The sequence below is a fragment of the Streptomyces sp. NPDC086835 genome (assembly GCF_044745705.1).
Classification (GTDB): Bacteria; Actinomycetota; Actinomycetes; order Streptomycetales; family Streptomycetaceae; genus Streptomyces.
The window spans coordinates 327,379-442,721 of sequence record NZ_JBIVAU010000006.1 but is presented as its reverse complement, the minus strand read 5'-3'; the positions used below and the strand labels follow the sequence as shown (position 1 = coordinate 442,721).

At 70.0% G+C, this 115,343-nt stretch carries 86 protein-coding genes and 5 pseudogenes (2 of these 91 only partly in view); 49 read left to right on the top strand and 42 right to left on the bottom strand.

The annotated features are described in order from the left end of the window. Positions 1–50: the 5' end (the start) of a helix-turn-helix domain-containing protein gene (locus ACIPJI_RS22015; RefSeq protein WP_356619835.1), read on the bottom strand. 910 nt of this gene lie to the left of the window's left edge; the window shows 50 of its 960 coding nt (coding positions 1–50); its start codon is at positions 48–50; its stop codon lies beyond the left edge, outside the window. Between the two features lie 337 nt (positions 51–387). On the opposite strand from ACIPJI_RS22015, the gene ACIPJI_RS22010 reads away from it, so the two are divergent. The 4 genes from ACIPJI_RS22010 (at position 388) to ACIPJI_RS21995 (ending at position 6,478) form a co-directional block, all read left to right on the top strand. Next, entirely contained in the window at positions 388–1,584 is a 1,197-nt protein-coding gene (locus tag ACIPJI_RS22010) for a S8 family peptidase (protein WP_402248183.1), read from the top strand. A gap of 70 nt (positions 1,585–1,654) precedes the next feature. Then, the gene (locus ACIPJI_RS22005; RefSeq protein ID WP_402248181.1) at positions 1,655–1,822 is read left to right on the top strand and encodes a hypothetical protein; all 168 of its coding nucleotides are present in this window, start codon (positions 1,655–1,657) and stop codon (positions 1,820–1,822) included. 283 nt (positions 1,823–2,105) lie between these two features. After that, the gene (locus ACIPJI_RS22000) at positions 2,106–3,656 is read left to right on the top strand and encodes an ABC transporter substrate-binding protein (protein WP_402248180.1); all 1,551 of its coding nucleotides are present in this window, start codon (positions 2,106–2,108) and stop codon (positions 3,654–3,656) included. A 974-nt stretch (positions 3,657–4,630) separates the two neighbouring features. Further along, positions 4,631–6,478: a S8 family serine peptidase gene (locus tag ACIPJI_RS21995; protein ID WP_402248179.1), complete on the top strand. Its 1,848-nt coding sequence runs from the start codon at positions 4,631–4,633 to the stop codon at positions 6,476–6,478. Between the two features lie 80 nt (positions 6,479–6,558). On the opposite strand, the gene ACIPJI_RS21990 is transcribed toward ACIPJI_RS21995, so the two are convergent. Beyond that, complete coding sequence (locus tag ACIPJI_RS21990) at positions 6,559–6,681, bottom strand: hypothetical protein (protein ID WP_402248177.1); 123 nt, start codon at positions 6,679–6,681, stop codon at positions 6,559–6,561. Between the two features lie 292 nt (positions 6,682–6,973). On the opposite strand from ACIPJI_RS21990, the gene ACIPJI_RS21985 reads away from it, so the two are divergent. The 3 genes from ACIPJI_RS21985 (at position 6,974) to ACIPJI_RS21975 (ending at position 8,094) form a co-directional block, all read left to right on the top strand. Next, positions 6,974–7,246 (top strand): hypothetical protein, encoded by a 273-nt coding sequence (locus ACIPJI_RS21985; protein ID WP_356619823.1) that lies wholly within the window; start codon positions 6,974–6,976, stop codon positions 7,244–7,246. Between the two features lie 415 nt (positions 7,247–7,661). After that, positions 7,662–7,889 (top strand): hypothetical protein, encoded by a 228-nt coding sequence (locus tag ACIPJI_RS21980; protein ID WP_402248175.1) that lies wholly within the window; start codon positions 7,662–7,664, stop codon positions 7,887–7,889. A 61-nt stretch (positions 7,890–7,950) separates the two neighbouring features. Beyond that, positions 7,951–8,094, top strand: coding sequence for a hypothetical protein (locus ACIPJI_RS21975; protein ID WP_402248173.1), 144 nt, complete (start codon positions 7,951–7,953; stop codon positions 8,092–8,094). Between the two features lie 108 nt (positions 8,095–8,202). Here the strand turns inward: ACIPJI_RS21975 and ACIPJI_RS21970 are convergent. Next, a pseudogene (locus tag ACIPJI_RS21970) lies at positions 8,203–8,455 on the bottom strand (amidohydrolase); the annotation flags it as partial. Positions 8,456–8,706: 251 nt separating this feature from the next. On the opposite strand from ACIPJI_RS21970, the gene ACIPJI_RS21965 reads away from it, so the two are divergent. Both ACIPJI_RS21965 and ACIPJI_RS21960 read left to right on the top strand, forming a co-directional pair. Beyond that, positions 8,707–9,903: a S8 family peptidase gene (locus ACIPJI_RS21965; protein ID WP_402248171.1), complete on the top strand. Its 1,197-nt coding sequence runs from the start codon at positions 8,707–8,709 to the stop codon at positions 9,901–9,903. A 1,025-nt stretch (positions 9,904–10,928) separates the two neighbouring features. Then, positions 10,929–12,698: a M14 family zinc carboxypeptidase gene (locus ACIPJI_RS21960; protein WP_402248169.1), complete on the top strand. Its 1,770-nt coding sequence runs from the start codon at positions 10,929–10,931 to the stop codon at positions 12,696–12,698. A 273-nt stretch (positions 12,699–12,971) separates the two neighbouring features. Here the strand turns inward: ACIPJI_RS21960 and ACIPJI_RS21955 are convergent, their stop codons facing one another. From ACIPJI_RS21955 to ACIPJI_RS21915, 9 genes are all read right to left on the bottom strand, one after another. Then, positions 12,972–13,100 (bottom strand): hypothetical protein, encoded by a 129-nt coding sequence (locus ACIPJI_RS21955; RefSeq protein ID WP_356620168.1) that lies wholly within the window; start codon positions 13,098–13,100, stop codon positions 12,972–12,974. 78 nt (positions 13,101–13,178) lie between these two features. Then, the gene (locus tag ACIPJI_RS21950; RefSeq protein WP_402248168.1) at positions 13,179–13,982 is read right to left on the bottom strand and encodes a MerR family transcriptional regulator; all 804 of its coding nucleotides are present in this window, start codon (positions 13,980–13,982) and stop codon (positions 13,179–13,181) included. Then, entirely contained in the window at positions 13,975–14,511 is a 537-nt protein-coding gene (locus ACIPJI_RS21945; protein ID WP_402248166.1) for a VOC family protein, read from the bottom strand. The genes ACIPJI_RS21950 and ACIPJI_RS21945 overlap by 8 nt, the downstream gene beginning before the upstream one ends. 98 nt (positions 14,512–14,609) lie before the next feature. Next, positions 14,610–14,852: a DUF6411 family protein gene (locus ACIPJI_RS21940; RefSeq protein WP_307709432.1), complete on the bottom strand. Its 243-nt coding sequence runs from the start codon at positions 14,850–14,852 to the stop codon at positions 14,610–14,612. 59 nt (positions 14,853–14,911) lie between these two features. Beyond that, positions 14,912–15,661 carry a restriction endonuclease gene (locus tag ACIPJI_RS21935; RefSeq protein WP_402248164.1) on the bottom strand — a complete coding sequence of 250 codons (750 nt, stop codon included), beginning with the start codon at positions 15,659–15,661 and terminating at the stop codon, positions 14,912–14,914. 169 nt (positions 15,662–15,830) lie between these two features. Continuing rightward, the gene (locus ACIPJI_RS21930; RefSeq protein WP_356619804.1) at positions 15,831–16,322 is read right to left on the bottom strand and encodes a hemerythrin domain-containing protein; all 492 of its coding nucleotides are present in this window, start codon (positions 16,320–16,322) and stop codon (positions 15,831–15,833) included. A gap of 306 nt (positions 16,323–16,628) precedes the next feature. Continuing rightward, positions 16,629–17,903: a hypothetical protein gene (locus tag ACIPJI_RS21925; RefSeq protein WP_402248161.1), complete on the bottom strand. Its 1,275-nt coding sequence runs from the start codon at positions 17,901–17,903 to the stop codon at positions 16,629–16,631. Positions 17,904–18,207: 304 nt separating this feature from the next. Continuing rightward, positions 18,208–19,431 (bottom strand): GDSL-type esterase/lipase family protein, encoded by a 1,224-nt coding sequence (locus ACIPJI_RS21920; protein ID WP_402248159.1) that lies wholly within the window; start codon positions 19,429–19,431, stop codon positions 18,208–18,210. A gap of 116 nt (positions 19,432–19,547) precedes the next feature. Further along, a complete protein-coding gene (locus ACIPJI_RS21915) occupies positions 19,548–20,963 on the bottom strand; it encodes a cytochrome P450 (RefSeq protein WP_356619798.1) in 1,416 nt (471 codons plus the stop codon). A 358-nt stretch (positions 20,964–21,321) separates the two neighbouring features. Here ACIPJI_RS21915 and ACIPJI_RS21910 point away from each other — a divergent pair, with 358 nt between their 5' ends. Continuing rightward, positions 21,322–22,677: a cytochrome P450 gene (locus ACIPJI_RS21910; RefSeq protein WP_402248157.1), complete on the top strand. Its 1,356-nt coding sequence runs from the start codon at positions 21,322–21,324 to the stop codon at positions 22,675–22,677. Between the two features lie 396 nt (positions 22,678–23,073). Here ACIPJI_RS21910 and ACIPJI_RS21905 read toward each other — a convergent pair whose 3' ends face one another. Continuing rightward, the gene (locus ACIPJI_RS21905; RefSeq protein WP_402248155.1) at positions 23,074–24,312 is read right to left on the bottom strand and encodes a proteinase inhibitor I4 serpin; all 1,239 of its coding nucleotides are present in this window, start codon (positions 24,310–24,312) and stop codon (positions 23,074–23,076) included. Positions 24,313–24,677: 365 nt separating this feature from the next. On the opposite strand from ACIPJI_RS21905, the gene ACIPJI_RS21900 reads away from it, so the two are divergent. Together ACIPJI_RS21900 and ACIPJI_RS21895 are read left to right on the top strand one after the other, a co-directional pair. Further along, a complete protein-coding gene (locus ACIPJI_RS21900) occupies positions 24,678–25,559 on the top strand; it encodes an alpha/beta fold hydrolase (protein ID WP_402248154.1) in 882 nt (293 codons plus the stop codon). 321 nt (positions 25,560–25,880) lie between these two features. Then, positions 25,881–26,555 (top strand): annotated as a pseudogene (locus tag ACIPJI_RS21895) (silent information regulator protein Sir2); the annotation flags it as partial. Between the two features lie 53 nt (positions 26,556–26,608). Here the strand turns inward: ACIPJI_RS21895 and ACIPJI_RS21890 are convergent. Continuing rightward, positions 26,609–27,016, bottom strand: a complete 408-nt coding sequence (locus ACIPJI_RS21890) for a MerR family transcriptional regulator (protein WP_402248152.1) — start codon at positions 27,014–27,016, stop codon at positions 26,609–26,611. A gap of 49 nt (positions 27,017–27,065) precedes the next feature. Between ACIPJI_RS21890 and ACIPJI_RS21885 the strand changes: the two genes are divergently transcribed. The 4 genes from ACIPJI_RS21885 (at position 27,066) to ACIPJI_RS21870 (ending at position 31,649) form a co-directional block, all read left to right on the top strand. Further along, complete coding sequence (locus ACIPJI_RS21885) at positions 27,066–27,953, top strand: NAD(P)-dependent oxidoreductase (RefSeq protein ID WP_402248151.1); 888 nt, start codon at positions 27,066–27,068, stop codon at positions 27,951–27,953. 432 nt (positions 27,954–28,385) lie between these two features. Continuing rightward, positions 28,386–30,029 (top strand): restriction endonuclease fold toxin-2 domain-containing protein, encoded by a 1,644-nt coding sequence (locus tag ACIPJI_RS21880; RefSeq protein ID WP_402248149.1) that lies wholly within the window; start codon positions 28,386–28,388, stop codon positions 30,027–30,029. 14 nt (positions 30,030–30,043) lie between these two features. Then, the gene (locus ACIPJI_RS21875; RefSeq protein WP_307709448.1) at positions 30,044–30,499 is read left to right on the top strand and encodes a hypothetical protein; all 456 of its coding nucleotides are present in this window, start codon (positions 30,044–30,046) and stop codon (positions 30,497–30,499) included. Between the two features lie 562 nt (positions 30,500–31,061). Next, positions 31,062–31,649, top strand: a complete 588-nt coding sequence (locus ACIPJI_RS21870; protein WP_402248147.1) for a DUF6461 domain-containing protein — start codon at positions 31,062–31,064, stop codon at positions 31,647–31,649. 90 nt (positions 31,650–31,739) lie between these two features. Here the strand turns inward: ACIPJI_RS21870 and ACIPJI_RS21865 are convergent, their stop codons facing one another. Then, the gene (locus tag ACIPJI_RS21865) at positions 31,740–33,785 is read right to left on the bottom strand and encodes an N-6 DNA methylase (RefSeq protein ID WP_402248145.1); all 2,046 of its coding nucleotides are present in this window, start codon (positions 33,783–33,785) and stop codon (positions 31,740–31,742) included. 135 nt (positions 33,786–33,920) lie between these two features. Here ACIPJI_RS21865 and ACIPJI_RS21860 point away from each other — a divergent pair, with 135 nt between their 5' ends. From ACIPJI_RS21860 to ACIPJI_RS21845, 4 genes are all read left to right on the top strand, one after another. Further along, complete coding sequence (locus ACIPJI_RS21860; protein ID WP_402248143.1) at positions 33,921–34,871, top strand: serine/threonine-protein kinase; 951 nt, start codon at positions 33,921–33,923, stop codon at positions 34,869–34,871. Between the two features lie 98 nt (positions 34,872–34,969). Then, complete coding sequence (locus tag ACIPJI_RS21855) at positions 34,970–36,229, top strand: protein kinase (RefSeq protein WP_402248141.1); 1,260 nt, start codon at positions 34,970–34,972, stop codon at positions 36,227–36,229. A 125-nt stretch (positions 36,230–36,354) separates the two neighbouring features. Beyond that, entirely contained in the window at positions 36,355–39,615 is a 3,261-nt protein-coding gene (drmD, locus tag ACIPJI_RS21850; protein WP_402248139.1) for a DISARM system SNF2-like helicase DrmD, read from the top strand. Between the two features lie 119 nt (positions 39,616–39,734). Beyond that, the gene (locus tag ACIPJI_RS21845) at positions 39,735–43,937 is read left to right on the top strand and encodes an Eco57I restriction-modification methylase domain-containing protein (RefSeq protein WP_402248137.1); all 4,203 of its coding nucleotides are present in this window, start codon (positions 39,735–39,737) and stop codon (positions 43,935–43,937) included. A gap of 83 nt (positions 43,938–44,020) precedes the next feature. Here the strand turns inward: ACIPJI_RS21845 and ACIPJI_RS21840 are convergent, their stop codons facing one another. Beyond that, the gene (locus tag ACIPJI_RS21840) at positions 44,021–44,227 is read right to left on the bottom strand and encodes a DUF397 domain-containing protein (protein ID WP_402248135.1); all 207 of its coding nucleotides are present in this window, start codon (positions 44,225–44,227) and stop codon (positions 44,021–44,023) included. After that, positions 44,224–45,048 carry a helix-turn-helix domain-containing protein gene (locus ACIPJI_RS21835; protein WP_402248133.1) on the bottom strand — a complete coding sequence of 275 codons (825 nt, stop codon included), beginning with the start codon at positions 45,046–45,048 and terminating at the stop codon, positions 44,224–44,226. Before ACIPJI_RS21835 ends, ACIPJI_RS21840 begins: the two co-directional genes overlap by 4 nt. Positions 45,049–45,318: 270 nt before the next feature. Here ACIPJI_RS21835 and ACIPJI_RS21830 point away from each other — a divergent pair, with 270 nt between their 5' ends. After that, complete coding sequence (locus ACIPJI_RS21830; RefSeq protein WP_402248132.1) at positions 45,319–45,897, top strand: ATP-binding protein; 579 nt, start codon at positions 45,319–45,321, stop codon at positions 45,895–45,897. Here the strand turns inward: ACIPJI_RS21830 and ACIPJI_RS21825 are convergent. Then, on the bottom strand, positions 45,848–46,549 hold the full coding sequence (locus tag ACIPJI_RS21825) for a hypothetical protein (RefSeq protein ID WP_402248131.1): 702 nt from the start codon (positions 46,547–46,549) through the stop codon (positions 45,848–45,850). The genes ACIPJI_RS21830 and ACIPJI_RS21825 overlap by 50 nt on opposite strands. A 141-nt stretch (positions 46,550–46,690) precedes the next feature. Here ACIPJI_RS21825 and ACIPJI_RS21820 point away from each other — a divergent pair, with 141 nt between their 5' ends. The 5 genes from ACIPJI_RS21820 to ACIPJI_RS21800 all read left to right on the top strand — a co-directional run bounded on the left by ACIPJI_RS21820 (position 46,691) and on the right by ACIPJI_RS21800 (position 53,095). Further along, positions 46,691–47,023 carry a deoxyxylulose-5-phosphate synthase gene (locus ACIPJI_RS21820; RefSeq protein ID WP_402248129.1) on the top strand — a complete coding sequence of 111 codons (333 nt, stop codon included), beginning with the start codon at positions 46,691–46,693 and terminating at the stop codon, positions 47,021–47,023. Continuing rightward, positions 47,020–47,883 (top strand): SMI1/KNR4 family protein, encoded by an 864-nt coding sequence (locus tag ACIPJI_RS21815; RefSeq protein WP_402248127.1) that lies wholly within the window; start codon positions 47,020–47,022, stop codon positions 47,881–47,883. The genes ACIPJI_RS21820 and ACIPJI_RS21815 overlap by 4 nt, the downstream gene beginning before the upstream one ends. 252 nt (positions 47,884–48,135) lie before the next feature. After that, entirely contained in the window at positions 48,136–48,933 is a 798-nt protein-coding gene (locus ACIPJI_RS21810; RefSeq protein ID WP_402248125.1) for a hypothetical protein, read from the top strand. Positions 48,934–49,273: 340 nt separating this feature from the next. Then, positions 49,274–51,631 (top strand): CCA tRNA nucleotidyltransferase, encoded by a 2,358-nt coding sequence (locus ACIPJI_RS21805; RefSeq protein ID WP_402248123.1) that lies wholly within the window; start codon positions 49,274–49,276, stop codon positions 51,629–51,631. 210 nt (positions 51,632–51,841) lie between these two features. After that, on the top strand, positions 51,842–53,095 hold the full coding sequence (locus tag ACIPJI_RS21800) for a hypothetical protein (protein ID WP_402248120.1): 1,254 nt from the start codon (positions 51,842–51,844) through the stop codon (positions 53,093–53,095). 431 nt (positions 53,096–53,526) lie between these two features. Here ACIPJI_RS21800 and ACIPJI_RS21795 read toward each other — a convergent pair whose 3' ends face one another. Continuing rightward, entirely contained in the window at positions 53,527–54,198 is a 672-nt protein-coding gene (locus ACIPJI_RS21795) for a molybdopterin-dependent oxidoreductase (RefSeq protein ID WP_402248118.1), read from the bottom strand. A gap of 224 nt (positions 54,199–54,422) precedes the next feature. Here ACIPJI_RS21795 and ACIPJI_RS21790 point away from each other — a divergent pair, with 224 nt between their 5' ends. Beyond that, positions 54,423–55,001, top strand: a complete 579-nt coding sequence (locus ACIPJI_RS21790; protein ID WP_402248116.1) for a TetR/AcrR family transcriptional regulator — start codon at positions 54,423–54,425, stop codon at positions 54,999–55,001. 76 nt (positions 55,002–55,077) lie between these two features. Here ACIPJI_RS21790 and ACIPJI_RS21785 read toward each other — a convergent pair. Next, a pseudogene (locus ACIPJI_RS21785) lies at positions 55,078–56,149 on the bottom strand (MerR family transcriptional regulator). 732 nt (positions 56,150–56,881) lie between these two features. Here ACIPJI_RS21785 and ACIPJI_RS21780 point away from each other — a divergent pair. From ACIPJI_RS21780 to ACIPJI_RS21770, 3 genes are all read left to right on the top strand, one after another. Continuing rightward, the gene (locus ACIPJI_RS21780; RefSeq protein ID WP_402248115.1) at positions 56,882–57,532 is read left to right on the top strand and encodes a hypothetical protein; all 651 of its coding nucleotides are present in this window, start codon (positions 56,882–56,884) and stop codon (positions 57,530–57,532) included. Between the two features lie 163 nt (positions 57,533–57,695). Next, positions 57,696–57,971: a hypothetical protein gene (locus ACIPJI_RS21775; RefSeq protein ID WP_402248113.1), complete on the top strand. Its 276-nt coding sequence runs from the start codon at positions 57,696–57,698 to the stop codon at positions 57,969–57,971. Positions 57,972–58,367: 396 nt separating this feature from the next. Continuing rightward, entirely contained in the window at positions 58,368–59,423 is a 1,056-nt protein-coding gene (locus tag ACIPJI_RS21770) for an EcsC family protein (protein ID WP_402248112.1), read from the top strand. A gap of 235 nt (positions 59,424–59,658) precedes the next feature. Here ACIPJI_RS21770 and ACIPJI_RS21765 read toward each other — a convergent pair whose 3' ends face one another. The 3 genes from ACIPJI_RS21765 to ACIPJI_RS21755 form a co-directional block, all read right to left on the bottom strand. Further along, positions 59,659–60,333 carry a hypothetical protein gene (locus tag ACIPJI_RS21765; RefSeq protein ID WP_402248110.1) on the bottom strand — a complete coding sequence of 225 codons (675 nt, stop codon included), beginning with the start codon at positions 60,331–60,333 and terminating at the stop codon, positions 59,659–59,661. Positions 60,334–60,340: 7 nt separating this feature from the next. Further along, entirely contained in the window at positions 60,341–62,896 is a 2,556-nt protein-coding gene (locus ACIPJI_RS21760; protein WP_402248108.1) for a DUF262 domain-containing protein, read from the bottom strand. 108 nt (positions 62,897–63,004) lie between these two features. After that, entirely contained in the window at positions 63,005–63,841 is an 837-nt protein-coding gene (locus ACIPJI_RS21755; RefSeq protein WP_402248106.1) for a hypothetical protein, read from the bottom strand. A 142-nt stretch (positions 63,842–63,983) separates the two neighbouring features. Here ACIPJI_RS21755 and ACIPJI_RS21750 point away from each other — a divergent pair, with 142 nt between their 5' ends. Both ACIPJI_RS21750 and ACIPJI_RS21745 read left to right on the top strand, forming a co-directional pair. Next, positions 63,984–64,277, top strand: coding sequence for an excalibur calcium-binding domain-containing protein (locus ACIPJI_RS21750; protein WP_402248105.1), 294 nt, complete (start codon positions 63,984–63,986; stop codon positions 64,275–64,277). A gap of 211 nt (positions 64,278–64,488) precedes the next feature. After that, entirely contained in the window at positions 64,489–70,452 is a 5,964-nt protein-coding gene (locus ACIPJI_RS21745) for an AAA domain-containing protein (protein ID WP_402248103.1), read from the top strand. Positions 70,453–70,497: 45 nt separating this feature from the next. Here ACIPJI_RS21745 and ACIPJI_RS21740 read toward each other — a convergent pair whose 3' ends face one another. Beyond that, the gene (locus ACIPJI_RS21740; protein WP_402248101.1) at positions 70,498–72,669 is read right to left on the bottom strand and encodes a UvrD-helicase domain-containing protein; all 2,172 of its coding nucleotides are present in this window, start codon (positions 72,667–72,669) and stop codon (positions 70,498–70,500) included. Positions 72,670–72,843: 174 nt separating this feature from the next. Between ACIPJI_RS21740 and drmA the strand changes: the two genes are divergently transcribed. From drmA to drmC, 3 genes are read left to right on the top strand one after another with little or no spacing between them, the layout of a single operon-like run. After that, the gene (gene drmA, locus ACIPJI_RS21735; protein ID WP_402248099.1) at positions 72,844–76,662 is read left to right on the top strand and encodes a DISARM system helicase DrmA; all 3,819 of its coding nucleotides are present in this window, start codon (positions 72,844–72,846) and stop codon (positions 76,660–76,662) included. Beyond that, positions 76,659–78,551: a DrmB family protein gene (gene drmB, locus ACIPJI_RS21730; RefSeq protein WP_402248098.1), complete on the top strand. Its 1,893-nt coding sequence runs from the start codon at positions 76,659–76,661 to the stop codon at positions 78,549–78,551. Before drmA ends, drmB begins: the two co-directional genes overlap by 4 nt. After that, positions 78,548–79,312: a DISARM system phospholipase D-like protein DrmC gene (gene drmC, locus ACIPJI_RS21725; protein WP_402248096.1), complete on the top strand. Its 765-nt coding sequence runs from the start codon at positions 78,548–78,550 to the stop codon at positions 79,310–79,312. The genes drmB and drmC overlap by 4 nt, the downstream gene beginning before the upstream one ends. A 609-nt stretch (positions 79,313–79,921) precedes the next feature. On the opposite strand, the gene ACIPJI_RS21720 is transcribed toward drmC, so the two are convergent. From ACIPJI_RS21720 to ACIPJI_RS21690, 7 genes are all read right to left on the bottom strand, one after another. Then, positions 79,922–80,740, bottom strand: a complete 819-nt coding sequence (locus ACIPJI_RS21720; protein WP_402248094.1) for an SDR family NAD(P)-dependent oxidoreductase — start codon at positions 80,738–80,740, stop codon at positions 79,922–79,924. Between the two features lie 33 nt (positions 80,741–80,773). After that, positions 80,774–82,234 (bottom strand): hypothetical protein, encoded by a 1,461-nt coding sequence (locus ACIPJI_RS21715; RefSeq protein ID WP_356619762.1) that lies wholly within the window; start codon positions 82,232–82,234, stop codon positions 80,774–80,776. A 60-nt stretch (positions 82,235–82,294) separates the two neighbouring features. Next, entirely contained in the window at positions 82,295–82,918 is a 624-nt protein-coding gene (locus ACIPJI_RS21710; protein ID WP_402248092.1) for a guanylate kinase, read from the bottom strand. After that, positions 82,915–83,517, bottom strand: coding sequence for an AAA family ATPase (locus ACIPJI_RS21705; protein WP_356619758.1), 603 nt, complete (start codon positions 83,515–83,517; stop codon positions 82,915–82,917). The genes ACIPJI_RS21710 and ACIPJI_RS21705 overlap by 4 nt, the downstream gene beginning before the upstream one ends. A 698-nt stretch (positions 83,518–84,215) precedes the next feature. Further along, positions 84,216–85,370, bottom strand: coding sequence for a serine hydrolase domain-containing protein (locus ACIPJI_RS21700; protein ID WP_402248090.1), 1,155 nt, complete (start codon positions 85,368–85,370; stop codon positions 84,216–84,218). 110 nt (positions 85,371–85,480) lie between these two features. Continuing rightward, positions 85,481–86,605 (bottom strand): ADP-ribosylglycohydrolase family protein, encoded by a 1,125-nt coding sequence (locus tag ACIPJI_RS21695; RefSeq protein ID WP_402248089.1) that lies wholly within the window; start codon positions 86,603–86,605, stop codon positions 85,481–85,483. A gap of 228 nt (positions 86,606–86,833) precedes the next feature. After that, a complete protein-coding gene (locus ACIPJI_RS21690) occupies positions 86,834–88,402 on the bottom strand; it encodes an alpha/beta fold hydrolase (protein WP_402248088.1) in 1,569 nt (522 codons plus the stop codon). A gap of 93 nt (positions 88,403–88,495) precedes the next feature. Between ACIPJI_RS21690 and ACIPJI_RS21685 the strand changes: the two genes are divergently transcribed. Both ACIPJI_RS21685 and ACIPJI_RS21680 read left to right on the top strand, forming a co-directional pair. Further along, positions 88,496–89,413, top strand: a complete 918-nt coding sequence (locus ACIPJI_RS21685; protein WP_402248086.1) for a MerR family transcriptional regulator — start codon at positions 88,496–88,498, stop codon at positions 89,411–89,413. Between the two features lie 343 nt (positions 89,414–89,756). After that, positions 89,757–90,497 (top strand): VOC family protein, encoded by a 741-nt coding sequence (locus ACIPJI_RS21680; protein WP_402248084.1) that lies wholly within the window; start codon positions 89,757–89,759, stop codon positions 90,495–90,497. Positions 90,498–90,618: 121 nt separating this feature from the next. Here the strand turns inward: ACIPJI_RS21680 and ACIPJI_RS21675 are convergent, their stop codons facing one another. Both ACIPJI_RS21675 and ACIPJI_RS21670 read right to left on the bottom strand, forming a co-directional pair. Further along, the gene (locus ACIPJI_RS21675; protein ID WP_402248082.1) at positions 90,619–91,557 is read right to left on the bottom strand and encodes an aldo/keto reductase; all 939 of its coding nucleotides are present in this window, start codon (positions 91,555–91,557) and stop codon (positions 90,619–90,621) included. 223 nt (positions 91,558–91,780) lie between these two features. Beyond that, a pseudogene (locus ACIPJI_RS21670) lies at positions 91,781–92,265 on the bottom strand (hypothetical protein). Between the two features lie 109 nt (positions 92,266–92,374). Between ACIPJI_RS21670 and ACIPJI_RS21665 the strand changes: the two are divergent. Then, complete coding sequence (locus ACIPJI_RS21665) at positions 92,375–92,590, top strand: hypothetical protein (RefSeq protein ID WP_402248081.1); 216 nt, start codon at positions 92,375–92,377, stop codon at positions 92,588–92,590. 46 nt (positions 92,591–92,636) lie between these two features. Here ACIPJI_RS21665 and ACIPJI_RS21660 read toward each other — a convergent pair whose 3' ends face one another. Together ACIPJI_RS21660 and ACIPJI_RS21655 are read right to left on the bottom strand one after the other, a co-directional pair. After that, the gene (locus tag ACIPJI_RS21660) at positions 92,637–93,971 is read right to left on the bottom strand and encodes a cation:proton antiporter (RefSeq protein ID WP_402248079.1); all 1,335 of its coding nucleotides are present in this window, start codon (positions 93,969–93,971) and stop codon (positions 92,637–92,639) included. Between the two features lie 2 nt (positions 93,972–93,973). After that, positions 93,974–94,444 carry a TrkA C-terminal domain-containing protein gene (locus tag ACIPJI_RS21655; RefSeq protein WP_356619736.1) on the bottom strand — a complete coding sequence of 157 codons (471 nt, stop codon included), beginning with the start codon at positions 94,442–94,444 and terminating at the stop codon, positions 93,974–93,976. 158 nt (positions 94,445–94,602) lie between these two features. Between ACIPJI_RS21655 and ACIPJI_RS21650 the strand changes: the two are divergent. Then, positions 94,603–95,421 (top strand): annotated as a pseudogene (locus ACIPJI_RS21650) (IS5 family transposase). Here ACIPJI_RS21650 and ACIPJI_RS21645 read toward each other — a convergent pair. Then, positions 95,418–96,929 (bottom strand): oxidoreductase, encoded by a 1,512-nt coding sequence (locus tag ACIPJI_RS21645; protein ID WP_402248077.1) that lies wholly within the window; start codon positions 96,927–96,929, stop codon positions 95,418–95,420. The pseudogene ACIPJI_RS21650 and the gene ACIPJI_RS21645 overlap by 4 nt on opposite strands. 206 nt (positions 96,930–97,135) lie before the next feature. Between ACIPJI_RS21645 and ACIPJI_RS21640 the strand changes: the two genes are divergently transcribed. The 5 genes from ACIPJI_RS21640 to ACIPJI_RS21620 all read left to right on the top strand — a co-directional run bounded on the left by ACIPJI_RS21640 (position 97,136) and on the right by ACIPJI_RS21620 (position 101,783). Continuing rightward, positions 97,136–98,074 (top strand): NAD-dependent epimerase/dehydratase family protein, encoded by a 939-nt coding sequence (locus ACIPJI_RS21640; protein ID WP_402248075.1) that lies wholly within the window; start codon positions 97,136–97,138, stop codon positions 98,072–98,074. A 115-nt stretch (positions 98,075–98,189) separates the two neighbouring features. After that, positions 98,190–99,002, top strand: a complete 813-nt coding sequence (locus ACIPJI_RS21635; RefSeq protein WP_402248073.1) for an SAM-dependent methyltransferase — start codon at positions 98,190–98,192, stop codon at positions 99,000–99,002. A 138-nt stretch (positions 99,003–99,140) separates the two neighbouring features. Then, on the top strand, positions 99,141–100,046 hold the full coding sequence (locus tag ACIPJI_RS21630) for a LysR family transcriptional regulator (RefSeq protein WP_307709474.1): 906 nt from the start codon (positions 99,141–99,143) through the stop codon (positions 100,044–100,046). Positions 100,047–100,155: 109 nt separating this feature from the next. Beyond that, the gene (locus ACIPJI_RS21625; RefSeq protein WP_356619728.1) at positions 100,156–100,737 is read left to right on the top strand and encodes a cysteine dioxygenase family protein; all 582 of its coding nucleotides are present in this window, start codon (positions 100,156–100,158) and stop codon (positions 100,735–100,737) included. Continuing rightward, positions 100,737–101,783 carry a YeiH family protein gene (locus ACIPJI_RS21620; RefSeq protein ID WP_402248071.1) on the top strand — a complete coding sequence of 349 codons (1,047 nt, stop codon included), beginning with the start codon at positions 100,737–100,739 and terminating at the stop codon, positions 101,781–101,783. Before ACIPJI_RS21625 ends, ACIPJI_RS21620 begins: the two co-directional genes overlap by 1 nt. 307 nt (positions 101,784–102,090) lie before the next feature. Here ACIPJI_RS21620 and ACIPJI_RS21615 read toward each other — a convergent pair whose 3' ends face one another. Further along, positions 102,091–104,868 (bottom strand): LuxR C-terminal-related transcriptional regulator, encoded by a 2,778-nt coding sequence (locus ACIPJI_RS21615; RefSeq protein ID WP_402248069.1) that lies wholly within the window; start codon positions 104,866–104,868, stop codon positions 102,091–102,093. 291 nt (positions 104,869–105,159) lie between these two features. Between ACIPJI_RS21615 and ACIPJI_RS21610 the strand changes: the two genes are divergently transcribed. Continuing rightward, positions 105,160–105,579, top strand: coding sequence for an ATP-binding protein (locus tag ACIPJI_RS21610; protein ID WP_402248067.1), 420 nt, complete (start codon positions 105,160–105,162; stop codon positions 105,577–105,579). A gap of 53 nt (positions 105,580–105,632) precedes the next feature. Here ACIPJI_RS21610 and xylA read toward each other — a convergent pair whose 3' ends face one another. Next, entirely contained in the window at positions 105,633–106,802 is a 1,170-nt protein-coding gene (gene xylA, locus ACIPJI_RS21605; protein WP_356619720.1) for a xylose isomerase, read from the bottom strand. A 168-nt stretch (positions 106,803–106,970) separates the two neighbouring features. On the opposite strand from xylA, the gene xylB reads away from it, so the two are divergent. Continuing rightward, positions 106,971–108,446 (top strand): xylulokinase, encoded by a 1,476-nt coding sequence (gene xylB, locus ACIPJI_RS21600; RefSeq protein WP_356619718.1) that lies wholly within the window; start codon positions 106,971–106,973, stop codon positions 108,444–108,446. 217 nt (positions 108,447–108,663) lie between these two features. Here the strand turns inward: xylB and ACIPJI_RS21595 are convergent, their stop codons facing one another. From ACIPJI_RS21595 to ACIPJI_RS21580, 4 genes are all read right to left on the bottom strand, one after another. Further along, on the bottom strand, positions 108,664–109,125 hold the full coding sequence (locus ACIPJI_RS21595; RefSeq protein ID WP_356619716.1) for a MaoC family dehydratase: 462 nt from the start codon (positions 109,123–109,125) through the stop codon (positions 108,664–108,666). A gap of 19 nt (positions 109,126–109,144) precedes the next feature. After that, positions 109,145–110,497, bottom strand: coding sequence for an MFS transporter (locus ACIPJI_RS21590; protein ID WP_356619714.1), 1,353 nt, complete (start codon positions 110,495–110,497; stop codon positions 109,145–109,147). Positions 110,498–110,786: 289 nt separating this feature from the next. Then, complete coding sequence (locus ACIPJI_RS21585; RefSeq protein WP_402248064.1) at positions 110,787–112,010, bottom strand: acetyl-CoA C-acetyltransferase; 1,224 nt, start codon at positions 112,008–112,010, stop codon at positions 110,787–110,789. A gap of 152 nt (positions 112,011–112,162) precedes the next feature. Further along, the gene (locus ACIPJI_RS21580; protein WP_402248247.1) at positions 112,163–113,080 is read right to left on the bottom strand and encodes a LysR family transcriptional regulator; all 918 of its coding nucleotides are present in this window, start codon (positions 113,078–113,080) and stop codon (positions 112,163–112,165) included. A gap of 134 nt (positions 113,081–113,214) precedes the next feature. Here ACIPJI_RS21580 and ACIPJI_RS21575 point away from each other — a divergent pair, with 134 nt between their 5' ends. The 3 genes from ACIPJI_RS21575 to ACIPJI_RS21565 all read left to right on the top strand — a co-directional run. Continuing rightward, the gene (locus tag ACIPJI_RS21575; protein WP_373465436.1) at positions 113,215–114,132 is read left to right on the top strand and encodes a CoA transferase subunit A; all 918 of its coding nucleotides are present in this window, start codon (positions 113,215–113,217) and stop codon (positions 114,130–114,132) included. Between the two features lie 41 nt (positions 114,133–114,173). Then, the gene (locus ACIPJI_RS21570) at positions 114,174–114,944 is read left to right on the top strand and encodes a CoA-transferase (RefSeq protein ID WP_356619710.1); all 771 of its coding nucleotides are present in this window, start codon (positions 114,174–114,176) and stop codon (positions 114,942–114,944) included. 183 nt (positions 114,945–115,127) lie between these two features. Next, on the top strand, positions 115,128–115,343 hold the 5' end (the start) of the coding sequence (locus ACIPJI_RS21565) for a 3-hydroxyacyl-CoA dehydrogenase (protein WP_402248062.1). Its footprint extends 1,317 nt past the window's final position; the window shows 216 of its 1,533 coding nt (coding positions 1–216); the start codon lies at positions 115,128–115,130; its stop codon lies beyond the right edge, outside the window.

Genomic DNA, 115,343 nt, shown 5'->3' with positions numbered 1-115,343 from the left:
TAGACGTCGTTCTCGAGCCGGCCGAGACCGACGGGCTCCAGCAAGTGCATGTGTACCTCCCGTGCCGACGGTGGGGACGTCGGCGTGGGGGGACAGTAAGTGGCACGCCGGTGAACGTCAACCGGCCTTCAACGACGCACTGGGAACAACTGGTTCGCGAGGCAAGTGAGATCTGCGCCGGTTCATCCTGCTCGCCTGTGCTGAACAGGACATTGTCCGGTATCAGAAACGCACAACGGTTTACAGGGAGTTGAAGGCGACCCAATCCTTGTCCCAATCCGCCAGCGGCGATCACCCCCACCGTCGCGCGGCGGAGCTTCCCCTGCCGTCACCCCCACGGTGGCCACCCCCGGCCACGGGGACGGCATGCCTGGACAAGGAGCATCGATGCACGACAGAACCGCACTGCCTGTCCGGAAGATACTCGGGGCGGCGCTCGCCGCAGGTCTGGCCGCCACCGCGCTGGCGGCCGTGCCGGGGACGGCGGACGCCGCCGAGGGAAGCATCCTGGGTGCCGGCGCGCACAACGCCGTCAAGGACAGCTACATCGTCGTCCTCGAGGACGATACGACGGCGCAGGGCGTCGAGCAGCGCAAGGCCGCTCTCATCAAGCGCTACGGCGGCAAGGTCGGGCACACGTACACCTCCGCGCTCAAGGGATTCTCGGTCAGGATGACCGAGAAGCAGGCCAAGCGGCTCGCCGCCGACCCGGCGGTCGCCTACGTCGAGCAGGACATGAAGGGTTCCCTCGAGGCGGTCGCCTCCTGGGGGCTGGACCGTGTCGACCAGGGGAGCCTGCCGCTCAACGGCGCCTACACGGCGCCCAACACCGGCGCGGGCGTCACCGCGTATGTCATCGACTCGGGCATCCGCACCTCGCACAGCGACTTCGGCGGACGCGCGTCCTGGGGCACGAACACCATCGACAGCAACAACACCGACTGCCATGGGCATGGCACCCATGTGGCCGGCACGGTCGGCGGCACGGCCTACGGTGTGGCCAAGGGCGTCAAACTGGTCGGGGTCAAGGTCGCCAACTGCGCCGGCGACCTGAGTTCGACGACCATCACCGCCGGCATCGACTGGGTGGCGCGCAATGCCGTGAAGCCCGCCGTGGCCAACATGAGCTTGGAGTACTCGAGTCCGGCTGTCGCGACGGCCGTGAAGAACTCCGTCGCCTCCGGCATCGTCAACGTCGCCGCGGCCGGGAACGACTACGGCTCCGACGCCTGCTACGTCACGCCCGCCAAGGTGCCCGAGGCCATCACCGTTGGTGCGAGCACCCGTACCGACAGCAGGTGGATCGGCTCCAACATCGGTTCCTGCGTCGACATCTTCGCGCCCGGCGACGCCATCGTCTCGGCCGGCATCACGAGCAACACCGCCTCCGCGACGATGTCCGGCACGTCGATGGCCGCCCCGCACGTGGCGGGGGCCGCCGCGCTCTACCTCTCGGCCAACCGGACGGCCACACCCGCCCAGGTGCAGTCCGCCCTCAAGAACAACGCCACCAAGGGCAAGTTGACCGGCATTGGAGCCGGATCGCCCAACAACCTTCTCTACACCGGCTTCATCGGCCAGTGATGCCCTGACCCCTGCGACAGCCTGTCCGGCCGGTATCCCCGTTTTCAGCCCCCCCCCGGCCGGACAGGCCATGGGCCCGATCACCACCGGGCCGAGCAGTGGCACCTGCGGCGGCTTCCACCCGGCGTACTCCTGCCGGAACACCTTCTGGAACCAGGTCAGGCCCATGCTCACCTACGCGGCCGACAAGGCGGGAAACTCCTACGGGAGCGGCACGAGACCCACCCCCGCCGACTGACACGGCACCAACGGGGCGGATGTTGCCGCCACCCTCAAATCGGGCGCCACTCTCCAGCGGCATCACCTTCAGCGGCGCACCCGCACGTCTGGCAGGCAACAGACCTGCCCGTCCGGGTGCTCGTGCCGTCCACCTCCGGGCACACAGGTCGCCGCGTCTGCTGTCGGCCTCGAAGTCGTGCGGAGCAACCCGGCACCCCAACGGCGAGGCAGGCTGCCCGCGGTCGTGATCGCCGAAGCGACCGCTCGTCGCCGCGCCTCCTGACACAAGGACACCGAGACACATGAAGTCGAACCGCCTGGGCACCGCAGCAGGGGCCGCCGCGTTACTGCTGATCGGGGGTCACCAACTGCTGACGTCCCAGGACGTTCAACGCCGGCCGATCGTCATCGGGACGGCCAGCAGCTTGACACACCTCGACCCGGCCGGGGCATACGACAGCGGATCCCTGGCTCTGTACAACAACGTCTACCAAAGCCTGCTCACCTTCGAGGCAGGGTCGCCCACCCCCAGGCCTGACGTCGCCAAGAGCTGCAGATTCACCGACTCCGCGCTCAAGACCTATCAGTGCGAACTCCGCAACGATGTGGAGTTTTCCAACGGACATCCGGTCACCGCCGAAGCTGTGAAGCATTCGTTCGAACGCATCCTGCGCATACGTCACCCCCTAGGTCCAAGACCGCTCTTCGCGAATCTGCGCTCAGTCGAGGCCCGGGAATCCCTTGTGACGTTCCACCTCGGTACAGCGGATGCCACATGGCCTTACAAGATCGCCACAGCATCGGGTTCGATCGTCGATCCGGCCGAGTTTCCCTTCGACAAGCTACGCGAGAAAGGAGGGGCAGTCGGATCCGGTCCGTATACGGTCTCCTCCTATCGAGAGGGAAAGGAGATCACCCTTGAACCGAATCCCATATACAAGGGGGCGGTGGCGAGGACAGGCACACCGATACACATCCGCTACTACCCGACAGTAAAAGACGTAGAGGCGGCCTGGACAGCCACAACCATCGACGTCGCTCACAGCGGACTGCCGTCCGCAACCCTCGCGCAGATAGAACCCGGCGACCGGGATGTGCGCCTGTCCATCGGGGAGGGCGCATACACGCGCTACCTCGCGATGAACCTGCGCTCCCCACGGAATCCCTTGAAAGACGTTGCAGCCCGCCGAGCCGTCGCCGCCCTCGTCGACCGCGGACGCCTGACCAGCGAGGTGTTCCACCACACAGTGACGCCGCTGTACTCCCTCGTCCCCCAAGGTGTCACCGGCCACGACACCGCATTCTTCGACGAATACCCCGAGATGGACCCCCAGTACGCGGCACAGCGCCTTCGTTCCGCCGGCCTCACCACTCCTGTACCCATCACGCTCGGCCACCACAGCGGACCCGCCGCCATGGAGGCAAGGGAACTGAAGCAGCAACTGGAGAAGAACAGCCTGTTCCAGGTCGAACTCGTCGAAGTAGCTGACTGGAATACTTACCAAAAGCGGTGCGAACGTGGCGACTTCGACGCCTTTACTACAGCATGGACGCCCGACTTCCCGGACCCGGACAACTTCGTGCAGCCATTGGTGGGGACAGGTAACATCCTTCACAACGGATACGCATCGGCGGAGGTCGACAAGGCGATCCAGGACACACAGCGACACGCCGATCGCGGGGAAACCATCCAGCGGTTCCGGTCGATTCAGCAGACCGTCGCACGGGACGTCCCCCTGGTCCCCCTCTGGCAGAAGAAGAACTACGTGGTAACTCGTGCCAATGTCACCGGCGGCCACCACCTGGCCGAGGGGAACGGAATCTGGCGCCTGTGGGAGCTGAAATGGCTCTGAACCCGCAATCATGAAACGGGATGAACGAGCGGGTATGGCGACGCTGTTGCAGTCAAAGGCCTGAATTGTGGCACCGGTCGTTCTCATCGACCGGCCATCGAACTGCGCGAGCGTCTCGGCGACTGGGAAGGCGACCTCGTCGTGGGCGCCCGCAGCCAGTCCGCCGTCACCAGCTCGTCGACCGACGAACCCGCTGTCTCCGTCTGGTCCCGCTGCCGGAGGGGCACTCGGCCGGCCAGTTGCGTGATGCCCTCATCGCCGCCCTCGGCCAGCTGCCGGAACGGGCACGGCGGAGTCTCACCTGGGACCAGGGCTCCGAGATGTCACGCCACCATGAACGTGCGCCCTACTTCACCGACGGGATCTTCTTCGCGCGCCCCGGCAGTCCCTGGGAGCGAGGGACGATCCGGCGGTACCTGCCCAAGCGCACGAACTGTCCCTGCGCACCGCTGACGATCTCCGTGTCATTGAGCAGCGGCCGACCGTGCACACACTGAGTCGGCAGACCCCGGCTCAGGCATTCGCCGCGGCTCTGGCACCCTCCGCGTCGTTGATCACAGCCGCAACGCAGTGCCTTGGCGATCGCAGGTGAAGGTCGGCAAGTGGGTCGACTTGCGACTGGCGTCCTCACTCGTGCTCCCGGGGGATGAGCGCGACCGAGCTTCGGCACGCGGATCCCTGAGCCGTGATGCCGGTCGGCCACACCACAACCGGTACTCGGTAAGCACCACAACCGGTTCGTGAAGCATGTGGTGATTGACCCAGTTCATCCTGCCCGTCCGTGCTGAACAGGACATTGTCCGATATCCGAAACGCATAACTGTTTACAGGCAGTTGATCGCGGGCCAATCCTTGTCCCCATCCCGCCGCGGCGATTCACCCCTCACCGTCGCGCGGCGGAGCTTCCCCTGCCGTCAAACCCCACGGTGGCCACCCCCGGCCACAGGGACGGCATGCCTGGACAAGGAGCATCAATGCACCAGAGATCCGCACTGCCTGTACGGAAGATACTCGGGACGGCGCTCGCCGCCGGTCTGGCCGCCACAGTGCTGGCGGCCGTGCCGGCCACGGCGGACGCCACCGAGGCCAACATCCTGGAAGCCGGTGCGCCCCCTGCCGCACCGGACGCCACGGCGCCGGCGACCGACGGGCCCGTCGAGCGCCTCATCGTCGGCTACAAGTCCAAGGCCACGGAGGCCAAGTCCAACGACGCCGCCGCCAAGGACGCCAAGGCCAAGGGCGAGAAGGCCGGCGAGTCCCTCGACTTCCAGCGCCGTCTGGGCACCGGAGCCGCGCTGGTCGACCTCGGCGCCCAGCTCGACAAGAAGGACACGGCCGACGTCATGGCCGCCTTCCGCGCCGACCCGGACGTCGCGTACGTCGTCCCGGATCGCCGCAAGTACGCCACAGCCGTGACGCCGAACGACACCTACTACGACCGCCAGTGGGACCTGTTCGAGGCTGCCGCCGGTATGAACGTCCCCGGCGCCTGGGACAAGGCGACCGGCACCGGTGTCAAGGTCGCCGTCCTGGACACCGGTTACGTCGCGCACTCCGACCTCGCCGCCAACGTGGTCGGTGGATACGACTTCATCTCCGACCCACTGATGTCCCGCGACGGCGGCGGCCGCGACAGCAACCCCGCCGACACCGGCGACTGGATGAACAAGGGTGACTGCGGCGTCGACGAGTTCGGCCGGCCGGTCCCCGACAGTGACAGAAACAACTCCTGGCACGGCACCCACGTCGCCGGCACCATCGCCGCCACCACCGGCAACGGCAAGGGCATCGCCGGTATCGCGTACAACGCGACCATCCAGCCCGTCCGCGTGCTCGGGTGGTGCGGTGGCACGGACGCCGACATCATCGACGCCATCACCTGGGCGTCCGGCGGTTCCGTGCAAGGCGTGCCGAACAATCCGAACCCCGCCGACGTCATCAACATGAGCCTCGGCGGCGGTGGCGCCTGCGACGCCGGCACCCAGAGCGCCATCAACGGCGCGGTGAGCCGCGGCACGACCGTCGTCGTGGCGGCCGGCAACAGCAACAAGAACGCGGCCGGCTTCAGCCCGGCGAGCTGCAACAATGCGATCAGCGTCGCCGCTTCCGACCGCGAGGGCAACCGCACCTACTACTCCAACTACGGCACCGTCATCGACGTCACCGCTCCCGGCGGCGAGACCGCGGTCCAGGCCAACGGCATCTGGTCCACGCTGAACACCGGCCTCCGCAGCGTCGGCAGTGAGACGTACGCGGCGTACCAGGGCACCAGCATGGCCGCCCCGCACATCGCCGGCCTCGCCGCGCTGTTGAACCAGGCGAGCCCGTCGATGACGCCCGCCCAGATCGAGTCCGCGATCAAGACCAACGCCCGTACGCTGCCCGGCACCTGCTCCGGCGGTTGCGGCGCGGGCCTCGCCGACGCGGCCCGTACGCTCGGCGCGTCCGGCAGCACCGACCCTCAGCCGCCCACCGGCAGCGTGTTCACCAACGCCGTCAACGTGAATATCCCGGACACCAACACCCCGGTCACCTCCTCCCTCGCGGTGACGGGCATCAGCGGCAACGCCCCGACGGCCCTCAAGGTCGCCGTCGACATCAAGCACCCCTACCGAGGTGACCTGCGTATCGAGCTCGTCGCCCCGAACGGCAGCGTCACTCAGCTGAAGGCCGCCAGCTCCAGCGACAGCGCGGCCAACGTCATCACCACCTACACCGTCGACGCCTCCGGCGCGGCCGCCGCCGGCACCTGGAAGCTGCGGGTCACCGACGTCTACAGCAGTGACGCCGGCTACATCGACTCCTGGAGCCTGACCTTCTGACAGGTCCGCACCTCCAGGCCGACTCAGGGGCCTGCCGATGTCGAGGAGGGCTTCGGCAGGCCCCTGCACCATGTCCCGGCCTACCCGGCCACGAGCAGCCCGTCCCCGTTGTCGTGGCAGACGGCCCGCAGCCAGTCGTTCCCGAGGCCCATCCCTTCAGCCCCCGACGCGGTGCTGCTGAAGTCCGTATACGCGTAGGGCATGCGGCGGCGTGAGACGTCGATGCTGAACGTGCACGATCTGCCGGCACGACCAGCTGCCCCTGGGCCCCTACACCAACCGCGATGCCGCCCGCGCCCACCGCCAGGACCTCCGCACCCGAGAGGCCTTCCCGCCGGGGCTGTTCTCACCCGACTTCGGCGACGACGATGCGATCGAGGAGCTGGCCGTGTTCTACCCCAGTGAAGGCGGCGAGACGGAGGAGGACAGCTCCACCGGTTACCTCGTCACCCCGCCCACCCTCACCGGCGTCTACGAGCCGGAGGCCGAGGAGTGATGAGCCCGCGCACCGTCTGGGAGATCGACGTCCCCATCGAGCACCGGCAGGACAGGACCCGCAAAGGCGTCCACGTCTTCACCGGCCTGGCAGAGAACAGCAGCGAAGCCCTCGCCGCCGCCCTGCGCGCCTGCGAGATCGCCCGACTGCACACCATGTCAGGCCAGCCGATCCCCGCCGGCACCAGCCGCGTCGACTGGTCCGCCCGCGGACTGCGCCCCGACTGGGAGCTCCGCTGGGACCGCGCCGAAAAGAAGCAGATCGTCCTCTGACTGGCCCCGGGCGGCAGCGGAGAAGGAAAAATCCCCATGACCGTACGACCGCAGTCGAACCTCCGCAGCACCCGGCGCGGCTCCGCCCTTCAGCGACTGCTGGAAGCTGTCGAGGCCCACGCCGGTCGGCCGTGCAACTCTCGGAAGGGGGCCCTCGCATGAGCTGCCTGAAGTCCCTCACCGACCTCATCGGCGCCCAGGCCCTCGGTGACCACCTCACCGCCGCTGTCCAGGACCTCGTCGACCGCGAGCAGTTTGCACGCGCTGACGCCTACCAGCAGATCACCGACGCGGCCGACGTCGGCGATGTCACCGTTCTCGCAGCCACCCGCCAGATGTGGGTCCGCCGCGACGACGTCGACCTCAAGAGGCCCCCGCCCGGCGCCTGTACGTCCTGGAGCGCACCCGCACCGGCGTGTTCGTCGCCTTCGTCGACATCGGCCAGGCTGCCGACGACACCGACGACGGCGAGCACGCCAACGTCGTCCCGGAACTGCTCCCGTACAACGACCACTCGACAGGCGCCGAGCTGTTGGTCGAGGTGCTGGAGATGTACCGGCTGAAGGCCTGGGAGCCGTTCGAACTGCTGCTGCCGACCGTGGCCATCAACAACGTCCGGCCGCAGGGGGAGCGGAAGTCATGACCACCGCCCCGCCCCGCCCGAGCGTGACCGCCTGCCTCAGTGCGCCGGCCGCCCGGCCGCCGTGCTGGAGACCGTCTCCGCCAGCAGGCACGACAACACCCGCATCGCCGCCCACTTGGCCGCCGAGCTCGGTGACGGCGCCCACACCCATGCCGCCCGCGACGGCGACATGCACGTGGTCCGCCCGATCGGAACCACGTCGTGAGCGGCCGCCTCGCCCCTTCCCCCGGTCCACCGGTGCCGAGCCCTGCCAGGCCCGGGACTCCGACCCCGACTGGTGGACCAGCGACCCCAACGACTGAGCCGCTGCTCAGGGCACGGTGTGTTTGCCGGGCGCCGGACCGGAACCGCAGTGCATCACCACCGGCACGCCCGCTCCGCGAGCAGCCCTCGGACGGGATCCAGCAGCGGGTCACCCGGGTCGTACGCCCCGACCGGCAGGTGCGACTTGAATTTCCGCGCCCCGTCTCGACGGCTGCCCGCCCATAGCCGGCCACCGGGAACAGCGTCGCGGGGTGCGCGTAGTCCAGCGTCCGCGCCGCATCGGCCGCCGCCCAGCCGTTGACCGTACCGGCCGTCGAAACGCCCTTCCGGCGCGACCTCTGTCGCGCTTCAGCCCTCCCGTACCGGCTGAACAGGACATTGTCCGGTACTGGAAGTGCACAATGATTTACAGGCAGTTGGCGATGCCCCAATCCTTGTCCCAGTCCGCCAGCGGCGATCAGCGTCACCGTCGCGCGGCGGAGCTTCCCCTGCCGTCACCCCCCACGGTGGCCGACCCGGCCACGGGGACGGCATGCCTGGACAAGGAGCATCGATGTACCAGAGAACCGCACTGCCTGCACGGAAGATACTCGGGGCGGCGCTCGTCGTCGGTCTGGCCGCCACCGCGCTGGCGGTCGTGCCGGGGACGGCGGACGCCGCCGAGGGAAGCATCCTGGGTGCCGGCGCGCACAACTCCGTCAAGGACAGCTACCTCGTCGTCCTCGAGGACGGCGCGACGGCGCAGGGCGTCGAGCGCCGCAAGGCCGCTCTCATCAAGCGCTACGGCGGCAAGGTCGGGCACACCTACAGCTCCGCGCTCAAGGGATTCTCGGTCAGGATGACCGAGAAGCAGGCCAAGCGGCTCGCCGCCGACCCGGCGGTCGCCTACGTCGAGCAGGACAGCACAGCGTCCCTCGAGGCGGTCGCCTCCTGGGGGCTGGACCGTGTCGACCAGGGGAGCCTCCCGCTCAACGGCGCCTACACGGCGCCCAACACCGGCACGGGCGTCACCGCGTACGTCATTGACACGGGCATCCGCACCTCGCACAGCGACTTCGGCGGACGCGCGTCCTGGGGCACGAACACCGTCGACAGCAACAACACTGATTGTCATGGGCATGGCACTCACGTGGCCGGCACGGTCGGCGGCACGTCCTACGGTGTGGCCAAGAGCGTCAAACTGGTCGGGGTCAAGGTCTTCAACTGCGCCGGTGGCACCACCGCGACCTCGATCGCGGCCGGCATCGACTGGGTCACGCGCAATGCCGTCAAGCCCGCCGTCGCCAACATGAGCTTCAAGTCCGGCAGCTCCGCCGTCGCGACGGCCGTGAAGAACTCCGTCGCCTCCGGCATCGTCAACGTCGCCGCAGCCGGCAACGACTACGGCTACGACGCCTGCAACATCACGCCCGCCAAGGTGCCCGAGGCCATCACCGTCGGCTCCAGCACCCGTACCGACAGCAGGTCGGGCTTCTCCAACATCGGTACCTGCGTCGACATCTTCGCGCCCGGCTCCGACATCGTCTCGGCCGGCATCACGAGCAACATCGCCGCCGCGACGAAGAACGGCACCTCGATGGCCGCCCCGCACGTGGCGGGCGCCGCCGCGCTCTACCTCTCTGCCAACCGGACGGCCACACCCGCCCAGGTGCAGTCCGCCCTCAAGGACAACGCCACCAAGGGCAAGTTGACCGGTATCGGGGCCGGTTCCCCCAACAACCTTCTCTACACCGGCTTCATCGGCCAGTGATGCCCTGACCCCTGCGACAGCCTGTCCGGCCGGGATCCCCGTTTTCCGCCCCCCCGGCCGGACAGGCCATAGGCTCAACCACCACGGCACCGGCGGCTGAAGGACGACGACAGCGCGGGCGGCATCCGACCAGATGGCAGCCACTGGCCTGTACGCAGGTCTGCATGGCGCGAGGTCCCGGGCCGAATCGCTACACAGCAGGGGGCCGTGTGACGACGAAGCCCCGCCGGATGATCCGGCGGGGCTTCCGCGCGCGGCGTGCGGGGCTACGCCGGCCCGCGGTGCGCGGCACGAGTTTCGTTGTACTCCGGGCTCGCCGCTCTTTTTGATCCCGGCAATCCGGCACGCCTCGTTGTTGCTGAACCCCTGTTAGAGGAGGACGTCGATGAGTGCCGACGCGTGCACCAGCAGCCGGACGCTCGGGTCCGGCTGCTGGTGCAGGAGACCGGCAGCAGCGCGGTGGTCCGGTCGACGACGAAGAACTTCAGGGTGACGTCCGGCAGGAACCTGGCCTGTTCACCGGCTTCGGTGCAACGGTGCAGGGCCGCCATGTGCTCGGGCGATGCCAGTGCTTCGCGGGCGTAGATGAACCGGTAGGCGACATCGTTCGCAAGCCGGCTCAGTTCCAGGCCGTTCGGGTAGCTCTGACCGCCGATGTACGGCGGGGCGTCGACCGCGACGACTCCTCGCGCGTCTCGAGCTGGAGCCGGGACACCACAACTAGTACGGGATGACGCGCCAGCACCCGGCCGACCGGCTCTGACCCGGCCGGTTCACGGCTTGTGCAGAGAGGGCCGACTGCTCCGTCTGAGCGCCGGTCGGCTGTATCGGACATTGTCCGGGACCGGAAACGCACGTGCATTTACAGGGGATTGGAGGCGGGCCAATCCTTGTCCAGGACCCGCCACCGCTGTTCAGCGTTCAGTGTCACGCGGTGGAGCTCCCTCTGCCCTGACCCCACGTGCAAGGCGATCCGCCCCGCCCGTCCGTCCGGCATTGCCCACCCCCACGCGAATGAGGTTCCTGTGCAAGCGAAGTTCACCTACTGGCTCGTCACGGCCGCGACCGCGGCGGCCGTCGCGGCGGGCACCGGCTACGGCATAGCAGTACCGGCCGGCCCGAGCACGGCCGGCGACGACCGCGCCTACGTCTACCGCATCCCCGGCGGCGCCCACCTGCCGCAGAACCGGCTCGCCGGGTTCGACCTGATCGAGGACCGCGACGGCGACGACCTGTTCGTCCTCGGCGACGCGGCCACCGCCACGCACCTCAAGGCCGCCGGCCTGCGTCCCAAGGTGGAGCAGAAACTGAAGCCCGCCGCCTGGGAGCCGCCCAAGCGCAGCGGCCAGGCCCCCGCGCTCACCGCAGCGGTCGCAGAGGAGACGTACTACGGCGGCTACCGCACCGTGAACGCCCAGTACGCCCACCTCGACCAAGTCGCGACCGACCACGCGTCGCTCGCCACCGTCGTCGACATCGGCGACTCCTGGCGCAAGTCCACCGGCCGATCCGGTGGTTACGACCTCAAGGCCATCTGCCTCACCAAGAAGTCAAGCGGCAGCTGCCAGCTGACGCCCAACTCCACAAAACCGCGATTCCTCGTCCAGGCGCAGGTCCACGCCCGCGAACTGAGCACCGGCGAGATGGCGTACCGCTGGATCGACTACCTCACCGACGGCTACGGCACCGACGCCACGGCCACGAAGATACTGGACACCCGCGAGATATGGGTCGTGCCGATCGGCAACCCGGACGGTGTGGACATGGTCCAACAGGGTTTCATGGGAGGGCCCACGGGCCAGCAGTGGCACCGCAAGAACGCCAACCACACCCACTCCACGACCACCTGCACCGAGGGCCCCAACTCCGGCAGCGGCATCGACCTCAACCGCAACAACAGCAGCCACTGGGGTGGCGCGAGCACCAGCTCCCACCCCTGCGACCAGCTCTTCAAGGGCCCGTCGGCGGACTCCGAGACCGAGAACAAGGCACTCCAGGCCCTGTACCGCAAGCTGTTCCCCGACACCCGCGCCGCGGGTGACACGGCGGCCGCCGCGGCCGACACCAAGGGCATGTTCGTCACCCTGCACAGCTACTCCAACATGGTCCTGTTCCCCTGGGGCTTCGACAGCGACGCGGCGAGCGGCAACGACGCCGCGCTGCGCACCATGGGCAAGGAGATGGCCCGACTGGCCGGCGGATGGCAGTACGGCCAACCCGGCGAGATCCTCTACGACGCCAGCGGCAGCCACGACGACTGGGCCTACGACCAGCTCGGGGTCCCCAGCTTCACCTGGGAGGTCGGGCCGAGCAGCGGCACCTGCGGCGGCTTCCACCCGGCGTACTCCTGCCAGAACACCTTCTGGAACCAGGTCAGGCCCATGCTGACCTACGCGGCGGACAAGGCGGGCAACCCCTACGGGAGCGGCACGACACCCGCCCCGGCCGGCTGCCACGGAACCAACGGGACCGATGTCGCGATCCCCGACGCCGGGAGCGCGGTCACCAGCAGCATCGGCATCACCGGCTGTACCGGAACCGCCTCCGCCACCAGCACGGCCGAGGTCCACATCGACCACACCTACCGCGGCGATCTGACGCTGGACCTGGTGGCTCCTGACGGCACGGCCTACCGGCTGAAGAACGCGTCGGCAAGCGACGGCGCCCCCGACATCGACCAGACGTACACCGCGAACCTCTCCGCCGAGACCCGCAACGGCACCTGGGAGCTCAGGGTCCAGGACACCGCCGCTCAGGACACCGGCACACTCGACGTCTGGACCCTCACTCTCTGACCGAAGCCTCGACGCCGAGGGGAGGACCCAACGCGGCTGGGCCCCCGGAGAACCACGACTCGGGGGCCCAGCTGCCATCGACATCGACATCGACACTGACGGCGTTGCGAACCGACTGCACGGCAGTACGGTTGCAGCGGCGGAGGCCACCCTCCCGTCGCGTGACCGCCGAGCAATGCCGGCACCTGGACCACGGCTGAAGCACCGGAGCAAGCCTGGGTCGGTCGAACCCTTCCACCGAATCCTGCTCGACGAATGGGCCTACCTGCGGCCCTACACATCGAACGACGAGCGGACAGAGCGCACCGAGAGCTTGTCGAACCGGGTGGCCACCGCCCGGTTCCGCTTCAACCGGTCGATGCCGCACTCGACCCTGTGCCGGGCCTTGTAGTCCTGCGTCACCTTCTGTCGCGTAGCGGTCGAGCCGGCGCTTCACGCAGCGCCGAGACCCCCATGGCTGCAGGCTTCCGGCCCCGCGCTCTACTGCCAGGTCGCGGTGTCGGGGTCGATGCCGTGGGCGCGCGCGGCGGCGTCGACGGTGCGACGGAACCACGTGGCAAGGCCGGCGCGGATGCCGTCGTAATGGGCGGCGAAACCCGGATCGGCCTCATACATGCGGGCGAGACAGACCTGCATCTGCCCGGTGAGGGGAAAGTACGAAGCGAAGACGTCGCGGTGCCGTTCGACGAGTTGATTCGCTTCCGGGCTGCCGGGTTCGACGCCGGCGTCCATGGCATCCCCGAGGGCGCGGTCGAAGTCGGCAACTTCGTCGGCGACGGTCTGCCATTCCTCCGGGCCGCGAGCGGCTGAGCGTTCGGCGTACTGCTGCCATTGCGTCGTGGCTCCGTAGCGCTGACGGGCTTGAGCGGGCCAGTCCGGGTTCCACCGGGGGCCGAGGATCGCGGCCTGCTGCTCGACGGTCAGCAGCAGGCCGTGCTCATGGGCGTCGATCATCCGGTCCAGTCCGGCGCCGAGCTGCTGGAGGCGGTCGATCCGTTCGGTGACCTGTTTGCGCTGCGCGCGCAACGCGTCGGGCACGTCTGCGGTCGAGTCGTCCAGGACGGCACGGATCCTGTCCAGGCCGAGGCCGAGCTCACGGTAGACGACGATGCGGTGCAGGCGTTCCAGATCACCGGCGGTGTAGAGCCGGTATCCGGCAGCCGTGCGCAGCGACGGTCGCGCCAGACCGATGTCGTCCCAGTGGTGCAGCGCGCGGACTGTCACGCCGAGACGCGCCGAGGCCTGACCGACGGTCAGGCCCTCGGCCTCAGTGGCATCAGACATGGTCCTCATTGTCGCCGCGAGCGACGTCCGGTGGGGTGATCCCGACGGCTGCAAGGTTCCGCGCCTCCTGACTGGCCGGATCGAAGGGCTTCGCCGCGGTGAAGACGATCCGTGCGTTCTCAGGGGTGGTCACCGCCACATCGCGGGTGTTCCAGGGAGTGTCCCGTGGACCGTCGACCGAGTCCGGGCGCACCGCACGACAGGCCTCGACAAGGGAATCGACCTGGCTGAGCACGCAAGCGAAACTGAGACTCATCGCCGGTGTCTGCTCCGGAACGCTCGTCGCCGGGACGAGGAGTACGTCCTGGAACGCCCACCGGCGCAGATGCACAAGCCTGCCAGGGATGCTGAACAGCTCGAAGAAGCCGAGGCCCCGGACCCAGAAGTCCACCGACTCCGCCAGGTCACTCGTGGGGATCGTCGCGAACGCGGGCATTCCGTAGATGCCACGGAACAGCTCCGGCGGGACCGCGTCCGGGCCGGGAGCGGGCACGGGACTCATCTCGAACGCATTGAAGTGGTCGCTCATGCACCCCACCCTCCAGCCTCACGCAACGTGAGGGTCAAGCCGGTTCCGTGAATCTCTCCCTACCCCGGCGATGCGACCACCGTTGTGGCCGGGTACGCCTAGAACGGCATGCGGCCGCGGGTGCGGCGGCCCGCGGAGCCGCTGCGGCTCACGGCGCGGGAGCCGCTACGGAACGGTTTGCTGAATATGCGCCCCAGGAAGCCGGGGGCCTTGCTGCCCGCACGGGATCCCAGGCCGAGGGTGCGTTGCGTACCGCGTTCGGGGTGGCGCGACAGACGCGGCAGGAGGAACGCCAGCACGGCGAGGACGACACATACTGCAATGATTCCGGCGATCATCATGGGAACTCCAAGGGTTGTGGTTCTTCTGCCGTTTGCCCCCGGCAGGGCTCGGCACGCGTTCAGTTGCCGGCGATGGTCTCGTCGGCCTCCTGTCCGGTGTCGGGGACGGCGGACGTCGAAGGCGGTTCTGCCTCCCACGGGGCCGGCCCGCTGCCGTCGGTCCAGGCGACGAGGCTCTGGTGGTCGAAGCATCGGATCCCGCACTGTTCGGCGTACTCGGCCGCAGGCTGTGTGAACTCGCCCGTGGTCACGACGGCCGCCACACTCGCCTCATGCACGGCGAAACAGGTGCCGCCGAATCGCTGCACTTCCTGGGATCCGACCTTGTTCATCGGGCCGTAGCGCTTGCACTGCAAGACGACACGCCTGCCGTCGGGCGTGGTGGCGATCACGTCGGCGCCGAGATCGCCCGCCCCTCCGACGACCTGGACGTCCCGGCAGCCGTCGCGTTCGCACAGCGCGGCGACGGCCTGTTCGAAGTCGGCGGGGTCCATGGCCGCGAGGTCGTCCGCCTCGAAGGTCCCCGGCGCCTCTTCACCTTCGGGCACCAGGGCAGGTGTCCGTATCTGTTCCGCCGCGCTCGTGGCGGCGGCGTGGTGCGTCAGTTCCGAGAGGCCGGCGGCGAGCCGCCCGGCCGCCCGGCGACGGCGGGCGCTGCGCAGCCCGGCAGCCACCAGGCAGAGGACGGCCGCCACGGTCACCGCCGTCGCGGGCCGCTCCTCGGCCGCTCTGACGATGAGCTTCAGCGTGAGCCCGACGGCGCACAGAACGATGGCGACGAGTCCGAAGAAGAGAACCAACTGCCGCATACTGAAGGCCGGTTTCCTCTTCTCGCGTCCCGGGCTCCCGAAGTGAACGGTCATATGCGACGGTCACCGCCCTCGGCGGCTGCAACAAGATCACTCATGCAGGCCGTATGCCCCGCCTGCCGGCTTTCACCGGCCGGGCCCGGTGGTACGAGCCACCGGGCCCGGCACGTCAGCCGACCAGTTCGCGTACATGGTCGACGCTGCCGCAGTCGGCGTCGAGGTGCTTGGCACGAGCCTCACGGAAGGCCTTTCCCAGCTCGGCCCGGCGGTCGGCGGCGACGTTCTCGCGCGTGTCGTTGAGCAGCGTCCGCTCCTCCTCGTCGACGTGGTGGTTGACCGCCTCGACGAGCGCTTCGAGCTTCTCCTCCCACTCCTCGGACATGGTGTCCTTCACCTCGAGCAGTGCGAGCAGAGCCTCGTTGGCCTCCTCGTGCTCATGGACGCCGTGCTCGACATCGTCGCCGTCCACGTTCTTGTAGCGCCGCAGCGCGGGATAGACCTCGTCCTCCTCGGCCTCCGAGTGGGCGACGAGAAGGGCGGAGAACTCACGCAGAGCGGCGGCGCGATCGGCCTCGGCGTTGCGCAGGGTGCGGAAGAGCTCCTCCATTTTGCGGTGGTCCCGCAGAATGAGCTCGATGACATCGGTGGTCGCTGACGACATATCGGCTCCTCGATCCGGTGGGGTGGTCGCCGCTCGCATACCCGCTTCCGCGCACGTCAGACGTGCCTGCCGGGTCAGCGGGCCCCGACCTCACGAAGTGCGGGAACCGGCCCCTGAACCGGCCCGGCGCCTGGTCGCGGGCCGCGACCGGCTCGACCGTCCGCCCCGCCGCCCCTGATCACCGACCTGGCGCGTCAGCATCGCGGACGGGGCCGCATCGGCCCCCGCTCCACCGCCGTGACGGAGGCGATACGGGTGCCCCACCGGGACCGGCGAAAGGCGCGCCCGCGCGGTCGTCCCCGTCCCTCAGCGGTCGCCGCGCGTACTTTGGCCCCGCAGCGAGGACAGGACCAGGCGTCCGTAGCGGGTGGTGAGGACCAAGGCTGTCGCCGCAAGGGCGCCGAGCAGGGCGACGGCGAGTGCGGTGAGTCCCTTGGCGCCCAGCACCTGGAGGATGCTCAGGGCCGTGCCGAGGGGCAGGCCCAGGATCGTCAGGACGCCGAGCGCGCCGGCGATCTGCTGGCTCTCCTGGGTCTGCACCAGCCGGGCGTAGTCGGCCGCCTCGGCGAGGATCTCGTCGAACCTGACCGGCAGCCGGTGCTGGGCCTGGAAGGTCAGCAGCAGTTCATTGGCGGGGCCGTGGGCGGTGAGGTGCTGACGCCAGTAGGTACTGCGGAACGTGGCGATGTGCCGTTCCAGGGCGGACACCCGGCGGGCCAGCTTGGGCCCGTCGAAGACGCCGGACAGGCCGTCGGTGAGCTCGTCGATGTGGTCGCGCTGGATGGTGCCGAGGAGCAGGGCGTCGAGGTAGACGGTGCGTGAGTGCAACTCGGCGAAGGCGTAGAAGTCGCCGCCGCCCGGGTCGGCCCGGTGGCCGAGGAACGCCGCGCCGTGACGCAGCACCAGGGCGCTCCAGTCGGCGGATATCCGCAGCGCGTGCTCGGTACGCCGGGGCCACTCCTCGAGCGGGGTGGGGAAGTCGGCGGCCGTCGACCGCGAGGCGAGCGACCACAGCCACCGGTCGGCGCTCTCCGGCAGCCGGCCCTCGCCGTCCCGCAGCGCGGACGTGTGGTGAGCGTCGGGTGTCAGGAAGGCGACCGTGTACGGGCGGGCGATCGCGAAGGGCGCGGAAGCTCCGCGCGGTGTCGCGATGCCGTCGAGCAGGGCGGCGGGGGACAGCGGCCCGTCGAGCGGATCCGGTACGGCGGCGTCGCGGCGACCGATCGCGCGCAACGTCTCCAGCAGGGCAGGGCCCTCCACGTCCAAGTGGAGGACGGCGAGCGCATGGTCCGGATGCCGGGCGGTGGCGATGCGCAGCAGCTCGATGCCCTTCAGACGCAGCGCCTCGTGCCGTACGTCCATGAACCGGTGCCAGCGGCAGGGCCGCTCCGGGGTCCCGTACAGGGCGCGCGCGGCGGCCGGCATGAAGTACGTCTCCCGGGTGGCGGCGTCGGTGCGACGGCTGCCCAGGCCGAAGGGTATGGGCCCGACCTGCCACAGGGGACGGGCGGTGAGCCGTACCGGCACGATGACGACGAGGGTCTGGCGGACGCCGATGACGGAACTGAGATCCGTGGTCATGGCGGTGACGCCTCCGATACGGGAAGCCGTTGATCATTGCGGGTGGGGCTCAGGATACGGGTCGCTAGGGGTTCGGCGTGGCCCGGACGGCGAGCGAACCGCGGGAGTCAACCGCGTGAGTCGGTAGGGCAGTTGGCAGCGACGGCCAGAGCTCGACGGCCTGCCGCTCCGCTCGGCGACGAGGGCAGGGCGACCAGGGACCTGCGGATCCATGTCCCTGGTCGCTCCCGCCTCCGACCGGTCCTCGCCGCAGGCGTTCAGCCGCCCTCGGCGGTGGACTTCAGGAACCGCCCGGCGCCGGCGTTCATGAAGCGCCGGCGCCGAACGGTCCTCCGTCGCGGAAGGCCAGTTCGGCGAAGCGTTCGCCCATGCGCCGATGTGTCGCGGCGTCCGGATGGAGCTGGTCCGGCAGCGGCAGGTCGGCGAAGTCCGCCTCGCCGTAGAGGTCGCGGCCGTCGAGGTGGTGCAGGTGCGGGTCGTCGGCCGCCCGCTGTTTCACGATGCGGGCCAGTTCCGCACGGATGACGTTGAGCGTCAGCTTCCCCGCGGCGCGCTCCGCCGGGTCGCCCGCCGCCAGGAGCCGCAGCTTCCCGGCGCCGAGGTCGCTGAGGTCGGGGAGGCTGGGGCCGGGCGTGTCCTCGTGGATGGGGCAGTACACGGGCGACACGACCAGCAGCGGCGTCGTGGGATGCCCCTCGCGGATCGTGTCGAGGAAGCCGTGCACCGCGGGGGTGAAGGCACGCAGACGCATCAGGTCCGTGTTGACCAGGTTGATGCCGATCTTGACGCTGATCAGGTCCGCCGGAGTGTCCCGCATGGCCCGGGCGGTGAACGGGTCGAGCAGGGCGCTGCCGCCCAGGCCGAGGTTGATCAGCTCCACGCCGCCGCGCAGGGCGGCCAGTGCCGGCCAGGTCGTCGTCGGGCTCTCGGCGTCGGAGCCGTGACTGATCGAACTGCCGTGGTGCAGCCACACCCTGCGGCCCCCGTCGGGAACGGGCTCGACGGGGGCGTCGGTGCGCAGGGCCACCAGCAGGGTGATCTCGTTGTACGGCAGCCAGATCTCGACGTCCTTCACCCGGTCCGGCAGTCCCGTGAAGCGGACGGTGCCGACCGGGCCGGGCCGGCTCTCCACCGACCCGGTGGCCATGTCCGTCATCAGGACGTTGCCGCCGGGGACAGTGGCACGCCCGGCGAGCTTGCGGTCGACGAGCAGGTCGTACACGCCATCGGGGCGGGGCGGAGCACCCTCGTAGGCCACCTTGGTGCGGAGGGTGTCCAGCTCGACGGCGGTGGCCCGGGTACGGAACACCACCCGTACGCCGGAAGGCTGGGACTCCGCCATGGCCACCTGCCCGTCGGGGAACTGCGCCCGGGCCCGGGCGGGCAACCGGTGCGGCAGCAGACCCTGCTCGGTGCGCTCCAGATCGAGCGCACCGCGCAGGAGGTCCGCCGTGACGGGCGTGGTGACCCACTGCGTCGGACGGGACGTGGTGGGGGCGGAGGGGCGGGGATCGGGCTGGTGGTTCATGACCTCAGCGTGTCAACCGGAATCCGGATCCGCACATCCTTATTGCCGTGCCGCCCGGTCAAACCCCTGCCCCGGCCCCGTGACGGGCCCGAACCCCGGGTTCGGGCCCCGGGGCGTCACCGCGCGCGGATCCCGAGGAGACGCTGCCACCAGGAGGCACGCGCCGGCGCGACATCGGCCGCCGCCGGAACCGGCGGCCGGGCCGGCGCGACGGCCGTCGGCAGCGGCTGCGCCTTGGTCGGCGCGCTCGCTTCCGGTGCCTCCACGGCCCCACGGCGGCGCGGGGTGAAGCGTGCGGGCAGGCTGTTCAGCCGGGTGGAGACGAGCGAAGAGGTGAAGTCCAGCTCCGCCTCCGACACGGCGAGTTCGATGTCGGGGAGCCGTGCGAGCAGTGTGTCGATGCCGGTGTCGGCGATGGCCCGGCCGATGTCCTGGCCGGGGCACTCGTGCGGACCGGCGCTGAACGCCAGATGCGAACGGTTGCCGTGCACGGGGGCCTTCAGGTCGGGCCGGATCTCCGGATCGACGTTGCCGGCCGCCAGGCCGAGCATGACCATGTCGCCCGCCCGGATGATCTGATCACCCAGTTTGGTGTCCCGTCGGGCCCACCGGAAGGCGCCGACCGACATGGGCGGGGCGTCCCACATGACCTGGTCGAGGGCGTCCGGCAGGGTCAGGGACCCACCGGAGAGGCTCGCGCGGAAGCGGCGGTCGGTCATGACCGTCCGCAGCGTGTTCGCCATCAGGTTGGTCGTGTTCTCGTGTGCGGCCACGATGGCGTGGCGCAGGTGCTCCATCACCTCCTGGTCGCTGAGCTTCGACTCATGGGCCAGGAGCCAGCTCGCGAGGTCGTCGCCGGGAGCGGTCTTCTTCCGCTCCACCAGGTCGGTCATGACCGAGACGACGTACTGGTTGCTCTCGAGCGCTGTCTCTGTGCCCTTGACCATGTTGCGGACGGCCGCACCGAGGGGGAGCGCGTCCTCGTCACTCACGCCCATCTGGCGCGCGAGGACCAGGACCGACAGCTTCTCCGCGAAATCGGTCACGAGGTCCGCCCGCCCGGTGTGGGAGAACGAGTCGACCAGTTCCTGGGTGTGCCGAACGACGTAGCGGCGAATCCCGTGGCGGTTGAACTTGCCCAGACTCTCCGTCACCGCTGCTCGCAGACGGGCGTGTTCCGGGTCGTCCGCGAAGACGAGCAGCGGCTGCCAGGCCGTGATCGGCAGGAGCGGCGAGTCGGCCGACAGCTGCACGTTCCAGATACGGGAGTCGCACGACCACAGCGACGGGCTGCGCATGACGTCGAGGTTCTCCCTGTGCCCGAGGACGAACCACGCCGGGACGTCACCGGGGAGCAGCACCGGCGCCACTTGGCCGTGCTCGCGGCGCATTCTCTCGTAGAGGGCGTACGGTGCGTCCGCCTCGGGCCCGTACAGGCGCTGCCGTCCGCCCAGGCCGTGGGCGTGCGCGGGACACTGAGGTGGCGGGACGGTGGCAGGCGTTCCGGTGCCGTCTGCATACGGGATGGTCACGAGGCCCTCCGAGGGCGACTGCTTGCGGTCAACGTGATGCCCCAACCGCCCTTTCAACCCGTGAGTGGGACCCCTCCGCGTCCTGGCGAGCGGCGGCCTCTCGGTACGCGCGTCGCTGTGGCACCGAGGCGGTGCGCTGCATCCGCGTGAGGCGTCCTCTTCGGAGGATCGAGAAGCGGGAAGCGTCCGCAGCATACGCTTCTTGACCCCCTGTCAGCACAACATCACATAACACCACAGGTGCCGCATGGGGAGTTGTCCTCACCGTGCACCCTCGCGCGGATCCGCTCCGGATGGTGAGATCAGGCCAGGTCATCCCCTGGGCGGCCGACCGCAGAGAGCAAGAGAGGACCCCCTTATGTCAGTTGAAGAGCTGGACAGAGCCGAATCGGTCGTCACCCGCGCGCCTGGCGCAGTACCTCTTCTGGGGCATGCGCTCACGTTGTGGCGCGACCCGCTCAAGTTTGTGCAGTCGCTCCGCGGTCACGGGGACGTGGTCCGCGTCGACCTGGGACGCCTGCCGGTGTATGTGGCCACCACACCCGAACTCGTCCATGAGATCACCGTGGCCCAGGCCCGCAGCTTCGAGAAGGGAAGGTTCTTCGACCGGCTGCGTCCCCTCGCGGGCAACGGCCTGGCGAACGCCGACGGCGAACTGCATCGCCGACACAGGCGGATGGTCCAGCCGATGTTCTCGAAGGAGCGCATACACAGTTACTCCCACACCATGCGCCGCAACGCGGAGGCCATGGCCGACTCGTGGGCGCCCGGCAGTGTGGTCGACATCCAGCAGGCGATGGCCGAGTACGCCATCGAGACACTCGCCGACACGATGTTCTCGACCGAGATGGGCATGCCGGCGGTCGAAGCCGTCCGCAAGAACCTCCCCGTACTTCTGAAGAATCTCCTCATACGGGCGGCCTCGCCCAAGTTCCTCGACCGTCTCCCGATCCGGGCGAACCGGGACTTCGACAGGGCCGCCACCCAACTGCGCTCCGTGATCGACGAGGTGGTGGCCCAGGCCCGCCGCGACGGACAGACCGACCGGTCCGACCTCCTGACCCTGTTGCTCGCCGCCCAGGACGAGGACAGCGGGCAGGGGCTGACCGACACGGAGGTCAGGGACGAGCTGAGCACCGTGATGTTCGCGGGCGCGGAGACGACCGCGTCCGCTCTGGCCTGGGCGTTCCACGAGCTCGTCGCCCGCCCCGACATCGAGGAGCAGATCGTCGCCGAGATCCGGTCCGTCGTGGGGGAGGGGCCGGTCACGATCGCGGACGTCCCGCGGCTGACGAGCATCCGCCGGGTCCTCGACGAGGTGCTGCGGCTGCACGGGGTCACCCTGCTGATGCGCCGGACCACCGTGCCGGTGCAACTCGGCCGGCACCGGCTCCCCGCCGGGACCGAGGTCGCGTTCAGCCTCTACGCCCTGCACCGCGACCCCGCCGTCTACGACGATGCCGCGTCGTTCGACCCCGACCGGTGGCTGCCCGAGCGACGAGCGGCCGTAGCCCGTCACGCGTACATCCCGTTCGGCGCCGGCAACCGCAAGTGCATCGGGGACCAATTCGTCTGGACCGAGGCGACGATCGCCATCGCTACCGTCCTGCAGCGATGGAAGCTGAGTCCCGCTCCCGGACACACGCCCAAGGAGGTCGCCTCCGCTGTCGTGCACGCGGACCGCATCCCCATGACCGTAAATCCCCGCGACTGACCGGGCGACCGCCGGCCTGCGGTGGTCGTCGCGTCGGCCGGGCGACCGCACAAGTGTCTACGCTGCAAGGCGCGTTCGGGTCGCCGGGCGGCCGTCCTCGCGGTGAGCCCGCCGCGCGAGTCACCCGAGCAGCTCGTGCATCACCGCCACCGGCAGCGCGGGGTTGGCGGCGGCGTGCCCGCCCAGCTTCCCGTCGTCGAGAGGGTGAGCAGCCGCTCGCCCGGCAGACGGGGATGGCGGGCCGCCCCCGGACGATCGCGGCGGTCACCACCTCGGGGAAGGAGGCGCGCCGGGACGCGAGCGCCGACCAGACGCCTTCGTACTCCGGTTACAGCAGCGACAGCAACAGGGCGGCCGGGGCGGCCGGGTTGACGGCCAGGCCCTCGAGCAGCACGGTCACGTCCCGACCGCCTCGTCGTACTCGAGGTCCTCGTCGTACCCGCGGTCCTCGGGGAAGGGCAGGGGCTCGGTCACCCATCCCGCCGTCAGGACCAGACGGGAGGTGCGGTGGACGGTCAGGAAGCCGAAGGGGCGGTCGATGACCGCCTCGACGTGGCGGACGGTGTACCGCGGTGGAGGTGGCATACCACCGGCCATGACACTGATCGCTGTCACGGTCGCGGACTCGAAGCCCTTGGCGTCGAACACGGCAACGGCACCCTGGCCGGCCGAACCGACCGCCAGCGGATCAGGGCTGATACCCGGGAAGTGGCCGCGGCTCGTGTCCGAGGCCGTCGACAGGCCGAACAGCGCGGGTTCCTCCAGCAGATCGTGGTTCGCCGCGACGCGGAACGCGACCGTGAGGACTTCGAGAACGGGCCGCGGGGTTCGGCTGCGTACGGTCGACACCCGCAGGCCCGGGCCGGCCTCCCCGAGGGGAAGACGGTCACCGTGCACCGGGGTGGCGCCGGTGCCGGCGAGGGTGCCGATTCCGTGGCGCAGCACCTGAGCAGGCGTCATGTCGGCGTGGCCCAGCAGAAGATGGACGTCGACCCCGGTCCTGCCGAGGATCTTGAGCACCGTCAAAGGGCCGGCCGGGGTCTCCACCACGGCCACCCTGTCCAACAGCGAGGTGGTGCGGTGCAGCCCGAGCAGCAGCCGCCCCTGCCACGGGCCGCTTTCCGGGACCACCTCCGTCTCGAAGAACGGCCGCAGCCATCGCGTCCGCACCGACTGCGCCGCAGCCAGCACGAGCTGAGTGGACTTGTCGATGTGCACCGGCATGCTGCGGATCAGGCCTTCGGTGCGCTCATCGACCCATCCGTCGAGCGTCCTTCGGTCGATCGCCGCGTCTCCGGTGATGGTGCCGGCCGTTCCGGAGGGCACTCGTGCCCTCCAGTCGCCGTGCAGCAACAGATCCGCTCGGGTCCAGAGACCGAGCGCGGCACGCGTGCCGCGGATCGCGCCCAGCGCCTCGAGGAATCCGCGCGCGGCTCCGGCCGCCTCGGCCGCAGGCAGGCCGGTCGCGTCCCCGAGTTCGTCCCGAGCCGGTCCGCCGGCGGCGTCCTGGAGGAACGCGAGCAACGGCCACAGGGTCGTGGCGGAGACGACGGTCCCGCGCGGCCCCGGCAGGCTGCCGGCCCACCGCGCGGTGAGCCGGTTCACGGCACGTACGGACGTCGCTGTCGGCTGCACGCAATCCCCCGGGTCTCTCAAGGCACCGTGACCGTCGGTCCTGAGCACGCGCGGCGCTGGGCTCGCGGCATTCGGCCCTCACGGCTGCCTCGAGTGCCGTATCCGCCTCCGGCGCGGTCATCGCCGGGGGCGGATCGTCCCGGCCACGGTGGAACAGGTGGATCACCGGAGCAGGACGATCATGTGGCATCTTCGCCGGTGGCGGACCCGGCGTCCAGGGGTTGTCGCCCGGCCCGGGCAGGTGATCGGGAACAGAGCCGGCGCAGGGCTCCTTCGCCTTCCACCGATTGATGCGCACGGGAGCGATGAGTTCCGGCGAGGCCACCGGTCTGCTTTTGTGACGGCACAGACATGAGGAGACGACGATGGTCGAGATCGAGACCCGCACGCTGGAGACCCCCGGCGCAACGATCTGGTACGACGTGCGGGGAGGCCGGACCGATGCCGGGGCCGATGACGCCGTCCTGTTCCTGGTCGGTTCACCGATGGACGCGAGCGGTTTCGTCACGCTGGCGTCGCACTTCACCGACCGTACGGTCGTCACCTACGACCCGCGCGGGGCCGGCCGCAGCGTCCGTAAGGACGGGGCGGCGGAGATCGTGCCCGAGGAGCACGCCGACGATCTGCGGCAGGTTATCGAGGCGCTCGACGCCGGGGCGGTGGACATGTTCGCGAGCAGCGGTGGCGCGGTCAACGCGCTCGCCCTGGTGTCGCGGCACCCGGAACTGGTGCGCACACTCGTCGCGCACGAGCCGCCGGCGGCGCCGGTCCTGCCGGACAGCGATGCGGCGCTGGCGGTCTGCGCGGACATCCATGCGACGTACATGCGTGACGGACTGGGGCCCGCGATGGCGAAGTTCATCGCGATGGCCGGCCGCAAGGGGCCCTTCCCGGACGACTGGGCCGACGAGCCGGCCCCCGACCCCGCCGCCTTCGGACTGCCGACCGAGGACGACGGCTCCCGCGACGACCCGCTGCTCGGCCAGAACATGCGCGGCTGCACCGGCTACCGGCCCGACTTCGACGCGCTGCGCGCCGCCTCCACGCGCATCGTCGTCGCGGCGGGCAAGGAGTCAGAGGGCGAGTTCTGCGCCCGCGCCGCAGTGGAGGTCGCCGCCGGACTGGGCACCGAGCCGGCGATCTTCCCCAGCGACCACGGCGGCTTCATGGGCGGCGAGTACGGCCAGCACGGGGCACCGGCCGAGTTCGCCCAGGCCCTCCGCGAGGTGCTGCACGCGGAGCGCTGACGGGCTCGGTCCCAGGGCGGGTGCGGGGCGCCGGAGGGGGTGGCGGGTAGCGGGGCAGCAGCGATTCGCGGACGACGATCCGCTGCGTGCCCTGCGCTGCCCGCTGCCCGCCCGTTGCCTCCATGCTCCCGGCTGCTGGAAGGTGACCTCCGGGCGTTCCGCTGCGCGCCGTCGAGCAGTGGCTGCGCGCGGCCGCGCAGATGCAGGTCGAAGAAGGCGGAGTCACGCGTCAGCTGCCACGCGCGCTGCCCCGAGAGCGGCGCCCGCACCCCCGGCGGAGTGCCCCACGCGCGCCGATGTGCTTCGGGTCGATCACGAGGTCGTATGCTCTCCAGCACCCCCCGCGACCAATGGCCGTCCAACAACCTCGTCCTGAGCGCCGAGTCGCACGACAACGCCGACTCCGACGGCGAGGACGCCGACGGCTTCGCCGCGAAGCTCACCTCCGGCCCTGGGAACGTCTTCCGCTACGCCGTGGCCCACAACAACATCGACGACGGCTGGGACCTCTACACCAAGTCGGACACCGGACCCATCGGCGCCGTGACCATCGAGGACTCCCTCGCCTACGAGAACGGCACCCTCTCCGACGGCACGCAGAACTCGAGCGGGGACCGCAACGGCTACAAGCTCGGCGGCGAGGACATCGGGGTCGACCACGTCGTCCGGCGCAGCATCGCCTACGACAACGGGAAGCACGGGTTCACCTACAACAGGAACCCGGGCACGATGACGGTCTCGGACAACATCAGCATCGACAACGCCGAGCGCAACTTCTCCTTCGACGCGGGCACTTCGGTGTTCCGGAACAACGTCTCGTGCCGCAGCGGCGACGGGTCGAACGACAAGACCGTGGGGAACGCCGACAGCACGAACCAGTTCTGGGCCGGCTCCAACGGGTCCCGCTGCTCCTCCTACGCGGGCGCCTTGAACTGGTCGTTCGGGTCGGACGGCCGCCTGGCGGTGACGTTCGGGGGCGGGGCGGTCACGCCGTAACTTGCTGCCGTGCACCGGACATCCCTGCCCGGCTGACGAGGCACCCAGCCTGTTCAGGCGGGCAGGGGCTCCAACTCGGCATCGTCGAAGGGCGGGTAGCTTTCACTGCCCATGCGCTCGGCCGCGTCGATGTAGTCGGTGAGAGCGTCGCGGGACCGGGCGAGCGTGGCCATCTGGTCGTCCAGTCGCCGCAGCCGTGACCGCATCGCGGCCAGCAACTCGGGGCAGCCGAGCAGCTCCGGGGCTTCCCCGACCGCACAGGGCAGCAGATAGGCGATGTCGTCGGAGGACAACCCGGCACCGAGCAGGTGCCGGATCTGCTTCACGCGCAGCACGGCGCTCTCCTCGTACTCGCGGTAGCCGTTCGCGCCGCGGTCCGCCTCCAGCAGGCCTTGGGCCTCGTAGTAGCGCAACTGGTGGGCGTTGACGCCCGTTCGGCGACCCAGTTCCCCGATCCGCATCGAAACCTCGCTTGACCTTCACACCGGTATCAACGTTGACGATGCTGCCATGAACAACGAATTCGACACACCTGTGACAGTCATCGGACTCGGACTGATGGGCCAGGCGCTCGCCGGCGCCTTCCTGAAAGCCGGGCATCCCACCACCGTGTGGAACCGTACGGCCTCCAAGGCCGACCAACTGGTGGCCGACGGCGCTCGGCCGGCGCCAACGGTCGGCGACGCGATCAAGGAAGGTTCCCTGACGATCATCTGCGTGACCGACTACGAGGCCGCGCAGGAACTGCTCGGCACGAGCGATGTCGAACTGAACGGCAGGACGTTGATCAACCTGACCTCGGGCAACTCGGCCCAGGCCCGGGAAGCCGCCCGATGGGCCGAGCAGCGAGGCGCCCGCTACCTGGACGGCGCCATCATGGCCGTCCCGCCGGCAATCGGAACCGCGGAGGCGGTGATTCTGCACAGCGGTCCGCAGGCGGACTTCGAGGCCCACGAGTCGACACTCGAGGCCCTCGGCACCGTCACCTACCTCGGTGCGGACCATGGGCTGGCGTCCCTGTACGACATGGCCGGCCTGGCCATGATGTGGAGCGTCCTGAACGCCTGGCTCCAGGGCACGGCCATGCTCAGGACCGCCGGTGTCGACGCGGCGACGTACGCGCCGTTCGCGCAGCAGATTGCTGCCGGCGTGGCCGAATGGCTGCCGGGCTACGCCGAGCAGATCGACAGAGGCTCCTTCCCGGCCGAGGTGTCCGCGCTGGAGACCGACGCGCGGGCGATGGCGCACCTGATCGAGGAGAGCGAGGCCATGGGGGTCAACGCCGAGCTGCCCAAGTTGTTCAAGGCGATGGCCGACCGTGCGATCGCCGCCGGACACGGCGGGGAGCAGTATCCCGTGCTGATCGAGGAGTTCGCCAAGCCCAGCGGCGACGCCTGACCGATCCGACGCGGGCATTCAGCCTCGGCCTTGGACGGGTTGGGCCGGCCCCCGGCCCGCAGCCCGCACGTCGACGAGGGTCCGCGCCGCCTTGCCGAATGCAGCGGTGGGCCGGTCACCCGTACCGGCCCACCCCTGATGCCCGTCCGCTTCACCGCTGCTGGGCGGCCCTCACCAGGGGTGAACGCCCCTTCCCACTCCCGCCCCCTCAAGCCCGCGATTCGCTCGAACCAGTCCCACCGCCCCCAGGCGTGTGCCGTCGGCAGCGCCTCCCCCGCTGGGCGCGCGTCGCTCGAGGCGCCTTGAGGAGGGGGCAAGACGGATAGCGCGTCCCCTCGTACCGGCCGCACAGACGGCCAATATCCGTGCAGACGGCGCAACAGGGTCCGTACTAAGTTGATCACTCACGTCTGCAAACGGGGAGGCAGCACAGTGAGCGGACTCGCACTTGAGCTGAAGTTCATCGCCGAGGGAATGATTCGTGGCTCCATGGGGCTCATCGAGTCCATGCGTGGTGCCCGCGACACCGCCATAGCCCTGGGCCACGAGCTTGCTCGGCAGCACGGGATGGCCGGAGACGACGACGCAGGGCGGGCGTTCGCCAAGGTGTACGTGTCCGCTGCCTCCGCCACCTTGAACCAGATGGGCTTCAGTTCCTACGTCCTCGGGGAGACGAGCCGCGGCCTTATGCGCACCGCCCGGGAGTTCATGTCTCAGGAGAGCAAGGTGGTCTCCGCACTTCTGGGCAGACAGGTTGATCTGACCGTCGGCATGGGCGACCCGGGGGCCGACTGCACCGAGAACTACCTTGGCCTCGGTCGTGAACTGCCCGAAGTGGTCGGTGAGACAGCCTGGTACGACAAGTACGCTCCCTCTGGCAGAAGCGACCGGTTTCGCGGCTCGCAGGAGAAGATCCGGGACGTCGCCGGTTCCTGGCGGCAAGCCGGCTCCCTGATGCAGCGGTTCCTGGAAGACGCGCAGACCTACTCCGGTACCGCGGGCAAGGCTCACTCCGGTGAGGCCGCAGACGCCTTCCGGGCGTACGTCAAGCACTTCGTCGGCCTCACCTGCCCGCCGGCGAAGGCGGAGGTGGACGAGCCTCTGGTGACAAATCTGGTCGCCGCATGCTCGCAACTCGCCAAGGCGTGCGATCGGTACGCGGATCACGTCGAAGCGGCCAAGGAGAAGATCCAGCAGCACCACAATGATCTCTTCGCCGTCGACATGCCGTGGGACCAGCCGATGTTCGGGGCGAACGGATACGACGGCGGGCTGCACGACGCGGTGCTCAGCGACCCCTGGATACAGGACCTGGGCAACGTGGCACACGCGCTGGACTCGTCTGCCGAGCGTGTCAGGCTGCCGCAACCCGAGGGGCCGACAGCTCCCGGCCTGCCCGGAGTGCCGTTCCTGCCGCCGCTCATCCGTGTGCCCATACCCGTGCCGATCAGGCTCGCATCCTTCACCGGGACGCCTCCGACGCTGCTGCCCACCGTCAATCCCGTCGACCCGGGCATACCCTTCGCCGACCCCATTCCGCCCGCACCCGGTACCAGCCGTCTGCTCAACGCCGCGGAACAGCAGCAGTTCCGCTCCTGGGCAAACTCGCTCACACCGGGCGGACTGGCCGGCGGCGGCGGTCCACACAGCCCGGACAACGCCTACCAACTGCGCATCGCCGGCTACCCCGAACGTGAGGTCCCGCTGGCGGGCCGAAAACGCGGCCTGATGGTCGACGGCGTACGTCCGGCCGACGGCCACCTCGTCGAGGCGAAGCACGTACGGGATCCGGACTGCAAGAGGAAGAGTTTCAGGTCCCTCGACAGAGTCGAGGACACCCTGACCAAGCCCGTGAAGGTGAACGACAAGGGGAAGATCGCCTGGGACCCCGTCGTGGACTCCATGTACGCCGGTGACGAGAAGGAACTCGTCCGGTACAAGCAAGCCATGGCGAACCCGGCGAACAGCGAAATACGAGGCTTGGAGATCGTCACCAACGGCCAGGACAACGCTGCCTACTGGCATTCCATGATGGCCATGACGGGTACGCCCGGTTCAACGCGATACGTGCCGTGACAAGAAGGAACACAGTGCCGACCGAACGAAACATCCGCACCAACTTCGCCTTCTACCCGCCTGCGGAGGCCGGAGACGCGTGGCAGTCCACACTGCTGTCCCTCGAGCGCGCCCTGCGGCAGGCGTTCCCTGAGCCGACCGTGGAATACCGGACTTCTGGCATCCACCACATCCAGGTACTCGACTTCGAGCTCGAACTCGCGCCGGACGTTTGGATCGACGGCACCGCGGCCATGGAAGCGCCGGACTACGCGTACATCACGCTCACCGACGTGACCGCCGACGAGGCCGCCGTCTTCGCCGAGTGGCTCCGTGACTCCTTCGCACCCGCGACGCACCTCGTCCGTTTCTCCAGCAGTCTCGCGATGGCCAATGGAGAACAAGAGCCGTGGCCTCTGCCGGCGGAGGGCGACGTCGATGACATCCGTGCGGAGATGCACAGGCACATCGACGCCATGGACGGAGCATAACCACCGGGAACGGTAACCGAACCGGAAGGGACGACGACACCGGACACCGCCCACGTGCTGGCCGCCGGTCCTCCTCCCGGCACAGGTGAGCATGTGCCTCGACCGCCAGGCGAATCGTGCCGCCGTGCGTGCGGTGAAGGGCGTCAGGCGAAGGCGGGGGACTACATCGGAATCTCGTCGGCCGACCGTAGATCACTGTCGACATCCACCGGCGCGCATTCGCCGCAGATGCCGGTGTCCGCGGTTCGGGGTACGCCGAGTTGCGAGCGGTGTACGAGTCGACTGCCCCGTCCCGGGCATGAACCTGCTGGTCTGGAGCCCGCGGTGTGGCGGTTCAAGTCGCAGGCTGGACAGCCCGTCAGGTAGACGGGGGCGCCGAATCAAGCGTCCATGGCCGACATCGAGACGCGGTGCTCCACGTGTGCTGCGCTTTTGATCCGCGCCTGCCAACGGGAGCGCGAACTCGCACGTCGGTGTCAGAGGGACCAGTCAGGATGGTCGTCATGACCGACGGAACGACTTGGCTCGCTGCCCGCCAATCCATCGCCTTCGGGGCCACTATGTGGTGCTCGCCCGCGGGCTGTCCCCGGACGAGCTCGCCGACCGCCTCGCGGCGACCGTCCTGTACGACACGGAGCACACCGCCGTGACGGTCGGGGAGCACACCGGGGAATCTCTGTTGGAGCTCATCAACGACACGTACGGCGATTACTACGACGGCATCGGCCTGCGCCTCGGCCGCAACGGGGACTGGAGTTACGCGGTGGCGTACGGCGGTTGGCACGGCGAGTTCGACTCGCCGGAACCGGTCTCGCGCGGCGGCGCGCACGTCTGCCTCCTTGAGTACGACGAGGACAACGGCAAGCCGGTCCCGCCGCACTTCGCCTACTTTCACGACGGCCGCCCGGTGAGCGCCTTCAATCTGCACCTCGACGCCTCGTGGGGTTACCAGGGGGTCGTCGGCGACCCCGCGACGGCCGCCCGGCTGCAGGACCTGATGGCCGCCGCCGGCCTGCCGGACCCTGAGCGGGACAGAGAGGACGTGCACCGCACCGCACTGGGCATCGTCGAGCGCTTCTTCGGGCTTTCGCTGCCGAAAGACCCGATCGTGCACGGCACTCTGATGGCCGTTCTGCTGGAACCGACGTGATCCATGGCCGAGCCAAGCTGGAGCCGAAGGGTATATTCCGCCAATGCGTACCGGGCGACCGGCCCTCACTCCCGCGGCATCCTGTCTGCTTCAACGGCGGCCACACAGGGAGCCGTAAGGCCCCGCGCTACGGGAACCGGCTGGTGGGCCCTGTGCCGTCAGCCCGCCCGCCGCCAGACGGTCGCGTACGTCGTCGATCAGCCCCGTGCCCAAGCCTTGTGCCTGGGTCAGCAGTTCCTGGAAAGAGCTCAGGCGGCGGAAGGTTTCCGCATAGACGGCCTGTTCCTCCAGCGGCAGTTGGAGCACCTGCAGTCGTCGGATGTCCACACGTGACGAACTGGAGGCATGTGTGCCGGCCTGGCGGCCGTTGGCGGGGGCGCGTAGACACCCGGCAAGGAAGTCGGCGTCCAGCTTCTCCGGATCCATCCGCAGTACGTAGAGCTGGGGTCCGAGCGCCAGAGGGGGCCCCTGGTGCACCCATGCGCGGAACGCGCGGACCACCCCGGCCACCACGACGTCGCCCTCCTCGGCCACGGTGTGCTCGACGTCGGCTGCCACCGTCCCCCTGGGTGTGCCGTCCATGAGCAGGTCGGGAACGGTCAGCAGAGGAACGCCCTCGCTCCGCACCGAACCAGTCGGTTCCGTCGGCTGCTGTCCGGCCCGCAGCGTCAAGGCACCGGCCTTGACCAGGTCGCCGACGGTGACAGCCGTGCGCGACTCACCCTCCTCGAAGTCCAGCTTCGACAGGAGCTGCGTCAGCTGGGTGAGTTCGCCCAGCGCCCCTGACAGCTCGTCCCACGAAGCCGCGAGCTCGACGCCGCTCGTCTCGGTGCCGGAAGCGGTGTAGCGGCCAGGGGTGACGTCGACTTCGTCGTCCAGCAGATCGAGCAGCGGGACGCGTACGGCTCCCTCCGGCAGCTTCGCGTCAGGTCTGTCGAGGTCGCCGACGGCTCCCAGTACGAACGACGACAGCGCCTCCCAGTCCGGACCGCTTTCACGCGCCCCTGGTCGGCCGAACCGGGTCGCGTCGACAAGAAGTGCGTCCTGGGTGACCGGCCCCGCAGCGATCCCTTCCCCTGCCGTACGCAACACCCACAACTGAAGGGAGACGCTGTGCGGTTGTGCGCACCCGGGTGGCAGCGCCACGACCGCCCGGAGCTGGCCGGTCCGCAGCAGGGAACCCCTGATGCGGCGGCCCGCCTTGCGGGAGGCGACTGCGGGCGGGAGGACCACCACGGCCGCACCCCCCGGCCTCAGATGGGCCAGCAGGTGCTGCACCCAGGCCAGTTCCGGCTCGGTTCGCGGCGGCAGCCCGTGCGTCCAGCGCTGGTCCGTGGCCAGTTCCTCGTAGCCCCAGTCCCGCTCGTTGAAAGGCGGGTTGCACAGCGCGACGTCCGCCCGCAGCCCCGCGAACGGGTCGTCACGCAAGGCATCCGCCGTGGCGATCTCCGCGCGTACGTCACGCCCTTCGGTGGTGAAGCCGAGCCGGGCGGAGGCGAGAGCGGCGAGAGCCGTGTCCTTCTCGCAGCCCAGCAGTGCCAGGTCCGGTCCGCTGTACTCCTCGGCGGCGGCAGCCACCAGGTGCCCTGTGCCGCAGGCCGGGTCGAAGACCGTGAGCCCGTCCTCGTCGTTGCCGGTGCGGGTCCCGAGCGCGAGCCTGGCCATCAGGGACGCGAGCGGGGGTGGGGTGGTGCTCAGCTGGCGGACGTGGGTGTCCAGCCAACGCTGCAACAGGAATTCGAAGGTCTCCCGCTGTCCTTCCGCGCGGCCCAGCCGGGCCGCGTCGGCGACGAGGTCTACGGCCGGTGCCGTGAGGCCCGTGGCGGCCGTACGGGACCGGGGGCTACGCATGCGACGTGCCGCCTCTGCGATGGCGATCCCCGATTCGTCGCGAGTGCCCAGAGCCTCGAAGCGCGGCCACAGCAGTTCACGTCCGCCGACGTCGTCGAGCTTTCCGTGATCACGCAGCCACTGCTCCACTTCGGACAGCGAGAACTGCGGGCTGACGTCGGTGCCCCCGATACGGGACGGGAAAGAGTCGTGGCGGCGGCGCCAGTTGCTCACTGCCGCGCGGCCCACTCCCGCGATCCGGGCGATTTCGGCCAGGCTGACGGGTACAGCGTTGGGTGTGCTCATCTGGGAGGCTCCGGGTTCATCGGGCCACCGGGTTGGTCGGCGGTCCCGGCAGCCGTAGTGACGCCCAGGCTACTACGATGATTGACTTTGTTCACAGGCTAGATCCGTGATGCCGCTGTGTGGGAAGTGTGGAGGATGGGGAATTTGCAGACCTTCGTGCCAGGAATGGTGCTGTGTGACCGATACGAACTCGCTTCGGTGCTCGGGCGCGGCGTGATGGGCCAGGTCTGGCAGGCGCGTGACCTCTCCCTCGAACGACCGGTCGCGGTCAAGACTGTCGCCGCCGAACTGCTCGCCGTACCCAGCAGCCGCGAGGCTGCGCTGGCCCGCTTCCACCGGGAGGCCCGAGCAGCCGCCCGCCTCGACCATCCCAACGTCACCACGGTTCACGACGCGTCGATCACCGACGACACCTGCTGCCTGGTGATGCAGCTGGTCGACGGCACCACTCTGGAGCACCTCTTCGACCAGCAGGACGGCGGACGGTTCGACGTGCCGACCGCCGCCGCGGTCGCCGCCCAACTGTGCTCCGGACTGTCTGCCGCCCACGAGGCCGGCCTCGTGCATCGTGATCTCAAGACGCAGAACGTCATGATCCGCCGCGACGGTGTCGTCAAGATCCTCGACTTCGGCCTGGTGAAGTCCCTCGCCGACGCCGATCCGCAGCTGACCATGACCGGCGAGGGTATCGGCAACATCCTGTGCGCCTCACCGGAACTGCTCGCGGGGCACGGCCGGATCGACGGCCGCAGCGACCTCTACGCGGTCGGTTGCCTCCTCCATCACATGCTCACGGGTGCACCCCCGTTCAACGTCTCCCAGCCGGCCCGCCTCGCCTCGTGCCATCTCGGCGAGACCCCGTCGCCGATCGGAGAAACACGCGCGGATGTTCCAGAACCGCTCGAGGCGCTGGTGACGTCGCTGCTCGCCAAGAGCCCTGACGACCGCCCCTCCACCGCCACCGAGGTGTACGCCACTCTCGGCCCGTTCCTCCCCGCGTCCGATCCGGCGCTGGCCACCCGTCGCGGCCTGCCCGAGGACCCACGCCGTCCCTTCCTCGTCCCGCAGGGGCCGTGGCCGCTGTGATCGGTGAGAGGATGGCCGTCGCAGGCCGGGCGCACCGCACCGCCCCGGCCGTAGGGGTGTGACGGGCGCCGCCGGCGCCAGGAGTGGGGACGGGCGCGATGCGGCGAAGCCTGGGGCGGTACGAGCTCACGCACGAGCTGGGCCGGGGCGGCATGGGCGTCGTCTGGGCGGCGCGCGACCACGACCAGGGCGGTCACGAGGTCGCTCTCAAACTGCTCGCTCCCCAGGGGTACGGCTCCGCGCTCACCACCCTGGAACGCCGCTTCCTGCGCGAGGCCCGCCTCACCGGCCGTCTCAGCCACCCCGGCATTCCTGCCGTCCTCGACCACGGCAGCCATGACGGCGAGCTGTACCTCGTCATGGAGCTCGTGGACGGCCGTGCCCTCGACGCCGTTCTCAAGGACGAGGGCCCGATGGCGATCGACCGCGCCGCCGGGATCGCACAAGCCGTCGCCGATGTCCTTGCCTACGCCCATGGGCAGGGCATCGTGCACCGCGACCTCAAACCGTCCAACCTCATGATCACCGGTCTCGGACAGGTCAAGGTCCTCGACTTCGGAGTGGCCGCGGCCTTGGAGCCCCGGCCCGGCGAGACTCGCCTCACGGCGAGCAATGCCGCCCCCGGCACCGTCGTCTACATGGCGCCCGAGCAGGCCGTCGGCAAGACGGTGCCCGCGAGTGACCTCTACTCCCTGGGCTGCGTGCTGTACGAACTCCTCTCTGGAACGCCGCCGTTTACCGAAGGCGGTCCCTTCATGCTCTATCACCGGCACGCGACCGAGCCTGTTCCCCCGCTCACCCGCCGCCGGCCCGACGTCCCCGACGGCCTGGACAGGCTGGTGGGGGCCCTGCTGGAGAAGCTTCCCGAGGATCGTCCCGCCTCGGCCTCCGAGGTGCAGGCCCTGCTCGACCCTTGGGTCCCGGCCCCGGTCGGACAGGCGGCGACGGCACACCCCCGGCTCGCGGAGATCGCCGCGCTGCGGCGTGCGGGTCGCCCCGCGCCCGCGCTCGCGGCGTACGAGGAGCTGCTGGTGTCGGCCGATCTGGCCGGTGCCGACGTCCTTGCTGTACGCGTCGGCATAGCCCTGTGTGCGGGGGCCCTCGGGCGCACCCGCGAGGCCCTCGACGAACTCAGGTCCGTTCTTGCCGAGCAGCGCAGTCTGCTGGGTCCCTCCAACCCTGCCGTGCTGGACACGCGCTACGAGATCGCGGTGCTTCTTGTGCGATCCGGCGAGCGCCATCCTGCCCATGAGCTGCTGCGCCGCCTCGCGGACGACGAGGAGCGGGCCTTTGCGGCGGACGACACGCGACGGGGCCGCTCACGAGCCCTGCTGGCTCGGTTGAACCGGATGAGCTGAGATCATCTTTGTAATCTCTGTTCACAGTGTACCTGCGGTGTTAGGATGCCATCGCACCGTTCGGGTGGGAAGACAGGACACTTGTCTACGAACGGCAGCAGGACGGACCGAGGGGAACACTGCCGATGACGCCAGCAGCCCAGCGCGAGACGGAACGCATCGAGGCGGAGGAGCTCCCCGAGGAGGGCAAGCTCGTCGAGGTACGCGGACAGTCCTGGGTCGTCGCCCGCGTCGAGCCTTCGCCGGCTTCCGACACCGTGGAGGTGGACGAGGACGCCGCCCCCCGCCGGGCCGCCACCCTCGTCCACCTCCAGTCCGTCGCCGACGGCCGCTTCGGCGACACCCTCTCCGTCATCTGGGAGGTCGAGCCAGGCCGCCGTGTGCTGCCCGCCGGATCCCTCCCCGACGCCTCCACCGGCCAGTACGACTCCCCGAACCGCCTCGCCGCCTTCCTCGACGCCGTGCGCTGGTCAGCCGTCGCCTCGGCCGATGCCAAGACCCTCCAGGCCCCGTTCCGCTCCGGCGTCGCCGTCGAGCCGTACCAGCTGGAGCCCGTCTCCCGTGCCGTCGGCGCCCCCCGCGTCAACCTGCTCCTCGCCGACGACGTCGGCCTCGGTAAGACCATCGAGGCCGGTCTCGTCGTCCAGGAGCTGCTGCTGCGCGGCCGGGCCCGACGGGTCATGGTCGTCTGCCCGGCCGGGCTCACCCTCAAGTGGCGCGACGAGATGGCCGAGAAGTTCGGCCTCGAGTTCACCATCGTCGACTCCGAGCACTGCGCCCGGCTGCGCCGCACCCACGGCACAGCGGCCAACCCGTTCCGCGTCCACCCGCTCACCATCGTCTCCCTGCCCTGGCTGCGCGGCCAGAAGGCCCAGCGCCTCCTCGACGAGGTCATCGGCGCCCCGGAGGAGAGCAGTGACGGCGAGCACAAGCGCTTCTTCGACCTGCTCGTCCTCGACGAGGCCCACCACGTCGCGCCCGCCGCGCCCAAGCAGGTCTACGCCGTCGACTCGCAGCAGACCAAGCTGATCCGCCGTCTCGTCCCGCACTTCGAGCACCGGCTGTTCCTCTCCGCCACCCCGCACAACGGCTACCCCGAGTCCTACACGGCCCTTCTTGAACTCATCGACGACCAGCGGTTCGCCCGCGGCGTCGACCCCGACAAGGAAGCCCTCAAGGACACCGTCGTACGCCGCCTGAAGTCGACCGTCACCAACGCCGACGGCACCCCGCGCTTCCGCACCCGCCGGACCGTCGAGCTGTCCGTCGACTACACGCCGCAGGAGCGCGAGATCCACCAGTTGCTCGGCTCGTTCGCCGAGCTGCGCCGCAAGAAGCTCACCCCGCAGGCCCGTGGCGGACGCCGGGCGGCCGACCTGGTGACTCTGCTGCTGAAGAAGCGCCTCTTCTCCTCACCGGCCGCATTCCTTCACACCGTGCAGGTCTACCTCTCCCACCTGGAGGACACCGGCCCGGTGCGCGGTCGCGCGGCCGCCGCCGACGTCCCCGAGTGGCTGGAGGAGTTCGCCGACCTCGTCGCCGACCTTGACGACACGGGCCTGGTCGACGCCGAGGACGACGCCCTGACCCGCTCCACCTCCCTCACCCCCGCCGAGGACGGTCAGGAGCTCGACCTCCTCCAGCACATGGAGCGCTGGGCGCTCACCCACGAGGCCGCCCCGGACTCCAAGGCCGAAGCGCTCATCAATGAGCTCAAGGCCATCTGCCGGACGTCCGACGGCAAGCACTGGACCAACGAGCGCGTCGTGGTCTTCACCGAGTACCGCGACACCCAGGAATGGCTCCACAACCTCCTCCGGCAGGAGGAACTCACCGACGGCGGTCGCGTCGAACGCCTCCACGGCGGCCTGTCTGCCGAGGAACGCGAACGCATCCGCCTCGGATTCCAGGCCGACCCGTCCCGCGCGGAGGGCAAGGTCCGCATCCTCCTCGCCACCGACGCGGCCGGCGAGGGCATCGACCTTCAGAACCACTGCCACCGGCTGGTCAACTACGACATCCCCTTCAACCCCAACAAGCTCGAACAGCGCATCGGTCGCATCGACCGCTGGGGCCAGAAGACGGACCCGGAGATCACCCACTTCATCGGCTCCGGCTGGCAGCAGGCCCAGGTCGGCTCCTACGAGGCCGACCTGGAGTTCCTCTCCCGCGTCGCCAAGAAGGTCGCGCGCATGGAGCACGACCTCGGCTCCGTCAACGCCGTCCTCGCCGACGCCGTCCAGCGCCGCATGACCGGCGACACCGGCCCCGTCGACATCGAGAACGCCAAGCCCAAGCCGATCAAAGGCCGCCGAACAGGCGGCGAGGTCGCGCCCGAGCAGAACGTCACCGCGCAGACCAAGAAGCTGGCCGACCAGTACGACGACACCGTCTCGACGCTGGGCCTCACGCCCGTGAACATCAAGCGCGTCGTCGACACCGCCCTCGCCCTCGACCACCAGCCCGCGCTCGTCCCCTCGCTGGTGCGCGCGGAGGACTTCGAGCCGGGCGACCTCTTCGACGTGCAGCCGCTGTCCGGCAGTTGGGAGCGAGCCACCCGCGGCCTCGCCCACAAGCTGCGTGACGGCGAGCAGCGCCCTCTCACCTTCTCCCCGGCCGTCGCCGCGCACGGCCGCGACGACGTGGTCCTCGCCCACCTCAAGCACCCGCTCGTCGCCCTCTCGACGCGTCTGCTCACGGCCGCCGTCTGGAACGCGGACTCGGTCGGCCTCAAGCGCGTCGCCGCCGTCGTCTCCGACGATCCGGCGGTCACGACGACGCTGGTGTCCGCGTACGCCCGCTACGTCCTCGTCGGCAACGACGGCACCCGCCTCCACGAGGAAGTCCTCTACGCGGGCGGCTGGTTCGGTGACACCGGACGCTTCCGCCGCTGGGAGTCCGTCGGCGAGCAGGGCCGCGTCCTCTCCCGTGCCCTCACGGACGGCACCGAGGCCGCGCCGCACCTGCGGCAGCAGTTCACCGACGCCTGGCCGAAGCTCCAGCAGCCGCTGTACGACTCCCTCTCCGCCCGCGCCCGCGAACTCGGCCGCCAGCTCGAAAGCCGCCTCGGCGACCGCCAGGCCGAGGAGGAACGGCGCATCACCGCGACCCTCGACCGCTTCGAGAACACCCTGCGCGCCAAACTCAAGGAAGAGGGCGAAGGTGAGGGCGAGCAGCTGGCCCTGCTGTCCACCCACGAACTGACCGGCCACGAACGCCGCCAGTTCGAGGACGACCGCAAACGCTGGGACGATCGCCTCAAGGGCCTGCCCGCCGAGCGGACACGCGAACTCGCCGCGATCGCCGCCCGCTACCGCGAGCCCCGCTCGCACCTCTTCCCCGTCGCAGTCGTCTTCGTCGTCCCCGCAAAGGAAGCCAGCCGATGAGCCGCCCCGCCACCACCAAGAGCAGTGGACTCGCCGCCGCCAAGGCCAAGGCGCTCGACGGCCGCCGGCAGCACCAGGAGTGGCTGGACCTCACCGAGGTCTCCGGCCCGTTCCTCACCATGCCCGTCCTGCTGCGCGCCTGGCCCCAGCTCGACGCTCTGGAGAAGGACGAACGGGCCCGGCTGCGCGCCCGCCACGCCGACTGGCAGACCGACACCGTCGCCGGCCGCGACGAGTGGGTCGCCTACGTCCTGCGTCAGCTTCTCGGCTGGGACGACGCCCTCGCCTTCCGCCAGGGCGACGCCGAGCACGACGGCCTCGACCGCCTCACCCTGCGCGTCGCCGAGCACAACACCGAGGTCCGCCCGGACTTCGCCCTCGTCGAGCCCGGCGCCGACCTCGCCGCCGAACCGGACGTGGATTCCGCCGCCAAGCGCGTCCGCCTCCTCGGCATGACCGTCCCCGCCGGGACCGTCCCCACCGGCCGCGCGGGCGGAGGGGCTCGTGACGGCGACTGGGCCGCCGGCCCCGCCGACCGCCTCGCCCGCCTGCTCCGCCACCACGGCGTCGCGCTCGGGCTGGTCACGGACGGCCGCTGGTGGTGCCTGGTGTGGGCGCCGGTCGGCGGCGTGACGACCACCGCCGTCTTCGACTCCATCGGCTGGAACGAGGCCGCCGAACGCAACGTCGTCCGCGCCTTCGTGTCCCTGCTGCGCCGCCGCCGCTTCTTCGAGTACGAGGAGGCCGAGACGCTCGTCGGCCTGCTCAGGGCCAGCCTCGCGGCGGGCGAGGACGTCACGGAAGCTCTCGGCGTGCAGGTCCGGCAGGCCGTGGAACTCCTCGTCGACGCCATAGGGCGAGCGGACGTCCGCGCCATCGAGAACGGAGCGCCGGGGCTCCACGCGTCCGGCGTCGCGGCGAGTGACGTGTACCGCGGCGCGGTCGCCGTCATGATGCGCGTCGTCTTCCTGCTCTTCGCGGAGGAGCGCGGCCTGCTGCCTGCCGACAACGAGGTGTACGCGCGGTCGTACTCGGCGCGCTTCCTGCGCAACGAACTCAAGGCGCGGGCGGACGCGGAGGGCGAGACCTCGCTGGAGCACACCACGTCCGCGTGGCATCGGCTCATTGCTTTGTTCCACGCCGTGCACGGGGGAGTGGACCACCCGGAGCTCAAGCTTCCGGCGTACGACGGCTCGATCTTCGACCCGGACAAGTATCCGTGGCTGGAGCGTTCGACCCCGCTGCTTCCGATCGACGACCGGACCGTGTTGCACATGCTCCAGTCGGTGCAGGAGGTCCGCGTCGGCAAGGGCAAGCAGCGCGAGGTCCGCACGCTGAGCTTCCGCGCGCTGGACGTCGAGCAGATCGGCTACGTGTACGAGGGCCTGCTCTCGTACGACGGGCGCCGGGCCACGGAGCACATGGTCGGCCTCATCGGGCCCGAGGGGCTTGAGCACGAGGTGCCGCTGCGGGAGCTGGAGTCGCTGGCGGCGAAGGCGGGCTCGTCGGTGAAGGCGCTGGCCAAGTCCATCCACGAGAAGTGGAAGGACCCGAAGCCGCCGGCGACGGCCGGGCAGCTGGAGAAGAAACTCGCGCCGGTGCCTGCGGAGGCCGCGGCGGAGGCGCGGCGTCGGCTCAACGCGGTCACGAAGGATGCTGAACTGACGGAGCGGCTGCTGCCGTTCGTCGGCATCCTGCGGGAGGACCTGCGGGGCCTGCCGACGGTCATCCCGAACGGCGCGCTGTACGTCACGGAGTCCTCGCTCCGGAAGAACACGGGCACGCATTACACGCCCCGCTTCCTGGCGGAGGAGGTGGTGCTGCACGCGCTGGAGCCGCTGGTGTATGAGCCGGGCCCGCTGCAGACGGCGGACACTCGGAAGTGGCGACTCAAGGACCCTGAGCAGATTTTGGAACTCAAGGTCGCCGACATTGCGATGGGCTCGGCGGCCTTCCTGGTGGCCGCCTGCCGTTACCTGGCTGACCGGCTCATTGAGGCCAAGGAAGACAAGGGTGACCTGGACGCGATGGCGTACCGGGCCGGCCGCGCGGTCGACGCCGTGACGGCTGCGGACGCGGAACAGGACCCGGTGGTCGTCGAGGCGCGCCGCCAGATCATCGAGCACTGCCTGTACGGGGTGGACATCAACCCCATGGCCGTGGAGATGGCGAAGCTGTCGCTGTGGCTGGTGTCCATGGACCCGGAGCGGCCGTTCACGTTCCTGGACGACCGGTTGGTGGCGGGGGACTCGCTACTGGGTGTGCACAGCATGGAGCAGCTTCAGTCCGTGCACATGAAGCCGGAGCAGCAGACGGATGTCCTGGCCGAGCGGGCCCGTGAGTTGGTGGACCAGCTGACGCAGGAGCGCCTGGCGATCACCGCGATCCAGGGCGTGGACCTGCCGGCCCTCCAGGACAAGCGCGCACGGCTGGCGGAGGTCAACCGCCACTCGGAGCGTCTGCGTCTGGTGGGCGACCTGATCGCGGGCGCGGCGCTGGCGACGTGCGCGTCGGGACGCGTGGAGTGGTACGCGCCGACTGGCGGGGAGCGGATGCGGGACCTGTTCCCGCATGCGGCGTGGATGGTGCAGCGCATCATGGAGGACGGCGTCGCCGACGATTCGGACGTGGTCCGGGAGGCGCGCGAGCAGGCGGAGGAGTGGCTGGCGTCGGAGCTGCCGAAGGGGGCGCTGGAGCGGAGACCGGTGCATTGGCCGCTGGTGTTTCCGGAGGTGTTCTCGCGGAGGGGTGGGTTCGACGCGGTGGTCGGGAACCCGCCTTTTCTGGGGGGACAGAAGCTCACGGGTGTGATGGGGGAGGCCTACCGGGAGTACATGGTCGACTATGTGGCGGCGGGCCAGAGAGGGAGCGCGGACCTTGTGGCGTACTTCGAACTGCGCACGCATGCGCTGCTGAACCGAGGTGGGCAGTCGGGGCTTATCGCGACGAACACGCTGGCGCAGGGCGACACGCGCGAGGTGGGCTTGGATCAGCTTGCTTCGGCTGGCGTGGAGATCCGCAGGGCGGTGAAGAGTGCGCCGTGGCCATCGGCTTCGGCTGTGCTGGAGTACTGCGCGGTGTGGACGAGCGTGACGCCGGTTGCGGCGGCGGCCAAGCGGACGCTAGGCGGTGTCGTCGTGCCAACTGGTATCTCGACTGGGCTGAACCCGGCGACTCGGGTTACATCATGGGCAGAGCCGCTTGAGAAGAACGCGGGGGTTTCGTTCCAAGGTTCGACCATCCTCGGCCTCGGTTTTACATTGCCGGAAGAAAGGGCGCGCGAGTGGATTGAGGAGGACGAGCGATATCGGGAGGTGCTCTTTCCGTACCTCAATGGCCAGGACATCAACACGCACCCGGAGCATGGAACGGACCGGTGGGTCATCAACTTCCATGACTGGCCGAGGGAGAAGGCGGAGCAGTATCCGCGGGCGTACGAGCAGGTCTTGCGAGACGTGAAACCAGAACGAGGCCGTAACAACCGGGACGTTTACCGGTACAAGTGGTGGCACTTCGGTGAGAAGCGTCCTGCGTTGATTAAGGCTCTTAAAGGTCTGGATCACTGCATCGTGATCACGCGCGTGAGCAAGGTTGTGATGCCTGCGCTTCGGCCGGCTGGTCCCGTGTTCAGTGAACAGGTAGTTGTTTTTGCCTCGGATGATTACGCCCTCCTGGCTACTCTGAGTAGCGCTCCTCATTATTGGTGGGCTCTCGACCGTGCTGGCACCATGAAGGGTGATTTGCGATATGCGCCTACCGACGTTGTAGAACCCCTAGTCTGCCCGCCATTCTCCGATCCTCTTCGCGATTTTGGTGCCGCCCTCCTCGCCTATCGTGGCGATCTTATGCGTGCCCGTAAAATCGGCCTGACCGCCGCCTACAACCTCGTCCACGATGAGACCTGCCAGGACGCCGACATCGTTGAACTCCGCCGTATCCACACGGCGATTGACCGTGCCACGATCGAGGCCTACGGCTGGAACGACCTACTGGACGAAACCGGCGCGACGCCGCCCACCGACCCCACACACCAGACAGTTCCGCTGGACCACGGCTTTCACGACACCGACCAGGGCCCCCGTTACACCATCGGTCTCCTCGCCCGGACCGAGATCATCGACCGGCTGCGGCAGCTCAACCACCAGGCGTATGCCGACGAGGTCCACCTCGGGCTGCACAAGGGCATGACGGACAAGAAGGCGCGGGAGAAGCACCCCGATCTGCCTCCGCCCTCCCTGGAGGCCGTCCGGAAGCGCAAGGAGCAGCTTGCCGCGCGGAGTGGTTCGGATTTCGGTGAGGGCGGCGAGGACGCTCTCTTCTGAGCCGCCCAGATGACAGAGGGCTCGTTCGTCACGCGTCACATGTGGCGAACGAGCCCGTCGTTGCTCAGCGGGCGTGCTGTCGGCTACTCGGCCGCCGACGTCACGAACGCGGTCCATTCGCCCAGGCCGACCCGCAGCACCGGCCCGCTGTCGGCGGTCTTCGAGTCGCGCACGTACATGGCGTCCGCCCCGGTGGCCACCTCCACGCAGTCGCCGCCGCTCGTGCCGCTGTAGCTGCTCTTGAACCAAGCCAGTCCCGCGGGCTGAGTGGTGTCGTGGTCGGTGCTCATAGCTCCCCTGCCATGCGCTCGATGAGACGCGAGGACTCCTCTGTGTTGAGGGCCTGCGTGCGCAGCATCCCATACCGCAGCCAGAACTCGCTGACCTCGTCGCGATCCGATCTGACGGTCACAACGTCTTGCGCTTCGACGTACACGGTCTGCCTGCGGTCCGTCGACTCGAGCAGCACCATGGGGCCGTTGAGGCCACTATGTGCGCCTCGGGCGGTCGGCATGATCTGAAGCTCGACGTTGCGAAGCCGGGAGCACGACAGTAGGTGCTCCAACTGTGTCCGCATTACGGCCTCGTCGCTCACTACTCGTTGGAGTGCGCCTTCCTCCACGATGAAGACGAAGATCACCGGCGGACTCTTGCGCGTCAGCAGGGTCTGGCGTGCGAGGCGGGCCCCCACACGCTGTTCGATGGTCTCCTCGTCCAGTGGAGGGAAGTGGGCTTCGAGGAGTGCCTGCGCGTAGGCCTCGGTCTGCAGCAGACCGGGGACGAGCATGGGGTCGTACGAGAACCTGCTCACCGCCTCGGTCTCGATAAGGGCGACGTTACGGAAGAAGCGCGGCAGCTTCGCCCGGTCCACCTCGTCCTGGAGGACCTCCAGAACGCCCCGCGCCTCCAGCACCCGGTCCGCCGCCGCCGTGAACGACGCCTTCGCCGGCCGCCGTCCCTGCTCGACCGACGCGACCTGCTCCAGCGAGTAGCCGATGGCCTCCCCGAGCGCCTGCTGGTTCAATCCCGCCCGCTTCCGCAGGTGTTGCAGCAGCCTGCCGTATGCCGACCAGGCCCCCGGCAGATCGCTCTCCTCCCTGGCAGCCTTCACCGTCCGGCTGTTTCGCGTGTCCCGCACCGCCCATCACGCCCTTCCGTCCCCGAGTGCACCCCGCCCACACCGCGACGCTTGCCAGCCCGAACGCGCCGCGCCAAGGTTCAACGCAGGCAGCGATTCCCGGGACACGACCCCGTACCCGTACAACGCCCGTACACGGCCCGTATAAACCCCACGACCACGAACTTTCGCGCCCGTACGCCACCTACCCCGTACGGCCGTCACCCCTGGTCGGCGACGCAGTCACCCACCCACGATGACCCCGTGACGCACCAGGACATCACCGACGAACCCCGCATCCTCAGCCGCCACTTGACCCTGCGCCTCAGCAGCACCAGACGCGGCGCCCACCTCGCCCGCAAGCTCGCCGTGCAGCAGCTCGCCGAGTGGACTGGTCTACCGCACGACGCCGACGCCACCCAAGCCGCCGCGCTCGTCACGGCCGAGCTGGCGGCCAATGCCATCACCCACGGCCGCCTCCCCGGCCGCGACTTCCGCCTCATCCTGCGACTCCTGCCCGACGCGGTCCGCATCGAGGTGACCGACACCCGACCCGAACGCCCGCTCCCGCAACCCGCCTCCGAACCGCCGACGCCCTCACCCGACGCGCCCGCCGGCCGCGGCCTGTTCCTCGTCGACACGTACGCGGCCCGCTGGGGATGCACCGTGCACGACGCGTACACCAAGACGGTCTGGGCCGAGGTGTCCCTCCAGCCGCCGACCACCGCCCCGCCCCTCCGCACCGGACACGCCCCGGCGAAGGCGGCGGACCGGACCTGCGCCACGGACGACGTCAGCCGTCAGCCCGCAACCCGGAACGCCCGGACAACTCGTCGGGCGTGACGGCCGAGCCCGGAACGGGCAGGACCAGGGCGCGAGCGAGAGCCGCCGTGACCCGCCGGCCGTGACGCGGCAGCTGCCGAACGGCCCACGCAGCGGCCAAGTCGAGGAAGTCGGCCAGATCGCGCTCCGCCCCGGCGAGCAGACGCCGCAGCTCCTCGGCAGGCAGCTCGATCACCGGGCTGTCGTCCCGCTCGACGTCCACGGGCAGCCGGACCGTGTCGCCGCGCCGTTCGGCCAGCGGGGAGGGATCGTGGCCGAAGGACGCCCAGCCGTCGCCGTCGAGGACGTCGAACCAGTCGCCGCGCTCTTCGAGTCCGTTGCAGCAGCCCGGCAGCAGGGTGACCCCAGCGTCGGTGTCGGTGACGCGCAGACCGCCCGCCGTGAAGAGGTCGTCCAGGGTGAGCAGCCCGTGCAGAAAGGCCCCGAGAGGGTCGGCGGGCTTCGGCGGCGGGTGGTCGTCCGGTTCCGCTTCGACGTCGTTGCACTCGGCGATGCGCATGACCGCCGTGCCGACCTCGGAGGGAGTCAGGGCCCCGCTGAGCGGCATGAAGCCGTACCGCTCGACGTCGGCGACCGGCCAGAGAGCGAAGTCTGCGGAACGGTAGACCTCGAGGACGGGCTGCAGCAGGATCACCCACGGAGTGTGCGCCATGCCCTTCCCGTACGCACCTCAATAGTGTCGACGCGACAGCCCACCCGCACCGCCCACCAAACGGCCCCACGGACCACCGTGAGCCCCCGACGCGCTCCGAAACCTGTCGAGCCCCGCCCTCCGTCCGCCTACCCTTGCCGCATGTCCCACTCGAAGACCTCGTACGTCTGCCTGCCCTGCCGGGCCTCGTACAAGCAGCCCTACGACCGGGACAGGCCGCAACGCACCTGCCCCCGCTGCGCGGAGCCGCTGATCCACGTGGGGTCAGCATTTGCGGCGCCCCGTCGCAAGGACACCGCGGCCTGGCGGACGCTTTCCGTCCTCCTGCACGCGGGCGTCCGCTTCCACATGGGCTGCTGCTGCGGGCCCGGCTACCGCCCGCGCACCTTGCGCGAGGTACGCGAGCGGATGACGTACGCCGAGCGCACCGGTGAGCCGATTGCCACCGCACTCACACGCCCTGACGTGCCATGACGGACAACTCCGCCCTCGTGCGCCTCGTGACACCGCCGGCCACCCCCATCGACGCCCGCGGTCACTGGACCGATGCAGAGAACGCGCTCGGCATGCCGCTGCCCGCCGACTACAAGCGCCTTGTCGAGACGTACGGCTGGGGCGAGTTCTGCGACTACCTCAATCTCCGCACACCCTTTGTGACGCGCGAGCACAACGGCCTCGACTGGCAGCGCGGCAGCCCGTCGGGCACGCCCGAGAGGGACCGAGAGCGCTACCCGTATCCGCTCCACCCGGCTGCCGGCGGGCTGCTGGTCTGGCGGAGTACCATCGACGCCGACCGGCTGTGCTGGCTCACCGACGGGGCGCCCGAGAGCTGGCCTGTCGTTGTGTGGAGCCGCGACGGCTGGTACGAGACCCATCCCATGGGCGCGGCCGCGTTCGTCGAGGCCTGGGCCGGGGCACGTCTCGACTCCCGGCTGCTCGTGGACATGGAGCCGGACCTGGCTCCGTGGTTCAACGCTTTCCGGCCCCGAACCCACCGTTGCCTTTGGCTCTCCGAAGGGTCGCTCGCGCATAACCGGCGCCTGGTGATCCTGCGGCAATCCCTGGCCCCGACCGTGGACCGGGGCAGTTGGCGCACGGAGGACGGCGCCATGGGACAGGACCACTTCGCGACCGTGGACACCGACTGGCTGCTCACGTACGACATGTCACGTCCGCACCAGATCCGCATCTCGTTCCCACCGGAGGACAGTGCGGTTGCTCGACAACGTCTCTTCGCCGCCGTACACCGGATGCGCTGCGAGGTGCTCCGGATCACCGCGTCGGACGGCACGTCGCTGTCGGCCCGGGATGCGTTCGCCGACGAGGACGCGTAGGCGTTCCAATCCGCTCCAGGCGTCCCGCGACCAGCCCGGTAAGGTGAGGATCTTCAGGGGGCGCAGGTCCCTGGAACCATAAAGGCAAACGCTTTGACGAACCGTTATCCCGAGTCGAGTAATCACTCCGATCCCGCGGCCCGCGAGACGTGGAGCCTGCCTGCCGCCGATGTCTCGCGAGGCTACCGGGCTCTGTGGTGGACGGCCGGGCCGGCCGGCGAACTCGCGGTCATGTTGGTCCACCGGCGATACTTGCAGCACAACGCCTCCGTCAAGGGATGGCTCGGGTGGAGGCCGAAGGGCCCGTTCGATGCCGAACTGGTCACGGTCACCGGGCAGGGGGAGCAGCGCACGTCGATGCTGAACATCTGGATCCGGCCCAGCCATCTGGCTCTGCTTCCGGGTTCCCGGTTCCTGTTGGTCGGCGGCCGTACGTTCCCGAGCAGGACCGAAGGCGTCTGGACACCCAACGCCGTCGTGTTTTCGCCCTCTGGGGCTCCCGAGAGCGAGTTCTGCGTCGGTGACGACATCCCAGCCCTGATCAGCGACCGCCGGGGAGGGATCTGGACCGCCTACGGAGACGAGGGCATCTACGGCGGCCACCCCGAGTCCGGGGCCGGGTTGGCGGGCTGGGACACCGACGGCCGTGCGACGTGGACCCCCGAGGGCAGGCTGCCCGACGCCCCGCTGGAAGGGTGCACCGCCGCGACCGAGGGCGACCGGGTGTGGCTCGTCTGGTACTCGGGCGGCGGGTCCGGCACCTTCCTGACCCGTATCACCCCGTCCACCGGCGAAGTGACCAGCTACCCGAGCCCCGTCGACTCCCCGGACGGGTTCGCGGTTTGCGGCAACCGGGCCGTGCTGAGTCGCCGCGACCACAACCAACGGACCGTCGAACTCGTGCACGCCGAATTCGACGGCGCCGCCTGGGCGGTGACCAGCCGCCGCAGAGTCGAGGTGCCCGGGCGCGTCGTCCTGCGGTGCGGCCAAGGCCGCGACGGCGTTCTGTGGCTCCGTACCGGCGACACCTGGCTGCGCACAAGGGCGTGACCCATGTTGGCCGGGCAACTTTCGCCCGGTCCGATCCCGTCCCCGGCCCTCGCCCATGTGAGCCGCCAGCCCATGGCGCGTCGTCGGGAAGCGAAGACAGATCCAGGATGCCACGCTGTCTATTGTGAACTCAGTGCACGGGTCACATACTGGACGGGATCGTATCGATGTCGTCCAGGAGGGCACACGTGGCCAGGGGATCGGCAGGACTTCGGGCCGTGCTGCCCTGCGCCGCCTCGGAGCGGAGCGCTGGAGGGCTGTCGAATTCCGCCTCTGCGAAGTCGAGCAGCGCGTGTGATCCGACTGGCTTCCCTTCAACACAGCAGGGGAGCGTGCTCCGATGGCAGCCGTGACCGACGAGGACAACCGCAAGGTGCAGACCGCTGTCCTGGGCGGTTCCGACAGTCGGCACCCCGTCTTCCTCCCGTACGAGAAGGAGTCTGCCGAACGGCTCCGCCGAATGCACGGGGCCGACGGCTTCTCCTGTGGCGTTCTCCTCGGGGGCTGCGGCAAGCTGCTCACGCTGCGAGCGTGTGACGACAAGAAGTCCCACTTCGCCCACCGCCCACCAGTGCGTTGCACTCGTACCGCCCGGGACGAGAGCAGCGCCGACCACCTCTACATCGGGGAGGCGCTTGTCCGCTGGCTTCGCAGACAGGGGCGGCCGAACATCACCGTGGAGTACGTCCGGCAGAAGCACGCCCGCAGTGACTCGATCGAGATCCGCTTCGGACCGAAGAAGAAGCGCCGCCTCCTGCACGTGCAGATGGCCCGCCGTTCCTTCACCGAGTGGGAGGAGGACGGCAGGAGGCTCGGGGCAACGCCGGGCAGGCCCTCCACGATCCGCATGTACGGGCCGGGGAGCGAGCTTGCTCCCTATGAACTGCAAGTCGCCGGATACGCCCTGCGGTTCCGCTGCGAGACGCAGAACGGAACCCGCGAGGTGTTCGTCGGCACGCACCTGCCCGGCCACAAGATCGAGTGGACGATCCTCGAGCGATGCCGTCTCCACGATCAGGGACTTCTGACGCCGGCGTTGGAGCCGACCTCGGAAGGCATACGTCTCAAGGGGGCGGTGAAGCCGGAGAGATCCGCTGCTGAGGCTCCGGCGTCATCTGCCGAGGAGGCTGAGGAGCCGGCGAAGGGAACGACTGTGACTGCACACGGACAGCGGCAGGCGGCACCGACCTCGGGCCCCGACGGGCCGACCCACTCTGGAGGCGACCCCCGGACCCGTGTCGGCACCTCGCACAAGGCGGCTCCGGATGCCCGCCGCGACCGCCTTGCGTCGCGCGCCAAGGCGGCGACAGAGGCGCTGCCGCCCATCGCCACCGACCTCGCCGGCTGCTTCACGGCCGCCGGCTTCGAGCTGTCGCTGATCGGCGGCTCGTTGCGCGACGTGCTGTTGGGGAAGAGTCCACAGGACGTCGACCTCGCCACGGACGCCGACCCTCGACAGGCGCTGCGGGTCGTCCGTGGATGGGCGGACGAGTTGGGGGACTCCCACGTCTCGTCCGGGGTGGTGGAGGCGTACAAGGGCGGAGAAGATGATCGACACAGGGTGAGAATCAATACCCGTATGCCTCGGACGCGGAGCCGGGTCGAGTCGGCGTCCGGCGGGAGGCGTGAGCGCGGCCTGGAAGCGTATCTCATGCGATCTGGCTTCACCGTCGACGCCATGGCTCTGGAACTGTGGTCCACCACTCTGGTGGACCCCTCGGGCGGACTGGATGACCTGGACCGGCGTGTGCTGCGTACGCCGGGCAGGCCGGCGGATTCCATCTCGGCCGACCCGCTGCTGATGATGCGAGCTGCCGGCCATGCCGCCCGGTTCGGCTTCGAACCGACCTCCGAACTGGTTGCCACGATGACGGCGATGGCGAAACGGATCACTGCGGTTCCGGCCGAGCGGGTGCAGGAGGAATTCAGCGCGCTGATGCTCGCAGCCCGCCCTGGTGACGGTCTGCGCCTGTTCGTCGACACGGGACTGGCCGACCACATCCTTCCGGAACTGCCCGCGCTGCGCATGGAAAGCGCTGAGCACCATCGGCACAAGGACATCTACGAGCACACTCTCGCGGTGTTGGAGCAGGCCGTCTCCCTCGAGACGGAAGGGCCTGACCTGACGCTGCGCCTCGCTGCGCTGTTCCACGACATCGGCACGCCGCGCACCCGTCGGACCGGGCCGGGCGGTCGGGTCTCCTTCCACCACCACGAGGTGGTCGGCGCCAAGATGTCCCGCCGGCGCATGCGTGCCCTCAAGTACCCGGCGCAGCTCATCGAGGACGTCGCTCGGCTGGTCGAACTGCATCTCCGTTTCCACGGCTACTCCACCCAGGAGTGGACGGACCCCGCCGTGCGCCGCTATGTACGCGACGCCGGCCCACTGCTCGACCGGCTGCACAAACTCACCCGAGCCGACTGCACCACTCGTAACCGCGGGAAGGCGGCCGCGCTCGCACGTGCCTACGACGCCCTGGAAGAGCGCATCGAGCGTTTGGCGGCCGAGGGCGCGAGGGAAGCGCTCCGTCCGGACCTGAACGGCTATCAGATCATGGAAATCCTCGGCATCCGCCCAGGCGCGGAACTCGGCCGGGCGTACGAGTACCTGCGGAAGCTCCGTATGGAGGAGGGGCCCAAGGACTTCGAAGCCGCGAGAGCGGCGTTGCTGGCATGGCGGGCACATCGGAGCCGATGACCTCCCGCCCGACGACCGGCTCTCATCTGGTACCGGGCCCACGCCCTTCCCGGGGGCAGACCAGCCATCGATATGTTCGCTGCAAAGATCCAGTTCTTTCCGGGCCGGCGCATCGCTCTCCCATCACCGGAAGACCTCGGCCCCTGCCCGGCTGTCACCGCGCGCACCCCGACTACACCCAACTGCCGGAAACCACTTCAGGAGCGGACGATGGACAACGAGATTCAACTGATCAGTGACGGTGATGGACTGACGGTCACCGGGAATGCGACGGACGTTGAACGCTTCCTCGTCTCGGAGGGACTGTCGTCGAAGGACCGCGGACCGCAACGGCTCAAGTCCCTCTTCGGTACCGGGGCCGCAGTCGCGCAGGCAGGTTCGGAGTTCGCCGCCAATTCCAGTTGCTGGGTGAAGCTGACTCGGGATTCGGCACAGCTTGTCAAGAAGTACGGGCTGAGAGAAAGCTCGAAGACGGGGCTCAGCACAGGTGTGGTGAAGGGGCAGAAGGGCCAGATCAGGGGATTCGTCGAATTCGCGAAGGGGCCCCGATCGCTTCTGACCAACCCAGCGGCTCTCGCCAATGCCGGGAGGATCATGGCGCAGGTTGCGATGCAACAGACCATGGACGAGATCACCGACTATCTCGCCATGATCGACGAGAAGGTCGACGATGTGCTGCGCGCCCAGAAGGACGCTGTGTTGGCCCGCATGATCGGAGTGGGCTTCGTCATTGAGGAGTCCATGACCATCCGAGAGAAGAGGGGCAGGGTCGACGAGGTCACGTGGTCGAAGGTGCAGGCCGCGCCGGCGACGATTGCAGAAACGCAGGCGTATGCCTTGCGTCAACTCGATGCACTCGCTGAGAAGGTGGAGCGCAAGGCCAAGATCGGTGATCTCGCCACGGCGGCCAAGGAAGCTGAGTCCGTGGTTCGGGAGTGGCTCGTTGTGCTGGCTCGCTGCTTCCAACTGCAGGACGCGATCGCCGTGCTCGAACTCGACCGGGTGCTGGACGCGTCTCCGGAGGAGCTGAACGGGCATCGCCTCGGACTGAAGGCTGCCAGGCAGGACCGGCAGGAACTCATCCTGCGGAGCACCGCGCGTCTGGTAGCCAGGATGAATGCGGCAGCCGGCACGGCCAACGCGAAGGTGTTGTTGCACCCGACCAAGTCCCCGGCCGTAGTCCAGTCGAGCAACCATGTCGCGACCGGCGTCCACGACTTCCATCTGCGGCTCGGGATCGAGTCCGGTCGCCAGTCATCTGAGGCGAAACGATGGGTGGACGCGGCCACGGAGGCGAGGGACAGGGCACTCGAGACAGGAACGAGGGGCGTCGATGCCGCGAGGAGCCTTGGCAACGAGACCCTCGACCGGGCCGGCTCGGTAAAGGGCAAGCTCTCCAGCGGGATCGCCGAGCGAGTGCGCCGTCGGCGCGGGGACCAGGAGGAACGCGACATGGAAGGCTGAGTGAGCGCCAGCCGTGCCACGTGCACAGTCCGACTCCAATGGGCAACTGCCAGGAGCCCTCCTGGCGGGCTGCGGGAGGGCCTCCTCGCTTCCTAGTCCTGGACCTTTTCCAACTTCCGGGTGAGGCGGCGTGTCGAGGGTTCGCCGTGCAGTTGGGGAAGTAAATAGCACGCGAGTGCGGCATGGGGGAGCCGGCCTCCAGGGACTCAGCCATCAGGCAGGTCATCTCCCCGAGATTCCTCCAGCGGACCTCACGGCTGTGACCCGAATGGAGTGACGGGAGACTGCCAGTCGGCCGAAGTGGCCGCCATGCCGCGGAACCGGGCCGGATCGCGCCGCTCCGCCCTGGCCGGCAGGCGCTGCGCGGAGACGGCACGGTCAGAGCCGTCGACCGGCCTTTGCTCGACCCGGTCGGAGTGAAGTGCGTGGGGTCACCGCGGTGATGGGCGACTGCCGCGGGCGCTCAGCGCGCGGATCGGCCCGATCAGCGTCCGGTAGACCGGCCGCACCACGTGGCCGGGCAGATAGCGGTGGCGTTCCTCCTTCCAGACCCTCGCCCTGCCGTGCCCCGCGAGGGGCGACCACCGGTCGGTGACCGGGGGCTCGGATGTGTGGAACTCGATGCGGCAGAGGTGCTTGATGTTGACGTAGCCGTACTGGCCGGGGCTGACCAGCCGCACCGGAGCGCCGTGGTCGCTGTCGAGCGGTCGCCCGTCGAGACGGTCGGCGATGAGCACGTCGTCGGCCAGGGCGTCCTCGAGGAGCACGACCGACCGGTAGCCGTCGAGACCCACGAAGGAGACGTGGCTGACCGGCGCGTCCGCCCCGAGCAGCGGCTCGACCCGGGTGCGGTAGAGGGTCTTGAACGGGACCCCTTCCCACAGCAGGTCGGTGGCCGACCACCCGGCGACACAGTGGAAGTCGGCCCGGACCTCTTGCCGTGGCAGCTTCGAGATGTCAGTCACGGACAGGGTGACGGCCTCGGCGAGCGCACCGCGGAGCTCGATCACCGGGTCGGCGGGCACAGGCGGAGGCGGGCGATGGAGGTGCGTGCCGAACCGAGGGAAACCGTCGACGGCGCGTTGGCCGGGGGGAAGCGTCATGTCGCTGCTCCGTTGCGCGTGAAGTGAACCGGACAGGCCTTGCGTCGACGACCTGTTGTGGCAGTCTTCGCGGACTCCTCGTGGTGCTCGGGGGCCGGCGGTGGAGAGCGGTGCGACCGATCCATCGCGTCGCCCCCTGGCGCGTTGTACGGTGGCGTACATCCGGAGACTAATCGGTTGTACGGACCCGCACAACGCGGCGGGGGAGTGAGGTGAGGCACAGAATGGGCGCGTTGCGCACACCGCGCGAGCGGTGGATAGAAGAGGGGCTGCGGGCGCTGGCCGCAGGGGGTGTGGATGCCGTGCGCGTCGAGGCCCTGGCCAAGGCCCTCGGCGTGACCAAGGGCGGCTTCTACGGCTACTTCGCCGACCGTGGCGCGTTGCTGACGGAGATGCTGGACGCCTGGGAGCGGGAGTGCGTCGACGACGTCTTCGACCGGATCGAGCGCGAGGGCGGCGACGTGTTGGACAAGGTCCGGCTCGCCGGGCAGCTCACCTTCTCCGGCGACCGCCTGCTCCCCATCGACCTGGCCGTCCGCGACTGGGCACGCCGCGACCCGGCGGTTGCCGACCGCCTGCGCCGCGTGGACAACCGGCGCATGCAGCTACTGCGTGACGCGATCAGCACTTTCTGCCCCGACCCCGACGAGGTAGAGGCCCGCAGCCTGCTCGCGTTCTGCATGGCCATCGGCAGCCACTTCCTCGCCGCCGACCACCCCGGCCGCACCCGCGCCCAGGTCAAAGCCCGCGCCGCTGGCCTTCTCCTGGGCCGCTCGCCCGGCGGCCCGCCCGACAGCCGGTGAGCGACGGGCGGTCGTCCTCGGCCCGCGTGACACGGCCCACGCGGCCGGGTTCGGCGAGGACGCGCCCGGCTCTGCGTCAGTTGTCCAGGCGGACCGGCATCAGCAGCGAGTACGTGTTCTCGTCGTCGGGGCGGCGGATCACGACCGGGGCCGTGGGGGCGCCGAGTTCGAGGATCAGGCGGTCGCGGGAACCGGCGGCCAGTGCATCGAGCAGGAACTCGCGGTTGACGGCGACCTGGCCCTCGTCGTCGTCCCCGTCCTCGCAGACGGCCACTGCGCCGTCGGCCGTCACCTTGAGCACGCTGAGGTCGCAGGCCACGCCGTCCTGCTTGCGCACTTCGCCCGTGCGGACGGGACCGGTCTCCAGAGCCTGCCGGAAGGCGGCCATGTCGACGGGGGCGCGGCGCCCGGCGGGCAGGCGGACGAGGCGGCGGTAGTCGGGGAAGTCGTGGTCGAGGCACTGACCAGCCACCTGGCGGTCCTCGGCCTCCAGCGTCATGCGGTCACCGTCCACGGTGAGCTCGACCGGCCCCTCGGCGGGCAGCAGGGCCCGCATCGCGTCAGCCGGCGGGACGGGGACGATGGCCTGCACACGGGGTCCGCCGTGCCCGGTGACACCGGTTCGCGCGATTGCCATTTGGTAGCGGTCCGTGGCCACGAAGCTGATGGCGTCGCCCTCGACGTCGAACAGGACGCCGCCGAGCATCGGCAGTTCCGGGAAGGCGAACCGGGCGGCGTCCAGAGCGGCGGCCACCTCGGGTGCGGAGACGGACAGCCGGACGGAAGCGGTAGGAGCGATGCCATGGAGATCGCCCTGCGTTCGATGAGAGTTCGGAGCGTGGAGAACTCCCTGCGGGCGTCGGTCAGGCCCTGCTCGAGACGGCGCAGATGGGCCTCGAACAGCTTCCGTACCAGGTCGGTGTCCGCGCCGGACCAGCCGGCCAGCACCAGCCGGATGTCCGGCAGCGGCATGGCGGCCCGGCGCAGCCGGACCAGCAGCCGGGCCTCGTCGAGCTGCTCGGGGCGCACCAGCGGTAGCCGGTCGACCGGTCCACCCAGGCCGGGACCAGCACACCGGCGCGGTCGTAGAACCGCAGAGTGCTGATGTTCAGGCCGCTGTCCCGGGCCGTCTCGCCGATGCTGTGCATGTCGTTCTCCACGCCCAGAACTCTGGGCTCTTCACCATGTCGAGGGTCAACCTCGATCAGCTTCCAGATCGAGCTCAGGGGCAGCTCCACCGCACGTTTGGAATGAGCCCCGAACTCCGGTTCCTCGGCTGGCTCGGGGTGAACCACCCTCACCGCGGCGTGCGTTCAGTCGATGCCCACTCCGGCATGGACGGTCCCCGTACCTCCCGCACCGAGACGGCCGATGATCCGGTGCGGGCCCATACGGGAGTGGGCGCCGGAACGAGCCGGCCGCTTCCGCCGGAGCCTTTGCGCTCACTCATGGTTCCTTGACAGGGACTGGGCGCGACGCTCGCCGGTCATCGCCCAGGCGTCTTCAGCGGCCGGAGTGATGGTTCGTGAGCTGTCTGATCTCCAGGATCTACAGCTCCATGTCGTGCCGCTTGTACGGGGCCCGCCGGGCCAACTTGAAGAAGCCGCCGGAGGGCAGGCCGGTGTCCTTCGGCACCACGAGGGCGGAGAGCAGCGGCATTTGATTCGGAGTCTATGCGCCGCAGGCCGGGGGTGACAGGGTGCACACGCAACTTTCTGTTGAAGGTTGTGAACTGAGTGCACGGACGGCATACTGTGGCCAGAGGACGCCGAGATCGTCCGGTCTCCGGCCGGGGGCGACCTTGCCGGGTCCACCTTCGGTGTCGGTCGCGGCCCGTACGACGGCCAACTCTCCACTGCAAACGTCCCCTGGGGTTCACGATGCGCATCACCCACACCACCGCTATCGCCGCAGCCGCCGCGCTCCTGCTCGCAGGGCTCACTGCCTGCGGCCCGGCAACGGACACCGGCGCGGACGCCAGGCCCACCGCTTCGGCGACACCGGCCGCCAAGGCGCCCGCCACCAGCGCCGCCACGCCGACTCAGGAGCCATCCGCCGCCGCGCTGCCGGACATGGTCGGCAAGGGGTTGCAGAGCGCCCAGGACGAGGCGCAGGCCGCCGGCTTCTACCACCTCGCGTCGCACGACGCGCTCGGGCGAGGCCGCAATCAGATCCTTGACCGCGGCTGGAAGGTCTGCTCCCAGGCGCCGGCGGCGGGCACGCACTCGACGGACACGAAGGTCGACTTCGGCACGGTGAAGCTGGAGGAGGAGTGCCCGGCGGGCGGAGACCGGGGCGAACCTGAGAAGGCCGGGGCCACCATGCCCGACTTCGTCGGCAAGGCGGTCAAGGTCGCTCGCCAGGCGCTCGACAGCTCCACGAGCATCACCGTGCAGGACGTGTCCGGTCAGGACCGCATGGTGCTCGTCGAGTCGAACTGGCAGGTCTGCTCGACCGACCCGGCGGCCGGCGCGAAGCTCGACGGGCAGCCGGTGACGATCGAGGCCGTCAAGTTCGGCGAGAACTGCTGACACCGGCTGAGGCACGGACGCGACACGGATTCGCTGGGTTCTCGGAGCCCGAGCTCTGTCCAGCGGGGGTCCGACGAATCCCTTGCCTTCAGGTACGACACCGCCATCGAACACGATGGAGAGAACTGTTTCCCGCCTGCTTCGGAGTGGAGAACCGACCTTCATGTTCAGAATCCAGCTCGGCACAGTCGAGGCGCAGCTCGGCGCCACCGCTGTGGTGAGCCTCTTCAATGACCCCGATCTCGGAAACCGCGCGGTGCTGACGACGCATTACGAGGACGAGGAGATATACGAGGACTCGATGGTGGTCATGATGTTCACGGCTGACGAGTTGGACGCTCTTGCCAAGGTGATAGATCGCGCCCGCGAAGGCATTGCAGAGGCGGAACAGGGCGGCATGGTCGGACTTGCGACGTGGGCCGAGCGGCACGCCGTATGAGACCGGCGACGCCGGCCGGCCGGGCGGACGGTAACCGTGCGTACGGCAGTGCGTCGTCGGTGGGACACAGTCACTGGTGCCACGACGCGTTGGCACATCTATCGACGGTCCAGCGGTGTCGGTCCAGTCGCGTGAGGTCTCGACGTCCTTGCGGGCGATGCCCTCCATGGACCTCGTCGAAACGCGTACTCTGCTTCATGCTTTTCCTCCCTGGGAGGCTCACCAGTGCTGACTAGCGGTACCTGTCCGGGAGTTACACCACTCGACGCACAGACCCGGCAAGACTGGCTGAGGTCGCGGCGGGCAGCCACACGGAGTTCCTCGTCCAGCGGTGCAGGCTCGTGGCCGCGATCACGCGGGGCTGCTTCCCAACACTCTGACTACTGAGGCGGCGACATGACTCTCTCTGCTTACGAACAACGGGAGTGGGACCGACTCCAGAAGCGAAAGGCGGATTCCCTCAACAAGCAGGCGAGGAACCTCCTACCGCAGCAGGCCCGGAACCGACTCGCTTCGCTCGGCCAGAAGGCGATGAGCACACCGGGTGCCGACAAAGTGGCAGCCGCCTACAAGGGAGCCGCGAGGGGTCTCGGCAAGGCTGTGGGAGACACCGCAAGCCGGACAGTGAGCAAGAAGCGTGTCGTTGAGCAGTATCGACGTGCCGGACACGACATCGCCGGGTTGAACGAGATACATGAGCTCGACTTGCGGGTCGTCGATGAGGTCGTGAAACGTAACTTGGTTCGGTACGGCCACGCGCTTTCTGCAGCGGCAACTGGCCTTGGATCTGCAGCAGCCGTGACAGGCGGAGAGGTGCTCGCCGGCGCCGGAACAATCGCTGGCGCGGGTGCGGGTGCCGCACCCGGAATCGGAACCGTAGCCGGGGCGATGGCCGCCGACACTGCACTCATGCTCGCCCTTGCTACTCGAACGGTCGCCGTCACGGCTCTTCACTACGGCTACGACCCAAGTGATCCAGAAGAGGAACTCTTCGTGATGTCCGTGATTGCTCTCGGAATGTCCACAGGCACATCGGCGAAGACGGCCGCGTACGCCGAACTGTCGCAACTCACCCAGTTGCTGGCGAGGAACGCTCCTTGGGCCAAGTTGAACGAGAAGGTTCTTACCAAGATCGCCCAGTCCTTCGCGGCGAAGTTCGCGCAGCAACTGCCGAAGAAGAAGCTCGGGCAGTTCGTGCCCATCGCCGGCATGGCTGTCGGTGCAGGGCTGAGCTACATGCTCATCGATCGAATTGCCGTTTCGGCGCGCGACGCGTATCGGGAACGCTTCTTGATCGAGAAGTCGGACGGTGACCTGACCGGTGACTTGAACCACGACGACGCCGACCTCGTGCAGGACGACGACGCGATCGGCGTAATCGAACTGCTCCGGGACGAGGATGCTCTGCCGACGTCCACCCCGTCCGACTCCGACGACCAGCCGGACAACTGAGCTCGGCTAGGGCTCCACTGTCATCCAGCCGCCCGTGACCTGCACCTTTCCTGGCCGACGGAATGGACGCATTCCGCACGTCGGCGCAGGTCCTCGACGCCCTGGTGCCCGAGATGAAGGTGCTGGGCATCGATGCGACCCGTCGCGTACGACGCGCCCCTTCGATGACGTGGACGTGGGAGACCGGACTACTCGTCCCGACCGATCGCCGGGACGAGGGGCGGATGGCCGGGAGTCACGTCAGCCGCTTGCCGTACTCGAACAGCGCGGCCTCGACCTGGTCCGGCAGGACTCCCGCCAGCCGCGCGTGGTCGTGGGTGAGGGACAGGTAACGGGTGTACTGCGGAGTTGTCCAGCCCCGCACGGGCCACCGGGTGCCGCGATCGGCGGCTCGCAGCGCGCGCGTTACGACGCTGTCCAGGATCAGTGGCCGCCACGGACCGACCGGCTGATCGTGACCGGCGAAATACAGCACCTTGGTGAAGAACGCCGCCCCTAGCCGAGGGATGTGGTGGTCGTTGTTCAAAGTGTAGTAGGCGGGAGCAACTCCTCTCCGGTGCAGCAGGTCGAGCCCACTGGCGAGCCGAGTGTCGACCTCTACCGCCGTGGACTCCGTGAAGATTCGTGCCCGCCGATCCACCGACCGGGCCCTGGTACCTGTGCCCCAGACCAAGGAGGCGACCAGCAGATGTCTGCGGCCCACCGCCGTCCGGGCCCGGTCGGCCACGTGGAATACGGTGCGGCGGTCCACCCGGTGCCATCGGCCGACGCGCGGGCATGCGTCGAGCTCGTCAGGCCACCAACTGGCGTCGGGCAGATGGCTCAGCCAACGCTCCCTGTCGAACGGGATCGCCTGGCCGAGGATGTCGTCGCGTTGCGGAACAATGAGGTCGGAAGGAAGTTCCGGCATTTCGGCCTCATGCCCTCCGCGCCAGATCCAGCGCTGCCGTGTGGACGAACCAGTCCAGGACCTCGCAGACGGCGTCACCGTGGTCGGTGAACACGCTGAGCGGGAATGACGGGCGCAGCTCCAGCTTCGCCTCAGGCAAGTCGATCCCGTCGATCTTGTTGAGGCGGTGCAGGAACTCCAGGCGCTGCTCGGTGTCGTCGAACGGCGCGCGTTCTTTGAGGTACTGGAAGACAACCTCTACAGTCCCGCTGACCGGGTAGACCGCGAACGGCCACAGCAGGTGTGGTCGGTGGCTCGTGCCGGCATCCAGCATCGGGAAACAGCTCGTCTCCTCGTGCTGCCCGTAGTTGAGGTAGCCGCCCTGCCTGCGCCAAAAGTCCAACGCCGCCAGGACCCCTGGCGCTGCCTGAGGGTTGTGTTCCTGCAACTGGTTGCGGAACCGTGCGGCGGCCTCGGCGTTCTCGTCGTCCGGGAGCGGATCACGGGCGGTGGCCTGAGTGACGTCCTTGCCCAGCAGGGTGGCCAGCTCGGCGGCTGTCAGACGCTGCGACCGATGAGCACGGCCCGACGGGTCGAACCGTACTCCTTCGCGCTCCAGAAGCTCCTGCGGGGGTCGACGGTTGCTGCCCTCCGGCCATCGGAAGGACGCCGAGATCTTGCCGTCCGCAGTGAGGACGCGATAGGCGCCGATGACCGATGAGTTGGATGCGAGATAGGCGCCGACCGGCACCGGGTGGCTGCCGATCAGTTCGGCGACGTCGCCGTATGTCGTCCAGGTCCCGCTCGGCATGGCGACCAGTGCGGCCCGCACCTCGGCCCAGCCCGGAGACTCCTCGCTCGCGGCCGGCTTCACGCCACCGACCGGGCCCGGCCACAGAGCCTTGGCACGCTCCGAGAGCCGGTCCGCGCGGTCCAAGATCTCGGCCTTGCCCCAGCGCTCGGAGGAGGCGATCTCCAGGTTCATCCGCAGGGCGCTGGACTCGAGGATCTGCTGTTTGCGCTGGAAGGGGTGGTTGGAGAGCTTCGAGTTGTCGCCGGTCAGGGTCAGGTTGCCGAGCGTGTGCACCAGCAAGTCATGGAGCTCCTGCGGGGACTGGCCGTCCTCGGTCTCGTCGGCCAGCAGATCGAACCACGCCTGGGCGGGTCGTTGGGGAAGTACGTGCTCCACACTGAGCGACGCCCTCTCGAAGTCGACCGGCTCGGTGGGACGGTAGCTCTCCTCCAGGCGGCGCAGGATGAAACTCCGCTGCGGCGGACGGCCGCTCCAGTAGAAGGGCTTGCTGCGGATCGCGGAGTGCAGTTCCTCGTCACTGGGCCAGCGACGCCGCCTGCCCGACAGGAAACGCTGGACGGCTTCGGAGGCCGTGCGGTCCGTCTCCAGCTCTTTCGGGGCCTCCATGAAGATGCGGTTGAGTCCGGTGGTCGGGGTCTGGCAGATCAGTCGCCGCACGAGGTACGACTCGACATGGCCCAGGGCCTCGGCTGCGTCGTCCGCGGTGGTGCGGCCCGCCTCGACCAGGTCCAACAAGTGCAGCGCCAAGGGGTGGTGGGTCTGGCCGCCCCAGGCGGTCAGACGCTCCAGCGCCGCCCGCAGGGCCGCGGAGGGTTCGCGGTGGGGCTCGAGAATGCGCAGGAATCGTTGCCCCCGTTCGGCAAGCTGTGCGATCTGCTCCTGCAGGGCCTCCTCGTCGCCGGCGAGCGGCTGGAGCCGCTTCTGCTGCTCGCGGTAGATCTCACTCTGCTTCGTCTTGTGGTGACCTCGTACGATCAGGTCCAGCCAGACCAAGTGTTCGAGGTTCTTGGGGCCGAGGCTCTGCTGCATGGGGAGCCACAGCTGCCGGTACACCAGCTCGCCCCGCGTGGGCAGGAGCATGAACACGTAGTTGCGCAGCAGGTCGCTCTGACTGAGACCGACACCCGTGTTGTTGATCGACTCGAAGATCCGGTAGACGTTGTCGCCGGACTCGGCGGTGATCTCCACGATGGAGAGCAGATCCTTGAGGACGGTCTCGACCGTCTCGACCCACTGTCCGGACTCGCTCGCCTCCTGGGCCTCCGAGAGCACGCCACGGAAGAACCTGTACGCCGAGCCGATGTTGCCGCTTCCGCTCGCCTGCGGGGTCGACTCGATGCAGGCCGTGTACGCCTCCCGGTCGGCCTGGGTCGGCAACAGGCGGTAGTGATCGAGGTTCTTCTGATGGAACTCGTTGACGAGGACCTGCCGGTGAACCCGGTCCGTGCCCCGCTCGTCGCCCTGCTCTCTGAGGTGGTCCCGGAGGGCGGCGAACGCCAGCATCAGCGTGGTCAGGCGCTGTTGACCGTCGACGACGAGCCACTTCTGGACGCCACCGGCCTGCAGCTGCCCTGGTGCGAGCACGACAGAGCCCAGGAAGTGCGGTGCGGAGAGCTCGCCGGAGAGGTGCTGGTCGACAAGTTCGCAGACGTCTTCCCACAGGCGTTGCAACTGATCCCTGCCCCAGCTGTATGTCCTTTGGTAAAGGGGCACTTGGAACTGCTTCTCGCCCTGGATGAGCTTGAGGAAGGTGATCTCCTGCGCGCGCATGCGCATCCTTTCCGTGTCCGCCGGCCGGCCGTTGGGTCGATTCATGAACCTTGTCAACGGTGCGGGCAGCTCGCCACCGGTTCGCCGAAGGTGACGCTTCGGGGTGTATCAGGCGGTCTCGCGGCCCGCAGCGACCGGCTGGCTCGAGATCCTGGGCATCGTCTCGTTCGGCGAGCGGCGCAGGAGCTTCATGCTGCGGCCCTCGAGCCAGGCGTTCCAAGACTTGAGGTAGTAGAGAAGGTGCTCGCGTGAGTCGTCACGGCGGCGGTGGGTCTTGCCGGCGGCGAGGCTCAGCATGGTGTTGCGCAAGGTCAGGCGGGGGTCGCCCGGCTCCAGCCATGCGCCCGTGACCACGCCGTCCTGCCATGCCGACTGGTCCACGTCGGGGCGCTCCCTCGACGTCACGTACCAGCCGATCGTGGCCGCTGTGACGGTGATACGGCAGCCGCGGTTGAGGGCGACGCCGTGGTGGAGGGCGTCACGGATGCCCGGGTGCTTCTCCAGCAGGGTCAGGAGCTGGTCGTTGCTGGTCACCGACGACCCGCCGCTCCATGAGGAGTTGGGCGAGTGCAGGTAGAGGTGCAGACCGCGCAGGGCCGCCGCCAGGTGCGTGGCGTTGGCTTCGCCGGCGAGTGCGAGGGCGTCACGGCCGGTTCGCTTGCGGCCCGTGTCCATGACGGTGAAGGCCGTACGCGGCACGCCGTGTGTGACCGTCAGCGGCACCGCGATGCCTGCCTTGGCGATGGCGGCCAGGCGATGCTGTCCGTCGATGAGTACGTCGTCCTCGTCGAACGCGATTCCCTGGTGCGTGAGTTGCCACTCGCCGCGTTGGATCTGTGCGGCCAGTTGCTGAACGGTGTTCTTGCTCAGTGGTCGATTGTTGGAGTTTCGCGTGAGCCATGTGGTGGCCAACTCGGGTGTGACCTTGCGAACTTCCATGTGCATCGGGCTTGTTCCGTCTTTCGTCCTCGAGGCGGAGGCCTGAAGGGACAGGCCGCGTGGAGACAGCGTGCATCATAATTGTGAACTGAGTCAATAACTATCTGTTAGGGTTCATGTGTCTCCAGGGTTGTCACTCCCTTGCTGGATGCGCCCTAGCGTGCGCCGAGGGAGGGGCGATGGCCGCCGGTGCCAGTCGAACGTGAAGAGGGCCGCTGTGGCTGCCGTTGATGGCGGCAATGGGGTCGAGGTCGGGTGTGGCTGTCTCGCGGGCCCTCTGGCTCTTGGTGTTTGGCGGGTCGAAAGAAACGGCTCGGGCGGTGACGGCGGCGTCTGCTGTCGGCCCGTCAGGACCGCCGGTGCGGCGCCGATCTTGCGTGGTGGGCCGGGCAACGCCAAGCGCCTTGACCGTGACGGGGGCGGCATCGGTCGCAACACCTGAACGGCGCCTCGCCCGCGGCTCCAGGGTCCCTGGGCGGGCGTGGTGACGGGCGGGTTCCGCAGTACGAGGCTCCTGGTACGCTCCATTGCGTGTGCTGAGTTCACACAGAGTGGGGCATGACGCGGGTGTGTGCTGCACTGGTGCTCCGCGTGGCCGGGGCGCGATCACAAGCAGGCCAGCTTCTTGGCCCTCAGTAGCAGTGGAGTGGCGTGTGAGCCAGGGCGAGAACGTGCTGAGCGACGGCATCCTGCCGATCGGCTCCGTTCATCACTACGACGACGGCCTGCACGTCAGCGTCGACGACATCGTCCCGTACAAGCTGGTGAACCCCGACGATTCCTATGGTGTCCGGCTGGGCGACGATGTGATCCGATGCACGTTGTTCCTCAGCAACGGCACGGGGCAGCCCATCGACGTCGACGGCATCGGTCTGTTGGTCCGCTGCGGGCCGTACGGCAAGACGGCCCGCCAAGTGCAGGACTACCAGAGCGACGCTCTCGACGACGAACTCGACGGGACGCTGCGCACCGGACGGCGGCTGTCGGCAACCTGGGCGTACAGCATCCCGGCAGGCACCGCCGGTGACATGGACATCGAGGTACGGTTCCGGAGCGGGCACGAACGGGAGAGCGTCACGTTCACCACCGCCAAGCCTGCCGTGCCCGCCGAGGCTCGCGTGCCGGACGCCAGGACCGCGCCGGCCGTGCCCGGCGTCCCCCGGGCCGCGGCCGTGCCGGACCAGGCGGTGTTGTTCGGTGACGAGCAGCGCTCCCTGTTCACGGACCCCGAGCCGGACCCCACCGACGCCGACTACCTGCTCGCTCCGGCGTACACCGCTCCCGTCGCCCCGCCGGCCGACGACACCGACGCCGCGCGTGTCCGCCAGATCTTCCGGTTCCTGGCAGAGGCGGAGGCGTCGAGGACGCGCCCCGTGCGAACCCTTGACGGAGCCGCCGGCACCGTGTGGTTCGACGAACTGCCGCACGAACCCGGTGTCGCCGTCATGCTCGACGGGGCGCTCGCGACCGACGACCCAGCGTGGCTCACCGTGGCCCGTCCCGAGCGTCAGGACGCGCCGCAGCCGAAGCCGCTGCTCGCACCCTGGGTGGACGAGACCCGCATCCGAGACTTCAAGCAGACGCGCGCCCCGCATCTGCGGCGACGGATCGAGCCCGAGTTCCCCGACTGGGCGGAGGGCATACCGCTCGAGAAGACGTACGACGAACTGGACGAGCACCCGAAGCGGGAGAAGATCGAGAAGCTTTACGCAGCCTGGGAACAGGAGTGGCTCGCGTGGGCCGAGCGCCGGCGCGCCATCGACCCGTTGGTGCGGCTCTACGACCGGCTCCACAAGATGCACGAGGACGCCGCCAACCTCGGCGAGGCCTATGAACTCGTCCTCGGCTTCGGCAGGCTGACCTGGCAGACCACCGCCGGTCAGCGGGTGGAACGGCACCTCGTCACACACCGGGCGACGATTCAGCTCGACCCGTCCACCGGCGTACTCACCGCCGCCCCCGACCCGACCGGCGCCGGGATGGAACTCGAAGAAGGCATGCTGGAAGCCGTCCAGCATGTGCCGGGCCCCGTACGTGAGGAAATCGTCGCAGTCCTCGAGGACGCCTCCGACGCCACCGATCCCGAACACCTCGACGCCCTCCACACAGCGCTGCGCAGCTGGGTCAACGCCGCCCACAGTGCGGGCAGTTACCTGTCTGATCTTGAGCGGGCCAAGCCACGCAGCCTCGACGTGCCACACGTGGGCTTCACCCCGGCGCTGGTGCTGCGTGAGCGGAACCGGCGGTCCACCCTCGACGCCCTCAGAGCCATCACCCGTCAGATCGACGCGGGTACGCCGCCCACCGAACTGCTCGGCTACATCGCGGGTCGTGACGGTGCGCTGACCGCCGCCGACCTGGCGGAGGCCGAGGACGGCGGCACGGATCCCGCCGCAGGCGAGATGTACTTCGCGCTCCCCGCCAACGAGGAACAGCGCACCATCGCCGAGCGCCTGCGTTCCAACCGGTTGGTCGTCGTCCAGGGGCCGCCCGGCACCGGCAAGACGCACACCATCGCCAACCTGGTCACCGACCTGCTCGCCCAGGGCAAGCGCGTCCTCATCACCAGCCACACGCCCCGTGCCCTGCGCGTGCTGCGGGACAAGCTGCCCGAGTCCGTGCGTGACCTGTGCGTCAGCCGTACCGAGGACGGCGCCGCGGCGCAGCGTGAACTGGAAGCATCGGTCCAGAAGATCCTCAGCGAGTACTCGGGATACGACCCGCAGGCGTCCGAGCGCGCGATCCGCAGCCTCCAGGCACGGCTGAGCGCCGCCCGGTCCGCACAGCAGGCCATGCTCCGTGACCTCGCCCTGTTGCGGGAGCAGGAGACGCACCGCTTCGAGGCGGAGATCGGCGACTACAGCGGAAGCCTCCAGGACATCGCCGAACGGCTCACCGCAGAGGCCCATGCTCACGACTGGCTCGGGCCGGTGCCGCAGGAGCAGCCCGCGCTGAGCGCCGAGGACGCCCTGCAGCTGCTGCGCACCACACGCGCCTTCACTCCACACAACCAGGCGCTCGCCGCCGAGGTGCCCGGGCCGTCCGAGCTGCCGGGGCCCGGCGCGTTCGAGGAGGCCGTCGAGATCGTGCGCTCCGCCGAGGAGGCGCACACGGCGGTGCGGCAGGACCCGTTGAGCCAGGAGTACGACGCCGCGGTGCGTGGACTCACCGAGGCCGAACAGCAGCGGCTGTCGACAAGCCTCGACGCCTATGCCGCCGCCCGCGGCCGTGCCGCCTCGCTCGCCGCCGCGTCCGGCGAGTGGGCCGTCGCACTGTTGCGCGAGGTGGCCGCCGGCCAGGACTGGCAGGCCCGCAGCAGACACGCCGCGGTGAACGAGGCCCTTGCCGCCGTCGACGGTTCACTCGCGACGCTGCGCAACGCCATGGTCAGCGGCATCGAGCAGTACCACCCGGCCACCGCCCTCGGTCAGGCGACGGCCCTGCACGACGGGCTCCGCGAGGGCCAGAAGCTGCGCGGACCGCTCGGCATCCGCTCCAAGCTCGCCAAGACCGTCGGGGCTTTCGTCGAGGCCGTACGCGTCGACGGCCGTGCACCCGAGGACACGGACACCGCGGCCGTCGTCCTCGCCCGCGTACAGCTCGAACTGCGCCTTGCACAGGTCGAGTCGGATTGGGGCACTCCCGCCGCGCCCTGGCTGGGGCACGGTCCGCGCCTCGCCCGCCTCCGGCAGGAGGCGGAGGCACTCGAAGCGGTCCTCGCGGTCGGTGCCGCACGGACCGACGTGCTGACAGCCGCCGCCACCTCCGCACAGCTCATGTCCGCCGTCTGGCACGACGCTGCCGTCGAGAACGCCGTTCGCGCTCTGCTGCGCGCAGCGACCACCCTGCGCGCCGCAGAGCAGTCGCGCCGGGTCATCGCCGACGCGGAGGAACTGCTGCGCACCTGGAGCGACCGGCAGGGGGTCTCGCCCGCGGTGGCACGGGCACTCGATGCGGTCCGCTACCGGAACACCGACGGTTATCGTGAGTTCAGCCAGGAGATCGCCGAGGTCCGCGAGGCGGCTCGGCTGCGAACCGAGCACCATCAAGCGCTTGCCCGGATGCGGGAAGCGTTCCCCTCGCTTGCTGAGAGGATCACCGAGAACGCCGATGACCGGATGTGGGACGAGCGGCTCCCCGCGCTGACTGACGCATGGGCCTGGTCCGCCTGGCGGGAGCGCATGGAGCGGCTCACCGACCCGGAGGCCGAACGCACCCTGCGCCGCAAGCTCACCGAGGCCGACGACGAGGCGCGCATCATGCTCGCCAGGCTCGCCGCCGCGCGCGCCTGGCACCGCTGCCTCGGACTGCTTACCGGCGACCAGTCCCGTGCTCTCAGCGCCTACCAGCAGGCCGCACGCCGTATCAAGGGCAAATATCAGCACCGCTACCGGCGTGACGCCCAGGCCGCGCTGAGCAAGGCCCAGACGGCCGTACCCGCCTGGATCATGCCGCTGCACCAAGTGGCGGAAACGGTGCCCATGGACCGGCCCGGCATGTTCGACGTCGTCATCGTCGACGAGGCCAGCCAGTCCGGACTGGAGGCCATGCTGCTGAGCTGGCTCGCCGACCGCATGGTCGTCGTCGGCGACAGCAAGCAGGTCAGCCCCTCCAACGTCGGCCTCAAGCAGGACGAGTACTTCCACCTCCGCGACCGGCTCCTCACCGGACTCGAGGCGGACGTCCGCAGCCTCTTCGGGCCCGACTCCAGCTTCTTCGACCTGACAGAGGCACTGTCCGCGGGCCGCGGCACGCTCATGCTCAAGGAGCACTTCCGGTGCATGCCGGAGATCATCTCGTTCTCCAACAAACTGTGCTACAACCGCCGTCTGCAGCCCCTGCGTCAGTACGGCGCCGACCGCCTGCCGCCGGTGCGCACCGTGTACGTGGAGAACGGCGAGGCCCTGGGCGCCAACTCCCGCTTGGTCAACGTCGCGGAGGCGGAGGCACTCGTCGCCGAGGTGGTGCGCTGCTGCGCCGATCCCGCCTACGACGGCAGGACCATGGGTGTGATCAGCCTCCGCGGCAGCAAGGCGCACCTGGCGGAGCTGGAGAACCTGCTGGCAGAGCGCCTCGACTACGAGCAGCGCGAGGCACGGCGCATCCGCGTCGGTGATGCGGAGGACTTCCAGGGCGACGAGCGCCACGTCATGTTCGTCTCATGCGTCAACTCACCCACCACCGCGGCCGGGACGGTACCGGGCGGCTTCAACGGCAAGACGTACGAACAGCGCCTCAACGTCGCAGCCTCCCGCGCCCAGGACCAGCTGTGGGTGTTCCACAGCGCCCGCACCGAACAGTTCCACGAGAACGACCTCCGCCGGCAGTGGCTCGACCACCTCACCCGCCCCGCGGAGGAGGAGACCGTCGCGGTCGAGGGAGCGGTGCTGCCGGACGTGCGGCACGAGGCCTTCGACAGCCTCTTCCAACAGAAGGTCTACCTGGAACTGACGGCACGCGACTACCGGGTGCGGCCGGGCTATCGGGTCGGCCGGCACGCGATCGACCTGGTCGTGGAGGGCGGTACGCGGCGCCTTGCCGTGGCATGCGACGGCGACGCGTTCGCCGAAGGCGACGACGCGTCCACGGCCGCTGCCCGTCAGCGGGATCTGGAGCGCGTCGACTGGACGTTCGTCCGCATCCGTGGCAGCCGCTTCCACCTGGACCGTGATCAGGCACTCGCGCCGCTGTGGGCAGAGCTGGAGCGACTGGGCATCGAGCCGATCAAGGAGGGCGACGAGGAAAAGGCGGCCGAGGAGGTCATCGCCGCCCGGCAGGCGGTAGGCATGAGCGGACCGGAGGACACCGGCCGCATCACCGAAGCTGCCGAGCCGGACGAGGAGGTGGGGGCCGCTGCAGCCGGGGCGAACGAGCGTTTCGGGACCGAGTGGTCCGCGGGCGAGCAGTCCACAGAAGAGTCCGCCCTGGCCGAACCGGTGGACCGGGCCCCGGTGCCTCCAGTCTCGGGCGAGCCCGCTGCAGCCCTGATCCCTGCCGAACCGGCACCGGCGGATCCGGTGCCGGCCGATCGGACGCCCACCGAGCAGGTACCCGCGCCTCGGCAGGCTGTTCGGCCCCCGAAGGCGCCGGCCGCGCGACCGGGGTCCTCTGCGGCAGACACCGGAGAGCGGCTGTCCGAGCCCCGCCCTGCGTCCGGGAGCTTCCCCGTGCAGTCGATTCCCGCTGCAGCTTTCCGGCGTCTCCTGGGGGAGATGCAGCAACTGCAGGCAGCTGTCGACGCGCCCGACGAGACCCCGGACGGCATCGACGCCGCCAACCTGGTGTTCCTGCGCAAGACACAGGCCGATCAGCGTGATCGCCGTACCAAGCGGCTGGCGTTCCTGCGAGGGTTCCTCGACACGGTCGCCGTCGACGGCGGCTCCGGAGCGCCGCAGACGGTTGTACCCGGCGCCCTGTTGGTGCTCGAGTTCGACGGCCAATTGGACGAGGAGACGCTCTACACGGTCGCCGAACTGCCCACCGGCGGCGCGGACATCGTCTCGCCGTCATCACCGCTCGGGCATGCCCTGATGTGGCAGCGAGCAGGGCGTGAGGTGTCGTACAACGCCTCCGCGGACAAGGCGCACAAGGTCGTGATCCGCGAGATCCGGGCCTGAAAGGCCGGCCTCCTACCGGCCGCGGGCGGCGGCCGGTAGGAGGTCTCAGTCGGCCACCGGGTCCAGCATCGGACTGCGCTGCCCGCTCCACGAGACGGCCAGCGCGTCTCGGGCCCGGGTGCACGCCACGAAGAGCAGGCAGTGTTCGGCCAACAGGTCCTGCTCGTGCTGGAGCGGGTCCACCTCGGCAGGCGTCACCTGGTGGGCGAACGGCAGCACACTGGACGTCACCCCGACGACGGCCACGCAGCGGAACTCCAGCCCCTTCATTGCGTGCATCGTGGCCACTCGGACGCCCGAGACCCCGGGACCGGGATCGTCCTTGACCGCTACCGCGGCGATACCCTCCCTGCGCAGTCGGTTGATCACCGCGTCGACCAGCGTGTTGAAACGCGCGCACACCGCGACCTCGGAGGGCTTGACGCCGTCCTGGTCGATCCAGACTCTGATCTGCTCCACCAGCGCCCGCAGCTCCTCGTCCTGGCTGCCGTACCCCCGTGCTGACGGGATGCGGCCGTGGAGCTCCGAGCGGTACCCCCGCAGCGAGTCCCTGCCACCGTCGTCATCGTCGTCCTCGCCGAGGCGGCCGACCGGGCGGCCGTCCAGCAGCGAGGCCGACCAGCGCAGGATCTCGTCCGTGCTGCGGTAATTGATCCGCAACCGCGACGTTCGCCCCCGGACATGGACACCGAGTGAGCGCAGCGAGACCCGGGAGTCGTAGATGCGCTGATGAGGGTCACCGACGAGGAAGATGTCGTCCGACTGCGGTGCCGCACACGCCCGGAGCACCCGCCACTGGGCCGGGTGCAGGTCCTGCGCCTCGTCGACGACCACATGCCGGTAGCGTGGGCCGCTCGCCCGCAGCAGCTCCGCGGCCTGGTCGCACAACTGTGTGTACGTCGCCGAGTCACGCGAGGCCAGGTCCGCCGTGAACCGCTCCATCACCCGCCACAGCCGCGCCCGTTGAACCCGCCCCACCTGTGTGCCGCGCCCACGCCGTACACAGCGCAGATACTCCTCCGGCGTCCGTAGCCCCTGAGCCAGGACGACATTGCGGTACTCCTGAGCCAGGAACTGCGCGGTCCACGGCAGGTCCTCGCGAGCCGTTGCCCTCGTCCAGGCGCTGCGCTCGGCCGCCGCCGACAGCGGCTTGGGCATCCGGCCACGGGACTCGCGTACGACACGAGCCGCGAGCGAGTCCACCGTCGTGACGTCCACCCGTTCCAGTAGATGGGCGTCCGCATCACCGAGGAGCAGAGACAGGCTGTCGCGCAGCGCCGCGGCCATGGCGTTGGTGAAGGTGGTCAGCAGTATGCGCTCGCCCTCGCGGCCGGTGCGCAGGAGATGACGCACCCGGTGGAGGGCGACCACCGTCTTGCCGGTGCCGGGGCCACCGGTGACCTGTGCGGGGCCGTTGAAGCCCGGGTGGTAGGCGTACCGCCGCTGGGCCGGGTGCAGGAAGATGCGCCAGCGCGTGAGGTCCTCGGCGAGGATGCGCTCCAACTCGCCCGGTCCGGTGACCTCGACGATCCGGTTCGGGGTGTTCAGGATCGCTTCCGACAGGGTGACTACGGGACGCTCCTCGGCGGTGCGCACCGTCTGGCCCCGTGGTGCGATCACCTGTTCCCAAACATCGTCCGCCGACCACCCGTCGGCCAGGTACTCCAGTACCTCGTACTGGTCGGCCGGCATCATCGGGGGCGTCATCACGCTCAAGTCCTCGGCGGTGACGCAGACGCGCGCCAGGCGCAGCACCTGATCGTCGACGCCGAGATTGCGGAGCACGGTGTCGGAGTGCTTGTCGAAGAGGCGGGTCGGAGTCGTGTCAGCCTTCGTCTCGAAGTACGTCTCCATCTGCTCGAGCGCCTCGACGTTGCGCACCTCCAGGGCGCCGGTGGCGCCGTTGACGGAGTAGGCACGCTTCACCGCCCAGCTGATCGCGTCATCGTGGGGCGCTACCCGCAGCAGCGTGAACAGGTCGCTGCCGTCGTCGGGTGCCAGAAGTACGCCCCGGTAGAACTTGGTGACGCGTATGGTGCGGATGCGGGGGTCGCGCGCCCGCTCGAGCTTCTCCAGATGTATTCCCTTGCTGGCATGAAGTTGGGGGACGGTCATGCTCCGGAACATCTGGATCGCGTCGTTGACCTCCTTCTGCACAGGTCTCTGCAGGGAGATCAGATCCGCGACGAAGTCGTCGGAAAGGGCGAGTCGGGGCATGGGCGTCCTCGGGTCGCGCGGTGGACGGTGGTCGGGACCAGGGTAGAGAGTCCGGTGTCGGACGACGAGAGCCCCTCCTCTCCTTGTGTGAACTCAGTCAACAATCTATATTGTTCCTGCGGTTGTCGCCCATGCTTCCGTGCCCCGGTTCCGTCGTCCGAAAGGACCCACCGCATGCCGGCCCAGCCCGACCAGGCCGCCGTCCCGCATCCGCTCGACGAAGTCCCGCAGACGTTCAAGGCCGGAGACTCCTACGCGGTGCGCGACGGACTCGTCACGTACATTCGGCGCGACCTTCTCGGACCGTGGGACGGTGAGAGCGAGACGCTCTCCACTGCCTCTTCCGGCCCCCGGGACCGGTATCTCGTCGGCATGCTGGGCCCTCGGCCCGGCGCGGTGACGGCGGACAGGATTGCGTTGGCCGCGGCCCAGAGCGCGGACGGCGACTCGGGGGACGAGACCGAACGCGACGACAACGAGCAGCAGGATCGGCTCACACCCCAGGCGGCCGGCCACATTTGGGCCTCGTCCATGGGTATGTCGTTCACGGTTCCGGCATCCGTCGGCACTCTTAGCGTTACCGCGGGGTGGGGCCGTTACAGGCAGTCCGAGGAAGCCACCGACCGGGGCACCACCCGTCGGGTCTGGTCGCGCGAGCCCGTCGAGCACCTGAAGGACATCGACGTCACCGATGCCGCCGACCGGACCGTCCCCCTCGAGGAGGACGCCGTCGTTCTTGACGTGCAGGTGCGGCGTCATGCCGGCCGGGCGGGCGAGGACCTCCGCATCGTCGAGCTCACCCTGGTGAACCGGCAGGACGACAGCAGGGATGCGCGAGACGCCCACTGGCTCTTCCAGACCCGGCTCGAGGTCACCGCCTTCCCTGACGACCAGGCAGCCGTCTTCTTCCCGGTCGACGACCCCCTCGACCAGGCGAACCGGGGAAACGCTCCGGAAGACGCCGAAGACCGTCGTCTGCGGCTCCTGTACCGGGACAGCCTCAGCCACGCCAAGGGCCGCAACGTCGCAGTGCACGCCGAAGTGCGCGAGGGGGAGCGCAACGCCCACCGGCTCACCACCACCTGGCTGCCCGAGTACGATGTCCGCGCCACCACAGCGCCCACCGTCGGTGAGCAGGACCTGCTCAAGGGCCTCGAACTTGGTATGGACGAACTCGCCACCCTCGCCGTGCCCGCCCGCCGCGACGAACTCAGCACCGCGCTCGCCCCCCTCGCCGACGGCTACGGGATCTGGCTCGAACGGCAGCGGCGCAGCGCACAGTCGCTCCCCGACGATCTGAGGGAGTCGGCGCTCGTCGCCATCGATCAGGCCGTCGAGATCTGCGACCGCATCACCCTCGGCATCGACACACTGGTCGCCGACAACAACGCGCTCGAAGCCTTCCGGTTCGCCAACCGGGCCATGGCTCTCCAGCGCCGTAACACCGCCATCGCCGCCGCCCGCGCCGGCCGGGAGGACGAGCGGGACTCCTACCGGGAGGCGTACGACGCGGTCCACGCCAAGGGGAAGGAGGCCGCCAGCTGGCGGCCCTTCCAGCTCGCCTTCGTGCTCCTCAACCTCGCCTCCCTCACCTACCCGGGCCACCCGCACCGCGGCACCGGCCGCGAGGCACTCGTCGACTTGCTTTTCTTCCCGACCGGTGGTGGCAAGACGGAGGCCTACCTTGGGCTCGCCGCGTACACCTTCGCGCTGCGGAGGCTTCAGGGCACGATCGGCTCGGGCGCCGACGCGCGCAGCGGCGAGGCGGGTGTCGGTGTCCTCATGCGCTACACCCTGCGCCTGCTGACCGCCCAGCAGTTCCAGCGCGCCGCGGCACTGGTCAGTGCCTGTGAAGTGCTGCGCCGTGAGGAGTTCGCGCGCGACGTGCGCTGGGGCGCCACACCGTTTCGCATCGGACTGTGGGTGGGCACCTCCGTCTCACCGAACTGGTTCGACGAGGCGAAGGAACAGATCGCGGATGCCAAGGAGAACGCCAGCGACAAACACGCCCGCGTGCTCCAGGTCCTCACCTGCCCCTGGTGCGGCACCGGCCTGACCGCCCGCAACCACATGGAGTACGACGAAGGCCGCCGCCGCGTCGTGCTGTACTGCCCACGGGCCGAGGGGGAGGACCGGTGCCCCTTCTCGCGGCTCGACGCCCCGGGCGAAGGCATTCCCGTCCTCACCGTCGACGAGGAGATCTACCGCCTCGCCCCCTCGCTGCTGATCGCCACCGTCGACAAGTTCGCCCAGCTGCCGTGGAACGGGTACGCCGGCCTGCTGTTCGGCCGGGTCACCGAGCTCTGCCCGCGCCACGGCTACCGCCACGACGACCTGGACGCCAAGACCGGCTGCGGCAGTCGCCATCACGCCAAGGGCCCACTGCCCGGCGTCACCGCGCAGCCCGTCACCCGGCTGCGCCCGCCGGACCTGATCATCCAGGACGAGCTGCACCTGATCTCCGGCGCGCTCGGCACCACGGTCGGTCTCTTCGAGTCCGCCATCGACCAGCTGTGCACATGGAGCGTGCGCGACGCCGACGGACGCCGCCACGAGGCCGGGCCGAAGATCGTCGCCTCGACGGCCACCACCAAGCGCGCCGCGGACCAGGTCCTCGGCGTCTTCGGCCGCAAGGTCGCCGTCTTCCCGCCGCAGGTGCTCGACGTCGGCGACACGTTCTTCTCCCGGCAGGTCGAACTCAGCCGCGAGAACCCGGGCCGCCGATACCTTGGCGTCTGCGCCCACGGCACCCGCCTCAAGGCCGCCGAGATCCGGGTGGCGGAGATCCTCCTGCTCGCCGGCCAGCAGCTCTTCGACGACTACGGCAAGCCCGCCGACCCGTACATGACGCTCGTCGGCTACTTCAACGCGACCCGCGAACTCGCGGGCATGCGCCGCTACATGGACGACGACATCACCACCCGCGTCCGTTCCAACGGCAGCCGCAAGGGACAGGACACCCTGTCCGACCGCATCATCAGCAGGACCGGGATGCTCAGCATCCAGGAACTGACGTCCCGCATCTCCTCCTCGGACATCGGCGCGGCACTCAAGCGCCTGGAGACCGGTTTCGATCCCGAGCGTGACACATCCGCGAGGCGGCACGCGTTTCTGCGCGAGTACGCGGCGGCCCACAAGGAGAAGCGCGAGCCCCGCGCCTCGATGACCCCCTTCATGCGCCAGGCCGTCGACGTAGTTCTCGCCACCTCCATGCTCCAGGTCGGCGTCGACGTCTCCCGCTTCGGACTCATGCTCGTCGTGGGACAGCCCAAGAACACCGCCGAGTACATCCAGGCGTCGTCCCGCGTCGGCCGGGACGCGAAGCGACCCGGCCTCGTCGTCACCCTCTACAACTGGGCTCGGCCGCGCGACCTCGCCCACTACGAGGACTTCGAGCACTACCACGCCACTTTCTACCGCCAGGTCGAAGCGCTGTCGGTCACCCCCTTCACCCGCCGGGCCCTCGACCGCGGCGTCGCCGCCACCTATGTCGCAGCGCTGCGCCATGCCGCGTACGACACCTCGCGGAACCTTGACGCCCACGACGTCGATCTGGACGGCCCGCTGGCGGCGGAGGTGGAACGGCGACTCCTCGAACGGGCGGAACGGGTGGGCCGGGAGCGTGCCCGTCAGTACCTCGGCGAACGCCTGGACCGGCTCAAGGACGAGTGGCGCCGCAAGCGCGACGAAAGCAGCGCCGCCCTCGGATACCGCAAGGAGAAGCGCAAGAACACCGTCGTCAGCGGTCTTCTGCGCCGTGCCGACGGCTCGCAGTGGACCGATCTGACCGTCGGTATGTCCATGCGCGAGACCGAGAACGAGATCAACCTGCTCCTGCCGGGCGGCGGAGCCTTCCTCGACGAGCCCGCGGGCAGCGGCCCCGACTGGAACTTCGGCGCCTCGGACACGGACACCGATCCGGACGAGGCGGCCACCGTCGACAGCGACGAGTACGGAACGACCGCCGGCGGAGCCGGGAAGGGACAGCGATGAGCGCCCACACCAACCGCAGGGTCGGCGCCGTCCGCCCCAGCCACCTCATGTACACCGCCGGCATCGGCTCACTCGTCGACCTGCCCAACTTCTCGGTGCTCGTCCGGGGGATCGACTCCTGGAGCTACTCCGGTGTCACGGATTACGACATCGATGAACCGCGGCTGAGGGCCGCCGTCAACCGGACCCTCCAGAGGTACGGCCGAGGCGAGATCGAGCAGTTGCGGGCCGCCCCATGGCTGGAGGGCGCGGACTCGGACCCCAAAGGGTGGGCGGCGCAAGGGATCGGCGTGCCCGTGACGCCGTTTCCCCAGTGGCTGCGGTGCACGGCGTGCAACGTTCTCGCCGCCGTGGACTCGGGCGAGTTCGCCTACGTCAACCCCAACCCTCGCACCCCGCACGAGGCCAAGTTCGTCCACGACTGCAAGCGCGGCAAGCCCCTCGCGGTCGCGGCCCGCTTCACTCTCGTCTGCACCGACGGACACCTCGACGAATTCCCGTACACCTCCTACGTCCATCACGGCCAGACCTGCGGCAAGACGCCCCGCCCCAAGCTGCGGATGAAGGACCACGGAGGCAACCAGGCGGCCAATGTCACCATCGAATGCGTCGCGTGCGGCACGAAGCGCAACATCCGTGAGGCAATGGGCGACCGGGGCCGGCGCAACCTGCCGAACTGCCGGGGACGGCACCCCCACCTCGGCACCTTCGAGCCCGGCGGTTGCGACAAGGACGCAGTCCTGATGGTCGCCGGCGCATCCAACCAGTGGTTCCCCCTGACCCTCAGCGCGCTCGCGCTGCCCAAGGGCCAGGGCGGGGACATCGACAAATTGCTCGACGACCACTGGCCGGAGCTGAAAGGCATCGAATCCCGCGACAACCTCACGTTCCTTGCCGCCATTCCCGCGTTCGGCTACCTCAAGGACTTCGACGCGGACGCCGTGGTCGCCGCCGTCGCGGCCCGCAAGGCCGGGGCGGACGGTCCTGCCCCGTCCGCACCCGACGTCCAGGACTGGCTGTTCGGACCCGAATGGGACGCGCTCTCGGGACCGGTCCCGCCGCCGAGCGACGACTTCACGCTCCGCCCGGTCACGGTGCCGGCGCCGCTCGGCGAACTCTTCTCCGACGTCAGGCAGGTCGAACGACTCCGTGAGGCACGGGCGCTGATCGGTTTCACCCGCCTCGACGCCCCCGACCCCGAGTCGCCGGAGATCGCGACCCGCGTCGACCTCTCCCGCGGCACCCAGAACTGGGTGCCGGCCAGCGAGGTACGAGGCGAGGGCATCTTTCTGCGCGTACGTGACGACCTGATGGCCGACTGGACCATGCGGATGGAGAAGTCGCCGGAGATGGCGGCCCATCGGGAGGCGTTCGCCCGATTCCGCACCAACCGCAAGTCGGACCGGAAGACGAGCGACTTCGATCCCCTGCACGGGTGGCCCGGCGCACGCTACATCGCCCTGCACACGCTGTCCCACCTGCTGATCCGGACCATCGCTCTCGAATGCGGCTACAGCTCCGCGTCACTCGCCGAACGGATCTACGCGGGCAGCGACGACAACCCGAAGAGCGGCATTCTCATCTACACCGCGGTGCCCGACTCCGAAGGAACACTCGGCGGCCTCGTCTCACTGGCGGAGGAGCGGGATCTCGGCCGGATCGTCCGCCGCGCCCTCGGCGACGCCTCCCACTGCTCGGCCGACCCGCTGTGCTCCGAGAGACTGCCACACGACCCGGCCGACTATTTGCACGGAGCGGCCTGCCACGTCTGCCTGTTCGTCTCCGAGACGACCTGCGAACGCGGAAACCGGTTCCTCGACCGCCGGTTCCTCGTACCCCTCTCCGGCGAGAAGGACCAGGTGCTCACGCCCGTGGCTCTGCTGCCGTGAGCCGACGCAGATTCGAGGCCGCGGCAGAGACGGCAGCCGCGGCACTCGGCCCCTCCCGAACGAAGGACCTCGCCGGCCTGTTGGCGAGTGGCCGAGGCCGGGAAAGGGCACTGACCGAGCTGTCGACACCAGGGGTCCGCGAGGCGGTCGAGCGCCTCTACGAAGCGCTGACAGTGGACCGGGTTCCCCGTGAGGAGGCCGCGGCGTACCTGCGCGGTTACGTCGCAGCCATGATTGGTGCCCGGGACTCGGTCCAGGTCCGAACGGTCTGGAGTGGGCCGTCCACGTCTGCGGTGCCGGTACGGGCCACCGCGCAGGTACTCATTGAGGTCATCAACAAGGCGCGTCACGAACTGCTGGCCATGACCTACGCGGCTCGCCCGTACCCTGCTTTGACGCAGGCGCTGACGGACGCAACCGCCCGCGGGGTCGTTGTGCACATCGTCGTCGAAACCCTGGCCGGCGCGGGTGGACTGCTCTCGGGGCGAGAACCGGCCGTTGCGTTCGCGGAGGTCCCCGGCGCGCACTTGTGGCACTGGGCACGCGACCCGGCATCTCAGGGGCGGTCACGCCAGCATGCCAAGCTCGCGGTGGCAGACCGTCGGGTCCTGTTCCTCGGCAGCGCGAACCTCACCGAATCCGCGGCGCGGCGAAACATCGAAGCAGGGGTGCTCATACAGGGCGGGGACGCGCCCCAGCGTGCCGCCGAGCACATGGTTTCGCTGCAACAGCGCGGAGTGCTCAGGCCGCTGACGAAGTGAAGAAGGGGATTCTCTGTTTCGGTCCAGGAGATCACCTGGACCGAACGCACTCCGGCAGACAGGTAGCAGGCCATGAACCACCGACCGTCTAGTACGGCCGGCCTGACCGCTTTCCCGGTGCTCGCCACCGCAGGGCTCAGCGGGTGCGGGCTCCGGCCCCTTGGAACGCTGTGTGCCGAAGGGACGACCCCCGTGAGTTCGGCCGGTCTCAAGGGAACGTACCAAGGCCGGAGGGACGCCGAAGACATCACCCTGGAGCTCGGCAGTGACGTAGGTCAGCTTGGGGGCACACTCACCGCGGAGAACTGACCCACCGGGGACTACTACCAGGACGAAATGGGCGACACGTTCGACGGCTCCCTAACCTGGCCGATCGACCGGCCCTCGTAACCTGGCGAGTCGCCTCTTCTGCGGCTTCACTTTACAAACCTCAGGACATGCTCCGCGGGGAAACGGACGATCTGCTCACCATCGCCGACGCCTCCGACCGGACTGTCGTCTACAAGAACGACGAGCCGGACACCTGCCCGTCATTCCGACTGGACTGAAGCAGCCCTGACCCGACAGGTGGCTCCTCGCGGGCGGACGCGTCCGCGTGGCCACCTGAGGTCACGTACCGGTTCGCTCCGAGCCCCTGGGCCCCAGCCCCGCCTGCGGCTGTCCGCCGTCGACGGGGATGTGGGCGCCGTTGACGGCCTCGGAGGCGGGGGAGAGGAGGAAGGTGACGACGCGGGCCACCTCCTCGGCGTACAGCAGCCGACCGTTGGGGTTGCGGGCCGCATAGGCGGCGTAGGCCTCCGGGTCCCGCTGGCGGAGCCGGTCCCAGCTCTTGCCGGGCAGGAGGATCGAGCCGGGGCTCACGGTGTTCACCCGCACCCGGTAGGGCGCCAGCTCCTGGCACAGCGCGCCCGCGAGGTAGATCTCCGACGCCTTGGCCGCTCCGTACTGGGCGGGAAATCGTGGCTTCCAGCCGGAGATGGAGGAGACGAGCACCACGGAGCTGCCCGGTCGGAAGGCCTCGAGCGCCGACCGTACGGCCCGGACCGCGTGGCCCCCGTTCAGCTCCCAGGTCGCCTGCCAGTCCTCCCGCGTCGAGTCGAGGAGACCGCCGCCGCGTTTGCCGCCGATGTTGGCGACCAGCCCGTCGAGGCCGCCGAGCCTGGCGGCCGCCTCGACGGTGAAGTCCTCCAGTTCGTCCGGCGCGAGCACATCGACGGATCCGGTGACGACCGTGCTGCCGAAGTCCTCTTCCACGGAGGAAGCCGCGCGGGCCAGAGTCTCGCTGTCCCGGCCGCAGATCGCGACCGACGCCCCTTCCGCGGCGAGCAGGCGGGTGACCGCGTAGCCGAGGCCGCGGCTGCCTCCGGTCACCAGGAACGTCCGCCCGCGCAGGCCGTAGGAGACGGCAGGTGCTGTGCTCTCTTCCATGAGGTCACTCTGCCATCCGGCTGCTCCAGCTCATCAACGCACCAGTTTGCGGATGACGATGCCGACGATGAGCGTGGTGAACAGCATCCCCGCGGCCGTGAACGAGACAGCGAGCGCGGACCATCCGGCGGTCTTCAACTCCGAGGGCATCCCGGTGCCGACGTTCAGCCACAGTGCCAGGGCCAGCACGAACGACTTCCCCGCGAGAGTGACGTCCGCCAGCCCCTGCCCAGGGGCGCGTAACGCACCCGCCAGGTGGAGCACCACCGTCGTCAGCAGCACACCCGCGGCCAGTACGCGGGCCGGGTTGCGGGCCCGCACACCCCAGCCGAGCACCCCCCCGAGCAGGCCGCGTGTGATGCCGCGACGGAACGGCGGCAGGAGGCGGGCCTCGCGCTGTCTGGCCAGGTAGTAGAGCTGATCGACTTCACGGTTGCGGTTCCGCCTTGCCAGAGCGGACCGGACGGACTCCAGGGCCACGGCGCTCACTTCGGTGAACGAGCGCTCCAGGAACGAGACGATCTGGCGCCCGTCGCGGAACACCTGCCCGGCCAACTCCATGTCCCCGATGCTGGAGGAGTCGTCGAGGCTGTAGCGGGAGGCGCCGGCCGGCAGCCCGAGGGTTCCGGTCACTGAGGAACCGTGCAGGCTGATCACCGACGACGTCTCGGAGGACGAAGTGAGGGACAGGACCGTCGTGTTGTGCAGGGCGAGACGGGCGGTCGCCCCGTCGGCGTCCGTGCCGCCGCTGTCATCGGTCTTCAGACCGTGGACGTCGACCGGGCCCCGGACGGTGCTGTTGGTGATCGTGCTGTCCTCGGCGGGGATCACCAGGCCGTTGACACGCACGGTTTCGCTGCAACGCAGCTCGTTCGCCCGAAGCGGCTGGTCCAGACGGACGCGTTGCAGGGTGAGCTCCGGGGTGTCGACCCCGTCGAGTTCGAGGGCGGACAGCCACAGATCGTCGAAGGTGATGTCCTCGCGGGCGCGCAGGCCCCGGACCTCCACGCGTGGGCGGCCGAGGCGGCCGCCGGTGACCTGGCTGCGGACCGTCAGTGCCGAAAGCCGGGTGTTACTGATCCTGACCGGCCCACGGAGGGCGTTGATCTGCACCAGTTCCTCCACACGCAGCCGCTCCAGCCGGACGGCCCCGCAGGAGTGGAGAGCCAGGAAGTCCAAGGCGGTGTCCGTGACCGTGACGTCACAGCCCATCGAAGCGTTCCGGATGGTCAGGCGCCCGATCCGGGAGTTGACCACCAGCACGGCGTCCGCCTGGGCATGGTCGATGACGAGCTCGTCGATGTGGCATGACCGCACGGTCAGCGTCCCGTCCACGCTGAGGCGGTCCAGGAAGATGCGGTCGCCGGACACGCTGTCCAGTAGGAGGTCGGTCGTCACTTCGTCGTGGCGAAGGTGCACACAGCGGTCGGCGACGGTTCGCTGCCGGCCGATTCTGGCCAGGTCCTCGAGCGTTCTGATGGTTCCCACGAGCATCCCCCTGCTGCGTGTGGCGGTGGTCGTTCGCTTCCACGGCCTGCCCGTGCCGGTGCGAGGTCACATGTGGGCTCGTGCGGGTGGGCCAGGGTCGAGGCCGAGCGTCGCGAGCAGGTCCTCGGGATACACGGCTTGCGGTGACCGGTCCACTGCTGCCGCGATGTCCTTGGCTGTGCGTTCTGCGTCCGACCTGTCCGTGCGGACGACCAGGTCGAAGAGGTTCCGTAGATCGGAGCCGAGCAGGTCCTGGGCTGTCTCGTCCCAGGCGGTGAGCCGCTTGGCCGTGTCGGTGTCCCCGCGTTGCCGTGAGCGTGTTTCGCACACGTCCCTCGGCACCCAGAGCAGGACGCGCAACCACTGCACCTGCGCACCGCTCAGCAGCGTGCGCATGTCCGCGACATTGCCGATGTGCGTGACGGGGACCAGACCGTGGTCCTGAGGTTCTGTCAGGGACTGGCGGTCGACGGCGTAGATGTTGCCGTAGCGCCGGGTCTCCACGACGATCCGGTTCTGCCGGCGCAGCGATTCGAGCTCCTCGGCCGACACGAATCGGTATCCCGTCGACCGTCCGGATCCCTGCTTCAGCTTCGTCACCAGCCGGAAGCGGGGGTCGACGGCCTGCAGAGCTGCCGTCACGGTGTCCTTGCCCGAGGTGGGCGGCCCGTACAGGACGACTGCGCTCACGCGTCCCCCAGAAGCCGTTGTGCGACGGACTCGACCTGCTCGGCCAGCGGGCGGGAAGCGCCGATACGGTTGTCGATCACGTGGTGGGGAACCACCGGCCGGCGATCGATGTCGATGCCGCTCGTGTACTCGGGCCAGTGAGTGAGCTTCCACGTGTCGCGGGAGGCGTCGCGTGAGATGAGCCGGTCACGCATGGACTCCAAGTCGCTGTCCACCCACAGTGTTTCGAATCGGGCCCCGATCCTCCCGCACCTGCGCCGGACGCGCGCCGTCCACTGGGCGTCGGCACTCTCGGCGAGGAACGGCGCCACCGCCACCACGGAGATGCCGCATTCGAGGTTCTCCCAGACGGACTTCATGAGGCAGGCGTACTCCAGCGGCCTGGCGTGCTCGAGATACATCGGGCTGTGCCGGTCGTCCGGGTCCCCGCCCAGGGCCTCGAGGAGCCGCTCGGTCATCGGCCGGCTCAGCGTGTCCTTGTCGAGCATCGCCCAGCCGGTGGCGGACGCCAGGATCTTCCCGGCCTCGGACTTGCCGGAGCCGGCGTAGCCCGCCACCAGGGCAAGAGTGATGGTGCTTGCGCCCAACGCTGTGGTCACTTCGCCGGCCCCCCGGAAGTCTTGAACACCTGTCACCGAGTTTAAGGGGCAGTCGGCGCCGTAGTGATCAAGATTGCGTGATGACGGGGGAGTTGGCGGGTGGATCGGGGCTTCGGCGGGCAGCAGGCGCGGCCGGTAGATGCCGACGCGCTCACCCGTACGGGACCGTCGCACGGGCCGGCATCCTTGCTTGCACTCCGGGCCCCGCGCCGTCTTCATGGAGCCCGCCGGGCTCCCCTCGAGGGGAAGCCCGGCGGCTTTGCGCCCTCGGCTGTTACGACTTCTTTCCGGCGCGGCGTTCGCAGGTGCCCGGCCAGCACGCCGACCGCTGGTCCGTACGCCCCAGCGCGGCTTCCGTCTGCACTTCAGATTCAAGGACCCGAAACCGCAGGTAGCGATTCACTGGCAGCGCTCCATCCATGCGACTTTGCGCCGCCGATCGTCCTTCACGCATGGCGGACAGACGCTTGCCTGGAGGGGGCCCTTCAGGTTCTCCTCGTCGCCCCGTGGGACGTCTCTGCGACCGGCAGCGCCGCCACCCGGATTCACCGAATGGTCCTGCACCGCCGCTCAACTCGTGAATGTGAGTCGCACTACGGCCGCACACGTCGAACTCCTATCGGGAGGCCGAGCCACGCCATGAGTGCGCGAGGTGGCTGAATCGGTGGCCTTCTGGGCGTCAGTGGGTAAGGCCGGGATCAGCTCGACGCCGCCGCGTACGCCCAGAAGTCCCGCATCAGTTCCGGGAACGAGGGCTCGGACATCTGGAGCTGCGTGAGGAGGATCGTGACGGTGCCCGTGGACGGGGTGATGTGGGCGGCCGTGCCCGTGCCGCCGACCCAGCCGTAGCGGCCCGGGACGCTCCAGGGTTCGACCGGCTCCACGTCGACCGCACCGCCGAAGCCCCAGCCCATGCCCTCCAGGAACAGGCCACCTGCCTTGCGCTGGGACGGGGTCAGGTAGTTGGTCGTCATCCGTCCCACGGACTCGGCGGTGAGCAGGCGGCCGCCGGACGACGTCGCCCCTTGGTCGAGGAGCATGCGCGCGAAGGCGTGGTAATCGTCGACCGTCGAGACGAGACCGCCCGCGCCGGACGGGAAGGCGGGCGGCGTGCTCCACTGGCCGTCCGGCGTGTCGGCCAACTCGAGGGCCCCCATGGGGTCGACCCGGTAGTAGCTGGTGAAGCGGTCCCGCTTGGCCGGTGGCACCTCGAAGGTGGTGTCGGTCATGCCCAGCGGCTCGAAGAGCCGTTCCGCGAGGAAGTCGGGCAGCGAACTGCCCGAGACCCTGGCGATCAGCACGCCCTGGAGGTCGGAGCAGATGTTGTACAGCCAGGCCTCGCCCGGCTGGTAGAGCATCGGGATCCGGGACAGCGCCGCCATCCACTCGTCCGTCCCGGGGACGGCCTGCGGCTGCGGCGGCCCCTGCTTCAGCTCCCTGACCAGCGGTTCGACCGCCGGCAGTGAGAAGTCGGACGGGAAGCCGTACCCGGCACGGGAGGTCAGCAGGTCGAACACGGTGATCGGCCGCTCCGCCGGAACCACGTCGTCGACCGGACTGTCCGGCGTGCGGACGACCATGGGCGCGGCCAGCTCCGGCAGCCACGTCCCGACCGGGTCGTCCAGCGCGATCCTGCCGTCCTCGACGAGCATCATGACCGCCGCGGCCACGACGGGCTTGGTGATCGAGGCGACACGGAAGATCGTGTCCCTGGCCATCGGGGCCGTGCGCTCGGCGTCGACGTGGCCCACGGCCTGGACGTCCACCTGATCGCCCCGCGCGACCATGGCCACCGCGCCGGGGAGGGACTCGGTATCGACGTGCTCGCTCAGGACGTTGTGCAGATCGGTCATCGGGCCACCTTCTCGCGTGTGCGGTCAGAAGTGGGACTGCCACAGCGACAAGGAGTCATCGCTCGCCCCATCAGCGGGACCGTCAAGAGGCGCCGACCCGGTCATCCCGGTCACCAGCCCGGATACCGTCCCCACCAGTGTGGGTCCCATCCCCGCGCGTACTCGCTGCCGCTGGGGGAGTCGAACTGCTCGGTCACCAGGTCGCGCGCCAGGGTGTCGAGCACCCAGCCCAGTTCGTGGCGGCTCACCAGGTCCAGCGGCAGCGCCTCCGCGCCGTGCGCGGCACCCAGCAAGGCGCCTGTCGTGCAGGCCACGGACGCGCCGTCCGGTGCGGTGGACGCGAAGCGCAGCGCCGCCCGCACCTGGTCGCGGCCCGGGAAGGAGCCGGCGACGTAGAGGGCGCCGAGGAGCGCCGACGGAGCGGTGGGGTCGGGAGCCAGCCGCCTGAGGACTTCCGGGTCGGCGGGGTCGGCCGCGGACCGGTCCAGCGCAGCGGCCAGTCGGCGTTGCTCGTCCTCGGCGGCGGACACGGCCGGTCCGTCGGACGGCCCTTCGGCCGGTCCGAGGGCCGTGAGCGCCGAACGCAGCGCCTCCACGACGCCCTCGCCGGCGATACAGCGGCGCAGGAACATGGTGGCGTGTGCCGCGGCGGACCCGGCGGCGGGGTCGCCGTGGGTGAGTGCCGCGATCTCCCGGTCCTGGGCGATCGAAGAGCGTACGTCGCGCGGGCCGATGAGCGCGGCGATCGGCAGCGTACGGCCCAGGGCGTGCCAACCACGGCTCGTCGTCGCGGGTTTGTCGATCGTGCCCTGCTCCCCGCCGGACAGCGCCTCCACGGTCGCGGGAGCCGTGCCGCGGCGTGCCGCGAGCGCCGGGACCTCGGCGAGCCACCCGTCCGGCCAATCACCGCCGGAGAACGTGCCCCAGCGGGCGGCCATACGGTCCCGGTCGATCCCTTGGAGCGCCGCCCACCGGCAGTACGCGTGCCAGAGCACCGACGGCGGGTGGCAGATGCCCTTGTGCGCACCGCGCACCATGGCACGGATGATCCCCTCTGCGGTGAAGCAGGCCAACTGCGTGGCGACACCCGCCCGCAGCGTCCCGGCGGCGGGCAACGCGTCGCCTGCCGCGCCGAGCGTCTCCCCGAGCGCCAGACCGAGCATCAGACCGCGCACATGTGACTCGGTCCTGCCCCGACGTTCCTTCGCCTGAAAGTCGTTCGTGTCGGTCGTCAACTCGGTGCGCTCTCATCCGGGTTCGTCGGTGGCCCGGCGCGCGGATTCCCGACCGGCGGGACCCGCCGGGTGCTTCCCGGCGGACGGTTCCCGTGGAGGCGGGTCTCCCTCACGGTTGCGCGCGGGCCGGTCCAGGATCTCATCCGACCGCTTCCGGCGGGCGGCGATCGAACGCAGTCGTCCGGCCGGTGGCCGGCCCGGCCACATGCTCACCCCCGTCGCGGCGTCTCAGCCCTCCAGATGCCCCAGCACCGCCCGGGCCGCCCGGGCCACCGCCTCCCGCGCCTCCTCCGTGTGGTCGATCGTCTCGAAGCCGTGGTGGCCCTGCGGCACGTCGACGATCTCGACAGCGGCCTCGCAGTCCTCGGCGGCGGTCAGGAACTCCTCGACCGTCGCCGCGATCTCGGGCCGTTCCAGCTCCACCCGGGTCAGTACGACCGGCAGTCGGCCCGCCCTGCGCACGGTGGCCGCCGGGCGGAACCGGGAGTCGGTGAGCGGCCAGTTCGGCAAGGGCGCGAGCACCGGGTACGTCGCCGCGACGCAGCGCAGCCACGCCGGGGGTGCCGCCAGCCAGTCCGCCGACAGGAGCCCGCCGGCGGAGAAGAACCACAGCGCCACTCGTTCCCCGTCGACGCGCGGATCGGCCCGTACGAGCTCCACCGCTTCCGCGACGTCCTCCGCGGCCCGCCCGTAGTCGGAGAGGTCGTGCAGCCGGTGGTCCAGCGTCACGCCCACCGCACCCAGCGACGCCACGTACGAGCCGTAGCCCACGAAGCCGGGCCAGTCCCGCGGGGTGGGGCGCACCTCGGCGGAGACGGGGCCGCCGTGGACGAAGACCACCGCCGGGCGGGGCCCGTCGGCGTCGGGGAGGTAGAGGTCCACCCGTCCCGTGCGCATGCGGTGCCGCTCCGGCAGGTCGATGAGGAACGGCCGCAGATGCGCGGGCTGCTCGCTCACCGACGGGGAGATCCGGTGGCCCTCTCCGGCGGCGGCCCGGCGCAGCACCTCGGCCAGCTCGCCCGGCGTGGAGAGCATCGGCCAGTGCCCGGTGCCGAGTTCGAAGAACGTCACCCGCGGGTCGGTGAGCACCTGGAGGCGGGGGTCGCCCATGCCGACCAGGCCCTCGACCATGGCGATGCTCGAACCGTTGGCGGTGCACAGGACGCCGGTCGTCGGCACCTCGGACAGCGCGCCCGAAAGCCGCAGCGGCCGGGTGAGCGTGCCCTTCGGCTGCGGGGCGGCGAGCCGGGCCAGCCGCGCCAGCGCGTCCGCCGGGACTCCGACGGTGCTGCCCCACCGCTGCCATTCGCCGGCCGGCGGCGGAGGGATCAGCCCGTCCTCCGCCGCTGCCCCTGCCCCGGCAGCTCCTTCTGCCGTCGTCCCCGTTTCATGCGTCCCGTCCGCCAGCAGGTCGCGGACCGTCCGGTCCGGCACCAGCGCGAGGGCCGCGTCGCCGTCCTGCGGCATGCCCGCGTCCAGGTGGACGATCCGGGCGACGCGCCCCGGTCGGCGGTCGGCGGCGCCCAGTACGGGGTGGATGCCGTAACCGTGACCGACCAACACCACGTCCGGTGCCGCCGGTTCCGCCGGAACGGGGTCCAGATGGTCGATCAGCTGCACCAGGTCCTGGACGTGCGTCTCCAGGTCCGTGTCGGGGCCCGCCAGGTGGCGGCGGTCGCCCATGCCCGTGAGCGTCACGGGATGCACCTCGGCGCCCGACCCACGGAGCCCCGCGGCCACGTCGCGCCAGATCCAGCCGCCGGTGAAGGCCTCCGACACCAGGATGAAAACCGTCATCGCGTCTCCTCGTATACATGGTCCGCACGACCGGCCGACCAGGCCGTCCGCGCTCGCCGGTACCGTAGGAACTCCCCCTGAGGGAGGTTCAACTTGTCCCCTGACGGCTTGTGGAGCATCGGAGAGCTCGCCGAGCACGCGGGCGTGACCGTCAAGACCGTCCGCTTCTACTCCGACTGCGGACTGCTGCCCGAAGTCGCCCGCAGCAGCGGGGGCCACCGGCGTTACGGCCCGGAGGCGATCGAACGGCTGCGCCTGATCCGCTCGCTGCGCACCCTCGACCTGCCGGTCCCCGACGTCGGCAGGGTCCTCGACCAGGAGGACGCGCTGGAGGACGTCGTCGCGGGGCAACTGCGGGAGATCGGCTCCCGGATGACCGCCCTGCGCTGGCGGGAGGCCGCCCTCCGACTCCTCCAGGACTGCACCCCTGAGGAACGCGTGGACCGCCTGCGGCTGATCGGCTCCGTGACCGCCCCGCCCAGCACGGCCGTGCTGGCGCGCTTCTGGCGGCGCTGGCTGCCCGCACGGCTCCCGGCGCGCGTGGTGTCCGCGATCGTCGATCAGGCCGTCCCGCAGCCGCCGGCCGACCCTGCCCCGGCCCAGGTCCTGGCCTTCGCCCGGCTGCACGCCCTCGTCTCCGGGCCCTGCCACGGCAACGAGGACTGCCAGCCGACAGTGCACCAGCCGGACACGGGGTACCGCCCGGCCATGCTCTACGAGGGTCTCGGCGAGGCGTACAGGCTCGCGGCGCGGCAGATGCTCGACCGGCGACCGCCGCACGAGGGGGAAGCACTCGACTGTTTCGTCGCCGCCTACGCACTCTCGTGCGGCACCCGCGACACTCCGGACTTCCGCCGTCTGCTCGCCGGCCAGCTCGCCGCGGACCCTCGGATCGACCGCTACTGGCAGCTCGCCGCCGAGCTGTTCGGCCCGTCGCAGCCGACGCCCGGCGCCGCGCACGACTGGCTCTGCGCCGCGCTGGACCCGCAGACGGAGGGGGCGCCTGCCTGATCGGGAGGGCCGTCGCAGGGTGTTCGACACCGGAGGCGGCCGGGCGTCCGCCTGAACGGGCGGCCACACGCACGTTGGTCGCTGATCCGGAAGTGGAACCACCGGGTCCGGAGGCGGCGACGGACCGCTGATGAGCGGCTTGAGCGTTCGGCAGGGTACTGCGCCGGGAACGGCCACCGGTAGCCGCAGCCATCGCCCGATGATCTTCCTCGAACCCCGCAGCCGTCCGGATCGGAGCCCAAGAGTGGGAGCCGGCGGTCTGGTTGTCCGTCAAGGCCGACGTCGGTCTCTGGTCGGCGAGGGTGCGGATGTCGTCGCTGGGCGGGTGCATAGGATCGGTGGCATGGCCCTGAGACCTGTTATGGCGAACATCAAGGCTCTTGATTGCCCGGCGGTCGGCCGGTTCTGGGCGGAGGCGCTCGGCTGGAGTGCGTACAGCCCCGGCGTGACCACTTACGTCGGACCCGTCGGCGGCCTCGTTTGGCCGGACCCGGTCGCCCTCGGCATCGACATCGTTCCCGTCCCGGGGCCCAAGACACCGACAAAGAACCGTGTGCACCTCGACATCGCCACCACCTCCGCGGCCCATCGGACGGAGTTGGTCGCGCGCCTCCTGGCTCTCGGTGCGACGCCCGCCGACGTGGGCCAGGGCGACGTGCCGTGGACGGTCCTCGCCGACCCGGAGGGAAACGAGTTCTGCGTTCTGGAACCCCGGGAGGCCTACCGGGACACCGGGCCGATCGCCCGGGTGGTGGTCGACTGCGCCGATCCGCGGGCCATGGCCCGGTTCTGGGACGAGGCGCTGGACTGGACCCTGCACGAGGTGACCGACGATCATGCGGTGCTGCGCTCCGCCAAGGGTGTCGGCCCGTATCTCGAGTTCCTCCGCACTCCCGACGCGAAGACCGCGCCGGACCGAGTCCACCTCGACCTGCTGCCGTACGCCGGGGACGACAAAGCGGCGGAGGTGGCCCGGCTGCGGGCGCTCGGCGCCACCGACCTCGACCTCGGCCAGGGAGACGTCCCGTGGACGTGCCTGGCCGACCCGGAGGGTCACGAGTTCTGCGTCCTCGCCCCGTCCTGACGCGGAGTACCGACGGCACACCGACACGTTCGCCGTGTGCGCTCACGCGCCATGGAACGGGGTCGGCGGCCGCTGCCGGAGTGAGGGTGGTGGTCATGACGCGTCCTCTTCCGACCGGCCGCTACCGCGCCTGCTCGAAGCGCGCCAAGTGCTCGTCGCTGAGCCGCACACGGCGTGCGGCCAGTGCCTGCTCGATGTGCTCGACCCGGCTCGCGCCGACGATGGGGTCGATCCCCTGCCGCATCAGCCACGCGAGGACGACCTGGTTCCTCGTGGCCGAGACCTCGCCGGCCACGTCGTCCAGGACCGCGAGCACCCGGGTCGTCCCGGGGTGGGCGTAGGTCGGCGGCAGCGGCTTGTCCGGGCGCACGTAGGAACCCCACAGCAGAGTGCTGTACGACCACACGGTGAGCCCTTCCGACCGCGCGAGGTCGAGGTCCTCGGCGGTGAGCATCCGGTGGCCGCCCTCAGCCACGGGGGTGAGCGGGCGCGGCTGGACCAGTGAGTGGCGCAGCTGCAGGGCCGTCCACGGTTCCACGCCCTGCTCCCGCGCGAGGGACCGGGCACGCTCGACGCGCCAGGCGGCATGGTTCGCCGCCCCGACCCGCAGGGCGACTCCCTTGGTGACGAGCTCGCCGAAGGCGCCGACCGTCTCCTCCAGCGGCACGGTGCGGTCCTCGGCGTGGGCCCAGAGCATGTCGATGTGATCGGCCCCGAGACGCTCCAGGCTCTCCTCGACCCCGGCGCGGACGGCACGGGCGGAGAGTCCTTCGGCGCTTTTCGGCCAGGAGTGCGGGACGAGCGGGTTCTGCCGGACCTTCGTCGCGATCCGCACCCTGTCACGCGCGCCGGGGCGGGCCCGGAGCCACGCGCCTATGAGGCGCTCGCTGGCGCCGCCGACGCCGCTGGGGTCGGTCCAGAAGGAGTAGCAGTTCGCGGTGTCGAGCCACACACCGCCGCCGGCGACGAAGGAGTCGAGGATCGCGAAGGCGCGGTCGGGGCCGACGCGGGTGCCGAAGTCCATTGTCCCGAGGACGATCCGGGGGTCTGTGGTGTTCATGCCGCCCATGCTGGGATCTGGAGCGCGCTCCAGGTCGAGTGCCGTTGTGGCGGACCACCCGGGACCCGCCTCTGGGCGGGCGTCGGAAGGAGACATCGGCGGGCGCGATGCCCGTTCACGGCGTGCGCTCGATGCGGGCGCGGAACGTATGCGTCGTTGGGCGACGTCGTCTTCGCCGTGTTCCGCGACGGCACCTTCCAACGATCCCGGTCGCAGGTCGCAGTCACGTGACCAGCGACTCCGCGAGGAGGACGACTCGATCGGCCTCGACGTCGAAGCCGAGCACCGGATGGCCGTAGCCGCCTTCCGGATCCATCAACACCGGCTTGCCCAACCGTCGTCCAATCGCCCGAAGGAGTCGCAGAACACATCAAGTCGTTCCTGCCCCTGCAACTCCCGCAGGTCGACATCGAAGTCCACTTCATCGTCGGCATGGAAACGGAAGACCGCGAGAACCTCGGCAGCCGGCCAGACCCGTAGGCTCGGGCACTCCGCGTCGGCCGCACGCGACAGCACCACCTCCGCCCGAGGCAGCGGAAGCTCCGTCTCGCCTTCGGCGAACCGGCATCGCCAACCCCGCTCCGCGACAAGATCGAGGACTGCCTGCCAGTCCTCCACCGAAGCGCCAGGGACACGCACGTCAGGCAGCGACCCGATCAGGTCCGGGTCGAAGAAGCACTTCACGTCATCCCACAGCAGATCAACCACTCCGCCATGCTGCCCGGTTCCTCGACCCGACGCAGCACCGTTTCCCTGGCGCACCGGAGTGTGCCGACCCGGTCGGTTGACGGCTGTCGCCGTCGGCAAGGATGGGCGGGTGGCCCATCGCATCAGCACACTGATCTCCGCGTTCGGCGTCTTCGTCGCCGCGATGTTGCTCATCGGCGCCGTCGTCGAATACCGGGCGGGCGCCTCGGCGCTGTGGGTCGGGCTCGGCGTCCTCGTCCTCGCCAGCGCGGTCTACGCCCTCGTGCGCGACGTCCGGCGCCCCCGCCCGCGCTGGCGCCCGCGCCGGCCTGCGCCCGACGAGTAGGCGGCGTCAGCGGCTTCATCCCCCCGGGCGCTCGGCGCGAGCCCCGTCAGGACCGGTCGTCCCTCCGTCGCCGCCCGCTCGGCCACCGTGCGATCCCCTCGGGCGCGCCCGCTTCCGCCCCTCTCGCCGAGTCGGCCGGAGCGCCCGTCGCCGGGCTGGCTGGCGCGCCCGCTTCAGGGCCCGTCGCCGAGTCGGCCGGGGCGTCCGTAGGCCGACCGGCCACCGCGCGGGGGCGGCGGAGCAGCCACGAGGCCAAGGGTTCGGTCCAGCGGGTCGCGAGGGGGCCGACGAACACGAGGATGAGGACGTACGCCGCCGCCAGCGGGCCGATCCTCGGCTCGGCCGCCGACGCGAGGCCCGCGATCACGATCGAGAACTCGCCGCGGGCCACCAGCGTGCCGCCCGCCCGCCAGCGGCCTCGTGGGCCGATGGCAGCACGCCGGGCCGCGTACCAGCCCGTGGCGATCTTCGTCAGCGTGGTGGCCGCGGCGAGCGCGAGGGCGGTGAGCAGGACCGGCGGGATCTCGTTCGGGTCGGTGGACAGGCCGAAGAAGACGAAGAACACCGCCGCGAACAGGTCCCGCAGAGGCGCCAGGATCTTCCGCGCCCCCTCCGCGACCTCGCCCGACAGGGCGATGCCGACCAGGAACGCACCCACGGCGGCGGACACCTGGAGCTCCTGGGCGACGCCCGCGACCAGCAGGGTGAGGCCGAGCACGACGAGCAGCAGCATCTCGGGGTTGTCGGAGGAGACCGCCCGGCTGACCAACCGGCCGTGGCGCAGGGCCACGTAGAGCACGAGGGCGACCGTGCCGAGCGAGATCAGCAGCGCGATGCCCGCGCCCGCCAGGCCCAGTCCGGCGAGAAGTGCGGTCAGCAGCGGCAGGTAGAGGGCCATCGACAGGTCTTCGATGACGAGGACGCCCAGGACGACCGGCGTCTCGCGGTTGCCCAGGCGGCCCAGGTCGGCGAGGACCTTGGCGATGACTCCCGACGACGAGATCCATGTGACGCCGCCGAGGGCGACGGCGCCCACCGGGCCCCAGCCGAGCAGCAGGGCGGCGCCCGCCCCCGGCAGGGCGTTGAGGACGAAGTCCACGGCACCGGTCGGGTACTGGGTGCGCAGGCTGTCGACCAGTTCGGACGCGCTGTACTCGAGGCCCAGCATGAGGAGGAGCAGGATGACGCCGATGTCGGCGCCCACGGCCACGAAGTCGCCGCTCGCGCTCAGGGGCAGCAGCCCGCCGGAGCCGAAGGCGAGCCCGACGAGCAGGTAGAGGGGTACGGGGGAGAGACCGAAGCGGCCCGCGAAGCGGCCGATCAGGCCCAGCCCGAGCAGGATCGCGCCGAGTTCGATCAGCAGCATCGTCGTGTCGTGCACGCTCAGCCTCCGGCGATGATCTCGGCGAGGGCGTCGACGCCCTCCCGGGTGCCCACCGCGACGAGCGTGTCGCCCGTGGCGAGCCGGAAGCCGGGGCCGGGCGACGGATGGGCCCCCGTGCGGCGCAGCACCGCGACGATCGACGCGCCGGTAGTTGTTCGGGCGCGGGTGTCGCCGAGTGTCCGCCCCGAGTAGGGCGACCGGGCTCCGACGGGGATGTGCTCGGTGACGAGGTCGATGCCGTCGGTCCGTACGGCGTCGATGGGTTCGGCGTCGAGGAGATGGGCCAGCGCCGTAGCCTCCTCGGGCCCCAGGGGCACGGAGAGCAGGCAGGCGTCGGGGTCGTCCGCGCCGTAGAAGCCGAGGAAGCGACGGCCGTCGTTGTGGACGACGACCGAGACGTGGTGGCCGCTTTCCGTGCTGAAGTCGAACTGGGTGCCGACGCCTGGCAGGGGGGTGCGACGGGTGGTCATGCTCGCCTCCCGGGAGCGGCTCCCCGAGGGAGAGGATGCGTCCTGGATCGTTATATAGAGCTTTGTACCGTTTCGGGTTGCCGTCAGTCTAAGGACTCCCAACGAAATGATCTCGAGGTGGTCAGATCACTCCGGGGCTGTTGATCTGGGGGTGCGGGGTGGCTCGGCGGAAGCCGTGGGATGTCGACGACGAGCTGTGGGCGGTAATCGAACCGCTGCTGCCGAAGGTGGAGCGTCGGGCCGGGCATCCGGGACGCAAGCGGCATCCGGACCGGCTGGTGTTCCAGGGCATCCTGTTCGTGCTGCACACAGGGATCGCCTGGGAACACCTGCCGCAGGAACTCGGCTTCGGCTCGGGCATGACCTGCTGGCGCCGGCTGGCCGAGTGGACCGACGCCGGCGTGTGGCCCCGGCTCCACAAATCGCTCTTGGCCAGGCTCCGCAGTGCGGACGCCCTGGACTTCTCCCAGGCTGCGGTCGACGGATCCCACATCCGGGCGTTAAAGGGGATCCAAGACGGGACGAAGCCCCGTCGACCGGGGCAGGACAGGTAGCAAGCATCATCTGATCACCGACGCACCGGCAGCCCGCTCGCCGTCACCCTGACCGGCGGCAACCGCAACGACGTCACCCAGCTCGTCCCACTGCTCCAGGCAGTGCCGCCCGTGCGGGGTAGGCGCGGCCGGCCCCGGCGCCGCCCGGACGTGGTCCTCGCGGACCGCGGTTACGACCACGACTAGTACCGCCGCCTCGTCCGCGCGCTGGGAGTGAAGCCAATGATCGCGCGACGCGGCACTGAGCACGGCTCCGGACTTGGCACCCAACGCTGGGTTGTCGAGCGTGCCTTCGCTCACCTGCAGTGGTTTCGCCGCCTGCGGATCCGTTGGGAGATCCGCGACGACATCCACGAAGCCTTCCTCATCCTCGGATGCGCATTGCTCTGCTGGCGACGCCTGAACTCAGCTGTCGATCGCTAGTTCTTCTGCAGGGTGCGGGTGACACCGGCGATGACGGCGGTCGTGAGCATCCAACCGAAGGCGATCAGCAGGTAGGCCAGCCACTGGAGGCCGTCGTTCGACCAGTACCAGCCCGCGCGCTGTCCCAGACCACCGATGGGAATCAAGAGGTCGAGTGTGTACACCAGAGACTGGAACGGGACGCCTTCACCCGGCTTCACCGGGGTCGGAGAGTGGGTACCGAAGACCAGAGCGCCCAGCAGGGTCAGCGTCAGGAGCCAGACGCCTGCCAACCACGGCCGGTAGCCATAGCCTACGGTCACGTCGAGCAGGTGCCCCCACGCCCGTGCCGGCAGGGACAGGGTGAGGCGCCGGTGACGCTGTTTGGCCAGGAGCACGCGGCGGGCGTCGTCGTCGTGGCCGATCCGCCGGTACCAGCCCGCGAGCTGCTCGTACGGCTGCGGGGCATAACCGGGATTCCGACGGACCCACGCCAGGCGACGGGCCACCTCGTCACTGACGGGCGTTTCGCCTTCGCCCGCTGTGGACGGCGTATCCCGGAACCGGATGGAGCCGTAGGTGAACCCTTCCAGAAGCACCTTCTCGGGCCAACTCCGCTCGCTGTCCTGGCACCAGGTGGCCTGTGCGGCCCGGAGGTCCACCAGCCCTGAGAGCGGTGCTGCGGTTCTGTAGTCGAAGTCCCCCACCTGCATGGCCACGCACTCCAGCGCTGTGCCGTCCCCGTTCAGGCGGGCTCCTTCGAAGGTCAGCAGACCTTCTATGCGAGCCCTGCGCAGCCGCACACTTCCCTGTGCGGTGAACCCCTGGGAGCAGTCCACGGTCGAGGTGGTCACACCACCTGCGGCAAGTGCGACGCCCCCGGTGTTCTCCAGCCGTGCGCCTTGCAGGAACAGGCCGCTGAGCAGCCGAGCGCCAGGCAGCCGGAACCCGCCCCGTGTGGTGAGTCGCCGGGCGAAGACGCCGCCGTCCAGGACGAGGCCGCCCGCGATCACTGCCCATTCTTCCGGGCTTGAGATCTGGGCATCCACAAGCAGGAGATTCCCGGCCATACGGACGTTGACGAGTATGAGGGAGCCACCTTCGACAGTCGACCGCCTCAGATCCAGGTCACCCTCGATCCGTGCGAGTTCGGCATCGATCCCCGGAACCCAGCTGTCCGTGATCTCGATCGTCCGGGTCGTGGCCCCGTGCAGCCGCAGCGTCTCGTCCAGCCGACAGCCTTCCAGCGAGAACGTGTGGCGGATCTCCGCCCCGGACAGGTCAAGACGGCCGGTGATACGTGCCCCGGCGAGTCGCAGGGCAGCTACGCCACCAGACCGATCGTCGTTCGCGCCGAGCAGCAGCGCCGCCACGACGGCCGCGCGAACCGTGCGTTCGGGACCCCATCGAGCACCCGCAGCGGGAGCGTCCGCCTCGGGCATGCCTGTACGCAGATCAACTCGACGCCCCTCAGGGAAGGCATCCCACAGCTCGCGCTCCGGCGGGGTCAACTCGTCATATGACAGCACCCATGCAGAGTAATGATCTCCTCACCCGATCGCGCGCCAACCAAGAGACAAGCTCATTCTGTTAGGGGTTCTAAGGAGCCCGTCGCCGTACCGGACGCGATCGCAGGATCTGCACTGGTGGGCACGGGTGCCGCGGTCCCATGTCACGGACGTGCCGGGCTGTCTCGTCTCTTGTGTGAGAGGCCGATCCGGAATCAGGAAGGGTGATGATCGTGCGAGTGTTCGTGGCAGGCGGGGCCGGGGTCCTGGGGCGGCGACTGGTGCCGCAGCTCGTGGCCCGGGGCCATCAGGTGACGGCGACGACGACGAGCGCGGCCAAGCTGGGCCTGCTGGAACAGCTGGGCGCGGACCCGGTCGTGATGGACGGGCTGGACGCGGCGTCGGTCGGTGAGGCGGTGGCCGGGGCCCGGCCCGACGCGATCGTGCACCAGATGACCGCGATCTCCATGGCGCACGCCGGCAAGCCCGACATGAAACACATGGACCGCTGGTTCGCCACCACCAACCGGCTGCGCACCGAGGGGACGGACCACCTGCTGGCCGCCGCCGAGAAGGCCGGCGTGCCCCACGTCGTCGCACAGAGCTACGCCAGCTGGAACGGCATCCGCGAGGGCGGATGGGTGAAGACCGAGGAGGACCCGCTCGACCCGATGACGGGGACGGCGGCGCGCCCGGGGATGGAAGCGATCCGGTACGTCGACGACGTGGTCGTCAAGGCCGGCGGCGCGGCCCTGCGGTACGGGGGGTTCTACGGGCCGGGCGCCACCGACGACCAGGTCGAGCTCGTGCGCAAGCGGCAGTTCCCGCTCGTCGGGGGCGGTACCGGCTACAGCTCGTGGGTGCATGTCGACGACGCGGCGAGCGCCACCGTCCTGGCCGTGGAGCAAAGGGCCAAGGGCGTGTTCAACATCGTCGACGACGAGCCGGCCCCGGCCGCCGAGTGGCTGCCCCATCTTGCGGCGTGCGCGGGCGCGAAGCCGCCGATGCGGGCCCCCAAGTGGCTGGCCCGGCTGCTGGCCGGGGAGGTGGCGGTGACGATGATGACCGAGGGGCGCGGCTTCTCCAACGCCAAGGCCAAGCGGGAGCTCGGCTGGGAGCTGCGGTACCCGTCGTGGCGGCAGGGCTTCCGGGACGCCCTTCTGTGACGCAACTGCCGTGCCGCGTAAGGGTGTTGCTTGCCGTGTGAAGCCGGTGCTGCGAAGATCGTGCGACCGTCCCGTGACCGGGAAGAACGGGCGTCGAGCAGTGAGGGAGCCCCGCATGACCGGGACCGAGCCGGCCGCAGCACGGATCGACACCACAAGGCCGCACCCGGCCCGGGTGTACGACTGGTTCCTCGGCGGCAAGGACAACTACCCGGTCGACGAGGAGCTCGGCCGGCAGATCATGGGCGTCGACGGGACGGCCCGGCATGTCGCCAGGACCAACCGCTGGTTCATGCAGCGCGTCACCCGCTGGCTGGCCGGCGAGGCCGGGATCCGCCAGTTCCTCGACATCGGCACCGGCATCCCCACCGAGCCCAACCTCCACCAGGTGGCCCAGGGCATGGCCCCCGACGCCCGGATCGTCTACGCCGACAACGACCCCATCGTGCTGACCCACGCGGAGGCGCTGCTGCGCAGCAGCCGCGAGGGGATCACCGACTACGTCCAGGCCGATGTGCGCGACCCCGGGCGCATCCTGGAGCAGGCTCGCAAGAGCCTGGACTTCACGCGGCCCGTAGCCCTCTCCCTGGTGGCGCTGACGCACTTCCTCGGCGACGATGACCGTCCCTACGACCTGGTGGCCCGGCTCGTCGACGCGCTCCCCTCCGGGAGCTACCTCGTGCTGTCCCAGCTGACCGCCGACTTCGATCCCGTCGCCGTCGGGCGGGGCGTGGTGATGTACGCGGCCGGCGGCGTGACCCTCGCGCCGCGCACCCGGGACGAGATCGCCCGCTTCTTCGACGGCCTGGAGCCGGTGGAGCCCGGGATCGTCCAGCTGACCGATTGGCACCCCGAGCTCGCCGTGGGCGAGAGCGTCGACGAGAACGCCGTGATCTCGTTGTACGGCGCGGTGGCCCGGAAGCCGTAGCCGGACGGGACGGCCGGACGCACGGACGGGTCGCGGTCCGCAGGGTCGCGGCCTGAGGTGGTGGAGGGCGGGGCAGGGGACGGCGCAGTGCCGGCGGCCGAGGGCTGTGGCCCCCCAAAATCCGCTTATGATGCACCGGTGTTCGATTCCCGGCACATCAAGACGTTCCACGAAGTGGTCAGGACCGGCTCGTACTCGGCGGCCGCGCGTGCCCTCGGCTACACCCAGCCGGCCGTCACGCAGCAGATGAAGGCCCTCGAGCGCGACGTCGGTTCACCGCTGTTCGTACGGGTCGGCCGGGGCATGCGGCTCACCGAGGCGGGCGAGGCGCTGTCCAGGCACGCGACGGCGATCCTGGATTCGATGTCGGCCGCGCAGGAGCAGATGAACGCCCTGACCCGGCTGCGTGCCGGACGGGTCCGCGTCTGCGCCTTCCCGAGCGCCAACTCCACCCTTGTCCCCGAGACGCTGGCCCGCCTCACGGCCACGCACCCCGCCATCCGCGTCGACCTGCTCGAGAACGAGCCGCCCGAGTCGCTGCGGCGCCTGGCGCGGGGCGAGTGCGACATCTCGCTCGCGTTCACCTACCCGGGGCTGCACGAGGAGGTGCCGGAGGAGCTGGTGGAGATCCCGCTCCTCGAGGACCAGATGACCGTGCTGCTGCCCGGCGGGCACCACCTCGCGCGGCGGCGGGTCGTCCGGCTCACCGACCTGGCGGGGGAGCGCTGGATAGCAGGCTGCCCGCGGTGCCGCGCCAACCTCCTCCACGAGTGCGCGGAGGCGGGCTTCGTCCCTGACATCGCCTTCATGACGGACGACAACCTGGCTGTACAGAGCCTCGTCGCGGAAGGGCTCGGCGTCGCCATGATCCCGGCGCTCGTCCTGAACTTCATGCGCCACGCCAAGGTCGCCGGCCGCCCGCTCCAGCCCGCCTCCCGGCGCAAGATCTCGGCGTACGTCCTGAAGGAGCATCTGCGCATCCCCGCGACCGCGCTCGTCCTCGAGGAACTGAGGACGGTCGCCGCGAACAAGACCGGCTGCTGACCGGCCCGGCAGCCGGGCAGGCTCCCCGGGGCCATGCATAAGCAGAGCTTGGGGAAACCGAAGAAACAGTCGTTGGACGTAATGGCTCAGCCGTCCGAGGCTTGCCGGTATGACTTCGGCTCCGACCGCACCGAGCGCATTCACGGCCCCCCGTGCCACCGAACGTCTCGACGCCCTCATTGCCGGCGTGCGCGAGGTGGTCGGGCGCGGGCTGCCGCCCGACCCGACGGCGTACCTGGTCGGCGAACGCCTGGCGCCGCACCTGGGCGCCCCCGACCTGCTCACCGCGGAGCAGCGGCAGAGCGACCCGGACCGCTACCGGCAGCACCTCCTGCACGCCGAGCACGACGGCAGCTTCTCCGTCGTCGCGCTCGTCTGGCTGCCCGGACAGGGGACCTCCGTGCACGACCACGTCTCCTGGTGCACCACCGGCGTCCACGAGGGCCAGGAGCAGGAGCGGCGCTACCGGCTCGTGCCCGCCGCCCGCGCGGACGGCACGGCGCGGCTCGTCGCCACCGCCGATGTGGTCAGCGGGCAAGGCGACTTCTGCGGTTTCGCTCCACCGGGAGACATCCACCGGGTCTGGAACCCGGGCCCCGCCACCGCGATCTCCCTGCACGTCTACGGCGCCGACATATCCCGGATCGGCAGCAGCGTCCGCCGCGTCTACGCCCTGCCGGCCGACTGCTGATGGCGCTCCTGCGGGACCGGCCCGCCGCACCTCCCCGGCCCCGCGCCGAGGGAACCCGGCTGCGAGGACTCGCGCTGGCGGCCCTCGGCGTCGCCCTTGCCTGGTCCGTCCACCGGATCCTGCCCGGCGTGCCGATGCTCACCGCCGCCGTCGTACTCGGCGTCGCCGCCGCGCACCTGCCCCGCCTGCGGGCGGCCGTACGCGGGCCCGCCCGGCCGGGGCTGACGTACGCGGGGCGACGGCTGATGCGCGCCGGGATCGTGCTCCTCGGCCTGCGGCTCGGCCTCGACGACGTACGCGGCCTCGGCTGGACCACCGTCGCCATGGTGCTCGGCGTCGTGACAGCCACACTCCTCGGGACCTGGTGGCTCGGCCGGCGGCTGGGACTGCCCGGTGACCAGCCGCTGCTCATCGCCACCGGATACGCCGTCTGCGGCGCGTCGGCCATCGGCGCCGTGGGAGAGGTACGGGACAGCGACGAACGGGACGCGGCCACCTCCGTCGCGCTGGTCACGCTCTGCGGGACGCTCGCGATCGCCGTACTTCCCCTCCTTCAAGGGCCGTTGGGGCTCAGTGCCGCCGAGTTCGGCCGCTGGGCCGGTGCCAGTGTCCATGACGTCGGCCAGGTTGTCGCCACCGCGCAGACCGCGGGGGACGCCGCGCTCGGCGAGGCCGTGCTCGTGAAGCTGATGCGGGTGGCGATGCTCGGCCCGCTCGTCGCCGTCGTCGCGCTGGCCGCCCGCCGCGGGAACAAGGCCGCGAAGGGGGCGAGCGGTGCGCGACGGGTGCCGCTGGTGCCGCTCTTCGTCGTGGGCTTCCTCGCCGCCGTGGCCCTGCGCAGCACCGGGCTGCTGTCCGGGGCGGTGCTGGAGGTGGCGCACGTCGCGCAGGAACTGCTGCTCGCCGCCGCCCTGTTCGGACTCGGCAGCGCCGTCGACCTGCGCTCCCTGACCCGCACCGGAGGCCGGGTCGCGGCACTCGGCCTGTCGGCGTGGCTGGTCGTGGCGGGGCTGTCCTACGCGGGGGTGCTGCTGGTGGCGGCGTGACCGGTGCCTGGAGGGGGCCGCGGGGAGGGCCGCGGGCAGCCGGGTGCGTACGCCGTACACGGCGAGAGACGTGTCGTGCCCGGGGCCGGGAATCCCATGGCGTCCCGACAACGGCCACATGTGGGGTTGCGGCGTGGTCGGTCGGCATCCCGGCAGCCCCGGGCACACTCGGAAACTAGGGCTGCCGGACCGGTACTGCCTATACGGACCCGCTCATCTACCTATACGCAAAGAATCGACCGGGCCCCGTGTGCCACTTGGCCCTCGGCGGTCCTGCCCGCCGCGCCGGCCCGCCGGCCGCCCCGGCTCATTCGGGGCGCTGGGCGCGTGTCCGTGAAAGATTCTGCCGGGACTGCGACTCCAGCTTGCGCCGGCCCCTGGAGACATGCTGCTCCACCGTACGCGGCGACAGATGAAGCGTCGCCGCGATCTCCCTGTTGGTCAGACCCGTCGCCGCCAGGTCCGCCACCTCCTGCTCGCGCGGCGAGAGCCGGTCGCCGTAGCTCGGCCGGCCACGCGGCCGCTGCTCGTCGGCGGGCTGGTGCGCCCGCAGCTCGGCACGGATGCGGGCGGCGTCCCAGACCGCGCCCAGCTCGGTCAACTGCTCGACGCACGAGGTCAGTTCGGCCACCACGGCGGCCGTTTCCGTACCCGAGGCCAACTGGCAGCGGGCGGCCCCCTCGGTGGCGAGCACCGTCGCGTACGGGCGTGGCATGCCCGCGTATTCGAGGGCCGCCCGGCGGTACTGTTCGGCCGCGGCCCGCGTGTCGCCGTCCGCCTCGGCGAGCAGCGCGCGGCACCAGTTCAGCGCCGCCGACGACGCGGGGGCCTGGCGGCCGACGAGGCCCGCCTCGTATTCGTCGATCATCCCCTGCGCCGTGTCGCGCCTGCCCGCGCGCAGCGTCGCGTCGACGGCCCACGGCGCCAGCTCCGCGGCCCACACCCACACGCCCTTGTCCCGGATCCGGTCCCAGGCCATCGACGCCTCCGCGACCGCCGTTTCGACGTCGTCACGGACCAGGGCCATCCGGATCAGCGCCCCGGACGCGGCCGCCACGTGCGGCACGGCGGAACCGTCCGTCTCCCGCGAGCCGTCGCCGGCCAGCCACGCCGTCGCCTGCTGCCACTCGCCCCTGGAGATCGCCATCAGCCCGAGAACGGTACGGCCGTCGACACCCTGGCCCGGCATGGTGTCCGCCTCCGCCACGAACGCGCGGGCCCGGCCGGTCAGTTCCGACCAGTCGCCCTCGGCCCAGTCCAGAAGCAGCGAGGTGCCGCGGGCGCCCTGCTCGACGTACGTCGCTCCGCTGCGGGCCGCCAGGTCCACGCCCTCGGCGAGAAGTCCGCGGGCCGGACCGAGCTGGCCCAGCCAGAGGGCTCCGTCCGCCGCGTTGCACAGCCCGCGGGCGACGTGCTGCCGGCAGGCGGCGTCCTCCGTCTGGCTCGGCAACTGCTCCAGCACCTGCCAGGCCGCCGGATCGCCGATGTACATCAGCGTCCCCGCCCGGTTGGCGGCGACCGCCGTACGGGCCTCCTCGTCGCCGCTGTCCGCGCCGGCCTTCTCCGCGCGCTCCAGCCAGTACAGGTTCCGCTCCAACGGCACCGTCGACAGCAGCGGCATCGCCAGCGCCGCCATGGCCCTGGCCGCCATCAGCGGCCGCTCCTCGAGCTCCTCCACCGCCTGCTGGAGCTCCAGCCAGCCCTGCATGCCCGCGACCGCCTGGTTGCACAGCAGCAGGCCGAGGTCGAGCCGGATCTGCCCCCGCACGGCCGCAGGCAGGGACTGCTCGTCGAGGATCTGCCGCAGCACCGTCACCGTCTGGTCGCTCCGCAGGCCCAGCACGGCGCTGTGCGCCAGCAGCGGCGCGAGCCGGGCCCTCGCGGCAGGCGGCACCGTCGGACGGGACAGGGCCCGCTCGAGGATGTCGATCGCGGCCTGGTGCTCACCGTCGGCCGCGCACTGGAGCGCCGCGTGCTCCACGGCCCGCAGCCACGCCTTCGTCTGACCGCCGTGCCGGCGGTGGCGGGCCAGCGGCACCCACGGCACCGGGTGCCTGCGACCGAGGGCCGTGGCGGCCCTGCGGTGCATCTCGCGGCGGACGGGGCCCGGCACCTGCCCGTACACCGCTGTAGCCGCCATCGGGACGAAGAATCCGTAACGGCCCTCCGTGTCCTCCCGCAGCACGCCCGCGCGCAGCGCCTCGACCAGCGCTTTCGTGCCCTCGCCGCCGTCCGGACCGGCTACCGCGGAGAGCTCGTCCGCCTCCACCGGCTCGTCCAGCACGGCGGCGGCCCAGGCGACGTGCCGGGCCCGCTCCGTGAGCGCAGCGGTACGGCCGAGGGCGAGTTCGGCCAGACGCGGCGGGACGCCCGCCGCCTCCAGGTCCCTGACCGAGTAACGCTCCCGCCCGTCGCCCGACTCGCGCATCAGCCGCACCACGTCGGCGACGACCTGCGGCACGCCGCCGGACCGCTCCTGGACGCGGGCGACCAGGTCGGACGGGCAGCGGCTCGTGCCGAGTCCCTCCGCGACCAGCTCGCGGACCTGCTCGGCGTCGAGCGGGCCGAGCCGCAGCCGCAGCACGGCGAGGGAGGCGGGGAAGTGCGCCCCTCTGCCCAGGGCGAGGCCGGGCTCGCGCAGTTCCTCCGGGCGGTACGTGACGACCGCGGCGAGCCGGTCCGGCGGCCGGTCAAGGAGCCCGCGCAGGAGTTCGAGGGCCGGGCGGTCTGCGCGGTGGACGTCCTCCGCGACGAGCAGGAAGCGCTCGCGCCGTTCGAGGAGAGGGGCCAGGGCTCCCGGCAGATCGGCGGGGGCGGGCGGCTGCTGCGGGGCGCTGCCCGCCGCCGCCCTTTCGGCCGTCTTCGGCCGCGGCCGGCACGTAACGGTGGCTCCGGACGACGAGAACGAGACGAACACACTGCGCACGGACCGGGCCGCGGCGCCGTCCACCAGACGCGTCGCGAGGCGGGTCTTCCCCGTCCCGGCCTGGCCCTCGACCAGCAGCAGCGCGGCCTCGTCGGCGGACGGCCCCGCGAGCACGCGCTCCAGCCACCGGCCGGCCGCCTCGTCACTCCATGTGTCCACCGAATCACTCTCCTCGGAGATTCCAAGGCATTTCGATTCTTTACGTATACGGGTTTCAGTGTCCCTGATTGAACGGGAGGTGTCCGGATACGAGTGTTGGGGTTGCCGCAGAACAGCTGCGTGGCTTTCGACGGCCAGGTTGGAGAAGGACTCCCCGGCCGCTGGACCTGAGTCAGGGCGACGCCGCCCGACCGAACAGGAGCCCATGTGATTGCCATGGAACGTGCACCGAGCCCTGCCCCTGGGCGGGCCGGGCCCACCTCCGCGCTGCGAAGCCTGGCTCATTGCGCCATGCCCGCCACGCCGGAGGCCGCACGCGCACTCCGGCGCTTCGCCCGGGCAGTCGCACGCCGATGGCGACTGGCCGAGCACTTCGACGAGGCGCTGTCCGTCATCGTCACCGAACTGGTCACGAACGTGGTGCTGCACAGCGGCAGCCCATGGGTGTCCACGGTGATCAGCGTCCGGGGCGACGCGCTGACGGTCGAGGTCATGGACGGTGGCTGCTGGAAACACCGGGTGACCAGAAGGCAGGAACCGCTCGACGCCGACGTCCCCTGCGGGCGCGGCCTGCGCCTCGTCGACGCCTACGCGACACGGATCATGACGCACCGGATGGAGCTGGGCAGTGTGGTGCGCGCGGAGATCGCGCTCCACAGCCGGCCGCCCTTCGTGCGCGACCCGCTCCAGGCTTTCGACACGCATCTGTAAGACGGCCCGGGGCCGCTCCGGATCATCCGGAACGACCCCGCGTGCGCGTGCGGTCAGCGCGCTCCGAGCAGGTGGTCCATCGCCAGCTGGTCGAGGCGCTCGAACGCCATCCCGCGCTCGGCGGCGGCGTCCACGTCGTAGTCCTCGAACGCGGTCCGGTCCGCCAGCAGCGCCGCCAGCCCGTCGTCCGCCGTCGGCCGCGCCAGCTCGTCCAGGCGTGAGGCACGCAGTGCCTCGCGGACCGCGGGATCGGCGCGGAAGGCCGCGGCACGCTCCTTGAGGATCAGGTAGTTGCGCATGCAGCCGGCCGCCGACTCCCACACGCCGTCGAAGTCCTCGGTCCGCGGCGGCTTGAAGTCGAAGTGCCGAGGGCCCGCGTAACCGGCCGTCTCCAGCAGATCGACCAGCCAGAACGCGGATCGCAGGTCACCGGCGCCGAAGCGCAGGTCCTGGTCGTACTTGATGCCGCTCTGGCCGTTCAGGTCGATGTGGAAGAGCTTGTCCGCCCACAGCGCCTGCGCGATGGAGTGCGGGAAGTTGAGCCCGGCCATCTGCTCGTGGCCGACCTCCGGGTTGACGCCGTACAGCTCCGGGCGCTCCAGCCGCTCGATGAACGCCAGCGCGTGGCCGACCGTCGGGAGCAGGATGTCGCCGCGCGGCTCGTTCGGCTTGGGCTCGATGGCGAAGCGCAGGTCGTAGCCCTGCTCCGTGACGTACTCGCCGAGCAGGTCGAAGGCTTCCTTCATCCGGTCCAGTGCGACGCGCACGTCCTTGGCGCCACCGGACTCCGCGCCCTCGCGGCCGCCCCAGGCCACGTATGTCTGCGCGCCCAGCTCCACGGCCAGGTCGATGTTGCGGATGGTCTTGCGCAGCGCGTACCGGCGCACGTCACGGTCGTTGGCGGTGAAGCCGCCGTCCTTGAAGACCGGGTGGGTGAAGAGGTTGGTCGTCGCCATCGGCACGATGAGGCCGGTGGCGTCCAGCGCCTCGCGGAAGCGCTTGATGTGCGCCTCGCGCTCACTGTCGTTCGACCCGAAGGGGATCAGGTCGTCGTCGTGGAAGGTCACACCGTACGCGCCGAGGTCGGCGAGCCGCCGGACGGACTCCGCAGGGTCCAGGTGCGGCCGGGTCGCGTCCCCGAACGGGTCCCGGCCCTGCCAGCCGACCGTCCAGAGGCCGAAGCTGAACTTGTCCTCGGGGGTGGGGGTGAAGCGTTCCGTCATGGCCATGTCCGCCTTGGATCACTGGTTTGTTTTCTGACCTTACTAATAATGCATGCCGACCCCCGATCACAGAAGACCCCCGGGCACTGTTGTCGCGCGGGCGCGTGACGTAATTTGTTTCCAGCTCGGCCAAATGGCCGCGCACGAGCTCATGGGAGAGGTGCGGCAATGCCGGCGAACGCGGTCGTCATCGGGGTGGACAGCTCCACACAGTCCACGAAAGCGGCGTTCACCGACGTCACCAGCGGACGGCTCCTCGCCGTCGGCAGGGCGTCCCACCACGTCACCGGCGAGAACGGCGCACGGGAGAGCGACCCCGAGGTGTGGTGGCAGGCCCTCGCGGCCGCCGTCGCCGCTGGCCTCAAGGAACTGGCGGCGCTCGGCATCGAACCGGCCGCCGTCACCGGCATCGCGGTCGCCGGACAGCAGCACGGCCTCGTCGTCCTCGACCGCGCCGGCGCCCCCCTGCGGCCCGCCCTGCTCTGGAACGACACCCGTTCCGCGCCGCAGGCCGCCGCCCTCACCGAGGCACTCGGCGGCCCCGAGGCATGGACCGCCCGCACGGGCTCCGTCCCCGTCGCCTCCATGACGGCCGCCAAGTGGCAGTGGCTGCGGGAGAACGAGCCTGCCGCCGCTGACGCCGCGGCGGCGGTCCGCCTGCCGCACGACTTCCTCACCGAACGCCTCTCCGGTGTCGCCGCCACCGACCCCGGCGACGCCTCCGGCACCTGCTGGTACTCGACCGCGACCGGCGCGTACGACCCGGCCCTGCTGGACCTCGTCGGCCTCGACCCGGCGCTTTTGCCGACCGTCGCGCCGACCGGCGCCACCCGCGTCGGCTCGCTCACGCCCGCCGCCGCGGAGCGGCTCGGCCTGCCCGCCGGGATCGCCGTCGCCGCAGGAACCGGCGACAACATGGCCGCGGCGGTCGGCCTCGGGCTCGGCGGAGCGGGACTGCTCGACCACCCGGCCCTCAGCCTCGGCACATCGGGCACCGTGTTCGCCGCGACCCGCACACGCCCCGCGTCACCGGCGCTCGCCGGGTTCGCCGCGGCGGACGGCACGTACCTGCCGCTCGCCTGCACCCTGAACTGCACCCTCGCCGTCGACAAGGTCGCGTCCCTGCTGGGCCTGGACCGGGAGGCCGCCGAGGCGGGCGGCGAGGTCGTCCTGCTGCCGTACCTCGACGGCGAACGGACGCCCGACCTGCCGGGCGCGTCCGGCATGCTGACCGGCCTGCGTCACACGACCACCCGCCAGCAGATCCTCGGCGCGGCCTACGAAGGGGCCGCCGTGACCGTCCTGCGCGCTCTCGACGAGGTCATGCGCGCCTGCGGCCAGGACCCGGCGGACCCCGGGACCGCCGCGCGCCCCCTCAGGCTGGTGGGCGGCGGGGCGAACGGCCGCCACTGGGTGGAGACCGTGCGCCGTCTGTCGGGCCGCCCCCTGCTGATCCCCGCGAGCGGCGAACTCGTCGCCCTCGGCGCCTCGGCGCTGGCCGCGGCGGCGGCGACCGGAGCGGACCCGGTGGCACTGGCGGCGGACTGGGGAGCGGGCTCCGGGACGGAACTGGAGGCGGTGGAGCGGGACACGGAGACGTGGGAGCGGGTGTCGTCGGCGGTGGAGGGGGCGGCGGGGGGCTGACGGCCCCGTCTGGGGGGCGCCGCCCCCGTACTCCCGCGCCTCGAAAGCCGACGGGGCCGAAGTTGCCGGCGAGGCTGTTTTCGCGCAGCGAAATCCAGCCCGTCCGGCGATCGAGGTCACCGCGCGGAGCGCGGTACCGGGTCCGGGCGGAGCCCGGTTCGGGGAGCGGCGGGGTGGGGAAGCGGCCCTGCGCAGCGCCCCCACGACCCACCCCTCGTCACGGATAGAAGTGCGTCAGCGACGCCGCCACGCACGCCGGCTTCGTTGAGCCCTCCCGTTCGAACGTGAACGCCCGCGTCATGCTCACCCCGCCGCGTTCGACCGGGACCACCGACGTGATCGTCGCGTGGAGGCGGACCCGGCTGCCGGCCGGGACGGGGGAGGGGAAGCGGACCTTGTTGACGCCGTAGTTGAGCGCCATGCCCACTCCCGTGACCTGGAGCAGTTCGGCGAACATCGGGATGCCCCAGCTGAGGACCATGTACCCGTGGGCGATGGTCCCGCCGTAGGGGCCTTGCGCCGCGCGCTCGGTGTCCGTGTGGATCCACTGGTGGTCGCCGGAGACGGCGGCAAACATGTCGATCAGGTCCTGGGTGACCTCGCGCCACCGGGAGTGGCCGAGGTCGTGGCCGGTCAGTGCGCTGATCTCGGGGATGCCGTCGACGATGAGGGGGGCCATGATGTCTGCCGCCTCCTGTTCAGGCCGTCGTCGTGACGGCGGCGGTCGTGCCCGGTGCGGGCTGCGCCGCCGGTTCGTCCGCGAGTTCGTCGTGGTTGGGGCGGCGCAGGATCAGCACCATGCAGCCGAGGGTGAGCAGCACCTGGAAGACCGCGTAGAAGATGACCGCGGTGATCGAGCCGGTCCAGTTCAGCAGGGACTGGCCGACGATCGGGGTGGTGCCGCCGAGGATCGTGCCGCACAGCTGGTAGCAGAGGGAGATGCCGGTGTAGCGGACGTTCGCGGGGAAGCGGCTCGCGAGCATTCCGGCGAGGGCCGCGTAGTACAGGCAGTGCGGGATCGTGGCGACGGAGACGCCGATCATCGCGAGGGTGTAGTTCTCGGTGCCGATGAGGATGAACATCAGCGGCAGGAGGACGATCTCGGGGAGCAGCATCACGCAGACCGCGCGGGTCATGCTCTTCATCCGCGTCGCCAGCACGGCGCCGAAGGGCTGCACCAGGACCTGGACGACGTTGGCGACCAGGATGATCGTGAGGAACGAGCTGCGGTCGAAGTCCAGGCTGCTGGTGGCCCAGGAGAGGGCGAACGTCGACTTGAAGTAGGTGGCGGAGAGGCCGATCGTGCAGGCGCCGATGCCGAGCAGGATCAGCGTCGGCTGGGTGCGCAGCACTTCGGTGAGCGGCAGCTTGGAGACGTTCTTGGTCTTGATGGCCTTGGCCATGGCCGGCGACTCGGCGACCCGCATCCGCACGAACAGGCCGACGAAGACGAGGACCGCTGAGGCGAGGAAGGGGATGCGCCATCCCCAGGAGACGAAGTCGTCGTTCGGCAGCTGACTGATCGCCAGGAAGCTGACGGTGCTGAGGGTGTTGCCGACGGGGGAGCCCTGCTGGGCGAAGGCGCCGTAGAGGATGGACTTGCCCTTGGGGGCGTGCTCGGAGGCGATCAGCACGGAACCGCCCCACTCGCCGCCGAGTCCGATGCCCTGCACCATGCGGATGCACACCAGCAGGATCGGGGCCGCGACACCGATCGAGGAGTAGCCGGGCAGCAGACCGATGAGGGTCGTGGCGATGCCCATCATCAGCAGGGTGATGACGAGGGTCTTCTTACGGCCGAGCCGGTCGCCGAAGTGGCCGAAGATGATGCCGCCGAGCGGGCGGGCGAGGAAGCCCACCCAGAACGTCGCGAACGCGACGAGGGTGCCCAACGGGCCTTCGAGCTCGGGGAAGAAGACCTCGTCGAAGACGAGGGCCGCGGCCGTTCCGTAGATGTAGAAGTCGAACCATTCGATGGTGGAGCCTATGAAGGCTCCCAGCCCCGCTCGGTTGGCGGTTCTCTTCTGCTCGCGTGCGGTGGACGCACTCATGCTGCGGCTCCCAGGGGACAGTGATCAGGGGGAGCGGGAGGGGGGCGCCGTCCCGGCGTGTGGGGCCTCCCGTCGTGACTGGCGTAACGCTGCCAGTCGGAACCTAGACGGGTCCAATACCGAATAGCTGCCGCAGTGAGAGGTTTCGCGTCTGGATCGGGCGGCCGGAACGCATCGTTCCATGCCGGCGCCGGCGAGGCCCGGGTGACCGTGTCACCCGGGCCTCGCCGGCGCGCGTGGGCGCTGCGGTGCCGTTCTGCGTGCCGTTTCGCGGGTCAGGCCGTCACGGTCAGGCCGTCACGCGCTCGAAGACGGCCGCCAGGCCCTGCCCGCCGCCGATGCACATGGTCTCCAGCCCGTAGCGGGCCTCACGGCGGCGCATCTCGTGGGCCAGGGTCGCCAGGATGCGGCCTCCCGTGGCGCCCACCGGGTGGCCCAGCGAGATGCCGGAGCCGTTGACGTTGATCCGCTCGTGGTCGGCCTCCGAAAGCCCGAGCTCCCGGGTGCAGGCCAGGACCTGCGCGGCGAAGGCCTCGTTCAGCTCGATCAGGTCCAGGTCGGCGAGCTTCAGCCCTGCCCGCTCCAGCGCAGCCCGGGTCGCCGGTACGGGGCCGATGCCCATCGTCCCGGCGGGCACCCCGGCCCGGGCGAAGGACACCAGCCGCACCATCGGGGTCAGGCCCAGCCGTTCCGCGGTCTCGGCGCTCGTCACCAGGCAGGCCGCCGCCGCGTCGTTCTGCCCGCTGGCGTTGCCAGCCGTGACCGTCGCCTCCGGGTCCGAGCCGATGGTGAGGGGCCGCAGCGAGGCGAGCTTCTCCGCCGTGGTGTCCGGGCGCGGGTGCTCGTCCGCAGAGACCAGCGCCTCGCCCTTACGGCCGCGTACGGGCACGGGCACGATCTCGTCGTCGAACAGCCCGGTCCCGATGGCCCGCCCGGCCCGCTGCTGGGAGCGGAGCGCCAAGGCGTCCTGGTCCTCCCGGCTGATCCCGTACTCACGGCGGAGGTTCTCCGCGGTCTCGATCATGCCGCCGGGCACCGGGTGGTTGACGCCGCCGGCGGTCACTCTGCCGCGTGCGAGCGAGTCGTGCAGCTGAAGGCCGGGGCCCTTGATGCCCCAGCGGCCGTCGTGGGTGTAGTACGGCGCCGCGCTCATCACCTCGACGCCGCCGGCGATCACCACGTCGCTGAAGCCGGCCCGGATCTGCATGGCCGCGTCCAGCACGGCCTGAAGGCCCGAGCCGCAGCGGCGGTCGACCTGGACCCCGGTCACGGACACCGGCAGCCCGGCGTCCAGGGCGGCCACCCGGCCGATCGCCGGGGCGTCGGACGTCGGGTAGGCGTGACCGAGGATCACCTCGTCGACCTGGCCGGGGGCGATGCCGGTGCGGCGGACCACCTCCGCGATCACGTGCGCCGCGAGAGCGGCGGGACGCAGGCTCGCGAGGGCGCCGCCGAATCTGCCGATCGGGGTGCGGAGCGGTTCGCAGATGACGACATCGGGCTGACCGGACATGCGGTGGCCTTCCTGGGTACGGGCGGGTGATGCTCTGCCGACCCTTCCACCGGCCGCCGCGTCCGGTCCAATATCCGATCGGGGGCCGATTGAGACGGCGGGAGAATCAATCGCGCAGGGCGGTGGGATCAGTGGCGCAGGACGGTGGGGGATCAGTCGCGCGGCATGCCGGCCGGTCCGGCGGGTGTCGGCAGCGCCTCGGCGGCCACCGCCAGCACACTGCGCAGGGCCGCCGACGGATTGTCGGTGCGCCAGGCGAGCGCGGCCTGGAGACGGGTCGGCGGGCCGTCCAGCGGACGGTGCACCAAGCCCGTCTGCTGGATGTGCAGACAGGAGGAGAGGGTGAGCGTCACGCCCACGCCCGCCGCCACCAGCGCGAGGATCGTGTACGAGTCGGGGGCCTCCTGCACCACCCGTGGATGGAAACCGGCGTCCTCGCACGCGCGGAAGGTGGCATCGCGCAGCGTGGAGCCGGCGTTGGCGGGGAAGCTCACGAACGGCTCCGCGGCCAGGTCGGCCACCGCGATCCGCTCACGGCTCGCGAGGGGATGGTCCTGCGGCAGCGCGCACAGCAGCTCCTCCTCGCCGATCACCCGCGTCTCGACACCGGGCCGGCCGGCGGGCAGGCGCACGAAGCCCAGGTCGAGCGAACCGTCCGCGACCTTGGCCAGGGCGACGTCGGCGTAGGTCTGGCCCTGCATGACCAGCTCCAGGCCGGGATGGGCGGCCCGGACCGCCCGGGTGAGCAGGGGCAGGGTGTGGTGCGAGGAGGCGCCGGCGAAGCCGACGGTGACCCGCCCGTACTCTCCTTGGCCCGCCGCCTTCGCCACGCGTACGGCGATGTCCAGATCGTCCAGGACCGTGCGTACCGGCTTGAGGAAGGACTGCCCCGCGCTGGTGAGCCGTACCGAGCGGGTGTTGCGCTCGAACAACTGGACGCCGAGCTCGCGCTCCAGCTGGCGGATCTGCTGGCTCAGCGGCGGCTGAGCCATCTGGAGCCGTCTGGCGGCGCGGCCGAAGTGCAGTTCCTCGGCGACCGCGAGAAAGGAGGTCAGATAGCGCAGTTCCACGGCCGTCCCGTTCCGTTCCATCCGGATTCCACTGGACGCCCGGTGGCTATTTCTCCTGGCGTCTCAATGCGACCTTAATTTGGTATTGGACAGTAATCAATGGGGCTGGCAGCGTGTGGGCCGTGGACAAGACCATGACGATGAAGGACGCGATCGCCTCGTTCGTGCACGACGGCGACACGGTGTCCCTCGAAGGCTTCACCCATCTCATCCCGACGGCCGCCGGCCACGAGATCATCCGCCAGGGCCGCAGGAACCTCACGGTGGTGCGGATGACGGCGGACATCGTGGTGGACCAGCTGCTCGCGGGCGGCTGCGTCACCAAGCTGGTCTCCTCCTTCGTCGGCAACTCCTCTGCCGGCTCGCTCGGAGAGCTGCGGCGGCGCATCGAGACCGCCGATCCCGAGCCGCTGGAGTTCGAGGAGTACAGCCATTACGGGATGATCTGCCGCTATCTCGCCGGCGCCCAGCGCCTTCCCTTCCACCCGCTGCGCTCCTACGCCGGAAGCGACCTCCCCTCGGTCAACCCGGGGATCCGCAAGGTCACTTCGCCCTATCCCGGCCCGGACGGTGCCACGGAGGAGATCTACGTGGTCCCGCCGGTCAACCCGGACGTGACCATCGTCCACGCGCAGCGCGCGGACCGCTCCGGCAACACCCAGGTCTGGGGCCTCACCGGCGTCCAGGCAGAGGCGGTCTACGCCGCGAAGAAGGCCGTCGTGGTGGTGGAGGAGATCGTCGAGGACGAGGTGGTGCGCTCCGACCCCAACCGGACCGTCATCCCCTCGCACGCGGTCCATGCCGTCGTCGCCTGCCCGCGCGGCGCCCACCCGTCCTTCGCCCAGGGCTACTACGACCGGGACAACGCCTTCTACCGGTCCTGGTCGCACATCAGCAAGGACCCCGCCCGGCTGCGGGACTGGATGGCCGAATGGGTGTACGGCACCCGCGACCACGCCGAGTACGTCGCCAAGCAGGGCGAGGAGTTCTGGGCCGGACTGGCCGTGGGCGAGGCGATGAGCCTGCCCGTGAACTACGGACGACGGCTGTGACCGCGCCACCGACCGACGGACCGAACGACGGAGAGAAGAAGATGACAGCCGCCGGCACCGCGACCTCCTCGGAGCTCCTCTCCGTGGTCGCCTCCCGTGAACTCGCCGGGCGACGGACCGTGTTCGCCGGGATCGGCCTGCCCACCCTGGCCGCCTCGCTCGCCCACCTCACCGTCGCGCCACGCCTCGAGATCGTCTACGAGTCTGGGGTCTGCGGCGCGCACCCCTCGCAGCTGCCGGAGACGATCGCCGACGCTGTCCTCATCACCGGCGCCGAGGCCGTCCTGTCCATGGCCACCCTCTTCGGCTCGGTGCTCCAGGGCGGACACATCGACGTCGGCTTCCTCGGCGCCGCCCAGATCGACCGCCACGGCAACCTCAACTCCTCCGTCATCGGCGACTGGGACAGGCCGAAGGTCCGCCTCCCCGGCTCCGGGGGAGCCATGGAGGTCATGGCCAACTCGGGCGAGGTGTTCGTGGTGATGCGCCGTCACGATCCCCGCTCGTTCATGGCCGAACTCGACTTCTGCACCTCGCCCGGCCCCGACAGAGCGCTCGCCGACGGCATCACGCCGCGCGGCGCGGGAGTCACCCGCGTCATCACCGACCTGGGCATCCTCGCCCGCGCGGGCGCGGGGGAGGAGCTGCGGCTGGTCGCCGTGCATCCGGGCGTCACCGTCGACCAGGTCCGGGCCGCCACCGGCTGGGACCTCCAGGTCGCCGACGAGGTCGCCACCGTCGAACCGCCTACCGCGGACGAACTGCGGCTGCTCCGGGAGGACGTCGACCCCGGCCGCGTCTATCTGCGCTGAGACACGGCCGCGCGGCCAGCGGGCCGCGTGGACGTCGAGACGCGCGGCCGTTTCGACCTGAGGGCGCGCAGACGTCGAGACGCGCGGCCGTGCGCACGCGCACACGCACGCGCACCACGCACACGCGCACGCACGCGCCGCCTGCACGCGCCGGACACGAGGAACAAGGGACGAGGAAACCGTATGCGCATCAGGGTCGTCGGGGCCGGGGTCATGGGCCGGGGGATCGCCCAGTGGGCCGTCACCGCCGGACACACCGTCGAACTGGCCGACGCCCGGCCGGAGACCGTGGACGAGGCCGTCGGCTTCGTCACCGGGATGCTCGGCCGCGCCGTCGAGAAGGGGCGCACCTCCGCCGAGGACGCCGCCGCCGCGGTGGACCGGCTGGTTCCGCTGCGG

What these genes read in the sequence shown, in the direction of transcription:
- ACIPJI_RS22010 (WP_402248183.1), top strand. Translation starts at nt 388, where the DNA reads ATGCACGACAGAACCGCACTGCCTGTCCGGAAGATACTCGGGGCGGCG.
- ACIPJI_RS22005 (WP_402248181.1), top strand. Translation starts at nt 1,655, where the DNA reads ATGGGCCCGATCACCACCGGGCCGAGCAGTGGCACCTGCGGCGGCTTC.
- ACIPJI_RS22000 (WP_402248180.1), top strand. Translation starts at nt 2,106, where the DNA reads ATGAAGTCGAACCGCCTGGGCACCGCAGCAGGGGCCGCCGCGTTACTG.
- ACIPJI_RS21995 (WP_402248179.1), top strand. Translation starts at nt 4,631, where the DNA reads ATGCACCAGAGATCCGCACTGCCTGTACGGAAGATACTCGGGACGGCG.
- ACIPJI_RS21990 (WP_402248177.1), bottom strand. Translation starts at nt 6,681, where the DNA reads ATGCCCTACGCGTATACGGACTTCAGCAGCACCGCGTCGGGGGCTGAA.
- ACIPJI_RS21985 (WP_356619823.1), top strand. Translation starts at nt 6,974, where the DNA reads ATGAGCCCGCGCACCGTCTGGGAGATCGACGTCCCCATCGAGCACCGG.
- ACIPJI_RS21965 (WP_402248171.1), top strand. Translation starts at nt 8,707, where the DNA reads ATGTACCAGAGAACCGCACTGCCTGCACGGAAGATACTCGGGGCGGCG.
- ACIPJI_RS21950 (WP_402248168.1), bottom strand. Translation starts at nt 13,982, where the DNA reads ATGTCTGATGCCACTGAGGCCGAGGGCCTGACCGTCGGTCAGGCCTCG.
- ACIPJI_RS21945 (WP_402248166.1), bottom strand. Translation starts at nt 14,511, where the DNA reads ATGAGCGACCACTTCAATGCGTTCGAGATGAGTCCCGTGCCCGCTCCC.
- ACIPJI_RS21940 (WP_307709432.1), bottom strand. Translation starts at nt 14,852, where the DNA reads ATGATGATCGCCGGAATCATTGCAGTATGTGTCGTCCTCGCCGTGCTG.
- ACIPJI_RS21935 (WP_402248164.1), bottom strand. Translation starts at nt 15,661, where the DNA reads ATGCGGCAGTTGGTTCTCTTCTTCGGACTCGTCGCCATCGTTCTGTGC.
- ACIPJI_RS21930 (WP_356619804.1), bottom strand. Translation starts at nt 16,322, where the DNA reads ATGTCGTCAGCGACCACCGATGTCATCGAGCTCATTCTGCGGGACCAC.
- ACIPJI_RS21925 (WP_402248161.1), bottom strand. Translation starts at nt 17,903, where the DNA reads ATGACCACGGATCTCAGTTCCGTCATCGGCGTCCGCCAGACCCTCGTC.
- ACIPJI_RS21920 (WP_402248159.1), bottom strand. Translation starts at nt 19,431, where the DNA reads ATGAACCACCAGCCCGATCCCCGCCCCTCCGCCCCCACCACGTCCCGT.
- ACIPJI_RS21910 (WP_402248157.1), top strand. Translation starts at nt 21,322, where the DNA reads ATGTCAGTTGAAGAGCTGGACAGAGCCGAATCGGTCGTCACCCGCGCG.
- ACIPJI_RS21900 (WP_402248154.1), top strand. Translation starts at nt 24,678, where the DNA reads ATGGTCGAGATCGAGACCCGCACGCTGGAGACCCCCGGCGCAACGATC.
- ACIPJI_RS21890 (WP_402248152.1), bottom strand. Translation starts at nt 27,016, where the DNA reads ATGCGGATCGGGGAACTGGGTCGCCGAACGGGCGTCAACGCCCACCAG.
- ACIPJI_RS21885 (WP_402248151.1), top strand. Translation starts at nt 27,066, where the DNA reads ATGAACAACGAATTCGACACACCTGTGACAGTCATCGGACTCGGACTG.
- ACIPJI_RS21865 (WP_402248145.1), bottom strand. Translation starts at nt 33,785, where the DNA reads ATGAGCACACCCAACGCTGTACCCGTCAGCCTGGCCGAAATCGCCCGG.
- ACIPJI_RS21860 (WP_402248143.1), top strand. Translation starts at nt 33,921, where the DNA reads ATGGGGAATTTGCAGACCTTCGTGCCAGGAATGGTGCTGTGTGACCGA.
- ACIPJI_RS21855 (WP_402248141.1), top strand. Translation starts at nt 34,970, where the DNA reads ATGCGGCGAAGCCTGGGGCGGTACGAGCTCACGCACGAGCTGGGCCGG.
- drmD (WP_402248139.1), top strand. Translation starts at nt 36,355, where the DNA reads ATGACGCCAGCAGCCCAGCGCGAGACGGAACGCATCGAGGCGGAGGAG.
- ACIPJI_RS21845 (WP_402248137.1), top strand. Translation starts at nt 39,735, where the DNA reads ATGCCCGTCCTGCTGCGCGCCTGGCCCCAGCTCGACGCTCTGGAGAAG.
- ACIPJI_RS21840 (WP_402248135.1), bottom strand. Translation starts at nt 44,227, where the DNA reads ATGAGCACCGACCACGACACCACTCAGCCCGCGGGACTGGCTTGGTTC.
- ACIPJI_RS21825 (WP_402248131.1), bottom strand. Translation starts at nt 46,549, where the DNA reads ATGGCGCACACTCCGTGGGTGATCCTGCTGCAGCCCGTCCTCGAGGTC.
- ACIPJI_RS21820 (WP_402248129.1), top strand. Translation starts at nt 46,691, where the DNA reads ATGTCCCACTCGAAGACCTCGTACGTCTGCCTGCCCTGCCGGGCCTCG.
- ACIPJI_RS21815 (WP_402248127.1), top strand. Translation starts at nt 47,020, where the DNA reads ATGACGGACAACTCCGCCCTCGTGCGCCTCGTGACACCGCCGGCCACC.
- ACIPJI_RS21805 (WP_402248123.1), top strand. Translation starts at nt 49,274, where the DNA reads ATGGCAGCCGTGACCGACGAGGACAACCGCAAGGTGCAGACCGCTGTC.
- ACIPJI_RS21800 (WP_402248120.1), top strand. Translation starts at nt 51,842, where the DNA reads ATGGACAACGAGATTCAACTGATCAGTGACGGTGATGGACTGACGGTC.
- ACIPJI_RS21795 (WP_402248118.1), bottom strand. Translation starts at nt 54,198, where the DNA reads ATGACGCTTCCCCCCGGCCAACGCGCCGTCGACGGTTTCCCTCGGTTC.
- ACIPJI_RS21790 (WP_402248116.1), top strand. Translation starts at nt 54,423, where the DNA reads ATGGGCGCGTTGCGCACACCGCGCGAGCGGTGGATAGAAGAGGGGCTG.
- ACIPJI_RS21780 (WP_402248115.1), top strand. Translation starts at nt 56,882, where the DNA reads ATGCGCATCACCCACACCACCGCTATCGCCGCAGCCGCCGCGCTCCTG.
- ACIPJI_RS21775 (WP_402248113.1), top strand. Translation starts at nt 57,696, where the DNA reads ATGTTCAGAATCCAGCTCGGCACAGTCGAGGCGCAGCTCGGCGCCACC.
- ACIPJI_RS21770 (WP_402248112.1), top strand. Translation starts at nt 58,368, where the DNA reads ATGACTCTCTCTGCTTACGAACAACGGGAGTGGGACCGACTCCAGAAG.
- ACIPJI_RS21765 (WP_402248110.1), bottom strand. Translation starts at nt 60,333, where the DNA reads ATGCCGGAACTTCCTTCCGACCTCATTGTTCCGCAACGCGACGACATC.
- ACIPJI_RS21760 (WP_402248108.1), bottom strand. Translation starts at nt 62,896, where the DNA reads ATGCGCGCGCAGGAGATCACCTTCCTCAAGCTCATCCAGGGCGAGAAG.
- ACIPJI_RS21755 (WP_402248106.1), bottom strand. Translation starts at nt 63,841, where the DNA reads ATGCACATGGAAGTTCGCAAGGTCACACCCGAGTTGGCCACCACATGG.
- ACIPJI_RS21750 (WP_402248105.1), top strand. Translation starts at nt 63,984, where the DNA reads ATGCGCCCTAGCGTGCGCCGAGGGAGGGGCGATGGCCGCCGGTGCCAG.
- ACIPJI_RS21740 (WP_402248101.1), bottom strand. Translation starts at nt 72,669, where the DNA reads ATGCCCCGACTCGCCCTTTCCGACGACTTCGTCGCGGATCTGATCTCC.
- drmA (WP_402248099.1), top strand. Translation starts at nt 72,844, where the DNA reads ATGCCGGCCCAGCCCGACCAGGCCGCCGTCCCGCATCCGCTCGACGAA.
- drmB (WP_402248098.1), top strand. Translation starts at nt 76,659, where the DNA reads ATGAGCGCCCACACCAACCGCAGGGTCGGCGCCGTCCGCCCCAGCCAC.
- ACIPJI_RS21720 (WP_402248094.1), bottom strand. Translation starts at nt 80,740, where the DNA reads ATGGAAGAGAGCACAGCACCTGCCGTCTCCTACGGCCTGCGCGGGCGG.
- ACIPJI_RS21715 (WP_356619762.1), bottom strand. Translation starts at nt 82,234, where the DNA reads ATGCTCGTGGGAACCATCAGAACGCTCGAGGACCTGGCCAGAATCGGC.
- ACIPJI_RS21700 (WP_402248090.1), bottom strand. Translation starts at nt 85,370, where the DNA reads ATGACCGATCTGCACAACGTCCTGAGCGAGCACGTCGATACCGAGTCC.
- ACIPJI_RS21690 (WP_402248088.1), bottom strand. Translation starts at nt 88,402, where the DNA reads ATGACGGTTTTCATCCTGGTGTCGGAGGCCTTCACCGGCGGCTGGATC.
- ACIPJI_RS21680 (WP_402248084.1), top strand. Translation starts at nt 89,757, where the DNA reads ATGGCCCTGAGACCTGTTATGGCGAACATCAAGGCTCTTGATTGCCCG.
- ACIPJI_RS21675 (WP_402248082.1), bottom strand. Translation starts at nt 91,557, where the DNA reads ATGAACACCACAGACCCCCGGATCGTCCTCGGGACAATGGACTTCGGC.
- ACIPJI_RS21655 (WP_356619736.1), bottom strand. Translation starts at nt 94,444, where the DNA reads ATGACCACCCGTCGCACCCCCCTGCCAGGCGTCGGCACCCAGTTCGAC.
- ACIPJI_RS21640 (WP_402248075.1), top strand. Translation starts at nt 97,136, where the DNA reads ATGATCGTGCGAGTGTTCGTGGCAGGCGGGGCCGGGGTCCTGGGGCGG.
- ACIPJI_RS21635 (WP_402248073.1), top strand. Translation starts at nt 98,190, where the DNA reads ATGACCGGGACCGAGCCGGCCGCAGCACGGATCGACACCACAAGGCCG.
- ACIPJI_RS21625 (WP_356619728.1), top strand. Translation starts at nt 100,156, where the DNA reads ATGACTTCGGCTCCGACCGCACCGAGCGCATTCACGGCCCCCCGTGCC.
- ACIPJI_RS21620 (WP_402248071.1), top strand. Translation starts at nt 100,737, where the DNA reads ATGGCGCTCCTGCGGGACCGGCCCGCCGCACCTCCCCGGCCCCGCGCC.
- ACIPJI_RS21610 (WP_402248067.1), top strand. Translation starts at nt 105,160, where the DNA reads ATGCCCGCCACGCCGGAGGCCGCACGCGCACTCCGGCGCTTCGCCCGG.
- xylA (WP_356619720.1), bottom strand. Translation starts at nt 106,802, where the DNA reads ATGACGGAACGCTTCACCCCCACCCCCGAGGACAAGTTCAGCTTCGGC.
- xylB (WP_356619718.1), top strand. Translation starts at nt 106,971, where the DNA reads ATGCCGGCGAACGCGGTCGTCATCGGGGTGGACAGCTCCACACAGTCC.
- ACIPJI_RS21595 (WP_356619716.1), bottom strand. Translation starts at nt 109,125, where the DNA reads ATGGCCCCCCTCATCGTCGACGGCATCCCCGAGATCAGCGCACTGACC.
- ACIPJI_RS21590 (WP_356619714.1), bottom strand. Translation starts at nt 110,497, where the DNA reads ATGAGTGCGTCCACCGCACGCGAGCAGAAGAGAACCGCCAACCGAGCG.
- ACIPJI_RS21585 (WP_402248064.1), bottom strand. Translation starts at nt 112,010, where the DNA reads ATGTCCGGTCAGCCCGATGTCGTCATCTGCGAACCGCTCCGCACCCCG.
- ACIPJI_RS21575 (WP_373465436.1), top strand. Translation starts at nt 113,215, where the DNA reads ATGACGATGAAGGACGCGATCGCCTCGTTCGTGCACGACGGCGACACG.
- ACIPJI_RS21570 (WP_356619710.1), top strand. Translation starts at nt 114,174, where the DNA reads ATGACAGCCGCCGGCACCGCGACCTCCTCGGAGCTCCTCTCCGTGGTC.